Source organism: Mycobacterium sp. E2733 (assembly GCF_001667585.1).
In the GTDB taxonomy this organism is placed as follows: Bacteria; Actinomycetota; Actinomycetes; order Mycobacteriales; family Mycobacteriaceae; genus Mycobacterium.
The window spans coordinates 55,443-168,390 of the sequence record NZ_LZJZ01000020.1 but is presented as its reverse complement, the minus strand read 5'-3'; the positions used below and the strand labels follow the sequence as shown (position 1 = coordinate 168,390).

Here is a 112,948-nt window from a genome sequence, read left to right as displayed (position 1 = left end):
ATCGGCGGTGTCGACATCCCCGCCGGCACTGTTGTGATGGTGCTACCGGGCGCCGCCAACCGCGACCCGCGCCGGTTCGACAACCCGCACGAGTTCGACCTTCGCCGCAAGAACGTCCGCGAACACATGGCGTTCGCGCGTGGCGTGCACTCGTGTCCCGGTGGGCCGCTCGCCCGCGTCGAGGGCCGTGTCTCGATCGAACGGATCCTGGACCGGATGCCGCACATCGAAATCAACGAGGCTCATCACGGGCCGGCGGCCGAACGTCGCTACACCTACGAGCCGACCTACATCCTGCGAGGCCTGAGCGAACTGCACCTGAAGTTCACCACCGCGGACGCGGTCGCGTCCGTCGGCTGACTCAGTGCGTCATGCCGACGAAATAGCAGGTGAGCAGGGCGACGGCCATCAGCACCACCCACGCGTCGGTAAGCCGGCACAGCAGTACCGGAGCGTTTCGCACCTCCATGAACTCACGAAAGATGATGCGCACCTTGATAAGTGCGATCACGATGACACTCGACGTGACCACCGCACTGGAATTCAGCGCGCCGGCCCGGCCCCCTGCGGAGTGGTCTATCCATAGGTAGCCGAGGGTGAGGGCCGCCAGGATCATCCATACCACCAGGAGTCGTTTGTTGAATTTGATTCCGATCACCTCACCACGTAGAGCAGCGCGAAGATCAACACCCACAGGAAATCGACGGTGTGCCAATAGGTGGCGCAGGTTTCGACCAGCTGCTGAGATTCGTTTGATGCGTGGGTCTTTCGCGTCTTCTCGCGAAGCTGATAGACGATGACGCCGAGGGCGACGAAGCCGATCAGCAGATGCACGAAGTGGATACCGGTGAGAAAGAAGTAGTAGGTGAAAAAGTCGTTGCTGTCCAATCCATTTCCCATGCGCACCAACCGGGCCCATTCGAAGACCTTGAAGAAGAGGAAAACCGCGGCGAATGCGACCGTGATGAACACCTCTTGCAGCGCCGCGCGGTAGGCGCCGACCCGCGCCGACTGGACACAACGCGCAACCGACCAGGAGCTCAGCAGCAAGACAAGGGTGTTGACGACCCCCACGCGCAGGTCGAGCTGAGCCTGCGCATGCAGGAAGAGCTCGGGGCTGCGGGCGCGGTAGAACAGGTAAAACCCGAAATATCCGGTGAAAACCAGTGTCTCGAACAACACGAAGGCCCACATGTCGGGCTGACCCGGCACGAATCGGGCGCGGTTATTCGCTTCGCCGAGTTCAGACATCAGGACGGAGCCTTGACATCGGTCGGCGCGGCTTTCCGTTTCCGCGGCAGCTCTGGCAGCGGCCCGGTGCCGAAGTCCTCACGGCGGATCATTTGAAAGAGCATCACGATGAAGGTGACCTGATAGACGCCGAACACCACCATGTCCAACCACCAAGCGATCTGACCATTCCAGGCCAAGACACCCCGCTGGAAAATCCAGCACGGCGACACGACAACCTCGGTCAGTGCGTTGCACAGGTTGAGATAGCCGAACCACTTGGGGAACACCCGGTTCTTGTCGAGCAGAATCGCGACCATCCAGATCAGCGAGCCGATCAGGAACACTCCCATGGTCCCGTCGAAAGACAAGAAGGCGAAGTCGTAGAGCCAGCCGATCGCTTCGGGGTCGCGCTCTGGCCGTAGGGTCCCGACGATCAGCGCGATGCACAGCAGCAGCATTCCGGGAACCGCGCTGAGCGAATAGATGATCAGATACGAGTAGCCGAACGCGCGGCTGACGGACATGCGTCGCATCGAGTAGGCGATGAGCGCATTGTTGAACGCGATCATGCCGCTGATGGCGAAGATGACGCCGAAGCCGAAAGGTATGCCCAGGTGCCGTTCGGAGAACCAGTGGACCTGCGTCGCGAGGTCCCAGGTCGGCTGCGGCGGCGGCTGGACTTGAGCCACGATGAAGAACATCGGAAAGAAGACGTTGTAGAACACGATCATCGTCCACCACGCCAGCCACAGCTCGCGCTTGGGATTGTGCCGCAGATGCCATGCGATTCGGTGCTGCGGCGGGCCCTGGGGCGGGGGCTTCGGCGGTGTGATCACGCTGCTCACGCGTTGACCAATTCTTCGGGACGCCCACGGTTCTCGGCGCGCTCCCGATAAATGGCTTGTCCCAGCACAACGCCCATCACGACGATCCAGACCGCAATGGCAACGTTCTTCACCCAGAAGGACAGGAAGCCGTCCCACGCCAGCGGGCCGGTCAGTGAGATACCGACGAAGGCCGCGGGCACCAGCGCGACGGCCACCAAGAGGTTGAAGTGGGCCACCCAGCGGCTGAGGACCGGATGCGGTTGGTCATCGAAATAGATTGCCAGGGCGAGGATTACGCTTTGCCCGATCAAAAACGGGACCAGGATGGTGAAGGTCATCCAGCCGAAATCGTTGAGTAACTGGGTCAGCTCCGGGCTGCGTTCCGGGCGGAAGGCCGCCAGCAGCCAGCAGACGTTGGCTACCAGGAACAGGGTCGGGCCGCCGGCCGCGCAGCCCAGCATCGCGTAGGAGAAGATCGGTGTCCGATGCGCCATTCGGCGGATCTGCAGGACGATCAGGGCCAGGATCGGCACCAGGCACACACCGAACCAGTTGAACACGATCATGCTGTACCGGATCTCCGGGAGGTGCGCCGGATCGCGATAAAAGGCGGCGACCTGTTCCGCCGGCATCGTTGGCGACATCGGCGGATTGAAGCCCGGAAACAGGAAGAAGCAGGCGATCCATAGCAGCAGCGCCACTGGCAACGTCCAGAGCAGGATCAGCTCACCGTCGGTCCGGCGCAGCGCGGCCTGCCTCGACCCCCGACCTTGTGCATCGCCACCGTCGACGTCGGACATCAGCGCTCCCTCCCACGCGAGATCGGTCGCCTCCACACGGCTAGTCAGCGAAGCTAGCCGATCGGCTAGCTTGGAGTCAATATCGTCGTCTAGTCTCGGTGCGTGGGAACAGCGCGGCAACCGGTCACGGATGAGCAATTCTGGCTGATCGAGCACAGCGCGGCCCGGACGCGCGTGCTCGATGCCGCGTTGGATCTGTTCGCCACACATGGTGTCAGCGGTACGTCGCTGCAGATGATCGCCGATGCCGTCGGGATAACGAAAGCCGCTGTCTACCATCAATTTCGGACTAAAGAACAGATCGTCATCGCCGTGACCGAGCGCGAACTCGGCCGGCTCGAGCCGGCGCTCGAGGAGGCCGAAGCATACGACGACGGACCTCAGGCGCGAGATGCCCTGTTGGTGCGCGTGGTCGAGATGGCGGTTCGCGACCGCCGGTTGGTGCGCACGCTGCAATTCGATCCCGTCGTCGTCCGATTGCTGGCCGAGCACAAGCCGTTTCAACTTTTCATGGACCGCCTGTACCAGGTGCTGCTGAGCGATGCGGGTCTGGACGGGCGGATCGAGGCGGCCATGTTCTCCGGCGCACTCAGCACCGCGGTCATGCATCCGCTGGTTGCCGACATCGACGACGAAACATTGCTCGAACGGGTTACCGATTTGAGCCGGCGTCTGCTCGGTCTGCCTCGGGAAGCCAACGACGGATGAACAGTGCGGCTACGTGTCGGCGCGTACCCAGGTCATAACGCCGTCGTGGGCAAAGCAGATCAGAAACAGACCATCGGGCGCCTGCGCGACGTAGTTCTGGTAGTTCTGGCAGTCGGCGCCTTCCTCCTTGACTCCCGCCATGGGCGGTGACCGGAACCATCGCGGCTGGTATCTCCTCGGCGAGCCGCAGAACATCAAACGGCCGGGCTCGGAGGCGAAGGAGACGTAGCCGTCGGCGACACCAAAGGCGTAGTAAGTGGTGTTGTCGCACGGCGCGCCCAAAACCTGGTGCGGCATGATGCCCGGGGTGCAGGCGGGGTAGTCGCAGACGGAAGGCCCCGCAAACGATGGCGGCGCCGCCAGCACACTGGCGCCGAGCAACGCGGCAACCAGGGCCACGATCGATCGCACCCGATTACTGTGCCATATCTGAAAAGAAAATTCTCCTGGTCGGAGAAGATCACCTGACCGCACTACCGCCGGCGCCGATCAACGCCGAACGCTACCCAGCCCCGTACCCGGGCAAGTGCGCGTTTCCGCATGTAAGAGCCATGGAGCAGCCGGTCGATGCCGGCGTTGAGCCCAAGCTGGAGTGATAGGCTGCTTCTCCGTGCACGATCCGGAGCGGCCCGAGGCCGACCATTGTGATGAGCCGGCGGACGTGACCGACCACGACGAGTCACAGCCGCGTTCAGGAGGAGACCCCGGTGCGATAGCACCCGTCTCGGAAGTGGACTCAGAAGACGAAGTTGCCAAGGCTGAAGCGCGCGCCGAGGCGGCTCGGGCACGCCTCGCCAGGCTGCGCGCGGCAGCCGAAACCGGAGACGCGAACGACCACGCTGGTTCCGAAAATGTCGAGCAGCCCCCCGCAAAGTCCACCCGGGCACGCCTACGGCTCCGCCGCCCCGGGCGGCCACGCTGGCTCCGACGCCCGAGGCGGAAAAACGTAGCCGCCGGCGTCGGCATCGCGCTCGCCTCCGCTTCCCTCGCAGCGAGCGGTTACATGGTTTCGCAGCACCGCACCACCGTGCACAAACAACAGCTCGCGGCGGAGTTCAGTGCCGCAGCCCGGCAAGGGGTCACGGCGCTGTTGTCAATTGACCCCGATCATGCCAAGAGGGATGTCCAGCGCATGATCGATGCCTCGACGGGCGACCTCAACAGCCAACTGTCGGCGATGTCACTCCTCATGGTCAAGAAGGCCGAGGACACGAAGGTCGGCAGCACCGTCACCGTGGAAGCCGTCGCCGTCGAGTCGGCGGGCGACAATTCGGGGGTTATGCTCGTGGCGGCGAAAACCGTTGCCACTGGGCCGGATAACGCCAAACCGCCACCGGCCTTATTCCGGCTCAGCGTCAATATGGACCGCGAACGCGGGCAGCTCAAGATGTCGAAAGTTGATTTCCTGCAATGACTGTCGAGCATGGCTCGCTGCCGGACAGCACCGAAACAGCGATTGGCGACGGGGAAAGTCCGCCCGCCGACGAGAACACGGGACCGCCCGCTTCCCGGGAACCGGCTCGGACCAGCGGACTGGCCACGATCAAGCGCTGGATCCGCCGGTGCCTGGCGAGGTGGCGTTCCATAGTCGCGACACTGTTGGTCGTCACCGCGATGGGCGTCGCCGCCGGTCTCTACTTCGTTTTGTACCGGCCGGATCAGCAGGTCGGCGACGCGGCGGCGAACCAAGCGATCCAGGCGGCGTCAGACGGTTCTGTAGCAGTGCTGTCGTACGCTCCCGACAACCTCAACCGTGATTTCGCGAAGGCAAAGTCGTATCTCACCGGTAATTTCCTCGCCTACTACACCAAGTTCTCAGAACAGATCGCGGCGCTGGCACAGCAGAAACGCGTCACGGAGACAGCCAAGGTGGTTCGGGCTGCTGTTATGGAGTTGCACCCGAATTCAGCCGTGGTGCTGGTGTTCATCAACCAGACCGCCACAAGCAAGGACAAGCCGGAACCGCAGACGACCGCGAACGGCGCCCGGGTGACGTTGACGAAAGTCAAGGGTTCCTGGCTGATCTCGGAGTTGGATCCGCTGTCGTGACCGCTTTACATTTTGGTTCGATCGCCATTTTGCCGGGGCCGAAGCGGTGTTAATCTCATTGCACGAAAAGCCGCGTTGATACCGCATTAAATGTCGGTTAATTGAAGCGGGTCGAGGAGCACCTGATGCGATCAGTTCGAACACTCACCACCGCAACGCTGGTCGCCGCGACCGTATTCGGCGGTTTGGGCACGGCATCGACTGCGCGGGCGACAACCAAGGAAGAAGTGGCCGTCAACGGGACGTTCCGCGCCACGTCCATCGGCGATTGGGCCCAGAGGAATGATCAGTACTTCGGCGAGCCGACGGTCGTCCAGACATGGACGATCAGCTCGACGTGCGTCACGTTTCAGGAGTGCCACGGCACGGTGACCAGCGACCAGGGATGGAGCGCGCCCCTGTTTATGAATGACGGGGAGATGTGGAAGGTCAAGCGCGAGGTGCCCAACTGGGAGCGGTGCGAGGACGGTAACGCGTTCCCCGGGCAGCAAACGTTCTTTTTCTATCCAGTGAACCAATACGGCGGATATCAACTCGGGTCATCGACCTACGCTGGGAAGGACAAGACGGTCGGCCCGTCTGGTGCCTGCGGCCAAAATCAGTGGCTTGATATCACGATGCCGTTGCGCCTGGACCAGCTGAGCTGACCGGGCGTTCGCTCCCTGTCCGACTGCTTTTCAGACCGCTGCGCGGCCTACATCGTCGCGGGGCGGCTTCAGGTGGGAAGCATGTCCTGCCATGTCTTGGGCGCTTTCGGGGCAACGAGATCCGATTGCTGGTACATCTTCCCGTCCGGACCGATATAACGACCCGTATGCGGGTCGTACCGCGCGATGGTGACCGAGGGCACCGGCTTACCGGCCCCGCTCCCGAATGCGCTGGGCGCGGCCTGGGGCCCTGCGCCGCCGAGGGTGTCGGGCGGTGCGGCATCGGGAGGAGCGGGCGCGGCGGGCGGCGGGGGAATTTCTCCCGGTGCAGGGACGTCGAGTGGCGCTATGGGCGGAAGGTCAGCCGACATTCTCGACATGGGCGCCAGCGGAGGTGGTCCCGACGACGGCACGGGCGGTACGGCCGCTCCAATAGTGCCCGGTGGCGGGTTCTCTCCGCGCGGCCCCGCCGGTGTTCCGCGCGGCACCGCCCCCGGCGGCAGCGGTGTTCCCTCGACCGGGGCGAAGATTCTGTCGTTGGAGGTGATCCGGTCATCGGGCGGAACGCCCTGGGCGAGCAGATTCGGGTCCAATGGGTAAGGACCGAGGACGTGCTGGCGCATCGCCAGCGGCATGTACGGCTTATCGCTGTTGCAGATTTCGACCGTGGGCGCGCGCTTGCCCGGGTGACCCATGCAGGGATAGTTGCGGGCACCGCGGACTGAAAGCGGTGAATCCTGCGGGAGTTTGCAATACAACCCGTCCGGTGTGTCGATGTCGCTGAGGTCGTCCGGGGATCGCCACGTGTTGGGCGGCATGAAGCCGACGGTGCAAATCGGCGGATCGTCGATCGTGAGCGCGAAGTCACCCTTGGCCAGACCGTCGGGATCATTGGTGGGGGAAGCAGCCTGCTCGATAGCAACCGCCGACGGCAGCAACACCAGCAGCTGCTCCAGCGAAGGGTGGTAGGTGACGGCGATCTGCCCGATGGTGGTCAGGTTGGCGAGCAACACCGGCAGCGTCGGTTTGATTTGTTCGAAAAGCCGGGACGCTTCGTTTAAAGCCTCAGGGCCCTTTTCGAGGATGATGCGGAAGTGGGAATCGTCGTTCACCAGCACATCCGAGATGCCGGCGAGGCTACGTGCCCACGTTCTGATCGAATCGGCGGTCTGTGCTTGGGTATCCAACAGCGGCCCGGTGTCTTCGGTGAGGGCTCGGGTGCGATCGACGACGCCGTTGGCGTCGCGGGAAATGGTCTGTGAGGAATCGATTAGTGATCCCAGGTCGTAACCGGCGCCATTGAAGCCCTTGAAGGACTCGTCGAGCAATTGGCCCAGTTTGGTCTTCGGGATGCTCTGGACCAAGGCATTGAGCTGATCGAGCATCGGTCCGACCGGCTGCGGAATCGTCGTGTTGTGCGCGGAGATTACCGAGCCGTCGTGCAGGTAGGGCGGCGAATCGGTTTTGGGCTGCAAGTCCACGTACTGTTCACCCACCGCGGACACACTGAGCACCTTCGCTGTCAAGTCGGCGGGGACCTTCGGCGAAGTACTAAGCGACAGCGTCGCTTTCGCGCCGGTCGGGGTCAAACCCACCGAGGTGACCTTACCGAGCTGAACCCCACGGTAGGTCACGTTGGAGAACCGGTACAGGCCACCGGTGGCTGGCAGCTCCAGCGTCACCGTCATCCGACCGATGCCGAGCAGGGTCGGCGCCTGGATGTAGAAGAGGACCATCGCGATCACGCCGATGGTTCCGGCGATCGCGAAAACCGCCAGCTGGATCCGAACGAAGCGCGTCAGCATCTATCCACCCGCTCCCGTTCCAGGCGCCTCCGCGGGCGGCGCCGTTTGACCTAGACCCGCGTCGGCCGGCGGAGTCGCAGCAGGCGGAGGCCCGGGCAGCGGTGCCGCAGTCGGCGGCGGGCCGGGCAACGGGGCCGCAACCGGCGGAGGCCCGGGCAGCGGAGGAAGGCTCGCGGCGTCGACCCACGGTGGCCGCAGGGGGTCATGCATCGGATCGTGGGTGTATTGAAGGTAATACGGCTCCCCGGGTGCCGGCGGCTCCGGCTGGTCGAGCTGCCCCCAATGGGTCCCCAGCATCAGTCCCCGCTTGAGCCGTGGAATCGACAGGTCCAAATCGACGTGCAGGTTGAAGTAGTCGCCCCGGACCGCTCGGTCGACGAAGTTCTGGGTGAACGGGAACACGAACCCAGCCGCGATCGCAGTGCCGAACTCGGGCCCGACGTCGGCGAGCGCCCGGATCGTCGGCTCCAGGTTTTTGAGATTCGTGACCAGGTCGGCCTGCGAGTCGTTGATCAACCGGGTGGCGGTGTTGCTGAAGACGCGAAGTTTGTCCAGCGCGGCCGTGAGCCGCGGCCGCTCCTTGATCAGCACATCGAGAGCGGGCGGAATCTTCTGCAGCGCCTGGGTGAGAACGTCGCGTTGGTCGGCGAATGTTCCGGCGAGTCGGTTCAGCGCCTGGATCGATTGGACGATGTTGTCCCTCTGGTCGTCCAGCGTTCCCACGAACGTGTCGAGGCGAGTGAGCAGATCACGTACGGCGCCCTCGCGCCCGGACAGTGCGGCGGAAAAGTTGTGGATGATCTCACCGATCTGTCCCAGTCCCCCGCCATTGACTACGGCTCCCAGCGACGACAGCGTCTGTTCTGTCGACGGGTACGCCGATGACCGACTCAGCGGGATGGTGGCCCCCGGCTGCAGCCGCCCGCTCCCCTGTTGGCCGAGGGGGGTGTTCAGCTCAACATGCATCGACCCCAACAGGCTGGTCTGACCGACGGTGGCCACCACGTTGGCCGGGACGACGACATCGCGTTTCACTGAGATCTCGACGTCCGCGTGCCAGCCTCGCACTCTCATCGTGCCGACGCTGCCGACGACGACATCGTCGATCATCACCGGCGAATTCGACTCCATCGTGCCGACATTCGGGAGTTCGACGTGGTAAATGTTGGCCCCCGGCCCGCGTCCGACCGCGCCGGGCAGCGGCAGAGAATTCAGGCCGTGGAATGCACATCCCGTCGCCGTCACCACGACACAACAGCCGATGGCGAACACCCTCCGCGCCGCTATCCGCGCGATCATTGTTGCGGCCCATCGGCCGGTAGCAGCATGCCCGACGCGCTCTGCGCCGGGGGCGGAGGTGGCGGCTCCGGGGTGGACGGCGGGGGCGGCAGCGGCATCGCCGCGCCCGGTATCCGCGCCGGCGGCACCGCCCCGGGCGGTCCCACCGGATCACCGGGCAAGCCCGTGTAGGCCGACACCGCGGGCGGGATCTCGGGTGGTCCAGGTTTCGGGCCCTCGCCGCCGGGCGCCAGCCGGGGTTCGCTGTAGAGAATCTTGGACGGGTCCACGGACTTCTGCAAGAAGATGTTGATGGGAATCGGCAGGTTGTTGAAGTTCAGCAGCCGCAAACCTGGACCGAGGAACAGGGCACACAGCTTCCCCGATTCGACCGCAGTGACGTTCTCGATGGCGCCGATTTGGTCACAGCCTGGGAAAGACAGCAGAAGCTGACCCCCAAACGTGGGATTCGCGAAGTTCATGATCCCAAACCCGCCCACAATGGTCCCGGTGTCGGCGTTGTAGTCGTTGAAGAAGTTGCCGAGCGCGTTCGGCGAGGTGTGCAGGATATTCTCCAGAGCCATGTGCTTATCGACCAAGACCTGTGTGACATCGGCCAACCGAGCAATCTGCTCGCTGGTCTGATTGCGAGTCCCGGCGATGAAGCGCTGGACCTCGCCGACCGCCGTCGACAGATCGGTCAACGCCGCGTCCAGGTCGGACCTGCTGTCGTCAACCACGCTGGTGAGTGTGGCCAGGCGGTCGTTGAACTGGACGATCTGCACGTTGCTGTCGCGCAGCGCGCCGACGAAGGTCTGCAGGTTCTTGATGATGTCGACGATGTTGCCGCTACCGTTGGCCAGGATGCGGCCCACCCCTGACAGCTGGCCGAGTGTCTGCCGCAGCTTGTCGCCATTGCCCTCGAGCGCATTCGCAGCGCTGTCGATGAACCGGCCCACCGACGTGCCGGATACACCACTTTTGGGTCCCAAATCCGTTGCCAGCCGCATCAACTGGGTCTTGACCTCATCCCACTCGACCGGCACTGCGGTCCGTTCGACCGGTATGACCGCCCCATCGTGCATGACCGGCCCACTGTCCCGATAGGCCGGCGACAGTTGCACGTAGCGGGCCGACACCAGATTCGACGCGACGATAATCGCCTTCGCGTCCGCCGGAATCGGGACGTCGCGGTCGACCTTGAGGACCATCTTGGCCTGTGTGCCCTGCGGCTGAATGGATTTGATGTTGCCGACTTTGACACCCGATACCCGAACCTCGTCATGGGGATAGATCGCGGTGGCGGTGGTGAAGTAGGCGGTAATCGTCTTCGGGCCGAAGAACGTATTGCGGACGAGCACGGCGGCGCCGGCTGCGATGAGGCAGACCAGGACAACCGCCCCGAGTGCGGCCACCCTTTTGCGGGGCATGCGGGCGATCATTGCGACCCTCCGATCCTGCCGCCCAACGTGCAGCCAGGACACACCGGAATGCCGTTGTACGGCCAGGGGATCAGCGACCGAGGTACCGGCGACGGGTGGCCGGGGCCCTTAGAAGTGTCGAAGGTGCGGAATCCCCAGAGGTAGTCGAAGAACGGTTGGAAGAGTTGGGGGACAAGGAAGTTCGGGACGAATGCGGAATATGCATACATGCTTGAGATCGCCTCACCAACCGTGATCTCGAATTTCGCCAGACCCGGCAGCGCCTTGCTGATGTTGTCGCGGTTCTTTTCCAGCATCGCGAGGACCCTGTTCAGCCTCTCCAGCGTGGGTGCCAGTTTGCTTTCGTTCTCGTGCACCAACGCCGTCAGCTGTTTGGCCACCACCGACGTGTTTGCCAGCAGGTCCACGATCTCTTGCCGCCGCGCCACCAGGACTTGGAGCAGAGAGTCGGAATTGAGGATGAGCTTGTTGACCTGCTGGCTGCGCTCGGAAAGGATCCCGGTGACGTCGCCGGCGCTCTTGAATAGCTCGCCCAGGCTCTTGTTGCGGCTGTTGAGGGTGCGCGATAACCGGGTGAGCGCGTCGAAGGCCGGCCCCATTTGTGGCGCGATCTGGTCGAGCGTCGCAGCGAGCGTGTCCAACGACTGGTTCAGCGCCGCGGTGTTGGTTCCGGCGGTGTCGGTCGTAAAGTCGCTGACCGCCTCCGTCAGTGAGTACGGCGACGACGTGCGCGACACGGGAATGAGAGCCATCGGATGCATCGTGCCGTTGCCCGCGGACTCCAATGCAAGCATCCGCTCGCCCAGCAGCGTGCCGGTGCGGATGTGCGCGGAGGTCTCCGACCCGAGCAGGATGTTGCCCTTCATCGCGAACGTCACCAGCGCATCGCCGTGGCGCAGCTTCACATCCGACACCGTGCCGACCTTCACGCCCGACACGATCACAGGGTTGCCCGTCGCAAGGCCGCCGGCTTCGGTAAACAGCGCCTGGTACCTGACCATCGTCGCCCACGAAATGAACCGGTCGGGCGACAGGCCCACGAGGATGACCATCACCGCCAGGACGACGCCGATCAATCCTGCCTTGACAAGCCCAGCTCCGCGATACTTGAGCATCAGGGTTCCGTGCACCTTCCAGCTTCTGACCTGAAAAAGGGAGCTTTTACCGTCTTGCCCTGAAGATCCGTGCCCCGCAGCTCCAACTGGCACAGGTAGTACGGGATTGTGGCACCGTTCACTCCGAGTCGGACCAGCTTGCGGTAGTTCTTCGGCGCCTTGCCGATCGCGGCGTCGAGGCGGTCCTTGTCGTTATCGAGAATCGGCGCCAGCCGACTCAGCTGGTCTATCGTGCCGGACAGCGGCGGCCGCGCGTTGCTCAGCAAATCCGCCAGCGAGGCGGTTCCCCTGTCCAGCGCGTCGATGGCGGAGCCGATCGTGTTGCGGTCGTCCGACAGCCCGCTGACAAGCCGCTCGAGGCGATCGATTGCGCCGGAGAATTGGTTACCGTCCTTGGAGATCGTGCCGATGACGATGTTGAGGTTGTCGATCAGTTGCTGCACGGTTTGATCGTTGTCCGCCAAGGCGTTTGAAAACGACGTCGTCTTGGCGAACAGCGATTCGAGAGTCCCGCCTTGCCCCTGGAAGACCTGCAACAATCCCGACGTCAGCGCGTTGACGTCGCGCGCATTCAGGCCCTGGGTAACGGGTTTCAGTCCGCCGAGTAGCAGATCGAGGTCGAGCGCCGGCGCTGTGCGGTTGACAGGAATCTGACCGCCGGCCGGCAGGCGCCTGGTCGAGCCCGGACCATCGACGAGCTCGAGGTAGCGATCGCCCACCAGGTTCAGGTAGCGCACCGCCGCCCTGGTGCCCTCGGTGAGGACGACGTTGCGGTCGGCGTCGAACTTCACGACAACCTTCTTGTCCGGCTGCAGCGAAACACTATTGACGGTGCCGACCCGGATACCCGCGACCCGCACCGACTGCCCCGCCTTGAGACGCGAAACGTCGGAGAACACGGCCGAATACCCGTTTGTGGCACCCGTCCGGTACTGGCCGAAGATGAAGAACAGGAAGGCGGTCAGCATCGCCATCACGACCGCGAAGATCGTGAACTTGATCAGCGTTGCGCGGGTTCTCATCCGGGCATCCCAACCATGGCGGAGTTGCGTGGCGGCCCGGCGATCGGCCCGTACAACAGCTGCTTGAGGAGATCGGAGTTGATCAGCAGCTGCGGGTTTCCGTACCCGACCGGGTCGGCGCCGATATCAGTGATGAATTGCGGTGGAGCCGAGTTGAACGGAATTACCGGCAGACCCAGGCATTTCGGCCCACCCGTTGCCGCAACCTTGGGAAGGTTTGTTGGATACCGGTAGCGTTCGCCGCCCCACGTGAGGCTTGCCGAGATGTTGATGCTCGGTTCCGACAGCGGCGGACTGTGGGCTATCGTTACCAGCCCGCCGAAACCGCAGGTGAGCGCCTCGTGGTACACGTTGGTCAGATCGGTGGTCGGCACCAGCAGATGCAACACATCCGTCAGTCGTTGTCGGTTCGTCGACAACACGTCGTTGCCGATGTCGGCCAGGCCGATCGCGCTGATCAAGAATGCATCCAGGTTGCGCTGCTCCTCGACGATCGTCTTGCTGATCCGGGTCGCATTTGACGCGGTCTTCAACAGGTACGGTGCCGCGTCGGCGTAGGCGTTTGACACCACCGGTAAGACCGAGAGGTCATGCCTGAATGCGGGCAGGCTCGGCTCCAGCTTGGCCAGAAACGAATCCAGGTCGCTCAGCGACTGGCCGAGCTGTGGACCCCGCCCACTGAACGCTTGGGCGAGCGCACCCAGTGACTCGTTGAGCTTCGGTGGGTCGATGTGCTCGAGGACGGACACCAACTGCTGGAACACCGTGTTGATTTCAACCATGACGTGCTGACCCTGCAGCGTCTGGCCGGCGTGCAGCCGCTGGGCCGAGGGTTGCGCCGGTTCCACCAGCAGGACGGACTTCGCGCCGAAGACCGTCGATGACGCGATGTCGACGAGCACATTGCCGGGTATGAAGTGCAATTGCGACGGGTCCATCGCCAAGTGGATGGCCGCTTGGCCGTTGGGCAGCGATTCGATCGAAGCGACCTTGCCTACCTGCACGCCGCGCATCTTGACCTTGGCGTCGGGGTTCATGACCAGGCCGGCGCGTTGCGAGATCACGGTCACCGGCACGGATTCGGTGAAGGAGCCCTGAAACAGACCCACCGCCACGGCGAAAATCAAGCCGATGATGACGACGGTGATCAGTCCGAGCAGGGGTGGCAGGTAATTCCGTGATGCCGGCGGCCGCGCATGGCCGGCGCGCGCGGGTCGGCCACCGACCGCGCCGCGACCCGCTGGCACACTCTGCGTCACTGCCGTTCCACCTCCTGAAGCTAACCGGACAGGTTGAAGTTGCCGTTCGTACCGTAGATAGATAGCGAGACCAACAGCGTTACCGACACCACGACGATGAGCGAGGTGCGCACCGCGTTACCCGTCGCGTTGCCGACACCGGCCGGCCCGCCCGAAGCGAAATAACCGTAGTAGGTGTGAATCAGCAAGATGGTGAGCGCCATCAGGATGGCCTGCAGGAACGACCACAACAAGTCGATCGGGTTTAGGAACGTGTTGAAGTAGTGCTGGTAAAGACCCTGTGACTGGCCAAGCAAGAACGTCGTGGTGAATTGACTCGCCAGGAACGACAGGATGACGGCGATGGCGTACAACGGCGTGATAGCCATCATCCCCGCGAGGATCCTGGTGCTCACCAAGTAGGCAACCGGCCGAATGGCCATGCTCTCCAACGCATCGACTTCTTCGTTGATCCGCATGGCACCCAGCTGGGCGGTCACCCCGGCGCCGAAGGTGGCCGCCAGGCCGATGCCGGCGACCACCGGTGCCGCGATCCGCACGTTGATGAACGCGGACAAGAAGCCCGTCAGCGCCTCGATGCCGATGTTGCCCAGCGAGGTGTAGCCCTGAATCGCCAGCGTGCCGCCCGCCGCCAGCGTCAGGAAGCCGACGATCACGACGGTTCCGCCGATCATCGCCAAAGTGCCCGCGCCCATGCTGATCTCGGCAACCAGCCGAACGACTTCGCGCGTGTAGCGGGTGGCGGCGAAGGGCACCCCGGCGAGCGCCTTGCCGTAGAACAGGGTGTGGTCGCCGATGCGCCCCAGTAAGGCGACCGGCCTCTCGAATTGGCGAGCCAGTCGCGGATATGTAGCCCTCAGCGCCATGACAGCCCCTACTTCGCCGTCATCTTGATGCCGATCGCGGTGACGACCACATTGACGACGAACAAGGACATGAAGGCATACACGACGGTTTCGTTCACCGCGTTGCCAACGGCCTTGGCGCCCCCGCCGGTGATCGACAGCCCCCGATAGCAGGCCACCAAACCGGCGATGAGCCCGAAAAGCGCTGCCTTGATGCACGAAATGATCACCTCGGGCACGCCGGTGAGCAGCGTGATACCCGCGGCGAACGCGCCGGGATTGACGTCTTGCACGAACACCGAAAAGACGTAGCCGCCAAGGACGCCGATGATCACAACGAGGCTGTTGAGCAAGAAGGCGACCAATCCGGAAGCCAGCATGCGCGGTGTGACCAACCGTTGCACCGGGTTGATGCCCAGCACCTCCATCGCGTCGATTTCTTCACGAATCGTTCGTGCTCCCAGGTCCGCACACATTGCCGTAGCACCCGCGCCCGCCACGATCAAAACCGTGACCAGCGGTCCGAGCTGGGTGACTGCACCGAACGCCGCACCCGCACCGGATAGGTCCGCCGCGCCCAGTTCGCGCAAGAGGATGTTGAGCGTGAAGCTGACGAGGACGGTAAACGGGATGGCTACCAACAAGGTAGGCGCCAGCGACACCCGCGCGACGAACCAGGACTGCTCCAAGAACTCCCGCCACTGGAAGGGCCGACGGAACGCGAACTTGACCGCATCGGCGGACATCGCAAACAAGGCTCCGACCGCCTGCATGGGCCCCGACATGTCCCATTTCAGTTTCAGCTGGGGCAATCCCGCTGACCAGTGGTCTGCTCCCTTGGTTGCCATCGGCCTCAGACTCTTTCCTGAGTTACGAGACCGACAGTCTTGTTCTCGCCTACTGACTGCTGTAGATTTGGCTGAACCGGCGGCCGCGGGGGGGTGCTGGAGACGTCGAAACGCCCTGTGTGCGGCCGGAATCCGGCATATGCATCGGGCATGACAGCGCTGTCCATCCTCACGCCAGGCCCTCCATTCTGTTGCGTGAGTAGACGCTTCAAAACGTGGGGCCCCGTGTCTTGAAGCGTCCGGCGATTATGACTCATGCCGAGTCCGGGTGGAACGGAAAATGCATAACCGTTATCCGACAACCCATCAGCACACCGCTTAGCCGGAGCGACTGAGGCGCAACGGACACGACGGTCGGCACAAACATCGAGGGAACCTCCGGCTCTAGGTGACGGCGCCGGCCGTCTTGAGTTCGATGATTCGGTCCCAGTCGAGTCCGAGTTCCATCAAGATGTCGTCGGTCTGTTCGGCGAAGCCGGGCGCCGGCCCGGTCTGTGGGGCCGCGAGGTCGAACTGGACCGGGTTCGCGACCAACTCGAGTTCACCCGCCTGCACGATGTACTCGTTGGCCCGGATCTGTGCGTCTTTGGCGGCTTGCAGGGTGTCCTGCACGGGCGCCCAGGGCCCGGCCAGGGTGGCGAAGCGTTCGCTCCACTCTTCCAACGTCCGGGTTGCGATCACCTTGGTCAGGATCTCCACCGCCTCCGCTGTATTGGCGGCGATCTTATCCACCGTTTCAAAACGCGGGTCGTCGGCCAACTCCGGCAGGTAAACGTGCCGGCAGACGTCGGCCCAAAACTTGGTGGGTTGCATCATCACGAAGGAGATATAGCGACCGTCGGACGTGGTGTAAAGCCCGACCAGAGGGTTGTTGGGAGCGCCGTGTACACCGGGCGGGGGCGCTTCGAGCCGCTGGCCCAGGTGGTTCGTCAGCGCGACCGTGTGCCCCATTGACCAAAGGCCGCTCCCGAGCAGCGACACGTCGACGACGGACGGCTCGCCGGTGCGCTCCCGTTTGAGCAGCGCCACCGCGATGCCACCGGCGAGGTTGGTGCCGGAGATGGTGTCGCCGTACGCCGGCCCGGGCGGCGCGATCATTCCCGGCATGCCGGCGGGAGTGATGGTCGCCGCGGTTCCGGCCCGGCACCAGAACGCGGTCATGTCGTAGCCGCCCTTGACCGACTCTTCGCCCCGCGGGCCGAGCGCGCTCCCGCGCGCGTAGATGATTTTCGGGTTCACCGCCCGAATGTCGTCGACGTCGATCCCGAACTTCTGGCGGGTACCGGGCAGGAAGCTGGTGAGGAACACATCGGCTCGGCGGGCCAGCTCGTAGAGCACCTCCTTGCCCTCGGGCACCGACATGTCCAGCCCGATGCTGCGCTTGCCGCGGTTCGCGTGCTCGATGTTGGGGTTCGGGTCACCTTCGACGCGCAGCATGCCGGTCTGTCGCAGCCCCCGCTGCGGATCGCCGGTGACCGCGTGCTCGACTTTGACCACGTCGGCACCCCATTCGGCGAGCACCGCACCCGCCGACGGGACGAACCCGTACATGGCGACTTCCAGGACGCGGATGCCCTCGAGCGGCTTCACGCCGGGGCCCCCTGGACCGCCGGAGTGGCATAAGTTTTGCGTTCCAAGAATTCCTCCAGACCGGCCACACCCATCTCGCGGCCCACCCCCGACTGCTTGAAGCCACCGAACGGGCTGTCGGCGCCGAAGTAGTTGCCGCCGTTGATCGAGAAGGAGCCGGTCCGGATGCGGCGCGCCACCGCGAGCGCCCGGTCCTGGTCGCCGCTGAAGACGGCGCCGGCCAGGCCGTAGATCGAGTTGTTGGCGATGCGCACCGCGTCGTCGTCATCGTCGAACGCGATCACGACGAGCACCGGCCCGAAGACCTCCTCCTGCGCGATTTCGCTGTCGGGATCGACGTGGGTGAGCAGGGTCGGCGCATAGAAGTAGCCCGGGTCCAACCGCTTGCCACCGGTGACCAGGGTCGCCCCCGCCGCGACGGCCCGCTGCACCATGCCGTCGACCTTGTCCCGCTGGCGCTCGTTGATCAGCGGGCCCATGTAGGTTTTCGGATCTGCCGGGTCGCCGTGGCGGACCTTGGCGAAGTTCTGCGCGATCAGCTCGACGATCTCGTCGTGATGCGACTTGGGCACCAGCAGCCGGGACGTCAGCGCACACCCCTGCCCCGCGTGGGTCACCATGCTGAAGGCCGCGAACATGGCCGCGCCGGCGAAGTCGGCATCGTCGAGCACGATGGCCGCCGACTTGCCGCCCAGTTCCAGGAAGACCCGCTTGACCGTTTCGCTCGCGGCGGCCATGATCTTGCGCCCCACCGCGGTTGACCCGGTGAAGGTGACGACGTCGACGGCGGGACTGCCGGTCAGCGCCTCGCCCGCCTCTGCGCCCCAGGAGCTGAGCACGTTGACCACGCCGTCCGGTATGTCGGTGTGATTGGCGATGAGTTCACCGAGCGCCAGCGTGACCAACGGGGTGTCCGGCGCGCCCTTGAGGACCACGGTGCATCCGGCTGCCAGCGCGGGGGCCAGCTTCGCCAGCGCCAGCTGGTTTGGGTAGTTGTAAGCGATGATCGCGGCGACCACCCCGGCGGCTTCCTTTTCCACCCAGCGGTGATGGAGCATGCCCCGCGATTCTTTTTCGCCGAGGTCTTCGGAGAACTGGTAGCCGCGAAGCAGGTCCGCGTAGAAGTGCACGATGCCGATCGGCTCGTCGAGTTGGGCGCCGTGGGTCAGCGCTCGGGTGGCGCCCACTTCGGCGATGGTCAGTTCACGCAACTCGTCGGCGTGGTCGATCAGCGCCCCATGCAGTTGGTCGAGGCAGCGGATCCGAAACTCGACGTCTGTGGGCCAACTGGTGGTGTCGAAGGCACGGCGGGCCGCCGCGATCGCCGCTTCGGCCTCATCGACACCGGCATCCGGAGCATGCCCGATCACCGCGCCGGTGGCGGGATTGATCGACGGGAAAGATTTGTCGGTGGTGACCAGCCGGCCGCCGATCAACAGTCGGCGGTCGACGGGTGACCCAGGCGCGGCGTCCGCGATGGTCGCTGCAGTCGCAGTGGCGGGCTCTGCCGTGTCCTGGGCAGGCATTCCGTACTCCCTAAGTGGTGACGGTCACGATAATTTCATTCTCTTCCCCGGCGAATCTTACATTCGGCTCTCGATAATTCAAGAAACTCTCAGGAACGGAAGGGGCCCGCTGACCAGGGCTGCGAACACCGAAAGCTGCGGCGCCGAGTAGTTTGACGCAGGCCGAACAGGGTTTCCGAGGTGTGTTGCAACACACTCCGGCGTGAGAGTAGGGTTCTCATAATCGTAAGCGCGATTCTTTGTGACTGAGACGGTCACCTTTGGAGTAAAGGCCTCAACGTGAAGACTGCGGTGGTCACCGGTGGCGGATCCGGCATCGGTCTTGCCGTCGCGCAACGGCTGCGCGCCGACGGTCTCGACGTCGCGACGATCGACCTCCGGCCGTCGGAGAACGACCGTTCCTTCACCGCGGACGTCACCGACCGGTCGCAAGTGGACGCCGCCCTCGCGGGGATCCGCGCGAAGCTGGGGCCGGTCACCGTCCTCGTCAACGCCGCGGGGCTGGACGGATTCAAGCGCTTCAACAACATCACGTTCGAGGACTGGCAGCGGGTGATCGACGTCAACCTCAACGGCGTCTTCCACACCATTCAGGCGGTCTTGCCCGACATGCTCGAGGCGAAGTGGGGCCGCATCGTCAATATCTCTTCGTCGAGCACGCATTCCGGCGCGCCGTACATGAGCCATTACGTGGCGGCCAAGTCCGCGGTCAACGGGCTCACCAAGTCGCTGGCGCTCGAGTACGGCCCAAGCGGCATCACGGTCAACGCCGTGCCGCCGGGGTTCATCGACACCCCGATGCTGCGCGCCGCGGCGAAGAACGGATTCCTGGGGGACATTGACGAGACCATCGCGCGGACCCCGGTGCGCCGGATGGGTAGGCCGGAAGACATCGCGGCGGCATGCGCTTTTCTGGTGTCCGACGAAGCCGGCTACATCACCGGTCAACTCTTGGGCGTCAACGGCGGTCGCAACACCTGAGTGGCGATTCGTCAGGTGCCCGGCAACCAGATCAGGTGAGAGGAGACAGCCCGTGAAGGTTCGGGTGGATTCAGAACGATGCCAGGGCCACACCCTGTGCGCGATGATCGCGCCGGAGTCGTTTCAGCTCAGCGACATCGACGGCAGTTCTTCTGCGATCGATGAAGTGGTGCCCCCAGACCGACAGGACCAGGTGCGTGAAGCCGCCCAATCCTGCCCGGAACAGGCCATCGTCATCACCGACGACGCCTGAGCCCGGCATCGGGTACTGACGGACGAAATACATAGGGAGACAGAGCTTTGAGTGTCGACGACGTCGTCAGCGACAGCGACCGCAAAAAGAACCGGTACCACTTCGATCGGCATTCCCCGGAGTACCGGTCGCAGTTCAATTCGATCACCAAGGAGATGCACGCCAAGTGCCCGATGGCGTGGAGTGACACCTACGGCGGGCATTGGGTCGCGGCGGGCAGCCACGAGGTCTTCGAACTGGCCCGCTGCCCGGCCGTCTCCAACGATCATGACATCAATGGCGAACGCCGTGGCTACAAAGGCATTTCGATCCCCACCGCCAGCCGGATCAGCGCGGTGCGCGGCGGCATCCTGGAGATGGACGACCCCGAGCACCGCACCTATCGCACCGTGCTCAATCCCTACCTGTCGCCGGCGGCGGTCAAGCGCTGGGAGCCGTTCATCGACGACGTGACGCGCGCCTGCCTCGACGAAAAGATCGAGGGGGGAAGCATAGATTTCGTCGACGACCTGGCCAACATCGTGCCGGCCGTCCTGACGTTGGCGATGATGGGCATACCGCTGAAGAAGTGGAACATGTACAGCGAGCCGGTTCACGCCGCGGTGTACACGCCCGAACACTCCCCCGACATCGAGCGTGTCACCGAAATGCACAAGCAGATGGGCCTCGACATGGTGAACAACATGCTCGAGATCCGCGAGAATCCGCGGCCGGGCATAGTGAATGCCCTGCTGCAGATGCGCATTGACGGGGAGCCCGCGCCGGACCTGGAAATTCTGGGCAACCTCGGCCTGGTCATCGGCGGCGGGTTCGACACCACGACAGCCCTGACCGCCCACTCGTTGGAGTGGCTTTCCGAGCATCCCGAGCAGCGGCAACTGCTCAGCAACGAGCGCAAAACGCTGCTCGACCCCGCCACCGAGGAATTCCTGCGCTACTTCACCCCCGCGCCCGGCGACGGCCGGACATTCTCCGATGATGTCGAACTCGACGGCACGCAGTTCAAGGAGGGCGAGCGGCTGTGGATCTCGTGGGCGATGGCCAACCGCGATCCAGCGGTGTTCCACGACCCGGACGACATCGTGCTGGACCGTAAAGGCAACCGCCACTTCAGCTTCGGGCTGGGCATCCATCGGTGCGCCGGCTCGAATGTGGCGCGCACCGTGTTCAAATCCATGCTCACCGCGGTGCTCGATCGGATGCCCGACTATCGGTGCGACCCCGAGGGCACCGTCCACTACGAGACGATCGGCGTCATCCAGGGCATGCGCAAGTTGCCGGCCACGTTCACCCCCGGCCGAAAGATCGGCGCCGGCCTGGACGAGACGCTGGAGAAACTGCAGCGCATTTGTGACGAGCAAGAACTCGCCAGACCGATCACCGAACGCAAGGAAGCCGCCGTCATCGACTGAGCCGCTCGCGGTCCAGCGTCGCAACGCAGGAGAAAGCCGGCCATTGACCGCTCCAATTTTTCCGAGTACGCCTGTTCAGCGAGGCCGCGCTCTATATTCAGGCCAGGCGCGCGCGCAGAGACGGGAGACGCATCGGTGAAGACTTTCGCAGTGAGCCTTGTGCTCGCCACGGCCGCGCTGACGCTTACGCCGACCGCCCAGGCGGACATGCAGGTCGGCAACTACCGGTTGGACACGAGCCGGGATCCCGGCCACAGCTGGATTTTCGCGATTCGACCGTGCAGATATGATGAAGGGCCGGAATGCCTAACAGTCCAAGCGATTCCGCAGCCCAACGGGCAAGCGGCCTTCTGGAAGTCAGATGCTCACCTTTCGAACGGCCGCTACACCATGGCGGTTGATGTGCCCGACGGCGTGCGTTGCGTGGTCCAGTTCTTTCCCTCGCATGACGTTTACTCGTGGGATGCGGTGACGCTGGCGGGTCAGGTCGACTCGACGTTCGACACGGGTTGCGGCGGCGGACCGGGGGGCACCGCCAGTTGGCCGTTCACGCTCGTGCGATGGTAGCCGCGTGAGAGGCAGTAAGCACGATGGCTGAGGCGAAGGAACCGGCGCAAGATTCGGCCATATCGAAAGCCGATGCGATGGCGTTGCTCGAGGAGGCCGAAGCCGAAGCGGCCGAGGCCGAAGCGCTGGCCGCCGCGGCGCGCGCCCGCGCTCGCGCGGCCCGGCTCCGGCGTGCGGCGCAGGCCCAAGCTGAGGAAGAGGCCGCGGCGACGACCACCGCGGAAGCCCACGACGCCGACGAGGCCACGACCGACACCGCCGAAGCGGCGACCGAAGAAGACGTCACCGACACCGTCGAAGCAGCCGACGAATCGGAGACCGTGGAAGAAGGCTCCGACGAAGCCCGCGAAGACGCGGAGTCGGAATCGGAGCCGGCCCGCTCGCGCCGACGCGTGCGGCTGCCATCGTTGTCCGTGACGTGGAAAGCGGCCGTCATCGTTCTCATCTGCGCCTTCGTCGCGGCCAGCGGATACATGATGTGGGAACGCCACGAAACCACCGAGCGCAACCAGCGCACCGCCAACTTCATCGCCGGGGCCAGACAGGGCGTCGTCAACATGTTCTCGATGGACTTCAATCGGGCCAAGGAGGACGTCCAGCGGGTGATCGACAGCTCGACCGGTCAGTTCAGGGACGACTTCCAGCAGCGCGCAAAGGATTTCACCACCGTCGTCGAGCAGTCCAAAGTGGTCACCCAGGGAACCGTGAATGCGGCGGCCGTGCAATCCATCGATGGAAATTCCGCGCTGGTGCTTGTCGCGGCCTCATCGCGGATCAGCAACGCCGCGGGCGCCAAAGACGAACCACGCAATTGGCGGCTCAAGGTGACCGTGACGGATGATGGCGGGCAATACAAGATGTCCAAACTGGAGTTCGTTCCATGACCGAGGCCGACCGCCGCGTTGGCGATGCCGACACCACTTCTGAACCGGCCAAACGCGATGCGCGCGCGCGTCGTAGGGTGAAAGTCGTTCCCGCCGTTCTGATTTTGCTCCTGCTCATCTCCGGTGCTACGGCTACGTGGCTGTACTTCAAGGAGTACCGGCCCGATAAGCAAACCGACCCCGGCGTCGCGAGCGCGGTCGTCAATTCGGCGTCCGACGGAACGGTCGCGTTGCTGTCCTACTCGCCCGACTCGCTCGACAAAGACTTCGCCGCCGCCAAGTCCCACCTATCCGGTGACTTCCTGTCGTATTACAACCAGTTCACCGAACAGATTGTGGCTCCGGCGGCCAAGCAGAAGTCACTGAAAACCAGCGCTCGGGTGTTGGGGGCAGCGGTCTCCGAATTGCATCCGAATTCGGCCGTCGTGCTGGTGTTGGTCGACCAGAGCACCACGAGCAAGGACAATCCCGAACCCGCGATGGCTTCCAGCAGCGTGCTGGTGAGTTTGGCCCGAGTCGACGGCAGTTGGCTGATCACCAAGTTCGACCCGGTCTAGCGAGGCTGCAGGCCAAGCGAACTCATCCCCGCGGCAGGCCGAGCACCCGTTGGGCAATGATGTTGCGCTGGATCTCCGAGGTGCCCCCGGCGATCGTCCCGGAGAAACTGCGGGCGTAACGCTCGAACCAGCTGGCGAAATAGTGGTCGAGGTTCATGTGCGCGTACGGCCCGGTGAGGCCCGGGTGAATGAGCCCGTCGGGTCCGGCCGATGTCAGTGCCAGTTCCATGCCACGCAACTCGGCCTCGGACCCGAGCAGCTTGAGCACCGAGATCGCGGCCACGTCATCTTCGCCGCGCGCGGCGCGGGCCAGAGCCACCGAACCCAGTAGGCGCAGCGCCTGCTTGTCCATGATCGTGCTGGCGTACTGGTCGCGCTCCACCTCGGTGCTGGGGTGGAAGTCGTCGATCATGTTCTCGAGCCGATCGGCGAAGCCCAGCCACATCATCGTGCGTTCGTGCCCGAGCGATCCGTTGGCGACCCGCCAGCCCTGGTCGAGCTCGCCGACCAGGTTCTCCGCGGGCACCCGGACGTCGGTGAAGAACACCTCATTGAAATCCAGATCATCGGCACCGCAGATCGACGGGAAAGGCCGGCGCACCAGACCCGGGGTGTCGGTCGGGATGATCAGCGCGCTGATTCCCTTGTGCTTCGGCGCATCCGGATTGGTGCGCACAAACGTCAGCAAGACGTCGGCGTCGTGGGCGCCCGAGGTCCACACCTTCTGACCGTTGACCACGAAGTGATCGCCGTCGAGGACCGCGCGAGTGCGCAACGACGCCAGGTCGGAGCCGGCGCTGGGTTCACTCATCCCCAGTGACGCGGTGATCTCGGCCCGCAGGATCGGCACCGCCCAACGCTGCTTCTGTCCATCGCTGCCGAACGACAACAACGAAGCCCCGACGATGTTCACGCCCTGCGGGTTGAAGCTGTGGTAGATCCGACGGCGGCTGAGTTCTTCGAGATAGACGAACTGCTGAATGACCGTCGCGTTGCGGCCACCGAATTCCGGTGGCTGGCTCGGCAGCAGCCAGCCGTTGTCGAACAGCAGCCGCTGCCAGTCGCGGGCCCACTGCGGCATGTGCGAGACCGACCGAGGTCGCTCGAGCGTTTCTGTTGCGGGAGGCAGGTTCTCGTCGAGGAAGGCCGCGAACTCAGCCCGGAACTCCTCGACGTCGGAGTCAAAAGTCAGCTGCACGGTATTCCTCCGCGATCCGCGCCCGGTGCTCTGCGGCGCCGCCGAGCATCAACTCACCCGCTTTGGCTCGTTTCAGTGCGAACTGCAGATCGTTCTCCCACGTGAATCCCATTGCGCCGTGGAGCTGTAGACCATGCCGGAACACCAGGGACTGGCACTCTCCCGCCGACGCCTTGGCCATCGCCGCCGCAAGCCGGCGGCGGGGATCGTCGGCCGCGATGGTCAGCGCCGCGAAGTATGCCAGGGCACGGGCGCGTTCCACCGCGACGTGCATGTCCGCGGCCTTGTGCTGGACCGCCTGGAACGAGCCGATCGGCACCCCGAATTGCTGACGGCTCCGGACGTGTTCGAGCACCAGATCGAGGATGCGCTGGCAGGCACCGACCATGGCGATCGCCATGCCCGTCAGCGCCAGGTGGTGCGCGCGTTCGGAGTCGACCGCGAGCCGTGCGCTGTCGGGCACCCGGACTTCGCTGAACGACAGGTCGGCGACATGCAAGACGGGGTCGAAGACGGCGGCGCGGCGGGCCGACACCTGGTTCGCCCCTGTGATGAACACCCCGGCGTCGGTCACCACCGCCAGACGGTCGACGCGATCACCGTCGAGCACGTGGCGGGCCGTACCGTCCAGCACCCAACCCTCGGCATCCCGGTGTGCCGCCACCCCGGTGTACACGGCGGTACCCGCCTCGTGCGGGTCGAAGTGCTCGGCGGCCAACGGCGCGAACTGGGTCATCGTGGCCAGGAACGGGGTGGGGTCGGTCGCGCGCCCCAGCTCCTCGAGCACGATGGCCAGCTCGACGGCGCTTTCGGGGTCGTTCAGCTCGGTCCAGCCCTGGTCGACGTAGGACTTCCATAGGGGGCTGGGGTCAACGCCATCCTCCGCCACGCTGCGCACCAGCGAGGGCGGGCACTGTTTGGCGACGGCGTCGCGAACGGTCTTCTGCCACAGCCGCTGATCGGCATCGAACTCCAACAGCATGAAGGCCGCCTCCTGTCATCACCGACGCTGCGAGAATATCATTCTCGCACGCGGAAGTAATAATCTCGCAAAGCGGTTATGAGGTCATCGAACGGACGCGGTGCCTCCCGGATTCGGTTAGACGCTTGGCACCAGGTGCCGCGCCAGGGTCGCATCGTCGACCGGCTCGTCGGTTAAGCGCCGGATCGTACGCGCGGTCGACATCACTTCCCAGACGTCGCGACTTGCTCCGATCATGGCTTCTGCATTGCAATGCGTTGCGGTACAGGCCCACTCGGTCCTGAGGAATTCCGGCTTTGCGTCAAGGCTGCGCCCGCGGACGATCTCAGATCGTTCGTCGACCCTCGACCGCAGACCGAGCGGAGGAGTCTCAATGCGAGACTGCGCTCAGGGCGATTGCAGGCGCCAACGCCTCCCCGACGAAGGAGAAGACCATTGGATCGCGAAACCTACCAGCGGGGGCTGCACATCCGCTCCGAGGTGCTCGGCGAGGAGTATGTCGACCGCGCCGTGGCCGACGCGGACGACTTCACCCGACCGCTGCAGGATCTCGTCACCGAATACTGCTGGGGCGCGTTGTGGGGGCGCGAGGAGGTGCCCCGGAAAACGCGCAGCATGCTCAACCTGGCGATGATATCGGTGTTGAACCGGCCCAACGAATTACGCACGCACGTCAAGGCCGCGCTGACAAATGGCGTCACCCGCGACGAGATCCGCGAGATCTTCCTGCAGGTGGCCATCTACGCGGGCGTGCCGGCCGCGGTCGACAGCTTCCGCATCGCCCGCGAGGCCTTCGCCGAAGTGGATGAGGGCTAGGGCCCGGCATGGAGGTCGGATTCATCGGGCTGGGGAACATGGGTTTTCCCGTAGCGCGCCGCTTGATTGAGAAAAGCCATGATGTCGTCGCCTTCGACACGCGCGCCGCGGCGCTCGAGCGCATCGTCACCCTGGGAGCGCGCCCCGCGGCGTCGGCCCGAGAGGTCGCCGACCGTACCGAGACCGTCATGGCCAGCCTTCCGACGCCGATCGCCTCGCTCGAGGTGGCAGCCGGCGTGATCGAGGGGGCGAGGATCAAGCGCTACGTCGACCTGTCCACCGTCGGGAGCCGCACGGCAAGGCAGATCCATGACCGACTCGCCGAGCGGGGCATCGTGACGATCGACAGCCCGGTCAGCGGCGGCGCGAGCGGAGCCGAGAAGGGCACACTCGCGATCATGGTCTCGGGCCCACGCGACGAGTTCGACGCCATCCGCACCGCGCTCGAGGCGATCGGCCGGCCCATCTACATCGGAGACAAACCGGGGTCGGCGCAGACGATGAAGCTCGCCAACAACATCATGGCCGCCAACGTCCTGGCCGCGACCGCCGAGGTCGTCGTGATGGGCGTCAAGGCCGGTCTCGACCCGACTGTGATGATCGAGGTGCTCAACGCCGGCTCGGGCGCGACAAGCGCGAGCCGGGACAAATTTCCCCGCTCGATCCTCCCCCGGACTTTCGACTACGGCTTCGCGACCGGCCTGATGGTCAAGGACGTACTCCTTTACCTCGAGGAAGCGGAAGCGCTTGGCGCACCAACGGACGTCGCCGCAACGATCGCCCGACTCTGGGAGACGACCGCCGATGACCAGGGCCCCGATTCGGACTTCACGACGGTGATCAAACCGCTCGAGAAGGCGGCCGGCGTGACCGTGGCCGGCCGCCCTCCCAGCCGGTCGCTCCCTGCTGGATAGGGCCGGATGGCACTTATCCACGAGCCGGAGAATGGTATTGTCGATATTTAAGAACCGTACTTGCACGAAGACCGCGAAAGCGGTCACTACCAGGGACGTTGATTAAACGAAACGCTTACCGGAAACCCCATTGATTGGCCCCCGAGAAGAATGTTAGGTTGTCTATCATATGACCCGACTGGGTTCACCTCGCGTGCCCGAGTCGAAGGATGGCTTTCGTGATCGAACACGCTGACGGAACCAGCACACCGCTCATCGACGCGAGCGTGCACATCTTCTTCCCCTCCAACAAGGCGCTGCGGAAGACGCTGCGTGAGCCGTTCAAGAGCCGAGGCTTTCCCGATTACGAGATGGACTGGTACGGCGCTCCCGGCGGTGAATACGCGCCCAATACCGAGGGCCCGGACCGTCAGTACCCCGGTTCTGATCCGGAATTCGTTGCCAATGAACTCTTTTCGAAGCGCGGTGTAGACATCGCGGTCCTGCACCCGATGGGCCGCGGCATCATGCCGGACCGGCACCTGGGCAGCGCCCTGCACGCCGCGCACAACGAGATGATGGTCTCGGACTGGCTGGAGTCCAGCGAGTTCGGCGACCGGTTCCGCGGCACCATCCGGGTGAATCCCGACGACATCCCCGGCGCGTTGCGAGAGATCGAGAAGTGGCGCGCACACCCCCGCGTCGTCCAGATCGGGGTACCGCTGCAGTCGCGCGAGCTCTACGGCAAGCCGCAGTTCTGGCCCCTATGGGAGGCCGCGGTCGACGCGGGCCTTCCGGTGGCTGCGCATATCGAAGTGGGCAACGGGATCATGTTTCCGCCCACCCCGTCCGGCAATACCCGCACTTACGAGCAATACGTCAGCTTCATGGCGCTGAACTACATCTACCACCAGATGAACATGATCGCGGAAGGAGTGTTCGAGCGCTTTGCCGGTCTCAAGTTCGTCTGGGCCGACGGCGCGGCCGACTTCCTGACGCCGTTCATCTGGCGAATGGATACGTTCGGCCGGCCCCACCTGGAGCAGACGCCGTGGGCGCCGCGCATTCCCAGCGACTACCTCCCCGGGCACGTCTATTTCGTCCAGGGCAGCCTCGACGGTCCCGGCGACGTCGACTTCGCCGGTGAATGGTTCGGATTCACCGGCAAGGAGGACATGGTGATGTTCGGCTCCAGTTACCCGCACTGGCAGTTCGGTGATGCCAAGAAGCTGCCCAGGGCACTCTCCGCCGAGCAGCGCGAGAAGCTGTGCTGGCGCAACGCGGCGCAGCTCTACGGCATAGACATCCCCGCCGGAGTGGGCGCACAGTAGAAGCAGGAAGTGAGACCGAGGAGTTCCACATGACGTTGACCCATTCGCAGGAGCGGCTTCCCGCTGCCGAGCGCACAGCCGTCCGTTGCGTCGACTCGGATGTCCACCCGGCGCCCAAGCGCGGCGAGCTGGTCCCGTACATCCCCGAGCCCTGGCGCAGCAAGTACTTCCTCAACCGCAATGTGGGTGAGCTGATTTACTACGACGCTCCGGACTACGCGCATTCCTACGCGATGCGCGTGGACTCGTTCCCCTCCAACGGCGAGTTCCCTTGCAGCGACCCGGATATGGCGTTCCGGCAGCTCATCATGGAGGCGGGCTCCGACATCGCGATCCTGGAACCCGCCGCCTACCCCGCCCGCCTTCCTGAAGCGCAGCACGCGATGTCGTACGCGCTGAACGACTGGCAGGCCAATCACTGGCTGGACAGCCACAACAACTGGCACGAGCGGTGGCGAGGTTCGATCTGCCTCGCCATCGAGGAGCCAGAGGCGTCCGTGCGCGAAATCGAACGCTGGGCCGGGCATCCGTTCATGGCGCAGATCCTGATCAAGGCAGAGCCGAAGCCGTCCTGGGGCCATCCCAAATACGACCCGATCTGGGCGGCGGCGACCAAACACGACATCACCGTGAGCTGCCACCTGTCGCGCAGCCAGTACGACGAGCTACCGATACCGCCGGTGGGATTCCCCAGCTACAACCACGACTTCATGGTGACCTACTCGCTGCTGGCCGCCAATCAGGTGATGAGCCTGATCTTCGACGGCGTCTTCGACCGGTTCCCGTCGCTGCGCATCGTCTTCGTCGAGCACGCGTTCAGCTGGATCCTGCCGCTGATGTGGCGGATGGATGCGATCTACGACGCGCGCAAGCCGTGGGTGGACATCAAGCGCAAGCCGTCGGAGTACGTCAAGGACCACATCAAGTTCACCACCCAGCCGCTGGACTACCCGGAAGACAAGACCGAGCTGACGCGCGCGCTGGAATGGATGGAGTGCGAGAAGATCCTGCTCTTCTCCTCGGACTATCCGCACTGGACGTTCGACGACCCGCGCTGGCTGGTAAAGCACCTGCCCAAGCACGCCCGGGACGCGGTGATGTACAAGAACGGCATCGCGACCTACCACCTCCCCGAGACCGTCCCGGTCCTCGAGGGTCAGACCCGGGTGCTCTGAGTTGACCCGCGAAGACAAGGGGGCAGCCAAGCTGCCCGAGCCCCGTCTCGCCCAGGGCCGCGAGCATGTCGTCGCAACCGTGGACGAGATCCCGTCCGGCGGGCACAAGCTGGTGCCCATCGGGCGGCACGGCGTCGGAGTTTACAACGTCAACGGCAGCTTCTACGCCATCGCGAATTACTGCCCGCACCAAGGCGGTCCGCTCTGTTCGGGCCGGCCACGTGGGCGCACGATCGTCGACGAGACCGCTCCGGGTGACTCGGTCATGGTGCGCGACCTGGAGTACATTTATTGCCCTTGGCATCAATGGGGTTTCGAGCTGGCGACCGGCACAACCGCCGTCAAGCCCGAATGGAGTATCCGAACCTATCCGGTGCGCGTCGTCGGCAACGACGTTGTGGTGCAGGCCTAACTACAGGAGAATCGGGTGCCTTCAATCGAGATCAACGGGGGAAATGTCGTCTACGAAATCCTCGGCGACTCGGGCGATCTCATCGCCCTGACGCCGGGCGGCCGGTTCAGCAAGGAGATCGAGGGCTTGCGTCCGCTCGCCGACGCGCTCGCCGCCGGCGGCTACCGCGTGCTGCTGTGGGACCGGCCGAACTGCGGTGCTTCCGATGTGCAGTTCTACGGCCAGAGCGAATCGCACATGCGCGCCGAGACGCTGCACAAGCTGGTGACCGGGCTGGGCTTCGAGCGCTGCATTCTGGCCGGCGGCTCCGGCGGCGCAAGGGATTCCATGCTGACCACGATGCTCTACCCCGAGATGGTCACCAAGCTCGTGGTGTGGAACATCGTCGGCGGCATCTACGGCACCTTCGTGCTCGGTTCCTTCTACATCGTCCCGAGCATTCTCGCCGTGCGCGGCACCGGGATGGACGGCGTGGTGAAGGTGCAGGAGTGGCGCGATCGCATCGAGGAGAACCCGAACAACAAACAGCGATTCCTCGACTTCGACAAAGACGAGTTCCTCAAGGTGATGCTGCGCTGGCTCAACGCTTTCGTGTCCAAGCCGGGACAGACGATCCCGGGCGTCGAGGACGAGATGTTCGACCGGATCAAGGTGCCCACCTTGATCATTCGCGGCGGCGAGAATGACATGGATCACCCGAAGCGGACGTCGCTCGAAGTCAGTTGCTTGATCAAGGGATCCAAGCTCATCGACCCGCCGTGGCCGGAGGACGCCTGGGAGCGCGCGTCCGAGGACCGCGCCGCCGGGCGGGTGCAGCACTTCAACATGTTCGACACGTGGGTGCAGGCGGCGCCCGCGATCCTCGAGTTCCTGGGATCGTGATGTCCCTACACCGTGCGAATGTGAACCTCGCAGTTGAGCGACGCCTCCAGAGCCGTGTGGACCCGGCTCTCGGGAATGCGCTCGAGGTCCTTCTCACGCAGCGTTACGTACACGACGTCGAACCCGTCGTCCCCCGGCGTCCGCTCGATGTCGCCGGCGAGTCCGAAGCCGGACAACACGCCGTGAGCGTCGTCGTCGGTTCCCCGGCTGATGAAAGTGACGATCCCTGGAACCGGCTCGGCGATAAACACCTTGCGGCACAAGTGGATCGCCAAATCTCTCGCCGCGCCGACGTCTTCGGCGGCGATCAGCAATTCGACCTCGCGGCGCCCCGCGGGCATCGACGCGAGGTCGTTTTCGACGACGTCAGCGCCCGCCTCACGCGCAAGGCCGAGGAGTGCTGTCATGCCGTCTCGTAGCTGCGGGACCGTGCAGACGCTCTCCGGGTCGACATTGACGCGCACCACCGCAGTTCGCATGTGCGCAAGCCTAACCAAGACGATGACAGGCCAGCCGTGAACACCGCCCAATCCACCACCATCACCACCGCGACCTTCCCCGGTGTTGAGCCCCGGTTGCTGTTCGAACGAGCCGGCCAGGCCCGCGAGGACCTTGCCGCGTATCGACGGCTCGACGGATACCGCCCCCTTGCCGACACCGAGGCGTTACTGAGCGAGGTCGACGCCAGCGGACTGGTCGGCCGCGGCGGTGCGGCCTTCCCGCTCGCGATCAAATTGCGCACGGTGCGCGATAACGGGCGAAGTGCCGGCGGCGCCGTGATCGTCGCCAATGGCGAAGAGGGAGAACCGGCTTCGATCAAGGACCGCTGGCTGCTACGCAACCGCCCCCACTTGATCCTGGACGGGCTGCGGTTGGCCGCCGCGATCGTGGGCGCCGACCGTGCCCATGTCTACGTGTCCGACCCGGAATCGGCGCACAGCGTCGAAACCGCGCTGGGCGAGCTCGACCCCGGCGTGCTGGTCGGCGTTACGGTCCGCATGTTTACCGTGCAGCCCGGATACGTGGCCGGCGAGGAAACCGCCGCCGTCCGCGCGATCAACGGCGGTCCGGCCAAGCCGACAGACAAGCCGCCGCGCCCATTCGAATTTGGCGTCGATGATCGCCCGACGCTGGTAAGCAATGTCGAGACGCTGGCCAATCTGCCGTTCCTGCAGTGCCACGGCTCGGCGGCGTTCCGCTCACAGGGCACATCGCAGTCCCCGGGCACCTTCCTGGCCACCATTACCGGCGCGGGCCGCCCGCCCGTTCTCTACGAACTTCCGCATGGCTTACCTTTCGCCGAACTGCTTGCCCTGCATGGTGTTTCGCCGGAACACGTCCAGGGGGCGTTGATGGGCGGCTACTTCGCCGGTCTGCTCAACCGCACAGTGCTCGAGACGACGCTGGACCACGAGACGATCCGGCACCTCGGCAGCGGCTTGGGTTGCGGCGCAATCTCGGTGATCACCGACGACTGCCCCGTCGCGGTCGCGGCGTCGGTGCTGGCCTACTTCGACCGCGAGAACGCCGGGCAATGCGGCTCGTGCTTCAACGGGACGGCGGCGATGGCCGCCGTCGCAGGCGCGCTGCGCGACGGGGCCGCCACGACCGAAGACGTCGACCGGTTGCGCCGCTGGTCGGTGCTGCTGCGCGGGCGCGGCGCGTGCGCAACGCTGGACGCCGCCACCAACGTGGCCGCCAGCCTGCTCAGTCAGTTCCCGGGCGAAGTTGCCACACATCTCGGCGGCGCATGCCGGGACTGCGCCCGCGGCGCGTTCCGCGCCGACCGTCCCTACGAGGCGGAAGCTGTGAGGCTCGCATGAAAATCCGCTTGGACCGCACCGTTTGCGACGGGTTCGGTATCTGCGCCAAGTACGCGCCCGGTTACTTCTCGCTGGACGACTGGGGTTACGCGTCCCTCATCGGTGATGGCACCGTGGCGGAGGCCGATCGCGACGCGGTCATGCGCGCCCTGATGGACTGCCCGGTGCACGCCATCGCCGAGATCGGTGAGCGCACATACCCCACGCCGCACGCGCCGCTGGCCGACGCGGACGATCCGGCCGAGCGCCTCAAAACCGAAGAGAACGAAGCGGAGTGGGGCTTCACCCGCTGATCAGATAGCGGCAGAAAGCGACGACAGGAATTCCTGGGTTCGCAGTCGCGATGCGAGGCGGTCGGTTGCGTCCTTACCCAAGGGAACGATTCGCACCGCGAGATCCGTGACACCCGCGTCGCGGTACCGGCGCAACCGCGCGAGGATGGCCGACTCGTCGCCCGCCGCCATGGTGTCGCCGACGTCCTCGGCGTCACCGTGCTCGAGGAGTCGCACATAGTTCGGGGAGAAATTCGCGTGCCCGAGCACCTCGCTGGCGTACGCACGGGCGTCGTCCGCCTCGCTGTTGGAGCAGAGCGCGACGGGAACGCCTGCGACGATCCGCGGCTTGGCCCGCCCGGCCCGGTGGGCCGCCGCGGTGATGCGCGGCACGACGTGGTCGCTGATCGCCCGCTCGTCCGCCATCCAGAGGATGGTGCCGCCGGTTCGCTCCCCCGCGAGTCGCAGCATCGTCGGCCCCAGCGCGGCCAGCAGGACCGGAACCTCCTGCGTGTCAGTGACGTCCATCGGCGCGTCGACGCGGTAGGTGTCGTTCTCGACTTTGACCGACCCGGGCCCGGCGAACGACGCGTCGAGCACATCGAGATAGTCGCCCATCACCCGCGCCGGGTGATCGTAGGGTAATCCGAGTTGGCCGTTGATGATCCAATGGTGCGATGGCCCGAGACCGAGCGTGAACCTCCCGCCGCACGCCATCTGGGTCGTCAACGCCTGTTGCGCCATGATCACCGGGTGGCGGGTCTGGACCGGAACGACCGCCGTGCCGATTTCGATGCGGTCGGTGGCCTGGCCGATCAGCGTGACGACGGTCAGCGCGTCGAGATAGCCGGGGACCTGCGGCATCCAAAACGTGCTGAACCCAGCGCTTTCGGCCGCGACGGCGTCGGCGATGACCCCGGCCAGGCGGTCACCCCGTGGGCGCTCCTTGTCGGAGCCGACCATTATGCCGAGGCGCATGCGGCCCCGCTCCTACGGCACATAGCGGTCCCACTCAAACGGCACCACCGCGAAAAACGGTGCGGCGAAGAGCGGTTCCACATCCGGCTCCTCCCAGCGGGCCGACAGCACCGGCCGCAGCCGCTCCGCCGTAACGACGGGATCGTCATCGAGGAAGCAATACGTGATGTCCTGGCCCGCTTGAGCGCTCGCCAGATTCGCGTCGACCTGCCGTGATTCCGCGGACCATACGCCGGCGACACCGGCCACCTCCGCCAGCGCGTCCGTCGCAGCCGATCCCCGCTCGACCAACAGGAACACCCCCCGCACGGGCAGCCAGGGTAGGACGTCCGACCCCACTTTGACCCGAGGCGCGGCGGCCTTGGTCAGCACCTCGTAGACACCGCGCTCGACCGGTGGCAGCAACGGCAGCTTGCGCCCGGCGTTTCCGAGCGCCGAGGACAGTTCGTTGAACCCGCGCAGCCCGGCCGGGTCCGTGAAAAAGTACGTCATGACGTGGTCGACCCTGTCCAGCGGCCCCCCGCTGATCGTCCGCGCCGCGCGGCAGGCCGGCGTCGACACCAACCGCAACGAGGCGCGCACCGCGGCCAACCGGTGTTGCTCGGGTCGGTGGTCGAGGGTGTGCCAGCGCAGGTACTCGGCGTCCAGACCGTCGGGATGGCGGGTTGCCATGGACACGAACAATGTCGTGATCTCTCCCCGCCCGGCGGCGAGGATTTCGGCGGCCTCGTCCGATGGGGTACCGGGAAGCTGCATCGCGGGTGTCCTCAAGATCTCGTCGAGTCGTATTCGGACAGCGCCACTTCGGGGTGCCGGGCCTCGATCATGCGCCGGAAACCCTCGCGCCAGGGCACTTTCGTGTGACCGAGCACCTCGTGCATGCGGGTGACATCCGGCCACAGCGGCGTGTGCGCGTCGGGCGTGTATTCGAAGATCGGCTCGACACCGATCAACTGCCCCATGAAGGCGCAGTAGTCCTCGACGCTGACCGTTTCGCTACCGGCCCAGTTCACCACCACCGGCGGCACCGCGGCGACCTCCATCGCGCGGATGCCGAGGTCGACGTAGTCGTCTTCGTAGATGGGGTTGTAGTTGTTGGGCTTGTCGGGATGTAGGCGAATTGGCTTGCGGGCCAACATCGCATCGAGGCGATCGGCGGGGGCACCGCCCTCCGGCCCGTATGTTGAGCAAATCCGGATGATGGTCAGTGGGATTCGATAATGCCGGGCGACCCAGGTACACACCGACTCCCCCGCGACCTTGGAGAAGCTGTAGTTGGCGCGCAGCGGCACACCCGGCGGATCGGTCTCGGCCAATGGTCGCCGCCCTTGGTACGCGTAGATCGAGCCGGTTGAGCAGAAGACGAAACCCTTTGCGGCGCGGCAGTGGTAGAGCAGTTCACCGGACATGTGCGCGTTGGTTTCGACGCAGCGGCCCCAATCGCCCGCGCCGGTGTCCACCGCAGCGTGGAAGACGTAGGTGAAATCTCCTGGAAGATCGGAGAAGCCGGTGGCGCCGATGTCCAGCGCGACGGGTTTGATGCCGGCGTCGACGAGCCTCTGCCGGTCGGCGGGGTCTTTGAGGCGTGCGGCGCCCCATACCTCGTTGGAAGTCGCCAGAGCCCGCGCGATGGGAAACGCGATCTTGCCCGTCGCCCCGGTGATCAGGATCTTTTCTGCGTCGAGCAACCAGCCCTCCGAGTGTGAAGTACTTGATATACCGTTCGGCAGCATAACGCCCGGGCCGAACGGAATGGCAGGAGAGGCCAGTTCGTGTTGCGTCGTCCCCGAATGTCCTTTACCTGGTCAAGGCGCTATCAAGGGAATAGGCTGGGATCCGCCGAGGTCAGGATGGCCCCACTGGGAGGCCCCCATGAGATGGTTTGCTCGTCGTCTGACCGCCGTCATGACGGTCGCCTTTATGGCGATGGCAGTCGCGATGCTCGCGACGCCGGGAATCAGCTCGGCGGAGTGCGATCACAACATGTCGTTCAATCCGGCGACCTTAGAGTGCAAGCCGCCGCCGGCGGTGTCGGCGTGGTACACACCCCCGCCGCCATACGCACCATCATTCGCCGGGCAGGATGTGCCGCCGCCCCCGCCGGTGCGGCCACCGTGGGCACCGCAGGCCCCGATGTGGAGCACCCAATACCACCAATGGGGCTTTTACGTCGGCGGCGTCTGGGTGCCGCTCTGACCAATCCCATCTCGATCGCGCTCGCCTGCGAGTGATAACGTAATTCTCCGATTCGTATAACGGGCCTACCAGATCGCATTCGGGACCGTTCGACTCGCGGAGGTGACGTGTCTGCACCGGGACGCCCGCTGCCCCTGATCACGCAGGACAACGAATTCTTCTGGACCTCGGGCGCCGACGGGAAGCTGCGCCTGCAGAACTGCAATGGTTGCCAATCGCTGATCCATCCGCCGGCGCCGGTGTGCCGGTACTGCCGTTCCCGCGACGTGGGCACGCGGGCAGTCTCGGGCAAGGCGACGCTGGCCGGTTTCACCATCAATGAGCGGTTCAGTCTGCCCGGGCTGCCGGCGCCCTATGTGGTCGCCCAGGTCGCGATCGCCGAGGACCCCCGAGTGCGGCTGACCACCAACATCGTGGAGTGCGCACCCGAACAGCTCGAGCTCGGCCAACCGGTAGAGGTCGTCTTCGAGCAGGTCGAGGATGTGTGGTTTCCGCTGTTTCGGCCCTTGCCAGAGGGCGTGCCCGATGGCGAGCCCGGTCCGCTGCCGGACGACGAAATCGCGCCCGAGCGGTTCGGTGAATACGTCCGGCCGATGCTGACAGCCGAGAAGTTCGAAGACAAGGTCGCGCTCACCGGGATCGGCACGTCGCCGATAGGCCGTCGATTGATGCAGCAGCCGCTGGCGTTGACGGTGCAGGCGTGCGAAGCGGCCATGGCCGACGCCGGCCTGACGTACGCCGACATCGACGGCTTGTCGACCTACCCGGGTGCGATCAATGTCGGCGGCTTCGGAGAGGGCGGCGTCACCGCTCTCGAGGCGGCGCTCGGTATCCGGCCAACATGGCACAACGGCGCCATGGAAACGTTCGGTCCCGGCGGATCGCTGATCGCCGCCATGCAGGCGGTCGCCTGCGGCCTCGCCCGCCACGTGCTGTGCTTCCGCACGCTGTGGGAGGCCACCAACGGCGAACTGATGAAGCAGGGCAAGATCAGGCCGTCGATGGGCCGGATGTCCGGCTGGCAGATGCCATTCGGCGCAACGTCTGCGGCACACACCTTGGCCATGAATGCGCAGCGGCACTTTCACCGTTACGGCACGACCAGGGAGACGCTGGGCTGGATCGCGTTGAACCAGCGGGCCAACGCGGAGCTCAATCCCACCGCCATCTACCGGTCGCCGATGACGATGGACGACTACCTGAACGCGCGGCCAATCACCACACCGTTCGGCCTCTACGACTGCGACGTGCCGTGCGACGGCGCCATCGCGGTGATCGTCTCCGCCGTCGACGCCGCCCGTGACCTCGCCAAACCGCCCGTGCTGGTGGAGGCGGTGGGCACCCAGATCATCGAGCGAATCGACTGGGACCAAAGCACTTTGACCCATGAGCCGCAGGTGCTGGGCCAGGCCGCGCACGTGTGGACCCGCACCTCGCTGCGGCCGGCCGACGTCGACATCGCCGAGCTCTACGACGGCTTCACCATGAACTGCCTGTCCTGGATCGAGGCGCTGGGGTTCTGCGGAATCGGCGAGGCCAAAGACTTCCTCGACGGCGGCAAGAACATTGCCCGCGACGGCCAGCTGCCGCTCAACACGCACGGCGGCCAGCTTTCGCACGGCCGCACCCACGGCATGGGCCTCGTCCACGAGGCCGTCAGCCAGCTGCGCGGTGAGGCCGGCGACCGCCAGGTCGCCGACGCCCGGGTTGGCGTGGTCAGCAGCGGCGGCCTCACGCCCAGCGGTGTTCTGCTGTTGCGGGCCGACTCATGAGCCAAGCCGCGCCCCAGCCCAGGCTGGTGATCGTCGACGGCGTGCCGATGTCGGCGCTGATCGCCGAAGCACCTGACCCCAAGGCCGTCATCGTGGCCATCCACGGTGGAGGAACCACCGCGGTCTATTTCGACTGCCCGGGCCATCCGTCACTGTCCCTGCTACGGACCGGTGCGGCAGCCGGCTACACCGTGGTGGCGCTCGACCGCCCGGGCTACGGCAGCTCCGGGCCCTACCCGGAGGCGATGGCCCTGCCCGAGCAGCGGGTCGACCTCGCCTACGGGGCCGTGGATCGCATCCTCGGGGACCGGCCGCGCGGTGCGGGGTTGTTCCTGATGGGCCATTCCGGCGGGTGCGAACTCGTGATGCGAATGGGCGCCGACGAGCGGGGAGCCGATCTGCTCGGCATCGAATTGGCCGGCACGGGACGGCGCTATCACCCGGCGGCCCGGGACATCCTGAAAACCGCGACGCGCGAACGACGCCCGGCCGGCCTGCGCGAGCTGCTGTGGCATCCGGAGGATCTCTATCCGCCCGAGGTTCTCACCGGGGTCACGGTCTCTGCGACCGCGCCGTCCTACGAGGACCAGATGGTGTCCAACTGGGCCCGCCAGGATTTTCCGGCGCTGGCCCCGGCCGTGCGGGTCCCGGTGCACTTCAGCATCGCCGAACATGAAAAGGTTTGGCAGAACGACCCTTCCGCGATGGCCGAGATCGAGGAGCTGTTCTCCGGCTCGCCGCGGTTCATTGTGCATCACCAGCCCGACGCGGGACACAACATGAGCCTCGGCCACACCGCGGCGGCCTACCACGCACAAGTTTTCGCGTTCGCCGACGACTGCGTGGCCGACCGCGCGAACCCGGCTGACGCAGAAGGCGATCTGGAGGCCGGATGAGAGTCGGATTCATCGGCCTGGGTAGCCAGGGCGCCCCCATGGCGCGGCGGATCGTCGAGGGCGGCTACGAGACGACGCTCTGGGCGCGCAGACCGGCAACCCTCGAGCCGTTCGCCGACACCAAGGCCAAGGTCGCCGAATCAACGGCCGAGCTCGCCGCGGTCAGCGATCTGGTCTGCCTATGCGTGGTGGGCGACGCCGACATCGACGACATCGCGGGCGGAGAGCGCGGACTGTTGGCCGCGATGGAGCCGGGCGGCGTGATCGCGGTGCACAGCACCGTGCATCCCAACACCTGCCGTGAGCTTGCGAAGAAGGCTGCCGCCAAGGGCATTTCGGTGATCGACGCGCCAGTGAGCGGCGGGGGGCTGGCGGCCCGAGAAGGGCGCCTGCTGGTGATGGTCGGCGGCGACGCCGACGTCGTCGAGCGGTGCCGCCCCGTCTTCGCCACCTATGCCGATCCGATCGTCCATCTCGGTGAGCTGGGTTCCGGTCAAACCACCAAGCTGCTCAACAACCTGATGTTCACCGCCCACCTGGCCACCGCGGCCACCGCGCTGTCGCTGGCCAGTTCCCTCGGCGTTGACCCGGACCGTCTCACGGAGGTCGTCTCTCGCAGCAGTGGGAATAGCTTCGCCCTCAACGCCCTTGGCGGAATCGGCGGACTGGACCGGCTTGCCGGCGTGGCCGGGACGCTGCTGCAAAAGGACGTCCGCCTGGTCGTCGACCTGGCCGACCGAGCCGGGGCAAGCGGTGGCGCTGTACTGGAGGCGGCCGACGCGGCCCTGAGCCTCATGGGTCACCCACGGTGAGAGTCGGTTTCGTCGGAGCGGGGCGGATGGTCTGCCCCATGGTGGCCCGCCTGGCGGCAGCCGGCCACGACGTTCGGGCGGTGGGCCGGACGGCGGAAAAGCGGAGCGATCTCGAGCAGCTCGGCGCCCATGCGGTGCACGACGCGACCGAGGCCGGTGCGCAGGCCGATGTCGTGGTGATCTGCGTGTTCAGCGACGAACAGGTGCGGGAGGTCTGCCTGGACGGCGGGCTGCTAGCCGCCATGCCGCCGGGCGCGGCGCTGGTGGTGCATACCACCGCCAGCCCGAGGACGATCGACGCCCTGGCCGCACGCGCCGATGGGGTCGACATCATCGACGCGGCAGTCAGCGGAGGTCCCCATGACATTGCCGCCGGCCGGCTCACGCTCTTCGTGGGTGGCGCCGACCACGCGGTGAGCGGGGTTCAGCCGGTGCTGAGCTGCTACGGCGATCCCGTGCTGCACGTCGGCCCGCATGGCTCCGGCCAGAAGGTGAAACTGGTCAACAACGCCCTGTTCGCGGGGCATATCGGGTTGCTCGCGGAATCGATCAGGCTGGGCCGGCAGCTTGGCGTACCGGAGTCGACGCTGCTGACCGCGCTGACGCACGGCAGCGCGAGCGGCCGCGTCTTGAACCTGGTGGCGGCGGGTGGCTCCGTCGAGTCGTTCATCGAGCTCGCCGGCGAATTCGTCAGCAAGGACGTGACGGTGGTGCGCGGCATCAGCGATGAACTCTGCAGTGACCTGGGCGCACTTGATGACGCCATCAGCGCCATGAACGTTGCGAAGAGGGGTTGAGATGCCAGCGTTTCGGTCTTTACCGCTTCGTCACGAAGGTATTACCGTTAGCGTTACAGTCAACGACTCGGCTGTAACGGTTTCAGCCCGCCCTCGCCGCTGAGGAGGAATCAGTGACAAAACCGAAGGTCGTCTTCGATCCGTACTCCGAGGACTACTTCAACAACCCGTTCGACACCTATCGACGGATGCGCGAGGACGCGCCGCTGTATTACGACGAAAAAGAGGACTTCTACGCGCTGACCCGCCACGAAGACGTCGCGGCTGCATTCAAGGACTTCGAGACGTACTCCTCGGCGCGGGGCTGCGACCTGGCAATGGTGCGCAGGGGTATCTCCCCCGAGCAGAAGTCGATCATCTTCATGGATCCGCCGGAGCACCGCCACATGCGCAGCTTGCTTAATAAGGCGTTCACCCCACGCGCGATCCAATCGCAGCGCGAGACCATCGTCGAGGTGATCGACAAATACCTGGGCGCCGCGGACCCCGAGAACTTCGACGTCGTCCAGGACTTCTCCGGCCCGTTCCCGGTGGAGGTCATCACCCGGATGGCCGGAGTGCCCGAGGAATACCGCCAGCAGGTGCGCCACTGGATCGACACCAGCCTGTCCCACGAGCCGGGGCAGATCGAACCCACCGCGGCAGGGATCCAAGCCAACATCGATACGGCGATGTACTACTTCAGCCTGGTGCAGGAGCGTCGCCAGGAACCGCAGGACGACATGATCAGCCGGCTGATCGCGGCCGAGATCCCGGGCGAAGACGGCCAGCTGCGCAAGCTCGACGACATCGAGATCTGCGGATTCGCAACCCTTTTGGGCGGCGCGGGTGCCGAGACCGTCACGAAGCTGATGGGCAACGCGGCGGTGATCTTCGCCCGTCACCCCGACCAGTGGCAGAAGCTGCAGGACGACCGCGACAAAATTCCCGGGGCGGTGGAAGAGCTACTGCGCTACGAGGGCCCGGTGCAGTACAACGTCCGCTACACGCTCAAGGAGGCACACGTCAGCGGGGGCGTGATCCCCCCGGGCAAGCCTGTGTTCCTGTGCGGCGCCGCGGCGAACCGCGACCCCGAGGCGTTCACCGACGCCGACACCTTCGACATCGAGCGCGACCAGACCGAAGCGCAGCATCTCGGGCTCGGGTACGGAATTCACAGCTGCCTGGGCGCCGCGCTCGCCCGCCTGGAAAGCAGGATCGCGCTGGAGCGACTCCTCGACTTCATGCCCCGCTACGAGGTGGACTGGGCCGGGTGCAAACGGGTGAACATGCAGAACGTCGCGGGCTGGAAGAACGTGCCCGTCAAGGTGCTTCGGTAAGGGGGTTGTCGTGACGAAGAAAATCGAAGTCGATTGGGGGCTCTGCGAGAGCAACGGCGTCTGCATGGGTATCAACCCCGAGATCTTTCTCCTCGGCGACGACGACATGCTGACCGTCTTGCAGCAGGAAGTCACCCCGGAGAACGAACACGACGTGCGCGAGGCCGTTCGTCAATGCCCCCGGCAGGCCATCTCGATCGTCGGCGAGTAAACCGTTAGAAACCGGCGAGGATGACGGCGTTGCAGTCGGCCGCCGCCTGCCGCAGTTTCGCCGCTTTTTGATAACCCTCGGACTCGTACCACGCCTGGGCGGCGTCCACGGATTCGAATTCCAGCACGACGGTCTGGTCGCCGTGCCAGGTGCCCTCGATTACCTTGGGAGCGGTGTCCACCGCAAGGATGGTAGCACCGGCCATGGCCGAACCAGCAGCCTGCGCATAGGCTTTCATGCCCTCCGGATCCTTAATGGCCTCCGTGAGGATGACGTACCCTTTCGCCACTGAATCTCCTTCGGGTCAGGTTTTGCTGATGGCCTGCTCGGGGCAGCACTCGATGGCCTCTTGCGTCGCGGCCTCGAATTCCGTTGGGACCTCGGACGATATCGCCTCCGCGTAACCGTCGTCGGTGAGGCTGAACACCTCCGGGCACAACGTGGTGCAAACACCATGGCCGCGGCAGCGCTGGTCGTCGACTGCGACTTTCATGCCGGCGTGAACTCCAGGTGCAGTTCCGTCAGGCCTCGCAGGATGTAAGTCGGAACGTATTGGTAGCGGCGGGCATTCGCCGGGCCGTGGACGTCCTCGTCGATCCTGATGTCCGACGTCCGGTCGAGCAGGCGCTCGATAGCGACCCGGGTTTCGGCGCGCGCCAGCGGGGCGCCCGGGCAGCTGTGGATGCCCCGACCGAACGAAATGTGCTGGCGCGCGTTCTTGCGGGCCGGGTCGAAGGTGGCGGGGTCCTCGAACCGGCGGGGGTCACGGTTCGCGGCCGCCTGCACGACCATCACCGTGGTGCCCGCACGCAGCTCGACGCCACCGACGTTGGCGGGCACGCGATTCAATCGGAAGTCGCCCTTGACCGGGCTCTCGTGGCGCAACGACTCTTCGATGAAGTTGGGGATCAGGCTGCGGTCCTTGCGTAACTGCGCCTGGATGTCGGGGCGCTCCCCGAGCGTCTGCAAGGCGGCACCCAGCAGCCGCACGGTGGTCTCCTGCCCCGCCGAGAAGACGTTGCTGGCAACGCGGGCCACATCTTCGACCTCCGGAGTGGAACCGTCCGGATAGGTTGCGGTGGCCAGGCCGGTCAGCACGTCGTCACGGGGCGCACTGCGGCGGTCCCGAACGTAGTCGGAGAACAGGCCGTAAAGGAATTCCAGCGGGCTGTGCGCCAGCGACCCCTTGGTGCCCCCGATGCCGCCACCGGCGTGCGCAGCGATGCCCTTGATGAACTTGTCGCGATCTTCCATGGGTACGCCCAGCAGGTCGGCGATCACCAGGAGCGTGAACGGGCCGGCGAAGCCTTTGATCCATTCGCCGTGGCCGGGTGCCAGGAAATCGTCGAGAACCTGGTCGGCCAGCGCCCACATCGCGTCCTCGTTCTCCTTGAGGCGCTTCGGGGTGATCAGCCGCATCAGCAGCGAGCGGTGATTGGTGTGGGTCGGTGGGTCGAGCGTGGGCAGCTGGTCACTGAACGGCAATTCGTCGCGGTGCTTCTCGATCAGGTCCGTGACGTCGTCACCTTCCAGCGGTACGGGAAAGCCGGGAAACGGGCCGGTTACCGAGATGCACGAGGACCATGTCTCGGCGTCGTTGAGCACCGCGCACGCTTCGTCCCAGCCGGTGATCATGGTGACGTCATGATGGCTCTCACGCGTGACGGGGCACCGCTCGCGCAGCGCCTCGTAGTAGGGGTACGGGTCTTCGATGAGCTCGGTGCCGCGGAAGAAGTCCAACTCAGAGAATTCGTTCGACATCTCCTGCTCCTTGAATCTCGGCTAGCGAGAACGCGCCTCTCGCAGATGAGTATTACATTTCCATAGCGCGTGGTTGATCGTCAACGAGGGGTCGGCGTCGCCGAGGGTGCGATAGCGCCGGTCGGCGGCGTCAGCTGGCGGGAATCAGATCGGCGGCGACCGACGGCCAGGCCAGTAGCCCGCTGCGGAACGTCTCGACGTGACCGATCGAGCCGTGCGGAAGATCGGCCGCGGCCAGGGCCTGAGCTTTGAAGGTGCACGCGGCCCTGCTCAGCCGGTGCTGCACCAGGCCGACGCTGTCGTCGAGTTCGGCCGGCCAGTTATCCCCCCACAACGTGACCTCGGTGACGCCGTGATCGAGGGCCTGCAACACCCCTTGCCGCACCCGTGGGTCGCACCCGAACAGGTCCGCCGCGGCCGCCAGGGCCTGGGGACGAGGACGTGTCTGCACCGACGCCAACGCGTCTTCGAGGTCGACCACCTGTGCGCCGAGGATCTGCAGGGGCCGATCGTCGGGCTGGTCGGCGAGGTCCACCAAGAGCACGTTGACTTCCCACCCGGCCATCGCCCGGTCGAAAAGCCAGCCGCCGGCGAACCGCACCACGTCGACGACGGTGGCGGCGACCACGTCGAGTCGATATCTCATGGCCACCCGCTGCTCTTCTATGGGGCGAAGTCGCGCGCCAGAGTCTCGGCGTACTGCTTGAAGGCCTCGGTTAGCGGTATCGATGGATCGAGCAACCATGTGGTTTCCATTCCGTGGACGAAGGCGAGTATTTCGACTGCCTTGACGGCAGGGTCTATGTCCTTGCGGTACCGGCCATCCGCCTGACCGCGTCGGATGAGATCGGCCACGATGTCGGTCGCGGCACGATGCCGGGCCAGCATCCGGTCATGCAGCGGAGCGTCGGGAAGGATGTTTTCGACCAGCAGCACAGTGAAGGTTCCTACGAGTTCGGGCGCCCGGTTGAACCGATCGGCGACCTGGGCGATCTGGGCGAAGAGGTCTCCGGTCCGGTCGGCATGGAGGTCGTCGTCGAGATCCCGCGCGTCGAGCACGGCGTGCAGCAGCTGCTCTTTCGATTCGAAGTGATGCAGCAATCCGGCGGGGGTGACACCAGCCTCGCCGGCGATCTGGGCGAGTGTGGTGCTGCGCCAGCCGTTGTGCGTGAGCAGCCGTTGCGCGACGTCGAGGATCCGCTGCTTGCGGTCCTCGCCCTTGGCGAGCAACGTGTCGTAACGCCGTGCGTCGGGCACCAAACTCCTTGACTGATTGGCGGACGGAACCAACCTAGTGAACACACAGTAGGTTAGTTTGGCCGCTGTGACAAGGGTCACGCGGGATGCCTTTTTTCGGCGCGCGGTTGCGCCGGGCGGCTACCGCACGAGTTCGACCAGAGTGGCGTTGGCGGTGCCGCCGCCCTCACACATGGTCTGCAGCCCGTAGCGAATTCCGTTGTCGCGCATGTGGTGCGCCATCCGCGTCATCAACACCGCACCGGAAGCGCCCAGCGGGTGCCCGAGCGCGATGGCGCCGCCGAGCGGGTTGACCCGCTCGGGGTCCGCCCCGGTTTCGGCGAGCCATGCCAGCGGCACCGGCGCGAACGCCTCGTTCACCTCGAACGCGCCCACTTCCGGGAGCGGCACGCCGGCCTTCTTCAGCACTTTCTCGGTCGCCGGGATTGGCCCGGTGAGCATCAGCACCGGGTCCGCCCCGGTCACCGCCCCCGCCAAGTAGCGAACCAGCGGCGTCAGCCCCAACTCGACCGCCATCTCCGCCGTGGTCACAAGCAGCGCGGCGGCGCCGTCGGAGATCTGCGAGGAATTGCCCGCGTGGATCACCCCGTCTTCGGTGAAGGCCGGCTTGAGTCCGCTGAGTTTCTCGACCGTAGTCCCCCGCCGGATGCCCTCGTCGGCGGCGACAACCGTTTCCTCCCCGGTGAACACCGGCACGATCTGCTCGGTGAACGCGCCCGCGTCCTGGGCCGCGGCGGCCCGTTCGTGGGACTGGGCGGAGTATTCGTCGAGCCGGGTGCGCGAGAATCCCCACTTCTTGGCGATCATCTCTGCCGACAGGCCCTGGTTGAAGGAGAAGCCGTCATAGCGGGCGAGGACCTTCGGACCGTACGGCATGCCGGTCGCCCTCGCCGACCCGAGCGGCACGCGGCTCATGACCTCGACACCGCCGGCGACGACGACGTCTTGCTGGCCCGACATCACCGCCTGCACGGCGAAATCAAGCGCCTGCTGACTCGAACCGCACGCCCGGTTGACGGTGGTCCCGGGGATGGTCTCGGGCCATCCGGCGGCCAGCACCGCGTAGCGGCCGATGTTGCTGGACTGGTCACCAACCTGGGAGACGCATCCCCAGACCACGTCGTCGACGATCTCCGGGTCGACACCGGTGCGTTCCAGGAGTTCGTTGAGGACGACGGCGGACAGGTCGGCGGCGTGCATCCCGGACAGGCCGCCGTTGCGTTTCCCCACCGCTGTGCGCACGGCTTCGACGATGACTGTTTCCCGCATATCCCTACTCCGCTTCCTTGGATTTCGATAACGCCCACCGGCCAGTAAACGACGGCTCCCGCCGCTCCGCGAACGCGGCATAGGCGGCGGCCGCGTCTGCCGTCGCGAAATTGCCTACCTGGGCGCGGGCCTCGTTGGCCAGCGCCTCGCGCAAGGTGCTGTCGGCGCCCTCGTTGAGCAGGGCCTTGGTGTGGGCGAGTGCGATCGGCGGGCCGGCCGCCAGCCGGTCGGCGACATCGTCGACGAAGGTGTCGATCTCCGCGCCCGACACGACCCACGTCACCAGGTTCAGGGCGTACGCCTCATCGGCGTCAATCGTTTCCGCGAGCAGCGCGAGCCGCTTGGCCTGTTGCAGGCCAACGAGTTTGGGCAGCAACCAGGAACCACCGAGGTCGATCGACAGGCCCCGCTTGGAAAAGATCTGGCAGAATGTCGATCCCGGCGTGGCGACGACGAAGTCGCATCCCAGCGCGAGGTTCCAGCCCGCCCCGACGGCCACCCCGGCCACCTTGGCGATCGTCGGTATCGCCAGCTCGTGCAGGGCCAGCGCCACGTCGGTCAGCCGCTGCAGCTTGTAGTTCGGATGAATGTCGTCGGGAACCGAGATGTCGGCGCCGGAGCAGAAACTGCCGCCGGAGCCGGCCAGCACGAGCGCGCGCACGCCGCGGTCGTGACCGGCGGCATGCAGCGCGTCGCGCAACGCGATCCAGAGTTCCGGGTTGATCGCGTTCTTACGACCTGGACGGTTGAGGGTGAGGGTGCGTACTCGGTTGCGGTCTTCCGACAGCAGCACGGGGCCGCCGGACGCGGTCAATAGCTCCTCGGCAATTTCAGGACGTTGGATCCCAGGAAGTTCAAGATCATCTCCTGGCTGACCGGCGCGATCTTCATCAGCCGGGCCTCACGGAAGTAGCGCGTGATGTGGTACTCCTCCGCGTATCCCATGCCACCATGGGTTTGCAACGCCCGGTCGGCGGCGCTGAAGCCGGCATCGGCGCACAGATATTTTGCCGTATTCGCCTCGCGCCCAGAGGGTTTGCCATTGTCGTACAACCAGGTGGCCTTGCGCAACATCAGCTCGGCGGCGTCCAGGCGTGCCAGCGAGTCGGCGAGCGGGAACTGCAGGCCCTGGTTCATGCCGATAGGCCGGCCGAACACCTCACGCTCGTTGCCGTATTTCACCGCCTTGTCCAGCGCCACCCGGCCAATGCCGAGCGCCTCGGCGGCGATCAGCATCCGCTCCGGATTCAGGCCGTCCAAAATGTACTGAAAGCCCTTGCCTTCCTCGCCGATTCGATCCTCGACCGGCACCTCGAGATTGTCGATGAACAATTCGTTGGAGCTGACGGCGTTGCGGCCCATCTTGCGGATGGGGCGGACGTCGACGCGGCTGCGGTCGAGATCGGTGATGAACAGGGTCATCCCGTCGGTCTTCTTGGTGACTTCCTCGTATGACTGGGTGCGGGTAAGCAGCAGAATCTTGTCGGACTCCATGGCTTTGGAGATCCACACCTTGCGGCCGTTGACGATGTAGCGATCACCGTCGCGCTTGGCGAAGGTGGTGATGCGCGACGTGTCCAGTCCGGCACCGGGTTCGGTCACGCCGAAGCAGACGTGCACTTCGCCGGTCGCGACCTTCGGCAGCGTGCGCGCCTTGAGTTCGTCGGAGCCGTGCACCACCACCGGCTGCATACCGAAGATGGACAGGTGAATCGAGCTGGCGGCGTTCATCGCGCCGCCGGATTTGGCGACCTCCTCGAGCAGGATGGTGGCCTCGGTGATCCCGAGGCCGTGACCGCCGTACTCGGGGGGAATCGTCATGCCCAGCCAGCCACCGTGCGCGATGGCGTTGTAGAACTCCGTCGGGAATTCATGCGCCTGGTCTTTTTCCATCCAGTACTGGTCGTCGAACTTGCGCGCCAACTCGGCGACCGACCGGCGGATCAGCTCCTGGTCGTCAGTCAGCTCAAAGTTCATTCCGGCGCCGGGCACTGCGCTCCTCCTATTTCAGCGCGAGCAGACGCAAACTCGCATAATCGCGACCGGAGTTATGCGAGTTTGCGTCTGCTCGCGGGACTGGGGAACCCTCAGTCCTTGTTGCCGGTGAGGGCCTTCGCGTTGGCCGCGAACTCCGCGAAGGACGAGCCGCCTCTGGAGTCCTTGTCGTGGCCCTTTGCCTTGATGGACACGTCGTGCCCCTCGGCGGCCTTGCGCAGCGCGCCGACCGTCGCCTGTTCGCGCGAGATATGGGTGAACGGGTCGAACGAGTACCAGCGCATGGCGTTCTCGTGCGTCATCTTGTTGATCTCATCGTCGGGAACGTTGTTGATGGACAACACATCCCACAGCTCTTCCGGCGCTCCCGGCCACATCGAGTCGCTGTGCGGGTAGTCGGCTTCCCAGCAGATGTTGTCGATGCCGATCATATTGCGCAGCGCCACGCCGACCTTGTCGCTGATGAAGCAGGTCAGGAAGTGGTCGCGGAAGACCTCGCTGGGCAGCTTGCCCTTGAAGTCCTGGTGCGTCCAGGCGGAGTGCATCTCGAAGGTCCGGTCCGCGCGCTCCAGGAAGTAGGGAATCCAGCCTGTTCCGCCCTCGGACAGCGCGATCTTCAGGTCCGGGTACTCCTTGACCGGCCGTGACCACAACAAGTCGGCGGCGGCCTGCACGATGTTCATCGGCTGCAGCGTGATCATCACGTCCATCGGCGCATCCGGCGCGGTGATGGCCAACCGGCCCGAGGAACCGATGTGGACGTTCATCACGGTGTCGGTGTCCACCAAGGCTTTCCACAGCGGGTTCCAGTACTCGTCGTGGAAGCTGGGATAGCCCATCGCGGCGGGGTTTTCGGTGAAGGTCAGCGCGTGCACGCCCTTCTTCGACACCCGGCGCACCTCGGCGGCGCACGCCTCGGCATCCCAGATCACCGGGATCGCCATCGGGATGAATCGCGCCGGGTACGCGCCGCACCACTCGTCGATGTGCCAGTCGTTGTAGGCCTGCACCAGCGCGATCGAGAAGTCGTTGTCGTCGGTGGCGAACAGCCGCCCCGCGAAGCCCGGGAACGACGGGAAGCAGATCGAGGCCAGGATGCCGCCGGCGTTCATGTCCTTGACGCGCTCGTCGACGTTGTAACAACCCGGCCGGATCTCGTCGAGCCCCGTCGGCTCGATGCCGTACTCCTCCTTCGGCCGGCCCGCGACCGCGTTGAGCGCGACGTTGGGAATGACGGTGTCGCGGAACTTCCACATGTCCGAGCCGTCGGCGTTGTGCACCAGCCGGGGCGCGTCGTCCTGGTATTTCTTCGCCAGGTGGTTCTTGAACATGTCGGGCGGCTCGACGGTGTGGTCGTCGACGCTGATCAGGATCATGTCTTCTTTGTTCATGGCCGTTGCCCTTCCGTCGGGTCCGCCTATTCGGTTCCGCTCCCACGCAGCCTCGGCGAATCGCTGTCCCGTGCCAAGATCACTAAAATGAAAACTATCTTCTCGCCAAGCGAGAATCAACATCCAGCCCACGCCCCGACCGGCGGTTGATCGCCTGACGGGGGACGGAACAAGCCCGGAGATTGCGCGCCTCGGAGCGAAGATGCGCCGAGGTAAATGGCGTCGTTGCGGATGGGTCCGGCATCCCCGCCGACGTTTTCGCTGGCAGATGGCCGCTTCGGTGGCCGGACGCGCCGATGGCGCCCGGACCGGGCGCCCGCCCGCCGGCCGGCATTGACCGGCCGGGCGATTCGTGCAACTCTGTTGGTTATAAATGAGAATATGATTCTCCTTGTCCGAGAGGTGGCTGGGAGGATGGCGAGAGGAGAGCACGGATGCGGTTGCCGCCGCTGCCGGCCGATCAGTGGGACGAGGCGACCCACAAGGCACTCGCGGCAATGCGTGACCCGGCCGCCAACAACGCGCTCAGCACCCTCGCCCACCATCCGGCGCTGGCCAAGGCATTTCTGCGGTTCAACGTTCACCTCTTGACCTCGTCCACACTGCCGGCGCGCGTCCGCGAACTGGCCATCCTGCGGGTCGCGCATCGCCGCGAATGCGCCTACGAGTGGTCTCACCACGTCAGCATGGCCAAGGCCGAGGGCATCACCGACGCCGAGATTGCCGCGGTGCTGGATGGTGCCGGCGAGGACGCCGGCCACCTGGACGAGTTCGATCGCGCGGTGATCACCGCCGTCGACGAACTCGACGACAAATCGCAGCTGTCCGACGAGACCTGGGCCGCCCTCGGCGAGCGCCTCAACGACCGGCAACGGATGGATTTCGTCTTCACGGTCGGCTGCTACGCCACGCTGGCGATGGCCTTCAACACCTTTGGCGTACAGCTCGAGAACGCCGATCAGAACCACTAAGAGAGGTAGAAAGGTGCCCCACTTCCCCAAGCCAGCGGCAGGCAGCTGGACAGAAAACTACCCCGAACTCGGGACGGCGCCTGTCGATTACACCGACTCGATCGATCCGGCGTTCTTCGACGCCGAGCGCGAGGCGGTCTTCAGGAGGACCTGGCTCAACGTCGGCCGGGTCGAGCGGCTCCCCCGTACCGGCAGCTACTTCACCAGAGAACTGCCGGCGGCGGGCAAGGGCACGTCGGTGATCATCACCAAGACCAAGGACGGGACGGTCAAGGCGTACCACAACGTCTGTCGCCATCGCGGGAACAAGTTGGTGTGGAACGACTTTCCCAATGAGGAGACCTCTGGGACCTGCCGGCAGTTCACCTGCAAGTACCACGCCTGGCGCTACAGCCTCGACGGTGACCTGACCTTCGTCCAACAGGAAGAAGAATTCTTCGACCTGGACAAGAGCAACTTCGGCCTGGCACCCGTCCGCTGCGAGGTATGGGAGGGCTTCATCTTCATCAACTTCGACAACAACGCGGCGCCGCTGGTCGACTACCTCGGGCCGCTGGCCAAGAGTATCGAGGGCTACCCCTTCGGCGAATTGACGGAGACCTACTCCTACCGGGCCGAGGTTGGCAGCAACTGGAAACTGTTCATCGACGCGTTCGTCGAGTTCTACCACGCGCCGATCCTGCACCAGGGGCAGTACACGAAAGAAGAAGCCGCCAAGATCCAAAAGTTCGGCTATGAAGCGCTGCACTACGAAGTGGCCGGCCCGCATAGCCTGCAGTCGACCTGGGGTGGTCAGGCGCCGCCGCCGGACATGTCCATGGTCAAGCCGATGGACCAGGTGCTGCGCAGCGGATTGTTCGGTCCCTGGGACAAGCCGGAGATCATCGAGAAGCTGGAGCTGCCTCCAGGTGTCAACGTGAAGCGGGTGCCGCAGTGGGGCATCGACTCGTGGCTCTTCTACCCCAACTTCATGCTGTTGATCTGGGAGCCGGGCTGGTTCCTGACCTACCACTACTGGCCGACCGCCGTGGACAAGCACATCTTCGAGTGCACGCTGTATTTCGTCCCGCCACGTAATGCACGGGAACGCCTTGCCCAGGAGTTGGCCGCCGTAACCTTCAAGGAGTATGCGCTACAAGACGCCAACACGCTGGAGGCGACCCAGACCATGATCGGCACCCGGGCCGTCAAAGAATTCCTGCTGTGCGATCAGGAGGTCTTGATACGCCATCTGCACAAGACGACCGGCGACTATGTAGCTAATTGGGCGAAGGAGTACCAGGGCAATGGCAAAGTTTCCGTCTGAATTCGCGGACCTGGAGCCGTATTTGGATTGGGACCTGGCGACCGAGCCGGAGCGCTACGCCAAGCGGCTGGCCTCGACGATGGCCGAGATGCAGGCGTTCTACGACGTCGCGTTCCCGCGCCTCAACGATGTCATCGAGTACTGCGACAAGTACCCGTTGGACGATCTGCCCGACGACGCAAGGACTCTCATGCACATCATGCAGTCGCTCGTCATGGTGTCTTTTCCGATCGAGGCGTGGAAGCAGGCCCGGGTGCCCGACAGCGGGGCGGCCTGGGTCGAATGCATCCGGGAGCCGGTGATCTAACCAGTGTTGACCCTCAAGGCCGCCGGGCTGCTCGACGTCGACGCCGGCAAGATCGTCTCCCCCGGCGTTGTGCGGATCGAGGGCGACCGGATCGTCGGCGTCGGGGGCTCGGGCCAAGAGGGCCCAGGAGACTCGGTCATCGACCTCGGCGACCAGATCCTGTTGCCCGGGCTGATGGACATGGAGGTCAACCTCCTGATGGGTGGCCGCGGCGAAAAGCCCGGCCTGTCCCAGGTTCAGGATGACCCGCCGACTCGCGTGCTCCGCGCGGTCGGCAACGCCCGGCGCACGCTGCGCGCCGGATTCACCACCGTGCGCAACCTCGGCCTGTTCGTCAAGACCGGCGGCTACCTGTTGGACGTCGCGTTGGGGAAGGCCATCGACGCCGGCTGGATCGACGGTCCGCGCGTGGTGCCGGCCGGGCACGCCATCACGCCCACCGGCGGCCACCTGGATCCGACGATGTTCGCGGCGTTCGCGCCGCACGCGCTGGAGCTGACCGTCGAAGAGGGGATCGCCAACGGCATCGACGAGATCCGCAAGGCGGTGCGCTACCAGATCAAGCACGGCGCGGAGCTGATCAAGGTCTGCTGTTCGGGCGGGGTGATGTCACTGACCGGCCCGCCTGGCGCGCAACACTATTCGGATGAGGAGCTGTGCGCGATTGTCGACGAGGCCCACCGGCGTGGGCTGCGCGTCGCCGCGCACACGCACGGCGCCGACGCGGTCAAGCATGCCGTCGCGGCCGGCATCGACTGCATCGAGCACGGCTTTCTGATCGACGACGAAGCGATCGCGTCGCTGGTAAAGCACGGCACCTTTCTGGTGAGCACCCGGCGCCTGGCTGATGGCGACGCGATGGACGTGTCGCACGCTCCGCCAGAGTTGCAGGCCAAGGCGGCCGAGATGTTCCCCAAAGCGCGGACCTCCATACTGGCCGCCTACCAGGCCGGTGTGAAGATCGCGGTCGGCACCGACGCACCCGCGATCCCGCACGGACGCAACGCCGACGAGTTGGTCACCCTCGTCAATTGGGGGCTGCCGCCGTTGGCGGTGCTGCGGGCGGCGACGGTGACCGCGGCCGAGCTGATCAACTCGACGGACCGGGGGCGGCTCGTGGCGGGGCAACTCGCCGACATCATCGCGGTGCCGGGAAACCCATTGGAAGACATAACCGTTACCCAGAACGTCAGCTTTGTCATGAAAGGCGGCAAGGTCTATGTCGACAAATCAGCCAACCAGAACTGACGATCTCGTCGAGATTCAGCAGTTGCTTGCCCGCTACGCCGTCACGATCACCCAGGAAGACATCGACGGGCTGATCGGCGTCTTCACACCGGACGGAACCTACAGCGCTTTCGGCTCCACCTACAAGTTGGACAGGTTCCCCGAATTGGTCGCCGCGGCGCCAAAGGGGTTGTTCCTCACCGGAACTGCGCTGATCGAAAACATCAGCGGCGATTCGGCCAGCGGCACCCAGCCGTTGTGCTTCATCGACCACGCCACCCATGACATGCGGATCGGCTACTACCGCGACACCTACTCCCGCACCGCCGGCGGGTGGCGGCTGAAAACCCGTGCCATGACGTTCATTCGCCGCAGCGGCGTGCACGACTCCGGGCGCCCGCACGCCGTCGGCCGTCCCACGCCGTGAATGTTGCGGAGTTCCGGGCGGGTTTGCGCTCGTGGCTCGACGACAATGACTTGACCCCAGGGCCCGACCACTCGCTGCAGGGCCATATGCGGCAGTTCGCCCGGATCAGCCGCGCGCTCTACGACGCCGATTGGATGCGCTACGGCTGGCCCACCGAGGTCGGCGGATTGGGTGGTCCCGCGGTGCTGCGCGCGATCGTCGGCGAAGAGGTGGTCGGTCGCCGTCTCGCGGAGCCCGGACCCTATTCGATGCTCGAGGTGCTCGCGCCCACGATGATCGATTACGCCCCGGCGGAGCTCGCCGCCGAGATGGTGCCGCGGCTGCTGAGCGGCGAAGAGCAATGGTGTCAAGGCTTTTCCGAGCCGGGATCGGGCAGCGACCTGGCCTCGTTGACCACCCGCGCCACGCCCGACGGCGACAACTGGATCGTCAACGGGCAGAAGGTGTGGACCAGCTTCGCACAGTTCTCGACGCGGTGCGTCCTGCTCACTCGCACCGCACCGGGACACGACGGAATCACCGCCTTCTTCGTCGACCTCGACACCCCGGGCATCACCATCCGGCCGCTACGGACGATGCATGGGGTCGACGAATTCTGCGAGGTCTACTACGACGACGTGGTGATCCCGGGGAGCCGGATGCTCGGCCGGCCGGGAGACGGTTGGCGACTCGCCATGGACCTGCTCCCCTATGAGCGGTCCACCTGCTTCTGGCAGCGAATCGCTTACCTCTACTCCCGCTTCGACGAACTCATCGAGCAGGCTTCCGGCGCCGGCGAAGCGAACGAATCCGCTTTGGGCGCAGCCTATCTGGCGCTACACACGCTACGCTGCCGATCCCGTGATACCCAGCACCGGCTGCGCGACGGGGCACGCCTGGGACCGGACACGTCCATCGACAAGGTGCTGCTCGCCGGCGCCGAGCAGCGGCTCTACGACACCGTCCGCGACCTGCTGCCCGGCGCGCTCGAGCTGGACGACACACCGTGGCGCGCGGAATACCTGTACTCGCGCGCGGCGACCATCTACGGCGGCACCGCGGAGATCCAGCGCAACATCATCGCCCGCCGGCTACTCGACCTCGGGAAGGAGTGATCCGTGGAGTCGACGGATCCCGAGTCGCTACGCCTGCTGGAAGGTTCGTTGCGGACGACGATGACGGCCGCATCGGGGGTCAAGCTCGACGCGGCGCTGGCCGACCTGGGCTGGCGCGACATGCTGGACGAAATGCCCGGCATCGCCGCGCCGTTGGTGTTCCGGCTGCTCGGCGAGACGGGTTCGCATGCCCCGGTGCTCAACGACGTGGTGTTACGCGAGAGCGGGTCCGCGCCCGGAGGCACCGTACCGCTGCCGTTCGCCGGCGGTTCCTGGGTGATCTGGGAGCGGGGCGACGATGCGGGGTCGGCGATCGACGCGTCGCTGCCGATACACCGTGTGCTGCAAGGGGATTACCCGCCGCCGGCCGCGCTGCAGGCAGGGCGGCGGGCATTGGGTTGGTGGTTGGTCGGCGCCGCCCGGGCCATGCTGGCGCTGGCGCGCCAGCATGCCCTCGACCGTGTCCAGTTCGGGCGGCACATCAGTTCGTTCCAGGCACCGCGGCACCGGCTGGCCGAGACGCTCGTTGCGATCGAGGGTGCCGAGGCGGCGCTGCACGTCGCCGGGCAATCGGACGATCACGACGGCCTGGCCTCCCTGCTGGCGAAGGCCGCGGCCGGCCAGGCCGCGCTGACCGCCGCCCGACACTGCCAGCAGGTGCTCGGCGGGATCGGCTTCACCGCCGAGCACCCGCTGCACCACCACGTCAAACGATCGCTGGTCCTGGACGGCCTGCTCGGCAGCGCACGGGAGCTTACCCGGGAAGCCGGAAAAGTCTTGGTGGATAAGCGGTTTGCGCCGCGGCTTGCCGAACTCTAGCCGGGCACCCACGACCCGAGCGTCACAAGCGCCACCGGGGGACGGGCGCGCCTGCGCGTAGACTCCTTCTGGCCACCAGGAGGATCGCACGCGATGAGTCAACCCGAGCAACCCCGCAACGAAATGGGCGTCGCTTCGCTGCTCGTGGGGCTGGTCGCGCTCCTGACGTGCTGGATGCTGATCGGGGTGCCCTTCGGTGTAGCGGCGGTGATCACGGGCGATATCGCACGCAGACGCGCACAGCGGGGCGAAGCGAACAATCCCCGAATCGCACTGGCGGGCATGGCATTGGGGGTCGTATCAATCGCGGCCGGGCTCGTCGTGATCGGGTACTACGCCTGGCTGGACGCCCGCTAATTCCGGGGCAACCCCAGCACGCGCTCGGCGATGATGTTCCGTTGGATTTCCGACGTGCCGCCCGCTATCGTCGCCGCGAAGGTGCGCGCGTACCGGTCGAACCAACTGCGGTAATGGCTGTCGAGGTTCAGCGGGGCGAACGGGGCGGTCACAGCGCGGTACACCAGCCCGTCCCCGCGCGCGGCATCCAGCGCGTCCTCGGACGCCCGTTGCAGGGCTTCGGAACCCAGCAGCTTGAGCACCGATTGGGCGGGTACGTCCTCTTCCCCGCGAGCCGCCCGCGATAGCGCCGCGGACCCCAGGAGCCGCAGCGCATGGGCGTCCATCACCAGGGTGGCGTAGCGATCCCGCTCCAGCGCACTCGAGGGGCGATAATCGATGCTCAGTTCGTGCAGCAGGTCGACGTATCCCATCCACAGCATGACGCGTTCGTGCCCCAGCGAACCGGTGGCCACCCGCCATCCCCCGTTGAGCTCGCCCACCAGATTCTCGGCCGGCACCCGCGCGTCCGTGAAAAACACCTCGTTGAAGTCGACTTCCTCGCTGTCGCACATCGACGCGAACGGGCGTCGCACCACACCCGGTGTATCCGTCGGGATCAGCAACACGCTGATGCCCTTGTGCTTCGGCGCCTTTGGATCGGTACGCACGAAGGTCAGCAGCACGTCGGCGTCGTGGGCGCCCGACGTCCACACCTTCTGCCCATTGACGACGAAGTGATCACCATCAAGCACCGCACGTGTTTTCATCGACGCGAGGTCGGAGCCGGCCCCGGGTTCACTCATCCCCAGCGCCGCGGTGATCTGGGCCCGCAGAATCGGCACCGCCCAATTCTGCTGTTGTTCGGGTGTTCCGAAGGTCAGCAGCGAGGCCGCAATGATGCCCACGCCTTGCGGGTTGAAACTTTGGTAGATGCGCCGCCGGCCCAGCTCTTCCAAGTAGACGTATTGCTGCAACAGCGTGGCGTTGCGTCCGCCGAACTCCGGGGGATTGCCGGGAAGCAGCCATCCGCTGTCGAACAGCAGCCGTTGCCAGCGCCGCGCCCATTCCGGCACATGCGAGCTGGACCGGGGCCGCTCGAACGCCTCGGCGTCGGTGGGCAGATGCGCGTCCAGAAAGGCGATGAATTCGGAACGGAACGCCTCCACGTCAACGTCAAAGGTGAGCTGCACGCGACTCCCCGGAACGGTTGTGAGCACTGCCGGATGGCGGTAGATCACCATTTCCGCCGACCGCGCGGTTCGCTCTTATGATTACGCTTCCATACACACGTCTAAGAGAATAGTATTCTCATGACGAGAAAGTTACAATCTCCAACACATGATCCGTGAGGGGGTCGAGCGCAGCGATGTCACGGCGTTCTCCGGTACAGTCCAATCATGTTCTCCCCTCGCGGCAATCAGCTGAGCCGGCCGTGACCAGCCCGAGCGAGGAGCCCGCCTGGAAGCAGCGCGCCGTCGAGAGGTCGATCAAGACGGCCAAACTGCGGGCCGCGCAACGGGTGCAACGCTTCCTCGACGCGGCGCAGGCCATCATCATCGAGAAGGGCTCCACGGACTTTACCGTGCAGGAGGTCGTCGACCGCTCCCGCCAGTCGTTGCGCAGCTTCTACCTGCAATTCGACGGCAAGCACGAGCTGCTGTTGGCGCTGTTCGAGGACGCCCTGAGCCGGTCCGCCGACCAGATTCGCGCCGCAACGGAAAGCCAGACCGATCCGCTGGAGCGGCTGAAGGTCGCCGTGCAACTCCTGTACGAAGCCTCCCGCCCGGACCCAACTGCCAAACGGCCGCTGTTCACCGACTTCGCGCCGCGGTTGCTGGTTACTCATCCCGCCGAGGTCAAGGTTGCGCACGCCCCCCTGTTGGCTTTGCTCACCGAATTGATGGAAGCGGCATACGACGCCGGCAAACTGCGCGCGGGTGTCAATGCGAAGCGGATGGCCGCAATGACCATGCAGACGGTGATGTTCATCGCGCAATCCAGCGGCGGTTCCGACGACGCCACCATCCATCCCATAACCAGCGAAGAGGTATGGGATTTCTGCTCACGCGGCTTCGTCGGCTAGCGAGACCCGGGCCGCACCGCCAGGCCCCGCTCGACCTGTTCAAATACCGCACGCCATTTGCTGCTGAGAATCAGATTCTCTAATATTTAGAATCACAAATAGCCAAAACGGATTCGTCGTTGACACTCAAGAGTGGGTGGTGACAGAGTGCAAAGGCGGCGAGATGCGCGGGCCGGGGACGGGGTAACGGCCGTTTCGCGCTGAGACAGGCGATCACTAGTCAGGAGCTGAGGTAGCCATGACCGGACGTGTTGAGGGCAAAGTCGCTTTCGTCACCGGAGCGGCGCGCGGTCAGGGCCGCAGCCACGCGGTGCGGTTGGCCCAAGAGGGTGCCGACATCATCGCCATCGACATCTGCAAGCCCATCCGCGAGGGCGTGACGGACACCGCGATCCCGGCCTCCACCCCCGAGGATCTTGCCGAGACCGCGGACCTGGTCAAGGGGCACAACCGCAGGATCGTCACCGCGGAGGTCGACGTGCGCGACTACGAGGCGCTGAAAGCCGCCGTGGACAGCGGAGTCGAACAACTCGGCCGGCTCGACATCATCGTCGCCAACGCCGGGATCGGCAACGGCGGCGACACTCTGGACAAAACCAGCGAACAAGACTGGACCGAGATGATCGACATCAACCTGGCCGGGGTATGGAAAACCGTCAAAGCCGGTGTGCCGCATCTCCTGTCGGGCGGCCGGGGCGGTTCCATCATCCTGACCAGCTCGGTCGGCGGCCTGAAGGCCTACCCCCACACCGGTCACTATGTCGCCGCCAAACACGGTGTCGTCGGCTTGATGCGTGCCTTCGGGGTTGAGTTGGGACAGCACATGATTCGGGTCAACTCGGTACACCCCACCCATGTCAAGACGCCGATGCTGCACAATGAGGGCACCTTCAAGATGTTCCGTCCGGACCTGGAGAATCCCGGTCCAGACGACATGGCGCCGATCTGTCAGCTGTTCCACACCCTGCCGATTCCATGGGTGGAGCCGATCGACATCAGCAACGCCGTGTTGTTCTTCGCCTCCGACGAGTCCCGCTACATCACCGGAGTGACCCTGCCCATCGATGCGGGTAGCTGCCTTAAGTAGCATCCGGTCCGTGAATGGAATTGCCGGGTTTGAAGGTCGCGGAACGGTCGTCACGGGGGGTGCGAGTGGTATCGGTTTGGCGACGGCCACCGAATTCGCCCGCCGTGGGGCCCGCGTGGTGCTCTCCGACGTCGATCAGCCCGGCTTGGAGCAGGCGGTAAACCACCTGCGCGCCCAGGGATTCGACGCGCATGGCGTGGTATGCGACGTCCGGCATCTCGCCGAAATGGTCCACCTCGCGGAGCAATCTTTCCGCCTGCTCGGCCGCGTCGACGTCGTCTTCAGCAATGCGGGCATCGTGGTCGCGGGCCCGATCGCGCAGATGACCCACGACGACTGGCGCTGGGTCATCGATATCGACCTGTGGGGCAACGTCCACGCCGTCGAGGCCTTCCTGCCGAGGCTGCTCGAACAGGGCACGGGCGGACACCTCGCGTTCACCGCGTCCTTCGCCGGCCTGGTTCCCAACGCCGGTCTCGGGGCGTACGGCGTCGCCAAATACGGCGTGGTCGGCCTGGCCGAGACGCTCGCCCGCGAGGTAAAGGACAACGGCATCGGCGTTTCGGTGCTGTGCCCGATGGTCGTTGAGACCAAGCTGGTCTCCAATTCGGAACGGATCCGCGGTGCGGACTATGGGCTGTCGTCTTCGCCGAAGGCGGCGGACGGGACGCTACCGACTCAGGACGAGGGCGTCGGCGTGGAGGATGTCGCCCGGTTGACGGCCGATGCGATCCTGGCCAACCGCCTGTACGTGCTGCCGCACGAGGCCGCCCGTGCGTCGATCCGCCGCAGGTTCGAACGCATCGACCGCACCTTCTCAGACCAGGCCGCCGAGGGCTGGAGCCACTAGCCGGGCGGGCCGAGCCGGTACTCACCCGTTTTCGGGTCGTGATACCAACCGCTCGCCGCGTGCGTGCCGCCGTCGACGTGCAGCGTCTGCCCGGTCAGGTATGCCGACATGTTGGAAGCGAGAAAGACTGCGACGCTGGCAATTTCGTCGACATGGCCGGGACGCCCCAGCGGTACGACGTGGCCGGTCCGGGTCAGCGCCGCCTCGCCGCCGAGCTGCGCCAGCCCCTCGGTGAGGGTGATGTCGGGCGCGATCGCGTTGACGCGGATGCCGTGCGGCGCCAGTTCCAGCGCGGCGGTCTGGGTGTAGTTGATGACGCCCGCCTTGGCCGCCGCGTAGGCCGCGTAGCCCGGCGCGGCGCGCACCCCCTCGATCGATGTCACGGAGACGATGCTGCCGCCGATGCCCGCCGCCACCAGCTGCCTCGCGATTCGCTGGGTGCACAGCAGCACGTGACGCAGGTTGGCCCGGTAAAGGGCATCCCAACCGTTCTCACTGGTTTCCAGCAGCGGTGACGAAAATACCCCTCCGGCATTGTTGACCAGGATCGTCGGTGTGCCGAGTTCGGCGTTGGTGTGCTGCAGCGCGTCGTCCACCTGGCTGCTGTCCCGCACATCGGCCACGATGCCCAGGGCGCCGATGGATTCCGCGGCCTGAGCACAGTTTCGCGGGTCGCGCTCCCAGATCGCCACTCTCGCGCCGAAAGCGGTAAGACCGGCCGCGACGCCGCGCCCGATGCCGGCTCCCCCGCCGGTGACCACCGCCACGCGGCCGGTGAGCATCATGTCCGAGGGATCGATTGCCATCGTCGGTCACATCACCGGTACGCGGCCGATAACGCCGCCGGCTTCCAGGTCGGCGATTTCCGAGCCGCTCAACCCCAGCTCGGCCAGCAATTCATGGTTGTGCTGCCCGAGCAGCGGCGCGTGCTGCGTGTGAAACTTTCTCGGCCCGGCGGACAGCCTCATCGGCACGGTGCTGAGCCTAGCCGGGCCGTTCACCGGGTGGTCGACTTCCTCGAAGAAGCCGCGAAAGGCCAGCTGATCCAGCTCCGTCTGGCGGTGCGGTTGCATGACCTTGGCCACCGGAACCCCGGCGTCCCAAAGACTGGCGACGATCTCGTCGCGGGTGCGCCGCTCGCACCACGCGGCCAACCGTTCGTCGATGGCGTCCTCATGCTCTTGCCGGCCCCGTGCGGTGGCCAGCGCGGGATCCGTTGCCCACGAAGGCGACCCGATCGCGGTGCACAACCGCTTCCACTGCTCGTCGGTGCTGACCGCAATCGCGACCCAGCTGTCGGGCCGGCCGAACTCGTCGATGTCGGCGCTGCGGTAGAGATTTTGTGGCGTCGCCGTCGGTCCCCGATTACCCGCGCGTTCCAGCAACGCCCCGTACGCAGAATGTTCGATCACCTGCTCGGCGGCGATGCTGAGCGCGGCGTCCACCATCGCCGCTTCGACGAAGACACCGTGGCCGCTGCGGCGCCGGTGCTCCAGCGCCAGCAGCAGCGCATTCACGGCATGCACGCCCGCGTTTGGGTCGCCGATCGAGTACGGGTCATAGGGTGTGCGGTCGGGATATCCGGTCAGCCAGGTCAATCCGGACGCGGCCTCGATGACGTACGCGAAAGCCGGGTTGTCGCGCCAGGGACCCTCCAGTCCGAAGCCGGGCATCCGCACCATCACGATGTCCGGCTTGATCGCTTGGACCGCGGCAAAATCCAGGCCCATCTGGTCGAGCACGCGTGGGGTGAAATTTTCCACCACCACGTCGCAGGTCGCGATGAGCCGGCGCAGGAGATCCCGGCCGCGCGGGCTTTGCAGGTCCAGCGTGAGGTCCTTCTTGTTGGTGTTCAGCGCCGCAAAGATCGGTGACTTCTCCCACCATTGGTCCTCGGTGACGGGCACGCCCGCGATCAGCCGGGTCCCGTCCGGGCGGCGGGTTGATTCCACGTGGATGACTTCCGCACCCAGCATCGCCAGCAGGTGGGTGCAGCAGGGGCCGGCCCAGAACGTGGTCATGTCCAGCACGCGAATCCCACTCAAAGGCAGCCGATTCCCGTCCCCGGTGGGCACGGGGCGGGTTGTCAGGTCGGAGGTCCGGTAGTGCGCAGTGTGCTCACCGAGCCGGGGCGCGGCTTGCGGCCGGCGGAGCCGCGCGGGCATCATCCGGTAGGGATGGCCCGGCTGTCGGAATCGGCCGCACGGGTTTTCAACGAACGAACCGCGCTCGCGGAACTGGTCGAGCGATGCGATGTTGGCGCCGTTGGCAACCGGGGCGTTGGGGATCCGGAACGCGGTTGCGAGTTCCCGTATCTCGTCGACCGTGTTGCTTTCGAACCATGCGTAGATTTCGTCGGCATTGAGGTTGGCTCGCTCGGTGATCGTCAGTGACGAGTCCTCGTCGATCCATTCGGGGTGGCCGACCATCGCGCACAAGTCGAACCACTGCTGCGCGGTCCCGCAGCCGACGTCCACCAGTCCGTCCTTGGCGCGCGCCACTCCCGGCACGGTGACCCGGCGCGCGTCCCGCCAGGGCCGCCCGAGCATCTCGAAATAGGTGACGGGATAGTAGGTCAGCGAAAGGATCTGCGTTTCCAGCATCGACAGGTCGATGAGTTCACCAGGGCCGTCGCCGCCGTGGCCGTAGCGTGATGCCAGCATGGCCGCGCTCGCGTAGGCCCCGGCCAGGTACTCGCCGACTTGCCCGCCCACGAACACCGGTGCGCGGTCCGCCTCGCCACGGCCGAGGCCGACGATCCCGCCAGACCATGCCTGCAGCGTGAATTCGGTGGCCGCCCGATCGTGCCAGGGCCCCTCCAGCCCGAACGGCGTGATCGACATGACGGTGAGGTGCGGGTGGCGGCGGTGCATGACCGCGGGCGCGAAGTCGGTGCGCTCCGCGACTTTCGAGCCGGCGGACCACACCACGGCATCCGCGGCCGCCAGCAGCCTGTCGACCAGCTCGACGTCGACGTCGAGTCCGGGATCCGCGACGACGCTGCGTTTTGACCCGGCCAGAAAACTGAACAACGCCCCGTCGTCGCCGGGCGGTATGACGGCGCCCGAGGCGGACCAGGTACGCAGTGGATCGCCTTCGGGCGGCTCGACTTTGACGATGTCCGCTCCGCCATCGGCCAGTAATTTGGTGCAGTAGGCACCCGCTATTCCGGTGGACAGCTCGACCACGGTGTAGCCGGCCAGCGGTGGTTCGATGGTGGACTCCGCCACTACCGCTTCCGCTTTCGATTCGGCTCCTTCTTGGCGCGCGCGCTCTTGCGTGCCTTCTTGCTCAGGCGCCATTCCGTGGGGAACTTGTCGTCGTTGTCTTTCACCGCTCCGCCCAGGCCCCGATCGATGGCGTCACCGAGCATGAAGTCGTCACCGTCGGGTCGGACCACGCCGCCCATCGACTCGAAGAACCCGCTGAGCATGCTGCCCATGTACTCGCCCTGAAACTGTTTCATGATCTCGAAGAAGACCTTCTGCATGAACACCGTGTCGGTGGGGCGATTGCGCGCGCAGGCCAGCGCGTACCTCTCCACCTCCGCTTCCAGCTGGTCCCTGGGGACCACCCTGTTGAGGAAGTTGCAGTCGTACATCTCCGTGGCGGTGAAAGCCCTTCCGGTGAAAACCATTTCCTGGAATTGGATTCCCATCGTCTGCGCCCACCACCACATTCGGGGCCCCCAGCCGTAATAGCGGAAGGAAGGATGCCCGAACAGCGCGTCGTCGCTGGAGATCACCAGATCGGCGTCGGCCCGCCTGGTAGAAATGCCAGCCGCAGCAGTAGCCCTTGGCCTCGAGGATGCTGATCTTCTTGAAGTCCTGCAGGCCCCTTATTCCCGAGTTCGGGTTGGCGTACCACTGGCCCAGGGTGGCGCCCCGCCGAAACGAACCATCGGGCGGAAAGCTGACTTCGTCGTCTATTCGGTACTCGGCGAGTTGGTCCTTCTGGTCCGCCGAGCTCTGTGCCGCCATCTCCTCGACGAGATCCGCACCCGACCCGAGATCGTCGCCGGACCCGCGGATCACCAACACCTTGACCTCGTTGTCGATGGAGGCGCGGTGTAGCAGGTCGGCGTAGCGCAACCGGGCGGCGATCGTGGGCGCATTGAGTTGCCCCGGTCGGTCGAACGTGATGGTGGCGATGCGGGTCTCGGCGTCCTTGTGGTACCTCACGATCTCCTCCGCCGGAGGTTTGGGCTTGCCGGCCATGGCTATTCGCGCCAGAACGGGCTGCCGGTCAGCACCTCAGGGCCGGTGGCGGTGATCAATACGGCCTCCCGGCCGAAGACCGCGCCGATTCCCTGTTCCCAGACGTAGCCCGTTACGGCGAGCACCATGCCCGGCTCCAACAGCTCCCCGGCCGCGGTCGCCGGCAGCTGCATGGAGACCACCGGTGGGTCGAAGCCCATGCCCAGCCCGCGGGCCACCGGCATGGGCGGGTACGCCTCCCCCGCGGCCGCATAGGCGGCCAGCAATTCGCTTGCGGCGGCGCCCGGCCGGCACGCGGCGAACAGTCTGTCCCACAGGCCATCCCAGCGTCGATACAGGGCAGCCGCGCCGCGGACCGCGCCCACGGGCCAGGTGCGCCCCACCTCACCGACGTACCCACCGGCCAGCACGCCGGCCGCGAACGCCACCAGGTCGCCGTCCTTGACCCGGCCGTCACCGTTCACGCGCCGCCACGGATGATCGGGTGACGTCACCCATGCGACATCTTGGTTCGACGGCGTGCTAACGCCACCGGCCGCGACTGCCTCCAGCAGTACCCCGGCCAGCGCCTGTTCGGTTACCCCGGGCCGTAGTTCGGAGACGGCGGCGGCCAAACCCGACTCGGCGACCGAGATCGCCTCCCGCAACGAGACCACTTCTTCGGCCGTCTTGATGCGCCGGGCGGCGCGCATCGCCAGTTCGCCGTCCACGAGTTCCGCATGGGGAAACGCCGTCGGCAGCAGTTGTGCGAAAACCGGTGATATCGCGTCGGTTCCGACGCGCCGGGCGGCGGCTGCCCCGTCGATGCGCTGCAGCGCCGACATGATGTTCATCGGGTTCCACGAGATGCCATACAGGTTCTCGTGGGGGATGTCGTCGGGAACGCCCTCGTCCCAGGTGCTGAGCAGGTGGATCGCCCCGGTTGCGCGCACCAGCACGCACGTCGGGCCGAACGGCCGGGTGCCGGCGACCCACAACTGCGGGGCGCCGGTGACGTAGCGGACGTTGGCTTGGCGGCCGAGGACCAGGACGTCGAGGTCGTGCGCCGCCATCTGATCCAGCACCCGCCGGCGGCGGCCCGAGCGCAGTGCGCGGTCGTCGGGGCAAACTTCAACTGACATGGGAGCCATAGGGGTCATAGGGGTAGTCGGTCAATCGGATCCAGCCCTCCTCGGTGATTACCAGGACCTCTTCGCTGCGGTAACCGCCGGTGCCGTCTTCCCACACCACGGGCTCCAACACCAGCACCATGCCGGGTCGGAGCACGAAGTTTTCGTCGAATTCCTGACCGAGATCCGTTCCGATCATCGGCATTTCGGCCGCGTTCACGCCGATGCCGTGGCCCAGGTAGAAGTGCGGCAGCCACGGCTTGCTGCCACGGTTGGCGTTGATGGCGGCCCGGCCCAGATCCGCCGCCGTTGCGCCGGCCTTGGCGACGCCCAGGACGGCGGACATGATCTCGAACCATTTGTCGAACTGCGCCTGCTGGCGCGGCGAGGGGTCCCGGCCGACGATCCACGTTCGCCCGAAGTCCGAACAATAACCGAGGTAGGTGATGCTGACGTCGGTCCACAGCACGTCGCCTTCGGCCAGTTCGCGCTCGGTGCTCAGCAGGGGCAACGCCAGGTCGCCGTGCGTGGTCCAAACTCCGGCGGCCTTGCTCGGCGGCATCACCTGCCAGATCGGTTCGAGCATGCTGGCCGTGGCACCCAATTCGAATGCCCGTCGCAAAAAACTTGCGGAAAGGTCGATTTGGCGGATTCCCGGGGCCAGCCGCTTCTGGACCTCGACCATCGCCTCGTCGGTGATCCGGATGGCGGTGCGCATGCAGGACAATTCGTCCGGTGTCTTGACCGCCTTCGCGGCGCTGACGATGGCCGCCGCATCGACGGGCGCACCGCCCGGAAACAGCGACTTCGCGGCGCGCGACATGGCGCCGGTGCACTCGTCGACCGCGATCACCGCCTGGGCCGGAATCAAGTCGGCCAGCAGACGCGCGAAGTCCGCTACACCCTCGTCGAACTCGAGATATACCGGGCCGTGCACGTGGTCGGTGGGCAGGTCCGACTCCGACGCGGCGCCCTCGCGGAACGGCAGGAACAAGTGCGGCGACTCATCTCCGGCGAGCACCACGGCCACCGGCCGCTCCACATAGGACAAGCCTGCATCCCCCAGCGGCCAACTGGTTCCGGTGGCATAGACCACCGCGCTGTTGCCCAGCAGGATCAGCGCGTCGACCCCGCGTTCGGCCATCGCCGAGCGCAGCCGCGTCCCGGTCTCGCGGCGCATGCGGCCCAGGTCGGGCGTCTCGGGGATCACCAGGCTACTGGTGTGTGCGCCCGCGTGCGCGAACGTCGTCATCGGCCCCCCGTCCCTACAGGCCCAGGAACTTGGTGACGTTGCCGCTCACGATTTTCACGGCGTCCGCGGGTCCGACGGCATCGACCACGGCGGCCAGCGACTTCTCCGAATAGCCGTAAGTGCTTTCGTTGTGCGGGTAGTCGCTGGACCACATGACCTTGTCCACGCCGATCCTGTCGATCAGCTGCAACCCGAGCGGGTCGACCATGAACGACGCGCTCATGTGGTTGTCCCAGTAGTACCGCACGTCGTGCTGCAAGGGGCGATTGAACATGTGCTGATACGAGGCCACCAGGTGCTCGGCGTCCTGCAGGGCCCACGGAACCCAGGCGATGCCGCCTTCGAACCAACCGATCCGCAGGCCCGGGTGATCGTCGAGGATGCCGCCAAAGATGTACTTGGAGAAGGTCTCCCGGAAGCCGTCGATATTGATCATCATCCCGACGACGACGCTGTTGAACTCCGTCGGGCTCTTCGGCGGCGTTTCCCCGATGTGGTGCGTGATCGGAAGACCGGCGGCTTCGATCTCGTCCCAAACCGGCCTCATGGAAGTGCTGGAGTAGTCGATCGGGTTGCCGTCGTCGCCCTTGCCGGGATTCAGCGGCATCAGGAAGGTCTTGAGCCCCAACGACTTCAGTTCTTCCAGCGTCTTGCGCGTGCCCCGAGGGTCCCACCAGTTGATCAGGCCCGCGCCGTAGAAGTGGCCGTTGGAGCGCTCCTGCAGTTCGGCGATGTACTCGTTGTAGATGCGGAACGCCAGCTCACGCAGATCCTTGTCCGGGTAGTGGAAGAGCGCCAAAATCGCGTTCGGGAAGGCCAACTCCTTGTCGACCCCGTCATCGTGCAGTTCCTGGATGCGGGCCTCGATGTTGGTGCTCGCGGCGCCGGGCAGGTCGTCGTACTGCATCAGCACCGCGCTGAAGTCACCCGGCAGGAACGACTGCCCCTTGCGGCCGACCTGGTAGGCGCCGTCCTCGTACCAGATTCGCGGCGCCTTGTCCTTGAGGTCGTCCGGAAAGCGTTGATAGAAAATGTCGTCCGCCAAAGAGATGTGGTTGTCCGCGGAGAAAACCACGGTTCCCGCCGGCAGGCCGACGTCCGCGCCCGAGGCGTGGCCGCGCCGGTCCTTCGGGGCGCCGAATCCTTCGGGTGGGTAGAGCGAAACTGTGCTGGTGTGAGTCGTCATCGTTGACCCTCCATTCGGATCGGCATTTTTCAGAGTAGTGACCTGGGGGCTACCAGGTCACCGGAAGTTCGTAGACGCCGTAGGCGAGCCGGTCGTCTTTGAGGGGCACGTCCTCGACCGGGATCGCCAGTTCCAGCGTGGGTATGCGGCGAAAGAGGGTGCGGTAGACGATCTGCAGCTCGGCGCGGGCGAGCTGCTGCCCCACGCACTGATGCCGCCCGTAGCCGAAGGCGACGTTGCGGTCGGCTCCCGAGCGGTGCAGGTAGAGCCGGTCGGGTTCGGCGAAGGCGTGCGGGTCCCAGTTGGCCGGCGCCAAGTCGATGATGATGCCCTCGCCGGCGCGGATCGTCTCCCCGGCGATATGGATGTCCTCGAGCGCGACGCGGCGCTGGCCGTTCTGAATGATGCTGAGGTAGCGCAGCAATTCCTCGACCGCGCTGGCGACGACCTTGGGATCGTCGGCATCACGGAGGACTGCCAACTGGTCCGGGTTCACCAGCAGCGCGAGCACCCCGAGTCCGATCATGTTCGAGGTCGTCTCGTGCCCGGCGATCAGCAGCCCGGTGCCCAGCTGGGCGGCCTCTTTCACGCTGAGTTCGCCGGCCTTCACCCGCTCGGCGAGATCGGAAACCGCGTCTTCCGCCGGGTGCTCCATCTTGGCCTCGACCAGTTGCGCGAGGTACTTGTTCAGGCTCATGGCGCCTTTGACGGTGTCTTCACCCGTCGCGTAACGCGCGAGCCCGACGTTGGCGTGGTGCTGGAACATGTCGGCGTCTTCGTACGGAACTCCGAGCAGCTGGCTGATGACCAGGGACGGGACGGGCAGTGCCAACGCGGTGACCACGTCGGCGGGCCGCGGCCCGGCCAGCATCGCGTCTATGTGGTCGTCGGTGATCCGCTGGATGGTCGGACGCAATCCCTCAACGCGCTTGAACGTGAAGGGTTTCGACAACATGCGCCGAAATCGGGTGTGCTCTTCCCCGTCGGCGGTGAAGACCGACCGCGGACGCTTGTGCACGGTGGACAATATGCCGGCATTCCAGTGCGGAAACCCGGGCAGCCGGTCGTCGACACTGACCCGCGAGTCCGAGAACAGCTCCCGCACTTGCTCGTAGCCGGTGACGAGCCACGGGGTGCTGCCGTCCCAGATGCGGACCCGGGACAGCGGTCGCGCTTCGGCCAGCGCCATGACGCCCGGCGGCGGGGCGAACGGGCAGCCCGCCTGCCTCGGCATCGGATAATTCGGTATTTCGGGGACCGCCTGAGCGGTAGAAGTGTTCGTCAGCGTTTCCGACATGTCATTCCTCGATGTGAATGGCCTGCGCGGGGCACGCCGCGGCCGCCCGCCGTGCGCCGTCGGCCTGTTCGGGCGATGGATTGGGGTTGAGCAGGACAACGACACCGTCGTCGTCGCGCTGGTCGAACACCTCGGGGGCGTTCATCACGCAGTTTCCCGACGAAGCGCAGACGTCTTGGTCGACAGTCACTTTCATCTGAAGAACCTTCACTCGTACGGCGTCACGGGCGCCAGCCACAGGCCTACGATCGCGTCGATGAGACCGGATGCGGCCGCCCGCCAGGATCGCTGGGGTGGCGAGGCGCCCGCGGCCAGCGCGCGTTCGCGATCGGCGCAGGTGTGCATCAACAGGTTGCGGGCCATGATGTTTCGCTCGAAGTGCACTTCGGTGGGCAGGTCGGGCAGACAGCGGTTGATGCCCCCGACGACCTGAACCAGGGACAGCGAGCTGAGGGCACCCTTGACGATGATGTTGTAGTAGGCGGGATCGGTCATGGCCTGCGCCGCGAAACGCGCATACCAGGTGGGATTGCCGAGCTCCTCGAGATGATCGGTGAGCGGGCGCACCAGGCACGCCACCCAGTCCCTCATCTCGGTGGAACCACCCGATTCGAGTAGCTCGCCGACCATCTGCTCGCGCAGCTGCTCGACGGGCCCACGGTGCTTCTGTTCGATCGCGCGCACCAGGTCGGCCTTGGTGCCGAAGTGGTAACCCACCGCGGCGTTGTTCCCCTGACCGGCGGCCTCGCTCACCTGCCGGTTCGACACCGCGAACATGCCGTGTTCGGCGTACAACCGCTCGGCCGCAACCAGGATCGCTTCCTGGGTGGAGCTGGCCCGCTCCGTGCGAACGGTCCGACCGATGGTGGTCACCCGGCTAGTCAACCTCGACCCAACGATTAAGTCAAGCGATTGATTTAATTTTGCGGCGGGTGATCGGTGACACTCGTTTCGTGCCAGATAGCGGCCAATGGGTGACAAAGGTCCCTCGCCCCCAGCCGCCCCGGTAGGTCACGATGGCTTCTTGCGCGGCGGCAACGTGGCGGTGTCAGGACGGTAAATCATCGTGGGGGTAGGGATGTTGTCAGCCAGCCGGCTCTCGGCGATCGAGAACTCGGCGTGGTTTCAGTCGAAGTGGGCTCCCTACCTGTTGACCGATGCAAACTTCCGGATCCGCGCGGTCAACCCGGCCTGTGAGCGCGTGTCAGGGCACCCGCGGGAGGGCCTGCTCGGCCGCCAGCTGTTCGACGTCTTCCCGGATAACCCGGACGATCCCGAAGCGGACGGCGTGGCCAACGCTTCCGCGTCGCTGGAGTTGGTCCTTCGCCGCGGGATCCGGCATTGGCTGGGAGTGCAACGCTACGACATTCCCGACTGGCGGAATCCGGGCGAGTTCGTCTACAAGGTTTGGACGCCCGTAAATTCCCCCATCAAAGAGGGCAAGAAGACCGTCGCCGTGCTGCAGCACGCCCAAGACGTCACCCGCGTCGTGCCGCCGGCGCCCGCCGACCGCGCGTATCCCAAACTGTTCGAGTTGAGGAACGCGGCCGAGGTACTGGCGCGCCAGTTCCCCGACCTACCCACCGAGGCGGTGCTGAGCGTGCTGGCGCATTCTCACAGTGTGATCATGGAAAGTGCCGGCGTGCAAGACTTTCAGCGCGCGGAGGCGTTGGCCAAATTACGGCTGGAAACCCACGCGGGGCATCCCGCGGAAGGGCCCTGACGGCGCCCTAACCGCTCTTAGCCGACTCGGTGCGGGGGCGGACCACCTTCCCGGCGGACGTCCCCCCGTCAACCGGCAGCACGGCCCCGGTGACATAGCGGGACCGATCGGTGGCGAAGTATAACGCCGCCTCGGCGACGTCTTCCGGCGTGCCCTCCCGTTTCAGTGGCCGGTCGTCACTCATCCCCTGGCGAATCCGCGCCTCGAACCGCGCCAGCTCATCGGGGTCCACGTCGACCGCCGATGACGCCAGGATCGGCGTGGGGATGCTGCCCGGCGCGATGGCGTTGACCCGAACTTCGTGACGCGCCAACTCAATTGCGGAGGACTTGGTGAACTGGATGACCGCCGCTTTGGATGCCCGGTAGATCATCACGCCGCCACCCGCCTGGATGCCGCCGATCGACGTCAGGTTGATGATCGATCCGCCACCGGATTCGGCCATGTGTCGGGCGGCATCCCGGGTACCGGCCATCACTCCCAGCACGTTCACCCCCATCACCCGGTGGAAATCGGCCAGGTCGTCGTCGAGCAGTCGGCGCAGCGGGCTCGAGATGCCGGCGTTGTTCACCATGACATGCAGACCGCCGAACTTCTCGACGGTGGTGGCGATCAGCGCCCCGACCTGTTCGGGATCGGAGACGTCCGTCCGCCGAAACGCGGCGTCGGCGCCCAGCGTGGCGGCCAGCTCCTCTCCCCGGTCCGTCTCGATGTCGGCGATCACGACCCGCGACCCCTCGGCCACAAACCGCTCCACAATTCCGCGACCAATGCCGGACGCACCGCCGGTGACGATGGCAACCTTGCCATCCAATTCGTTGACCACCCGACGAGTTAATCGGCGCCGAGCGCGTTAAGTCAAGCAATTGATTTAAGGACGCCGAGGACCCGGCGGCACGTCACCCAGGCGGTCAGCGGGGTCGGTAAGGTCAGAGAGCAATCCCTTACCTGCGGCGGTGTGCGTGACCAACACATTCCCGGCACAACATTTGCGGGGTCGGCGCAGTGAGTGCGCGGCCCTCGATCGTGTGACGTCCGCTGCGCGCTCCGGCCAAAGTCAGGTACTGGTGCTGCGCGGCGAAGCCGGCATCGGCAAGACTGCGTTGCTCGACTTTGTCACCGAGCGCGCCTCGGGCTTCCGCACCACCCGGGTGTCGGGCGTGGAATCCGAGATGGAACTCGCATTCGCCGCCTTGCAACAAGTCTGCGCACCACTGCTCGACTGCATCGATCGCTTGCCGGCGCCTCAACGGGAGGCATTGGACATCGCGTTCGGCCGCAGCGCCGGGCCGGCGCCCGATCGTTTCCTGGTCGGTTTGGCGGTGCTGAGCCTGATCGGCGCGGCGACGGAGAGCCAGCCCCTGCTCGTTCTGATCGACGACGCGCAATGGATTGACCACATCTCGGCACAAACGCTGGCCTTTGTCGCTCGCCGCCTCGTCGCCGAGCCGGCCGCGATGATCTTCGCGGTGCGCGACGACGTCGGCGACGACCTGGCGGGACTGCCGGACCTGACGATCAGCGGCCTCAATTTCGGCGATGCCCGCGCGCTGCTGGATTCGGCCATCGTCGGGCGCTTGGACGATCAGGTACGTGACCGCATCGTGGCCGAGACGCGCGGCAATCCCCTCGCGTTGTTGGAACTGCCGAAGGGCTTCACCGCCGCGGAGCTGGCCGGCGGGTTCGGCCGGCCCGACAGCTGGCCGCTGGCCGGACAGATAGAACAGACATTTCTGCGGCGGATTCGGTCGTTGCCGGAACACGCCCAGCAGTTGTTGCTCACTGCCGCCGCGGAGCCGATCGGCGATACGGCGTTGCTGCTGCGCGCCGCCGAGCAGCTGGGCCTCGCCCCGGACGCGGCGGCCGGAGCCGAGGCGGCGGGATTGATCGACGTCGGGACCAGGGTGCGATTCCACCATCCGTTGGTCCGTTCGGCCGCATACCGTTCCGCGGACGTAATGGAGCGCCGACGTGCTCACCAGGCACTGGCGGAGGCAACCGACCGGGACATCGATCCCGACCGGCACGCGTGGCACTTGGCCGTCGCCGCGCCGGGGCCCGATGAGTCCGTCGCCATCCAACTCGAGCGTTCTGCTGACAGGGCGCAAAGCAGAGGCGGTGTCGCCGCCGCGGCCGCGTTCTTAGAGCGGGCTACCCAGTTGACACCCGACCCGGTGCGCCGCGGAGCCAGGGCGCTCGCGGCCGCCCAAGCTAAACGAGACGTGGCCGCGTTCGACGCCGCGGAGGAGCTACTCACCATCGCGGACTCGGCGCCGCTGGAAGCACTGGAGCGGGCACAAGTGACGCGACTTCGCGCACAAATAGCGTTCGCCCGGAGCCGCAGCGGCGACGCCAGCGCGCCGACGGTATCTGACTCTGCCGTCGGGCTTCTGGATGCCGCGAAGAGCCTGGAGTCACTCGATGACGCGCAGGCGCGGGAAACGTACTTGGAAGCCGTGGGGGCGGCGATGTTCGGCGGACGGCTGTGCCCGCACGGCGGCATTGCGATGACTGCGGCGGTAGCCCGCACGGCACCAGCCCGGCCCGAACCCGCGCGGCCTGTAGATCTGCTGCTCGATGGCATTGCCATCAGGGCCACCGACGGCCATTCCGCGGGAGCTCCAGCGCTTCGCGAGGCGATTGACCGGATCTGCGCGGAAGCGGAAGGCGGCGATTCCGACGTGATGCGGTGGTTCTGGCAGGCCTTCCCCATCGTGCAGGAATCCGCCGCCCACGAGCTTTGGGACGACGACGCGTGGCACCAGCTGGCCACCCAGGCGGTCCGACTGGCCCGGGATGCAGGTGCGCTGGCTGTGCTGCCGCTTGCGCTGGTCTACCGCGCCGGCGTGCACGTGCAGGCAGGTGAGTTCGCCACGGCCGCAGCGCTTATCGAAGAGGCCGAAGGTATCGCCACCGCAACCGGATACGCCCCGACGAAGTATCACTCCCTGACATTGCCGGCCTGGCGCGGTGCCGAAGCCGAGGCAGTGAAGCTCATGGAGGCCGCGCTTGAGGACGGGATCACCCGAGGCGAGGGCCGGGTGATCGGGTTGACCGGGTATGCCACGGCTGTGCTTTACAACGGCCTTGGTCGCTATGGGGACGCATTCAAGGCCGTGCGGCAAGCATGCGAGCACGAGGATCTGGGTCTTTTCGGCTGGTGCCTGGTCGAACTCATCGAAGCGGGCGTCCGCTGCGGTGAGCGCGACGCGGCGCAAGCCGCCCTGCAAAAGCTCGAAGATCGCGCGTGCAGCAACCAAAGCGATTGGGCGGCAGGGATGTTGGCGCGGTCGCGAGCACTGCTTGGCGACGACCGGGTGTCCGAGGGGGACTATCGCGAGGCGATCGAGAGGCTCGAGCGTACCAGGATTACCGTGCACCTCTCCCGAGCTCACTTGGTCTACGGGGAGTGGCTGCGCCGTTGCAACCGTCGTGTCGACGCGCGCGCGGAGTTACACACCGCACACGAGATGTTCGCGCGAATGGGAGCTGACGGATTCGCCGAGCGCGCGCGCCGGGAGCTCATGGCGACGGGCGAGAAGGTGAGCAAACGGTCGGCCGCGTCAGGAGACGAGTTGACCGCCCAGGAAGCGCAGATTGCCCGGCTGGCCGGCGAGGGCATGACGAATCCCGAGATCGCCGCCCAACTGTTCATCAGCACTCACACCGTGGAGTGGCATCTGCGGAAGGTCTTCGCCAAGCTCGGCATCACCTCGCGTAGGCAACTGCGGGGAGCGACCACGCACTGACTACGGACTTCCAAGGGTTCGAGTGGCCCGTGCCCACGCGATGCTGAGAACGTCAGTTCATCGCAACACATCGGGAGGGTGCGGAACATGAAGGTCTTGGTTATCGGCGGCAGCGGGCTCATCGGTTCCCAGGTCGTCACCAATCTGACAGAGCTGGGACATGAGGCGGTCTCGGCGTCGCCGCGCTCGGGGGTCGACAGTGTGACCGGCGAAGGTCTCGCCGAGGCGGTAGCGGGTGTCCACACCGTAGTCGATGTGTCCAACTCGCCGTCGTTCGACGACGACCCCGTGATGCGGTTCTTCACCACATCGACGAAAAACCTTCTCGCCGCGGAGCGCGAGGCCGGCGTACGGCACCACGTCGCGCTCTCGATCGTGGGCGCCGACCGCGCCCCGGACAGTGGCTATATGCGGGCCAAGGTCGCGCAGGAGAAGTTGATCGAGGAATCGGGACAGCCGTATTCGATCGTGCGGGCGACTCAGTTCTTCGAATTCGTCGAGGCCATCGCCGATTCGGCAACCGAAGGTGACACGGTCCGCCTGCCGGTCGGAGCGTTCCAGCCCATCGCCGCCAAGGACGTCGCCGCGGCCGTTACCCAGGCGACAGTCGGCGCCCCGACCAACGGCATCACCAATATCGCCGGCCCCGAGAAGCGCGGCATGGACGACTTCATCAGGGCCGCCCTGACCGCATCCGGTGACCGCCGTCAGGTAGTGGGAGACCCCACGGCCAGCTACTTCGGCACCGGGCTCGACGAACACACCATCGTTCCACTGGACAGCGAGGATCCGACGATCTACCCGACCCGCTTCAGCGACTGGATGGCCTCTCGGGCACCCAGCGGCGCGCATTAGCCTGCCGGCGCGCTGAAGGGGAGGCGACAGCAATGCCAAGGGTGGCGTTGATCACCGGGGCCAGCCGGGGCATCGGCGCTGCGACGGCGCGGGTCCTTGCCGAACGCGGGCTTCGGGTGGTGGTCAACCACCGCGCGAGCGGCCCACAGGCCGAGGAGGTGGTCGCCGGCATCACCTCGGCCGGCGGCGACGCCGTGGCGGTTCAGGCCGACATCACCGTGCCGGGTGAGGTCTCCGCCATGGCCGACGGGATCGCACAGCGCTGGGGCGGCGTGGACGTAATGGTGCACAACGCCTTGATACCGTTCGCCGTCACCTCCTTCGCCAACCTCACCTGGGAGCAGCTTGGCGGCAAGGTGGATGCGGAGCTGCACGCCGCGTACACGCTGACGAAGGCGGTTGTGCCGGGCATGATTTCCCGCGGCTATGGCCGGCTGATTTTTCTCAGCACCGGGCTGTCCCGCCGACCGCGCGAAGGCATGATCGCCCTCGGAACGGCGAAGGCCGCCCTGGACCAGTTCGTCCGCTATGTTGCGCTCGAGCTGGCACCCCACGGGATCACCGCCAATCTCGTCGCACCGGCCACCGTCAGCGGAACGACGGTGACCCGACAACTCACACCCGAACGGATGCATGAGCTCGGAGAGGCCGCCCCGATGGGAAGGCTGGTGACCCCGGACGAGGTCGCCCACACGATAGCGTTCCTGGCAAGCGAGGACTCCGGCTTCACCACCGGCCACTACCTGCCGGTCAACGGCGGCCTTGCGATGGACTGATCACCCCATGCACACGATCGACTTGGCCTACGTCGGGCGCGGCATTCACGAAGAGCTCATCGCCTACGTCGCCGATCAGGAGGGCTACTTCGAAGACGAAGGCGTCCACGTCGCCGTGAGAGACGGAATCGCCTGGGACACAGAGCGCCTACGCTCCTGCGCGACGATCGGGCTTGGACGCGCCGTCTTATCGCGGTTGACCGACGGCATCGAGTGGACGGTGTTGAGCGTCAACACCCACCGTCCGTTGTTCTGGTTCCTCGGCGGCGCCGGCGTGACGTCCATGGCGGACCTGCGCGGACGCAGACTGGCGGTACATGCGGCGCACACCGCTCCCGGTTGCTTCGCGCGAATCGTGCTGCGCCGCTGCGGCATTGACCCCGATAGGGACCTGGAGTGTGTGGTGCGCGCCCCGGGCGACTACCAGATGGATTTGCGAAGGCTGCGCGATCATTCCATCGATGCCGCTTACGTCGGCAGCACCCTCGCACCCGAGCAGGTCGCCGAGGAAGAGGGTTTTCACGTTCTGGCGTGGGTGGGAGATCACTTCCAGATCCCGACCGTCGGAGTGGCGGTGGACGCGACTCGGCTTCAGGTTGACAGCCCCGCGGTGCAGGCCGTGGTGCGGGCCAACCGGCGCGCCCTGCAGACGCTTGCCGACCGGCCAGGCCTCGCCGTCGATTACCTGGCATCGTTCCTGGACCGGCTGACGCGGGCAGAGGTGCAACGACACTACCAGCGCTACATCGCGCCAGACTTTACCCGCGACGGCCGGGTGGACCTCGACGTCGCCCGGCGAGCCGTTGATGCGGTGGCGGCCGAACTCGGCGTCGCCTCAGCCTCTGCCGAGCAGATCTACCGGTGCTGACAAGACCCGTGGTCGCCGCACAGCTCATCCTCAATCCGCAAAACGACCGCCCCAACGGATGTAGGAGGTCTCCCCGATGGAACTGTTGGACCACAGCGCCGTGATCACCGGGGGTACGTCCGGCATCGGTTTTGAAGCCGCGCGGTTGCTCGCAAGCGAGGGCGCGACGGTCATCATCTCCGGCCGAAACAACGACAGGGGCTTGCAAGCGGTCGCGGCCATCGGTAAGAATGCGCGCTTTGTCCAGGCCGACATGGCCGACGCCGAGTCCGTGAATTCGCTTGTGCAGCAGTGCGGCGAGGTCGACATCATCGTCAACAACGCCGGCAGCTTTCCGTCGGCTTTGACTGTCGAACAGGGCATGGCGACCTTCGAGACGATGTTCGACACGAACGTTCGCGGCGCCTACTTCCTGGTCGCTGGCCTGGTTCCGGGAATGTTGCAGCGCCGGCGCGGCAGCATCGTCAACGTCACCACGATGGCAGCGTTCAAAGGGATCCCCGGCGCGTCGGGCTACAGCGCCTCCAAGGCCGCGTTGGAATCACTCACCCGCACCTGGGCCGCCGAGTTCGGGGCGTCCGGGGTGCGGGTGAACAGCGTTGCGCCCGGCCCCACCCGCACGCTCGGGGTCGCGGCGGAATGGGGCGACGTCAACGAAGAGCTGGGACGAGCATTGCCGCTCGGGCGCACCGCATTCGCGTCGGAGATCGCCGAGGCGGTCCTTTTTTTGAGCTCTCCTCGGTCCAGCTTCGTCACCGGCTCGACGCTGCACGTTGACGGCGGCGGCGCCGCCGTCTGAGCGGAGGCCAGTTCGCCTCGGGTTCGGGGTTGGCGATTGCGCTCCGCCGACGCCCCGGCGCGGTATAAGACAATGGGGTGAGTCGAGGACGAGACGAGGAGCGATCGATGCCCGGGTTACCCACCAGCGATGCGCCCTTCGACAGAACGCGCCTCACCAGACGGGGATTCATGGCCGCCGGCATCGCGGGGGGATTCGCGCTGGCGGCCTGCAGTCAGTCCAAGCCCCCGCTATCAGGCAGCGCCCAGATGTCGGCGGCCATCGCCGCCGCCGAGGCCGCCCGGCCGCATAGCGGCCGCACCGTCACCGCCAGCCTCACCGCCCAGCAGGTCCAGGTCGACCTGGGTGGACCGGTCGTCCGCACGCTGGCCTACGGCAACACCATCCCCGGCTCGCCGATCCGGGCCAGGATCGGCGACGAGCTTGTGGTGACCGTGTCTAACCGGCTCGACCGTCCCACGTCGCTGCACTGGCACGGCATCGCGCTGCGCAACGACATGGACGGCGCCGCCCCCGCCACCCCGAACATCCCTGCCGGCCAGGACTTCACCTACCGGTTCTCGGTCCCGAATTCGGGCACCTACTGGGCCCATCCGCACACCGGTCTGGACGCCGACATGGGCCTATACCTGCCGGTCATCGTCGATGACCCAACCGAGGGCAACTTTGACGCCGAATGGATTGTGGTTCTTGATGATTGGACGGACGGCGTCGGGAAATCGCCGCAGCAGCTCTACACCGAGCTGACCAGCCCGAACAAGCCCGCGCCGCCAAGCACTCCCGAGACCACGCCGGCCACTTCGACGACGGCCACGACGACCGCTGAGACCTCGACAACCTCGGCCACCAATGAGACCACGACGACCTCGTCCACCAGCGAAACCTCGACGACGTCGACCAGCCCCACCACGCCGAGCAGTCCGACCACCCCGACGGCCGGGGCCGTCGGCAGGAGTGATCTGCTGGGCGGCGACGCCGGGGACATCGCTTACCCCTACTATCTGGTCAACGGCCGAATTCCCGCCGCTCCTATGACCTTCAGCGCGAAGCCCGGCCAGCGCATCCGGATCCGTTTCATCAACAGCGGCTCCGACACTACGTTCCGGGTGGCGCTGGGCGGCCACTCGATGACCGTCACCCATACCGACGGATACCCGGTGGTACCGGTCCAAGTCGACGCCCTGCTCATCGGCATGGCGGAGCGCTACGACGTCATCGTGACCGCGGCCGACGGCGTTTTCCCGCTGGTCGCACTCGCGGAAGGAAAAAATGCCGTGGCGCGGGCGCTGTTGTCGACCGGGTCGGGCAGCGCATCCGACCCAGGCTTTCAACCGCCCGAACTCAACCGACGGGTGGGCACGGTGGAAATGTTCACGGCCACAACGCCGGTCAACCTGGGCCGGCCCCAGCCCGGCCTCGACCTACCGGTGGTACTGGGCGGCAACATGGCCCAATACAACTGGACGATCAACGGAAAGCCTTACAGCGCCACGGAGCCGTTGCACGTCCGGGAGGGGGAACGGCCCACCATCACGTTCGACAACACCACGATGATGTATCACCCGATCCACCTGCACGGCCACACTTTCCAACTGATCAAGGCCGACGGCAGCCCCGGTGCTCGCAAGGACACCCTCATGGTGCTGCCCAAGCAGAAGCTGGCCGCCGTACTGGTGGCCGACAATCCGGGTATGTGGATGCTGCATTGCCACAACACCTATCACCAGGAGGCCGGCATGCAGACCCGCCTGGACTACGTTTTCTAGACCGCGGCGGCGAGGAAGTCGAGCAGCAGCTGATTCACCGCCGCCGATTGCTCGATCTGCGGGCAGTGGCCGGCCTTGTCGACCACGACGGAACGCGCGCCGTCGATTTCCTTGGCGACCTGCGCGGCCCACCCGGCCGGAAGGAGCTTGTCGTCTCCCCCCTCGACGACCAGCGTCGGCACGGTGATGCGCTCGTAGGGTCGGGTGCTCGAGGCCGTGGCGGGCGGCGCGGCCCCCGGGCGACGAAACCGGGCCGCGGCGACGGCCTCCCACGCTCCCGGCGCGGTGCTCGACTCATAGCGGCGCCGCACATAGTCGTCATCGGCGGGATAACCCGGGTCGTGGAACAGGGCCTCGACGATGCGCCGCATGCCCGGCATCGTCGCGTCGTATTGCTGTAGCGCCTCGAAGTGCTGATTCTGCTGGATTTCGCCGCCCCCGCAGATGATCGTCAGACTGCGGACGGGCAGCAACGGTGTCGCCGAGGTGGCGTCGGTGAGCAGGTTGATGGCACCCATCGAGTTGCCCACGAAGTGCGCCGAGTCGATGCCGAGCAACTCGCAGAACCGCGCCACGTGCCGGATCCGCATCCCACGCCCGTCGACGAAATCGATGACCTTCGCCGACTGGCCGAAGCCAAGCTGGTCCGGCGCCAGCACTCGGTATCGCGAGGCGAGTGCGGAAATGTTGCGTTCCCAGCCAAGTTCGGCGCTCGCACCGAACTCGCCGCCGTGCAGCAGTACCAGCGGGTCGCCGTCGCCCGCTTCCAGATAGCTGGTGACCAGCCCGTCGACCGTCGTGGTTCTGCGCTGCATCTGCATCATTTGATCGCTATGGGATTAACCGGTGAGCCCACTGCCCCAACGAACCTCAGGGGCGGCGCGACGAGCTGGAACTCGTAGACCCCGTCCTCGGCACAGTCGGCGGCCAGTGCGGCAAGGTCCCAGTACTCGCCGAGCATCATTCCCATGTCACGCAGCGTCAGCAGGTGGAAGGGCAGAAACACTCCGTCGACACTTGACACCGGGTCTTCCACCTGCAGGTTGTCGGAGGCGACCGCCGCGACGTCGTGATCGTGTAGCCACGAGGCGCATCGCCAGTCCACTCCCGAGTACAGCTCGGTCTTGTTCCCGGTCATGAGAAACCTTGTCCACCAACCGGTCCGGATGAGGACGATGTCGCCGGGTTCGATGGTTACGCCCTGTGCGCGGACCACGTCATCCAATTCCTCCGGGCTGATCGGGTTTCCGTGTTCCAGGAATACCTCGGCGCCGCGATGGCGGACCAGGTCCAGCAACACGCCGCGCGAGGTGATGCCCTTGCCGTCGACCTTCTCGATTCCGAGATGGAAGGCCCCCAGGCTGGTGACCGAACTCGCCGAGAAACCGTTGTAGAGCTTGTCCTCGTAGTACACGTGCGACAGCGCGTCCCACTGGGTGGCGGCCTGCAGCGGCATGATGATCATGTCGTCGTTGAAGCGGAAGAGGTTGTCGACGAAGTACGGACCCATCTGCGCCGCCGTCGGGTTCCGTTCCCACCCCGGTCCGTACCGGGGAAGCGAGTTGGCGTCGCCACCGTCCACCGTCATCACGTGTATCGGATTGTGCCGGAACCCGAAGGCGCCCTGCGGACCTGACGAGCCGAAGTCCACCCCGAGCGGAAACACCTTGCCGTGCCGGACCAGGCCGGCGGCCTGGGCAACCTTCTCCGCGGTGATGAAGTTCAGCGTGCCCAGCTCGTCGTCAGCGCCCCAGCGCCCCCAATTGGAGACTTCGCGGGCGGCCCGGCGGAAGTCGGTCACGCTGGCCACGGCGCTCCTTTCTCGAGTTCGCAGGCGATGGCAGCCGCCACGTTCCCGCCGTCGACCCACAACACCTGGCCCGAAATATAGCTGGCTGCACGGCTATTCAGGAAGAGCAGGGCCGAGGCTTGCTCGGCGGGGTCGGACACCCGCCCCAGGGGCTTGGGTATGTCGTCAAGGAACGCCTGCCCGTACGCGGTCCGAAGCTGGTCGAGGATCGGGGTCTCGGTCACCCCGGGACCGGTGCAGTTGATGCGGATCCCCCGCCCGCCAAGGCGGGTGGCGCTTCGCATGGTGTAGAGGATGATCGCTTCCTTGGAGAACTGATAACCGCCGCCCGCCAGCGCGTCGGGATGGGCGTGGCACCATTCGATGCCTTCCTGCATGGTCGTGGTGTTCAGTAGCGGCGCCACCGCCTGGAGATGGTCGCGGTACCCCGCGGCCGCCAGCGAAGAGACGCTCACGATGGACGACCCCGCCGGCATCTTCGGAATCAGCGCCTCGGTGATATGCCGCAGCCCAAGGAAATTGATGGTGACGACCAGTAGCGGATTTCCGATACCCGACGAGACGCCGGCGACGTTGAAGAGCGCGTCGACGTCCCCGTCGACTGCGGCGACCGCAGCGTCGATGGATCCTTGATCGGCGAGGTCGACCTCGTGGAAGTCGTTGATTTCGAGAGCGGGCGGACGTTTGTCGAGTCCGACGACTTCGGCCCCCAGCTCCGTCAGCTGGCGCACGACGTGCTCGCCGATGCCCGACGCGCAGCCGGTCACCACCGCGCGGCGGCCGTCATAGCGCCACAGCTCGTCGATCTCTTCCAAGACTCAACCGGCTTTCGGTGTCACTTGCCTTGCTGTTCCTTCAACCGCTGTGCCGCCTGGACGCGGCCCTCGTTGATCTCCGCCATGGCTTCGGGGATCTCGCTGGCGGTGAATTTACCGCCCCGACCGGTCGGCAGGCCACCGAACGAGTAATGCTCGTCGAACTGCGGCGCCGTCGATGCCGGCCGCCGCGCCTCTACTTTCTCGATGACGGGCTCCAACCGCTTAGCCTTCTCGGCCACCGCTTTCGCGTCGCGCTCGATGAACTCGGGCAGCACCTCGGAACCCATCAGCTCGATGGATTCCATGGTGCCCTCGTGGCTGCGCGGGTTGAGCAGCAGGATGATCTCGTCGACGCCGCTTTCCTCGTAACCGCGCAGGAATTCCCGCACCGTGGCCGGAGAACCGATCGCGCCCCGCCCGGGGCCGTACGCCAGCGTCGGATCCTTCTCGACCTCTTCGAGATACCGCTTCCAAACTCCGGTCCGCCCGGGGGTGTGCACGCCGGTCATGTAGTAGTGCATGATCCCGAACGAGAAGAAGCCGCCGCCCTGCCCCAGCCGTTGCAGCGCCTGCTCGTCGGACTTGGCGACCATCATCGACAGGTCGCCGCCGATGGCCAGAATGTTCGGATTGATCCGCGGGGTGACGGGCACGCCGTTCTCTTCGAACTCTTTGTAGTATCCGTTCACCCGCTCGGTCAGCGGGCCGGGGCCGGTGTAGGCGAAACTCAGTGCGCCAATCGCTTTCTGGGCGGCCATCTGCACGCTCGCCGGGCGCGTGCAGGCGACCCAGACCGGCGGATGCGGCTTTTGGAGCGGCTTGGGAACGACGTTGCGTGCCGGCATCTGGACGTGCTCGCCGTTGAACCCCGTGAACGGCTCCTCGATCATGCAACGGATCGAGACCTCGAGGGCCTCCTCCCACTGCGCGCGTTTGTCGGCCGGATCGATGTTGAATCCACCGAGTTCACCGACGGATGACGACTCTCCGGTGCCGAACTCCACGCGGCCGTTGGAGAGCAGGTCGAGCGTGGCGATGCGTTCGGCGACCCGGGCGGGGTGATTGACCACGGGCGGCAGGTGCATGATGCCAAAGCCCAGCCGGATGTTCTTGGTCCGCTGACTGGCCGCGGCCAAGAAGATTTCCGGTGCCGTCGAGTGGCAGTACTCCTCGAGGAAGTGGTGCTCGGTCAGCCAGACTGTGGAGAAGCCCGCCTTGTCGGCGGCCTCGACCTCGTCCAGGCAGTCTTGCATCATGACGTGTTCGTCGTCGGGCGCCCAGGGCCGCGGTAGGGCGAACTCGTAGAACAGCGAAACTTTCATTCTTACCTCCTATGAGAATTAAGGGTTCGATTCGCGGCATGTGCGGCAATGTGATTCGCCGCGACGAAGCCGAAGGTCATCGCGGGGCCGATCGTCGCCCCCGCGCCGGCATAGCTCCGCCCCATCACCGGCGCGGACGTATTACCCACCGCGTACAGTCCCGGCACCACGGTGTCGTCGTCCCGTAGCACCCGCGCGTATTCGTCGGTACGCAGGCCGCCCGACGTCCCGAGGTCGCCCAGGACGATCCGGAATGCGTAGTACGGCGGATCGCCGAGCGGGTAGAGGTTCGGGTTGGGCAGTGTCGGATCGCCGTAGTAGTTGTCGTAGACGCTGTCGCCGCGGTTGAAATCGTCGTCGTGCCCCTTGCGGGCGAGTTCGTTGAAGCGCCTGGCGGTTTCGGAAAGATTGTGCGCTGGGACGCCGATCCTGCCTGCCATTTCCTCCCACGTCATCGCCGCTTTGACCACACCCGATTCCAGCCACGCCGCGGGCAGCTTGCGGCCGGTGGGCACCGGCGCTCCCGGAATTTTCGGTATGGGCAGATGGCCGCCGATGACGTAGCGATTCCATGACCTGTGGTCGGTGAGCAGCCAACAGGGGATGTGCGTAACCCCCGATCTGTGGCCGTCGATCATGGCGTGACCGAAATCCATGTAGGGCGCCGCCTCGTTGATGAAGCGCTTGCCGTCGCCGTTGACGATGAACTGCGCAGGCATCATCCGTTCGTTGAGCATGAATTGCATGCGTCCGTCCGGCCATTGAATGGCGGGGAACCACCACGCCTCGTCGAGCAAATCGGTTGCTGCGCCGATCTTTTGCGCCGCCCGGATGCCGTCGCCCATGGCGGCGGGGTTGCCGAAGCTCCAGTCCTGATCCACTACGGGTAGCAGCTCCCTGCGCCAGGCCAGGTCGTGGTCGAAGCCGCCGGACGCCAGGATGACGCCGAGACGCGCACCGATCCGCTGCGTTTCACCACCCCGTTCCAGCGACACGCCTGTCACCGTTCCGTCGGGGTCGGTGATCAGCTCGGTCATCGGCGAGTCCAGCCATAGCGGGATGCCGCGTTCCCGCATGGTCAGCCGCAGCCGCGCGGCCAGTGACTGTCCGATCGCCGCCATCCTTTCGCCGAACAGCCGCGCCCGGACCATCCGCGAAATCAGCTTGAGGAGCACGCCTTTCCCGGCCCACGATTGCCGGATGCGGTAGAACATCCGGAGGTCTTTGGGCCCCAACCAGATTCCCTTGGGGGCCAGCGCCAGCGGCTGGAGAAGCTTGTGCTCGTCGGGGCCCAGCTTCCGCAGGTCGATGGGCGGCACGTTGATCGTGCTGCCGAGTTCGGATCCGCCGGGCAGTTCCGGGTAGTAGTCGGCGTAGCCGGGCTTCCAGACGAATTCACACCAGTCGGAGAGCCGCTCGAGGAATTCGAGCATTTTCGGTGCGGACTCGACGTACTGCCGTATCCGCGCCTCGCTGACCAGTCCGTCGGTGATTCGTTGCAAGTATTCGATGACGCCCTCGGGGGAGGGGATGTAGCCCTCCCGGCGCTGCGCGGGCGCGCCGGGGACCCAGATGCCGCCCCCGGACAGAGCGGTGGAACCGCCGAAGAACGACGACTTCTCCACGACCAGCGCGTCCAGCCCGGCGGCGTGGGCGGCCAGGGCGGCCGTCATGCCTCCGCCGCCCGACCCGACGACGAGTACGTCGACGAGGTGGTCGAAGCCGTCCACCGCCCCTGTCATTTCGGCACCGCCGTTCTGATGGCGAACCCGGCGATCAGTTCGGCGGCCGGTTTGTAGTAGCGCCCCACGGTTTCGTAGGGCCCCGCGCTCGCCAGCGCCGAGAATGCCGCGACCCAGGTTCTGATCTCCTGGGCAGAGCTGCCGCCCTCGTGCGCGACGAACGAGTTCGACCATTGGTCGAGTTCGGTGAGCCAGCCGCCGTCGATGACCTCGAGGAACCGCTGATCCCACACCGGGTTCAGTGCCTGCAGCTCGCTCCCGCCGGCGGCGAAGCTCTTGGCCGCATCGATCACGGCCGCCTGCCGCGCCTGCCTCTCCTCCGGCGTCATCGGCCGACCGTGCACGATCCGCTCCAGCACCGCCGGCGGTGCGGTCGCCAATCTCGCCACCGGTGGACTGTGGGACAGCCCACCGGATCCCAGCACCAGGACCCGCTTGTCCAGGTTGGCCAGATAGCTGCCAACGGCGGCGCCGAGCGCCCGGCAACGGTGTAGTGGCCCCAGTGGGACGCCGATGGCGTTGACGAAAATCGGTATCACCGGGCGGGAGGTGGCTGCACCGAACAGCTTCTCGAGCGGCTGAACGGTCCCGTGATCCACATCCATGCAGGCCGAAACCGCGACGTCGACCCCCGCGTCGAGCACGGCTTTGGCGCACTCGGTGGCCAGCTGCTCCGGAACGTCGAGCGGGCCGGCATGGGTGCCATAATCACCAACTCCGTTGGCGCTGGTGCCGATACAGAAGGGCGGCATCACCTTGTAGAAGAAGCCGTTGTAGTGATCCGGGGAGAAGACGACGACGAGTTCGGGGTCATAGTCGGCGACGAATTGTCGCGCATCGGCGATCGCGTTTTCGATGTCGTCAAGCAGGTCCCGCGACGGCCCCGGAAGATTCAGGAGCGGGCTGTGCGACATACAGCACAGAGCCAGTGCCACTTTGCGGATCACCCCCTCGCGGCGTGAGCGTGAGTGCGTCGATGAGCGCGGCGCTCAGGTAGGGGGCGCGCTGAGCGATGCACGCACCCGCGATGCACCGGTCGGGACGCAGGAACAACACCGATTCCTGGTGGGTGTCGAACCAGGACTTGACCGCACCGTCGCGGTCCCCCACGACCACGACGTCGGGATCGTCGTGGCCGGTCCAGTGCAGCTGGGTTACCGGCCGCAGCGCAATGAACCGGGCGCCCAGGGCTTTCCAGTTCGCAAAGGCGACGTCGCCCAGTATCTTGCGCGGGTTGTTGTTCCAGCAGAGCACGGCGAACCAGTCACCGAGCACGTCGTCCAGCAGCACATTTTGCTTCTCGCGGGTGTCGACCCGGGGCTGGATGAACAGGGTGCCCACCGGCGAATCCGCCCGTCCGGGAGCACCGTGCACGACGGCGCCCTGCTCGTAGCGGGGCATCGGCTTGAACCGCATCTCCAGGACATAGCGCTTGAGCGACGGCACAATTGACGCCGAACGCACGAGGAGGTCGCGCGCACCGGCCACCCGGCGGTTGGTCGGCGAAATCACTCGCCCCACCATGGTGGAGAGGTCGATCATCGCCCGCGCGTGCTTGCGCCGCTCGATGTCGTAGGTGTCCAGCAGCTTGTCGTCGGCGCGGCCGCTGACGACCGCGGCGAGCTTCCAACCGAGATTGGCCGCGTCGCGGATGCCGCTGTTGTAACCCTGCCCCTGCCAAACGGGCATAAGATGCGCGGCGTCCCCGGCCAGCAACAGCCGACCCTTCCGGAACGCGCCGGCGATTCGCGAGTGATGGGTGTATACCCGGCGCCGGATCACGTCGACGCGGTCGGGATGCGGCACCATCCGGGCCAGCATCCGCGTCAGGAATGCCGGGTCTTCGGCCTGCTCGTCGGTCTCGTCGGCGTGAATCATGAACTCGAACCGGCGAATTCCGTGCGCGATCGAGATCGAGGCATAGGGTCGTTCGGGGTCGGCGCCGACCTCGCTGTTGGGGTGACCGAGCGGATCGTTGGCGATGTCGACCACCAGCCAGCGCGTTGACGATGTCGTCCCCTCGAAAGACACACCCATCATGCGGCGGGTCATGCTTCGACCGCCGTCGCAGCCGACCACGTAACGCGCTCTCAGGCTGGATATTTCGCGGTCACGCCCGCCCCCGAGAGCGACGGTCACGCCGTCGGCGTCGTCCTGACATGCCACCATCGGACGTCCCCACCGCACCTCGACGTGCTCGAATCGCTCTAGTCCGGCCAGCAATTCGGCGTCGACGAGCGGTTGCACAAAGCCATTGCGCTTCGGCCAGCCGAAGCGCGCATCGGGCGGTGCCATTTCGGCAAGCACCCGCCGCTTGGCGTCGACGAACCGTAGGATCTGGTTGGGCACCGTGTGCGGCACGACGCGATCGGCCAGCCCGATCGACTGGAACGTCCGCAGCGCCTCGTCGTCGAGCCCCACCCCGCGCGGATAGTCGATCAGCGTGTCACGCTCGTCGACCACCACCGTGCGGATGCCCTGCAGGCCGAGGATATTCGCCAACGTCAGGCCAACCGGGCCCGCACCGACCACGACGACGTCGGTGTCGATTCCTGCCGGCTCGCGCCCCGAGTCGACCATCACCGCCCCAACAGAAAGTCGAGATGCAACCGATTGAAGGTCTTGGGGTCCTCGTACTGTGGCCAGTGCCCGCAGCCGGGCATCACCTCGAAGCGGGCGCCCGGAATCATCGACGCGATGCGGCGCCCCTCGCTCACGTCCGCGGTGGGGTCGTCGCTGGTCCACAGCACCAGCGTCGGCGCGGTGATCGCACCGTATTCGTCCGGGCCGATGATGTTGCGCGCCCGAATCTCGGGATCCTGCAGGGCCATGATGTCGCGCATGGCGTCGACAAATCCCGGTTGGCGATAGACGCGTTGGCGGCTGGCGACCAGGTCGTCGTAGCCCCTGGACTTGTCGGCCATCAACCACTTGATCCGCGCCTGCACCGTTTCCCAGGTCGGGTCTTCGGCGGCCGCCATGGATAGCGTGATGATCCGCTTCATCACGACCGGGTCGGCCTGCGAGCCGCCGGCGGTATTGAGGACAAGCCGGTCGACCACGTCGGGATGATCAATGGCGGCGCGGGCAGCCACCCAACCGCCCAGCGATTCACCGCTGATGCTGGCGCGATTGACGCCGATGGTGTGCAGGACGGCCATCAGGTGCTCGACATAGTGGTGGACTTCCAGCGGGTGGCCCGGCTTACCGGTGTAGCCGTGACCAAGCATGTCGATCGACCAGGTCCAGAAATGCTCGGAGTGCGCCGCCAGGTTGCGGACGTACGCCTCGGCGTGGCCGCCGGAGCCGTGCAACAGCACCAGCACCGGCTTACCCGGGTTGCCGGCCCGCAGGTAGCGGGTCCGCACTCCCCCGGCATCGAGGTAGCCCTGCTCAAACGCGACGCCCTGGAGATCGCTCCAGATGCTCTCGAACTCCGCCACGGTTCCTCTCTGGCCCAAGGAAAATCTTGTTCTCGCTTTTCACGAACCGAGTGTGCTAATATCGCACGTTAATGTGCGTTATATATAGAGCTTCGACCTCGGATGTGGGTCTGTCAAGGCTGTGACGAGTTCGGGTTCGCAGACGTTGGCCCGGGGACTGACCGCGTTGCAAATGGTCGCGGACGCCCCCGGCGGGCTCACCGTGCAACAGCTCGCCGACCAGGTCGGGGTGCATCGCACGATCGCCTATCGACTGCTGACGACGCTGGCGGATTTTCGCCTGGTGGCCAAAGGGGAGGACGGGCGCTATCGACCCGCGGCAGGCCTCGCCGTTCTCGGCGCATCATTCGACCGCAACGTGCGTCAAGTCAGCCTTCCGACGCTGCGCGCGCTGGCCGACGAACTCGGCACCACGGTGTCCTTACTCATCGCCGAGGGCGACCAGCAGGTGGCCATCGCGGTCATCGTGCCGAGCCATGTGGCGTACCAACTGTCCTTCCACGAAGGCAGTCGATATCCGCTGGACCGCGGCGCCGCCGGAATCGCCTTGCTCGCAAGCATGCCGCCGCGCCCCGGTGAGCGAGACCTGGTCACCCGGACGCGCGAGCGCGGCTGGGTGACCACGTACGGGGAAATCGAGCCGAACACCTACGGCCTCGCCGTCGCGGTGCACCGCCCCGCCCCCTCACCACCGACCTGCATCAACCTCATCTCGCACCGGGAAGACGTCGTGATGCGCGGAAAGGAAGCGGTGGTCAAGGCCGCCACGCAGTTGTCCGACCTGCTGAGCTGAAAGGGATAACACTCCATGACCTGGGACAGGCAAGTCGACGTCGTCGTGCTGGGCAGTGGTGGCGCCGGGCTCACCGCCGCCCTCACCGCGGCCGCGTCCGGGGCATCGGTGGAGGTCATCGAAAAAGCGAGCACCGTCGGTGGCACCACCGCGGTATCGGGTGGCGTCGTGTGGATCCCGGCCCATAACCGTTCGCCCGACGGCGAATTGACGCCCGCCGACGCCTTGCGCTACCTGCGTGCGCAGTCCCTGGGCTCGATGGACGACGAGTTGGTCGAGACCTTCGTGCGCACCGGCCCGGCGATGCTCGACTTCGTCGAGGCACACAGCGGTTTGCGCTTCGAGATCGCCACCGGGTTCCCCGACTATCGGCCCGAATTGCCGGGAGGCCAGCCGGCCGGCGGCCGATCGCTGAGCGCCGCTCCCTACGACCTGGCCCAGCTGGGCGAGTGGGCCACTCAGATCACGTCGTTTCCGGCCGACTGGTCCAACGTGGGATTCGACGCCGAGACCCGGGCCCGTCTGCACGCGGCGATCGACGAACGAACCAGCCACCTGTGCGTCGCAGGTACCGCGCTGATCGCGGGGCTCCTCAAGGGACTGCTGGATGCCGGCGTCACCCCGCACATTAACGCGCGCGCCGAACGACTCATCGCCGAGGACGGAGAAATCACCGGCGTGCGGATCGGCCTGCAGGAACGCACGATCAACGTTCGCGCCCGGCGCGGCGTCATCCTGGGCACCGGCGGCTTCGAATGGGATCCCGCTCTGGCACAAGCTTTTCTGCGTGGCCCGATGCACGGCGCGGTCTCGCCGCCCAATAACACCGGGGACGGCCTGCGCATGGCGATGGCGCACGGCGCGGACCTGGCCAACATGGGCGAGGCCTGGTGGGTACCGATCGTCCAGATTCCTGGCGACACCATCGAAGGCAAGCCTCGCAGCCGCAGCGTACGGCTGGAACGAACCCGGCCACGGAGCATCATCGTCAACTCGGCGGGCCGTCGCTTCGTCAACGAGGCGTGCGACTACAACTCCATGGCCGGGGCTTTCCACTACCTCGATCCCCGCGGCGGGTACATCAATGACCGTGGATGGATGGTGTTCGATTCAGTTCACTTGCAGCGCTATGGATTCCTCGGCATCGAACCGGGACAGCCGGTGCCGGACTGGTTCTGTGAGTCGGCGGACCTGGCCGAGCTGGCCGCCAAGACCGGCATCGACGCGGACGGCTTGATCCGCACCATCGAGACCTGGAACCGAAACGTGGCCGGCGGCGCCGATCCCGACTTCGGGCGCGGCTCCAGCGCCTACGACGGGTATTGGGGCGACGACAGCGCGACCACACTGGCCGGCAAAACTTTGGGACCGATCGACACCGCCCCCTTCTACGCGGTGCCGGTGTGCATCGGCGCGATGGGCACCAAGGGCGGCCCGCGCACCGACCGCGACGGGCGCGTGCTGCATGTCGGGGGTGAGCCGATACCGGGACTTTTCGCCGCCGGCAATGCGATGGGCGGGGTGACCGGACGCGCCTACGGCGGAGCCGGCGGAACATTGGGGCCCGCAATGGTTTTCGGTTATCGAGCCGGCTATGCGGCCGCCACCGGGAAGTCAGTCGACCTGAAATAGCGCTTCCGTGCCATCACCTTGGGCGATTACTTGCGGTTTTCGGCCGCCTGGCCCGCCGTCAGACACTCGCTGGGAGGCCAGCCCAGCTGCTCCCACATATATAACTTGTTCCACTCCTTGATGAATTCGACGAGTTTCCCGTCCGCTACCTGAAACAGGGCGGCCGCCGACCAGCGCGCCGTCCGGCCGGTCGGCTGGATCTCTCCGTGCGGTGCACCGCGGTGCGCACCCTCGGCGCTATAGCGCAGGCAAACTCGATCGGTGTCGGCGAACAAGACGTCGAAGGTCACGATGTGGAGATCGTTGACCTGCTCCATGAGCCGACCGTGGTCCTCGGCATATTCCTCGAGCGTATGGATCCCCGGAAAAGTGGTCGGTGCGATGAAGCGATTGTGCGGGGCGCACAGGTGGGAAACGGCTTGTGCGCTGGCACGGCCGGGAGTGTAGGAAATCTCCATGTATTCGCGGACGATGTCGATGTTGTGCTCTTCGCCGGCTTGTGACTTCTGCATTGTCAGGTGCTTACCCAGAAGATCGCCGGTTACGCGTCAAGGTGGGCGGTCCGCCGATCGGTTTATTTCGCGATCGGCAGCTCGACGCAGATGTGGGTCCCGACAGGGACATCGATCTGTCCCTCGGTCCGCAAAGGGGATGAATCGCCGTTCCCCCAATCGGGGTCAGACCTGCGGGCGGTCGGTCGGTGACAGCAACTGCTCGGCCGCCGAGTAGGGGTCCTGGCCGCCGTCGACGACGGTCTCGGCCAGCCGGTCGAGATCCGGCCGGCCCCGCAGCCGGGTTTGCGCCAGCGACAGGATCTGCGCACGGGCGCGGGCCAGCCGACGGGCACGGCTGTCGGCGCGGTGGTGGGCCTCGATGGCGGCCATCAACTCCGCGATGCCTTCTCCGCGCGCGGCGATGAGGCTGACGATCGGGGCATCAGTCTCCTCCCGCAGGTCCCGCACGGTCTGTTCGGCACCTTCGCGGTCGGCCTTGTTGACCACCACGATGTCGGCGACTTCGAGCACCCCCGCCTTGGCTGCCTGAATCGCGTCGCCCGCACCGGGATTGAGGATGACGACGGTAGGGTCGGCGACCGCGGCTATCTCGATCTCGGATTGGCCCACCCCCACGGTCTCCAGCAGCACTACGTGGTAGCCGACCGCCCCCAGCAGCCGGATGGCCGCGGGCACCGCGGCGGCCAGTCCCCCGACGTGACCGCGGGTTGCCACCGATCTGATCAACACGTCGGAGTCGTTGATATGCGCGGCCATTCGTATCCGGTCACCCAACAGCGCACCACCGCTGAATGGCGACGACGGGTCCACCGCCAGCACTGCCACCCGGTCCCCCCGCTCTCGGCAGGCGCCGACCAGGGCCGCGATTGTTGTGGATTTGCCCGCGCCCGGCGGCCCGGTGATGCCTACGACAAGGAGCGCGCTCACCGATGACGGCTCGATACCGGCCAGCACCTCGTCGCGGCGCTCGCCCTCGACGAGCGAAAGTAGCCGACCGACCGCGCGCGGAGATCCGTTGCGCGCGCCGGCAATCAAGTCGGCGATCTCCATCTAGGGAGCTGGGACCTCGATGACGGTGGCGGACCCCATGCCGCCGCCCGCGCACATGGCCGCGACGGCGATCCCGCCGCCACGGCTGCGTAATTCGTGGACCAGCGTGACGAGCATCCTGGCTCCCGTCGCCGCCACCGGGTGGCCAAGCGAGCACCCGCTGCCGCTGACATTGACCTTGTCCGCGTCCAGATCGAGCAGCTTGACGGTCGCCACGCACATCGCGGCGAAGGCCTCATTGATCTCGAAGAGGTCAACATCCGAGAGCGAAAGGCCAGCGCGGGCAAGAGCTTTCGGAATGGCTTCCACCGGCGCCAACCCCGTGATGGCCGGGTCTACCCCCACGGATGCCCAGGACCGCACCGTGGCCAGCGCCGGCAGCCCAAGCGCGTCGCTCGCGATCGTCAGCACCGCCGCGCCGTCGTTGGCACCGCAGGCGTTGCCGGCGGTGATGGAAAAGCCCTCGATTTCGGGATGCAGCGGCTTCAGCGCGGCCAGCTTCTCCATGGTGGTGTCGCGGCGCGGGTGTTCGTCGACGGCGAACAACCCGTGCGGCGTCTCGATCGGAACGATTTCTTGTTTGAAACGACCCTCGTCGATCGCGGCGATGGCGTTGCGGTGCGACCGCAGCGCCCACGCGTCCATCTCTTCGCGGCTAACACCTGCTTTGACGGCGGCGTTCCAGCCGACCGTGATCGACATGTCGAGGTTCGGCGCCTGGGGGCTGTCTGGATGGGTCGGGGGGAACCAGTCGACCCATTCGCCATCCACTTGCATCCGGGATCGTGGCGACGTGGAGGCAGAGTTCACCCCGCCGGCGATGACAAGCTGATCCATCCCGGCGCGCACGCTTGCCGCCGCGCTCTGCACCGCCGCCTGCCCGGCCGCGCAGTGGCGATTGTTCGCCAGACCGGGTACCTGGGTCAGGCCGGCCGTAATGGCCGCATGCCGGGCGATCACGCCGCCGCCGTACAGCCCCTCCCCCAGGATTACGTCGTCAACCTGCGCCGGGTCCAGGTCCTTCGCCGCTTCGGAGACCACGTGGTGCGCGAGGTCGAAGGCGCTGGTGTCGCGCAGCGTGCCCTTCCGGGCGGTGCCAATAGGAGTGCGCAGGGCGGAAACGATGACGGCTTCGGGCATGGGTCTTCTCCACTTCGGCAAGCGCGTCGGGAGTGCTCGAGAGCCCCCGCAGCGTATGAGAACACTATTCTCTCATTTCGAGAGTCGGCGTTGCAAGCAGCGGCGGATTCGCGAGCTGACGCAGAATCGGCCTATACCGGCACCGAAGCGCGCGACTTTCCCGTCCGCCCGCCAACATAGGAGGCATCGTCGGCAATGGAGGGAACGATCGGGGTCCCGGGCGGCACCGTGTGGTTCAAGAGGGTCGGCGCCGGAGCCGGCCTTCCCGTGCTGGTGGCGCACGGCGGCCCCGGGTTGCCGCACACCTACCTGCGTTCGCTGGAGCGGTTGGCTGACGAGCGCGAAGTCATCTACTGGGATCAGCTCGGGTGCGGCAATTCCGACCGTCCGTCGAACCGCGAACTGTGGACCATGGAACGGTCGGTGGCCGAAATGGATGCCGTCGTAGCGGGCCTCGGTCTCAACCGATTCCACATCTTCGGCAACTCGTGGGGCGGCATGCTGGCTCAGCAGTACGCGCTCGACGTGTCGTCGCGGGCGGTCAGTCTCACCATCTCGAACAGCATCGCGTCCATACCGCAGTTCTCGGAGATGGTGGCGCGGCTGAAATCGGAACTCGATCCCGCAACCCAAGCCGCCATCGAACGCCATGAAGCCGCCGGGACCACCTACATGGCCGAATACCAGGATGCGATCCGTACCTGGAACGAAACCTACCTGTGCCGCGTACGCCCTTGGCCGCCAGAGCTTTTGGAAGCCTTCGCCGAGATGGGCACCGACATCTTCGAGACGATGTTCGGCCCCAGTGATTTCCACATCGTCGGAACAATCAGGGAATGGGACGTGTTCGGCCGGTTGGCCGAAATCACGTTGCCCACCCTGATCCTCGCGGGCAGGTTCGACGAATGCGTGCCCGAACACATGTGGGAGATGCACCAGCGCATCTCCGGCTCGCGGTTCGAATTTTTCGGGGAGAGCGCTCACATGCCCTTCATCGAGGAGCCGGCCAAATTCGATCACGTGATGCGTGACTTTCTGCGGCGACACGACTCATCGCGCGCCTAACGGCGTCGGTCAGTTCTTGCCCGCCGCCAGCTTGGTGACGATCGAGCGGAAATCCTCGGTGAGGAACGACTGGCTCTCAGCGGAGAGCGCATAGTCCAGGCTGGCCAGCACCGCCCGCTCCAAATGGATGTTGAGCACTCGCTTGGTGCTTTCGACCGCTTGCTGGGGCAACTCCAAAATCTTTTTCGCGCAGGCGATCGCGTCCGCAACGGGGTCGGCCGCGACGTGGTTGGCCAGTCCGAGCTCGACGGCGCGCTGCGCGCTGATGCGGGTGCCCGTCAACGCGAACTCCTTGGCGAGCAGCAGGCTGATGTGCAGCGGCCAGGTCAGCGGGCCACCGTCGGCGGCCACCAGCCCCACCTGCACATGCGGATCGGCGAGGTAGGCCTCTTCGGCGATGTAGACGATGTCGCTCAGCGCGACCAGGCTGCAGCCCAGCCCGACGGCCGGCCCATTGACCGCGGCCACCACGGGAATACGGCACCGTGCCATGCCCAGGACGATCTCGCGCCCGTCCCGGATGGTCTTGGCGCGCAGCTCGGCATCGGCCGAAAGCTCTTTGAGGTACGAGAAATCGCCGCCCGCCGAAAACGCCCTGCCGGCCCCGGTGATCACCGCCGCACGAGCCGTGGGGTCATCGGTCAATCGTTGCCACAGTCGCGCGAGGCCGACGTGCAGGTCGTCGTTGACGGAGTTGAGCGACTCCGGGCGGTTCAAGGTGATAATCCGAAGCGGACCGTCGGCTTGGACGTCGATTTCGGCAGGCATGTCGTACATGTCAGACTCCTTTTATGTTCGTGACCCGCTTCACCCGGGCTTCGCCCGCGTTCGCGATCACTCCGACAATCCCAAGATGCGTGAAGCGATGATGTTCTTTTGTATCTGTGATGTCCCGCCCATCACGCTCTGCGCGCGGCTGTACAGGTAGGCGCTGAGCAGGTCCGGATCGCGGGTCCCGGTGACCGCCAGCGCGGCGTGTCCGACGGATTGCTCGACCCAGGTCATCAGCAGCTTGTCGAGCGACCCTTCCGGCCCGTGCGAGACCCCGTCGAGCTGCTCGGACAGCCGCCGCCGGACGTGATGGGTCAGCATCTCCGACTGGACCGCCGCCCACGCGAGCTCCTCGGGAACCGGACCATCCTTGCGCGCGTACAGGCTTCGCACCAGCTTGCCATAGCGGGCGGCGTAGCCGAGCGTGGACGGCTCGCGCTCATGCCCGACCACGGTCATGGCGACCGCCCAGCCGTCACCGGGGGCGCCTACCATCCGGTCGGCCGGTATTTTGGCGCCGTCGAAGAACACCTGACCGAATTCGTTGGTCACCCCGTTGATCATGCGCAACGGGCGCTGTTGCACGCCAGGCTGTTTCATCTCCAGTACGAACGCCGACAGTCCGCGGTGGCGTTTGGCGTCCGGGTCGGTGCGGGCCAGCAGAAGGCACCAGTCCGCGACATCGGAGTAGCTGGTCCATATCTTGTGCCCGTCCACCACATAGGTCTCGCCCTCGAGGCGAGCGGTGGTGGTGAGCGAGGCCAGATCGGAACCTGCGCCGGGCTCACTGAAGCCCTGGCACCAGCGCTCGGTTCCGTTGATGATGCCGGGCAGGAATCGTTGCCGCACTTCGTCGTTCGCGTGCCGGCCGATCCCGTAGATCAAGTAGCCCACGCTTGGCCGCGGCGGGGCGCCGGCTCGAGCGAGTTCCTCGTCGACGATGACGTCATAGACGGGCGGCAACTCCTGTCCGCCGTATTCGCGGGGAAACGACAACCCGAAGAAGCCCTCCCGGTAGAGGGCCTGATGCCATTCGGCCTGCCGGGCCCAATACTCGTCGCCGGATCCGGCGAATTCTGCTGCGTGCACGGAAAGCCAAGACCTGAGCCGCTCGCGGAAGGCGGCTTCGTCCGGCGAGTCACGAAAGTCCAAGATCGATCTCCTTCAATGCGACGGGCCACAGCTCGGTCGAAATCAGGGCACGGCGCAGGTAGACGTGCACCAGGCAGTCCCAGGTGTTGCCGATGCCACCGTGCACCTGAATGGCCGTCTCACAGACGGTTCTGGCGGCGCGGACGCAGTACACCTTGGCGACCTGTGCGGCCCGGATAGCCTCGGCCGGCGGCAGCTCGTCGACCGCCCACGCGGCGTGCCGCGACACGCTGATCGAACCTTCAATCAGCGCAAGGCTTTCGGCGAGCAGGTGGGCGATCGCCTGATAGGACCCGATCTGCTTGCCGTATTGCTCACGGATTTTGGCGTAGTCGCACGCGACCGCGTGCGCGCCCCGCGCGATGCCCACCAGGTCCGCCGTCGTGGCGACCAGCGCGAGCGCCCGCCATTGGCCCGCGGCGTCAGCAGAGGTCTCGCCCAGTGTCACCGGCGTTTCCGCGATTCTGGCATCGGCCCGCGTCAGGTCCGCACCGTCGGTCAAGTCGAGCACATCGGCGGCGAGGACCCGCCCGTCCGCGAGGCTCAGGGCCCGCTGGGCGCCGCGCGCGTCGACGGCGCGATCGTCGACCGCGATCGTCGCGCCGGCGCTGTCGGCGTCGACGCGCCGGGCCAGGTCGTCGGCGAGCACCGGGCCCAGAAACGGTGTGTCGACCAGCCGGCGCCCGAATTCTTCGGCGACGATGGCGACTTCGACACCCGACGCGCCGTCGGAGCGCAGCGACCTCCAGCCCGTCCCCGCGATTTGCCTGTCCAGACGCGCGATCCGGCCCTGGTCGTCGAGGTCTTGGACCGCCGAGGGGCCGAGGTCGTCTGCCAGCTTGGCGGCGGCGTCGCGCAATTGCTGTTGTTCAGCTGTCAGACGTACATCCATATTGCTCCTTGAGCTTTCGGCGCAGCACCTTGCCCGACGGCAGGCGCGGAATGTCGGGCACGAACACGACCCGGCTCACGTGTTTGTAGGAAGCCAGCCGCTGGTCGACCCGGGCGGTGAGCTCGCCGGCGTCGACGGGTGCGCATGTCGCGACCGCGGCGACGACCGCTTCCCCGTTGATTCCGTCGGGTACGCCGAACACCGCGCAGTCTTTGACGGCCGGATGGCCGTGCAGCACCGTCTCGATTTCGGCGGGCGCAACCTGAAAGCCGCGCACCTTGATCATCTCTTTGAGGCGGTCGGTGATTCGCAGCCAGCCGCCGGCGTCGATCCACCCGACGTCGCCGGTCCGGTACCAGCCGTCGCAAATCACCTCGGCGGTCGCTTCGGCCGGCAGGTAGCCGGCCATCAGCGACGAGGACCGGGCCTGAATCTCCCCGATCTCTCCCGGGCGGACCGGCTCACCCGTCTCCACCGAGACCACCCGCAGATCGACACCCGGTACTGCACGCCCGACAGCGTCCAATTGGGCGCCGTCGATCGGATTGCATGCGATCACAGGCAGTTCCGTGGTGCCGTAGGCCGGCACCCAGCCGACGCCGGTGCGCCGGGTCACCGTCTTCGCGACGTCGGCGCTGACCGGCGTCGCTCCCCACATGATGTAGCGCAGCGAGGACAGGTCGTAGGACTCCAGCGTGGGATGCGAGGCGATGGCCAGCGCGATGGGCGCGACCGCCATTTCGACTGTGATGCGGTCGCTTTCGATGTGATGCAGCATCCGGTCGATGTCGAACCGGGTATGCAGCCGCACGCAGGCCCCCGTCCGCAGCGCCGTGAGAATGTTGAGCAGCCCGAGGATGTGCGACGGCGGCGTGGCGATTTGAATCCGGTCACGCGGCGTCAACTGCAGCGCTTCGCGCCAGTGCCGCACGGCCTCGTCCAGCGCCGCGTGAGTGTGTCGGACCGCCTTCGGCAGCCCGGTGGTGCCGGAGCTGAACACCAGCACCGCGTCGGATTGGGGGGGTGGCGGTCCGGCCAGCGGTTCCCCGGGCCCGGTCGGTTCGTCGAGGTGCAGCATCGGCATGGCGCCGGCGAGCACGGGATGGTCCCCGACGGCGTGAGCGGGGTCGGTCAGGGCGAGCGCGTGGTCGACCTCGTCCCGCTTCCATGCGGGACTGATGAGTACCGCCGTTGCGGCCAAGCGCCAGATCCCAAGCAAGGCGGCGACGAATTCCGGCCGGTTCGACGCCATCAGCGCGACCCGCTGACCTGCAGCGACACCGGTTTTCGCCAGAGTCGCGGCCCAGCCGTCGGCCAGCGCGCCGAGCTGGGGCAGGCTCAATCCGCGTTCCTCGAACACGACCGCGGCCGGCTCGGTCACGTCCCGTCCTTCCCTGACAGGCCGGGCTGACCTGACATCCGCGCAAACTTGAGAAGATCCTATCGCTCTGTGAGAATAGTATTCTCTATAGTGAAGAATGCAAGTACGGGAGGGGGCGGTCGGAGTGACAGTCACCCGAGGCATCGAGGAGACCGGGGTGACAAATCGGTCAAACGGCTCCGGGGCGGGCACGGTGACCATCCACATGGACCGCAAGAAGGTCTCGGTGCCGCTGGTCCCCGGCGAGACGCTATTGCAGAGCGCGCGGCGGGCCGGCCTGGAACCGCCGTTCAGTTGCGAGGCGGGCAACTGCGGCACGTGCATGGCCAAGCTCGAAGAAGGCCATGCCACCATGCGGGTCAACGACGCTCTCGAAGAGGACGAAGTCGCGGAGGGCTACATTTTGACGTGCCAGGGCGTGCCGGACACGGATTCGGTTACGGTGCGCTACGAGTAGCGCCTGAAGAGAGGTGGCGGCGATGGCCAAGGGAATCATGTACGTCGAAAGTCGGCCCAGTTCGCCCGAACGCGAACAGGAATACAACAGCTGGTACGACGACGTGCACATACCCCAATTGCTGGCGCTCGACGGAATCGTCGCGGCACGCCGGCTGCGACCGATTGACGGGCAGGGTCCCTATGTCGCCATCTACGAACTCGAAGGCGACGACCTGCAGGCCATCTTGGACAACATGATCGCCAACGCCGGTCAGTTGCACATGTCCGATGCGTTGCTGTTGGATCCCGCGCCCATCCCTCGATTGCTCGAGACCACCAGCGAGCGGAGCCGCTAGTCTCGTGAACGTCGATGACTTGATCCTGGTGAGCATTGACGACCATGTGGTCGAGCCGCCGGACATGTTCCTGCGCCATGTGCCCGCCAAGTACAGGGCCGAGGCCCCGATCGTCGTGGTCGACGACAAGGGCGTCGACCAGTGGATGTACCAGGGCAGGCCGCAGGGTGTGAGCGGGCTCAACGCCGTGGTGTCGTGGCCGGCCGAGGAATGGGGTCGCGACCCGGCGGGTTTCGCCGAAATGCGACCGGGTGTCTACGACGTCCATGAACGCGTCCGGGATATGAACCGCAACGGCATCCTGGCGTCGATGTGCTTCCCCACCTTCACCGGCTTTTCGGCTCGACACCTCAACATGACGCGCGAGGACGTCACCCTGGTGATGGTGTCCGCCTACAACGACTGGCACATCGACGAGTGGGCCGGCTCCTACCCGGATCGGTTCATTCCGATCGCCATCCTGCCGACGTGGAACCCCGACGCCATGTGTGCCGAAATCCGCCGGGTGGCGGCCAAGGGCTGCCGGGCGGTGACGATGCCGGAACTGCCGCATCTGGAAGGGCTTCCGAGCTATCACGACGACGAGTACTGGGGCCCGGTGTTTCGTACCCTGTCCGAGCAGAACGTGGTGATGTGCCTGCACATCGGCACCGGGTTCGGGGCGATCAGCATGGCCCCCGACGCGCCGATCGACAACCTGATCATCCTGGCCACCCAGGTGTCGGCGATGTGCGCGCAGGATCTGCTGTGGGGGCCCGCCATGCGCGGCTACCCGGACCTGAAGTTTGCGTTCTCAGAAGGCGGCATCGGCTGGATTCCCTTCTATCTGGACCGCAGCGACCGCCACTACACCAATCAGAAATGGCTGCGGCGCGACTTCGGGGACAAGCTGCCCAGCGAGGTTTTTCGCGAACACTCGCTGGCCTGCTACGTCACCGACAAGACGTCGTTGAAGCTGCGTCACGAGATCGGCATCGACATCATCGCCTGGGAATGCGACTACCCGCACTCGGACTGCTTCTGGCCGGACGCACCCGAAAAGGTGCTGGCCGAGCTGAACGCCGCCGGTGCCGACGACTCCGACATCAACAAGATCACCTGGGGCAACGCCTGCCGGTTCTTCAGCTGGGATCCGTTCGCGCGAACGCCCCGCGCGCAGGCCAACGTGAAAGCGTTGCGCGCCAATGCGCTTGACGTGGACGTGTCCATCCGGTCGCGCGCCGAATGGGCTCGGCGCTATCAGGAGAAGCAACTCGCCAAGCTGCCGTAGCAGGGCGGCTAGGCGTGTCAGCGCGAGCGTGAAGCCAGTTTCACGCTCGGCGGCAAAAGGGGCCTGCGCGCTCAGCTCCCAGCCGGCGGGTTGACGAACCAGACGTTCTCCTCGCGAAGCCCGCGGCTGCGCCAGCCGTCGGCCGTTCGCACCAGGTCGTGGTGGTAATAACCGCCGCAATAGCTCAGTTCCGACATGACGGGCAATTGCATAGGGCTGTAGAACATCGACCGGACCTTCGCGGATCAGCTTGGAGCGCAAGGATTTCCACGTTGGTGATGTAGTGCATGGACATCGGGATTCCGCCGAAACCCTGTTCCAGCCATGCGACCACTTCGTCGCGGCGACCTGCGGCGGCGCCAGCCGAGGACTAGTCGATGTGGGCGTCCTCTGTGAACACCGGCCGGTATAAATCCCAGTCCTTGGCGTCGACCGCGCGGGCGTATCTGTGGAGCAGTGCTGTGATTCGAGTCCGTCGCCGACTCGCTGCAGGTCCATCGCTGCGGAATCCTAACGCGGTGCCGGTCCTGGCAACGGCGCGCTGCCAGGCGGAGGCGCGAGGCCCCAGGTCTGGAAGGCCATGGCCAACATGGTGTATGTGCCGACGACGAAGATCAATTCCATTGCGGCGTGGGTGTCGAGTGCGGCCACCAGCCGCTCCCAGGTCCCGCCGTCAACACGACCGTCGGCGAGAAGTTCGTCCGTCGCTTCCAGCACAAGCAAGTCGGCACCGGAGAACCCCTCGTTGCCTTCAGCGAGCCTCGCGATGTCCTCCTCTGGTACACCGCTGTCGATGGCGAGTCTGGTGTGCTCGCCCCAGAAGAAGGCCGAGTGGCGGGCGTTGGCGACACGCAGGATCGCCAGCTCACGCAGGCGCGGCGACAACTCGCCGCGCCGCAGCAGGAAGCCGTTGAAGGTCAGAAAGGCTCGAGCCATCTCGGGATGGCGGGCAAGCAGGCCGATGATGTCGAATTTCAGCGGGTCCATGGCGTGTCCCGAACCGGCTCGCGGCACCCTGTCGCCCGGAATACCCAGCAGCACACCGAAGGCCGCATACTCGGCGTCGCCCCACTGGTCGGCGGTCAGGGGAGTCAGCGTTTGCCTTAGGTCGCCGTCCTCGTCGGTCATGTTCTCCGTCCTCCGTTGACGCCGATGACTTGTCCGGTGATGTACGACGATTCGTCCTGACAGAGGAAAACCGCCGCGTTGGCGATATCCTCCGGTCGGCCCGCCCGGCGCACCGGCGTGATGCTCGCGAAGTGCTCCAGGCTAGCGGTAAACCTTCCTTCGGCAATCGCCTTCTCGAGCATCGGGGTCACCACCATGCCGGGAGGAATCGTGTTGACTGTAATGCCTTTCGGGCCGAGCTCAAGGGCCAGACTCTTGGTCAGGCCGATCACGCCGGACTTGGAGCTGACGTAGGCAGCCATCCGCGCCTGACCGCCCTGTGCGCTGGACGACGAGATGTTGACGATGCGGCCCCACCCGGCATCGAGCATGTCGGGCAGCACCACCTGCGTGCAGATGAACGGACCACGCAGGTTCACCGCCATGACCCGGTCCCACTGCTCGTCCGTGATCTCGGCGAACTTGCCGAACTGCTCAATGCCGGCGTTGTTCACCAGGATCAGCACCGGTCCAAGTTCGGCCCGCACCTTGGACACAGCCGACTCGACCTGTGCGCGGTCGGACACGTCGACGACATAGCCTCCGACGTCGGCGCCGTTTCCGTTCAGCCGAGCCGCTTGCTCCTGCACCGACTCGGCGGCGATGTCGAACATCGCAACCTTGGTGCCGCGGGCGGCGAGCGCCTCGGTGATGGCCAAGCCCAGTCCCATGGCTCCGCCGGTCACGATCGCGGTTGTTCCCTGAAACGGCATCGCACTACTCGAAACGGACGTATAGCCGGGTCAGTCCCCGCAAGATGAAAATGGGCAGATACCGGTATCGGCGGTTGCCGGGGGGGTCGTGCCTGTCCTCATCGATGCGAATGTTGTTGGTGCGGGCGAGCAACCGCTCGAGACTGACGCGCGCCTCGGTGCGTGCCAGCGGCGCTCCGGGGCAGGCGCGCGGGCCGCGGCCGAACGCGACATGGCTGCGCGCGTTGGGGCGGTGGATGTCGAACACATCGGGCCCGGGGAATTTGCGCGGATTACGATTGAGCGCAGCATTGACGAGCATCACCGTGGTGCCTGCCGGCAGGTCGACCCCGCCGACGGTCACCGGGCACTTGGACAAACGGAAGTCACCGCGCACCGGGCTCTCGTAGCGCAAGGCCTCCTCGATGAAGTCCGGGATGAGTTCGCGGTTGGCGCGCAACTTGCTTTGCAGCTGCGGGCTTTCGGCGAGCATCATCACCGCGGCGCTGAGCAGGCGCACGGTCGTCTCCTGCCCGGCGGCGAACAGATTGGCCGCCACGCGCACCGCGTCGATCACTTCGAGCGTGCTGCCGTCCGGGAAGGTGGCGGACGCGGCTCCGGTCAACACGTCGCCGCACGGATTTCGCCGTCTGTCCTCGATGTAGGCGGTGAATTTGCCATAGAGGTATTCCAGCGGCGAATGACGCATCGTGTCACCCTCGCTGCTGCCGATCGTGCCCGCTTCGCTGAGCAGCGCGGCGCGGAACTCCTCGTGATCCGACTCGGGAACGCCCAGCAGGTCCGCGATCACCAGCATCGCGAATGGGGAGGCGAAATCCCCGATGAATTCGCACCCTGCACCGCTCAGCGCGACGTCCAGCTGACGATCGGCGAGGCGCCACATGAACTCTTCGTTTTCCTTGAGCCGCTTGGGAGTGATCATCCGGGACAGCAACGCCCGGTGCGCGGTGTGCGCCGGTGGATCGAAGGTGGGCAACTGGTCGTTGAACGGCAGGTCGTCACGCCGCGCAGCGATCAGCTCGGTGATGTCGTCGGCGCCTCGACCCTCCAGTGCCTCGGGGAAGCCCGGAAACGGCCCCGTTACCGAAATGCAGGACGAGAATCTCTTGGTGTCGTTGTAGATCGCGACACCCTCGTCGTAACCGGTGACCAATTCCTCGCGCATCGCGCCGAGATAGCCGTATGGATCGGCGAGTAACTCGTTGTCGGTGAACAAGTCCCTTTTGTCGATGTCGTCGGCCTTCACTGCGGCAGTTCCACTCCCTCAAAGCTTTTGAACATCTCCGGCTGTGGCGGCGTCATCTGCAGGTAGAGGTCGATGTGGCGAATCCTGTCATCAGCGGTGAACTCGTATACCGACAGCGAATTCACCACGCTGCTGAAATCGCCTACTTCGCTCCGCTCCTCCAGCTCGAGGAACACCCGGCCGCCGGACTCGGTGATGTGTTTGAACGAGCACTCCCATTTCGACGATGTGGCCCACTGGGTGAGGAATTCGACATAGTCCGGCCACTTCATCACCTCTTTGAAGGCGCCGACTCGCTCGAAATGGTCGACGGCGACCAGTGCGGCCAGCGGCCCCCAACTGTTTACCGAGAAGCCGGGCTTCTTCGCTTCGTCGACCAGACGCTTCGTGACGGTGCAGTACTGCAGCACCGTGCGTGATCGGCCGGTGTGCGAGCCGATGACGTCGTCGACGTTCAGCAACACCGTCATACCGATACCCCGGCCTCGGCCAGGCAACGTTCGAGCGCCTCGACGTATTCTCGGGTGCCGTGGAACGGGCCATGCACTCCGATCGCGACGTCCAGGAAGGCGTTGTACTCGTCGTTCACATGGGTCTCCCAGCGCGTCAACTCCCCAACACCGTTGGTCTCGATGAAACTGTAGGAGTAGAAGCCCATCTGGACGCCGTCCTTGGTGTGGCCTTCCCACCGGGTCTTCATGACGACACCGTTCTCGGCCGGCCAGTATTTGAAGTCGGCGGGCTTCCAGTCCGGGAAGGTCAGCGAGTAGGCCTTGGCCTCCATCGTCGAAGCGCGTGCGGTGTCCTCGGGGAACTCACTGAATTTGAATACCTGGTCGCCGGTGAAATACGGCGAGACGTAAACACCGTCGTCGGCGAATTTCCAAGCGTCGGCGAATGCTTCGCCGTCCTGGACTCCCTGGCGCAGGTACGCGTCGCGGTAGGCCTCGGCCATCCGGCGGTGGTGGGCAATGCGTTCGGCGATGTTCATTGGAATTCCTCCCGGCTCAGGCGCCATTGGCCATGTAGCGGTCCACCACGGAGTGGTAGTGCCCGATGACGACTTCCTCTTTGACCAGCGACATGTGGTCGAGCCTGCTGTTGCGCAGCCCGAGTTGCTGTCGCGGCATCTGCTCGTAATCCTGTTGCAGCGCTTCGAAGTACTTGTAGCTGCCGGGCTCCTCCACCTCGGTCAACGGAACGCGGAAGGCGTCGCGGTGTTCCGGTGGCAGGTACATGTAGCTGCTGACGTGCCAGATGCACCGATTCGGGTCGCCGTCAGGATGGGGCGCCGCCATGATGACGTGACACTCGCCGGCGCGGATGGTCATGAAGTAGTTGGGGAACAGCACCCAGCCCTGGTTGTCGCTCATCTGGTCGTCGGTGAGACCGCTGACGTCGAGACCCATGCCGGTCAAAGTGTCGCGGGTGGCGCGCTGGAGCAACTTACGTGCGGTGACGCCGTCGGGAAACTCGACCGAGCCGTCCGGCGCCCGGTATTCGGCGACCAGTTCCTGGAAGCGCGGGATCACCGCAACGGTCGACGGGAAGGTGTCCGGCAGGTTCAGAATGCCCTCGATCTGCTTCTCTGCACTGGCACCTTTCACTTCGAACGGAGCAACCGCGACGCTGTGGTTTTCGAAGAACCGGTACCGGGCGGTCGTCGGATCGATCACGAGCACCGTCAGGAGTTGCGGGTGAATGCCGTTGATGTGGTAGCCCTCTTCGAAGGCGTCCATGACGACCTTCCAGTTGCACTCCAGGGGCTCCCGGACATTCATCACGGTGACCATGTCGTCGAGGTGGTATGGGGTGAGTAGTTCGATAACGTCGGGGCCGAGAAATTCGCTGAGCGGCTGAGCATTCGGATCGGGGTTGACGAAGATGAACCCGCCGAAGGTGTCTACCGGCACTTCCAGCAGCGAGTTCTCGTCCTTGTCGATCGGGCCCGCCAGGTTCTCCCGCAGCATCCCGCGCAGCTTGCCTTCCAAGTCATACGACCAGAGGTGGTACTGGCACAGGAAGCCGCGCTTGGCGTTCCCGGCAGCCGCATTGCACAGGATGTTTCCCCGATGGCGGCAAGCGTTGACGAATCCGCGCAGTTTCTCATCCTTGCCGCGGACGATCACGAATGATTGGTCCAGAATCCGGTACTGCTTCCAGTCGCCCGCATTCGGAAGCTCATCGACTCGCCCGGCGATCTGCCACACCCGCATCCAGATGCGCTCGCGCTCCCGCTGCGCGTAATCGCTCGACGTGTAGCGGTCGGTCGAGATGGACATATTGAAGGCGTCGACGTCGTGTTGATCGAGTCCAAGACCTGCGTCCCGCTCCACCCATTGCCCCGGTCGTGTCACTTGACTCATGCCGATCTCCTCATCGTCGTGACGGTCGGACGCGAGCGGACTGCGGCATCCGCCTGGTGTGACGGCTGTCACCATATACACGTATGTATGCGATATACAAGAATGTATTAAAGTGGCTCATGTCACACTGTGGGACCCGCGACCGTTCGATCGAGACGTGGCGTCGATAGAGGAGCGTTCCGATCGCGAGGTGGCCGGTCATTAGTGTTGCGCGACAGATCCTTTCGGGGAGCTCGCGCCGCGCGAGAGGGCCACAAGCGTGCTGCGATGTGGGAGGATGGGCCGATGGCAGAACGGTGGACGAGGGAGCGACGCCTCGAGCACACGCGCGGCCTGTTGTTGGACGCCGCCGAAGAAGTCTTCGCGCGCAAAGGCCTGAGTGGGGCCGCGCTCGAGGACATCGCTGAGGCAGCCGGGTACACCCGTGGCGCGATCTACTCCCACTTCGGCGCCAAGGAAGAGTTGTTCCTTGCGGTGACGGACCGCCAACGGCAACGGTTTCTCGACGGCTTCACCGAGGTCATCCAGTCCTTCCATCGGCTTGGCGACATCGATATCGACGAACTCGCTGATCGGTGGAGCCAGGCCAGTGGCGATCCGCACCGTGCCGCGCTCAACTACGAACTCACGTTGTTTTTGCTGCGGAGCCCGGAGGCACGCGACAGGCTCGCCGCTCAGCGAATGGAGACCATCCGCTCACTGGCTGAATTCATCGCCAAAAACATTGCGAGACTGGGGGCATCGCTCACGATGCCGGCCAACGACCTGGCCCGCGTCATCCTTGCCGTCAACGACGGTGTCACCCTGGGCAGCCAACTTGACGGAGTGAATCTCTACCGCCCGTATCTGCAGCTGGTGGTGTCGGCCGTTGTCCCCGCCGGGGACGCCCCTTAACTAGAGCTCGCCCAGCTCCGGCGGTGGCCGGTATTCGGGCTCGTAACCCGAAACGCGGATCGGACTCCCGACGAGGCGGAAGTTGCCCGCAGTCACAACGACTTCGGGGGTCGCCTCGAGCGCCTCGGGCAGCGTTTTGACCGCAGCCGCGGGAACCCCCAACGGACGCAGCCTGCGTTCCCAATCGGCGGCGGTGTCGGTCGCCAGCATCGCCGTGACCACGGCGAGCACCTCGTCGCGGCGGGACACGCGTTCGGCCATCGTCTCGAAGCCGCCGATACCGGCCTCCTCGGCGAACGATTTCCAGAAGCCGTCGTGCGTGATGAACAGCGCAAGATACCCGTCGGCGGTCGGGAACAGTTGCGCTGGAACATAATACGAATGAGCTCCGTAGGGGCGCCGCTGCGGTCCGACACCGTCATTGAGATACGCGGAGGCGTGATAGTTCAGCTGCGACAGCATGACGTCGCGCAGCGAGACATCCACTTGCCCACCGGTGCCGGAGACAATCTTGGCCAACAGCCCCAGGGCCGCGGACATTCCGGTGGAGTTGTCGGCCGAGGAGTAGCCCGGCAGCGTCGGCGGGCCATCGGGGTCGCCGGTCAGCGCGGCGATCCCGAAACCCGCCTGCACCACGTAGTCGAAGGCCGGATCGTCGCCGCCGTGCAGGCCGAACCCGGTGATCGCCACGCAGACGATCCGCTCGTTGTGGGGGCGCAGCTGCTCATAGGTGAGGCCCAGCCGCCGGATCGCCGACGGTTTCAGATTGACCAGCAGCGCATGGGATTCCGTCACCAGCTCACCCAGCCGTTGCTGTCCCGCGTCGGTATTCAGGTCCAGACAGATGCTGGCTTTGTTGCGGTTGAGGCTGGCGAAGTAGCTGGCCCCGACCCCTCGCGAGATCTCGCCACCGCGCGGCTCGATCTTGGTGACCTCGGCGCCCAGGTCGGCGAGCAGCATGGTTGCGTAAGGGCCGGCCAGCATGGTGCCGACCTCTAGGATGCGTATCCCCGCCAACGGCCCCGTGTTAGCCGTCAACGCAACTCCGTTGCCAGAGCAGCGATCATCTCGCGGGTCCGCCGCTTGGAGGCGACAAGTTCGTCTCGGTTGTCGCCGATGGGCAGCAGCCGCACCGACAGGTCGGTCACGCCGGCGTCGGCGAAGCGGCGCATCCGGGCCAGGATGGCGCCCTCGTCGCCGGCCGCGCACAGGTCGCCGACATCGCGGGCATCACCGCGTTCGAGCAAGCGTTGGTAGTTGGGCGACACCTCGGCCTCGCCCAGAATGCGATTGGCCCGATCCTTGGCCTCGTCGACTTGTCCGGGCGCACAGAGACATACCGGGATGCCCGCGACGATCCGCGGCGCCGGCCGCCCGGCATCCGCGGCGGCCTTGGTGATCTTGGGCGCGATGTGGTCACCGATCGCGCGCTCGTCGGCCATCCACAACACGGTGCCGTCGGCGAGTTCACCGGCGATCTGCAGCATCACCGGGCCCAACGCGGCGACCAGAACCGGCATCGGGGTATCGGCCCCGATCGCCAGCGGATTGTGCACCGTGAACGAATCATTCTCGACGTCAACCGGTCCCGGCCCGGCGACAGCGGCGTTGAGCACCTGCAAGTAGTCGCGGGTGTAGGCGGCCGGCTTCTCATACGGCAATCCGAGCATGTCCCGGATGATCCAGTGGTGCGACGGCCCGACCCCCAGCGCCAGCCGTCCACCGGCCACGGCGTGCGTCGAGAGCGCTTGACGGGCAAGGGCGATTGGGTGCTGGGCCTGCAGTGGCACCACCGCGGTACCCAGCTCGATGCGCGAGCTGTGCGCGGCCATCAGGGACACCATGGTCAGGCAGTCGAAATCGTCGGGAACCTGTGGCATCCACGCGGTGTCCAGGCCCGCGGATTCGGCCCACTCGATATCCGAGGCCAGCTTGTCCACCTTGCGGGCCATGTCGCCACGCTCGGCGCCGATCATCACTCCGACGCGCACTGTTCCTCCACAACCGGATCGCGGGTGCCGGTCAATGCGCGGATCTCCCGCACAAGGACATCGAGCGGTGTGCCGGTGGGGAATACCGCGGCGGCCCCGGTGGATAGCAGCTTGGGCACGTCGGCGTGCGGGATGGTTCCCCCGACCACGACCGCGATGTCCGCGGCGTCGGCGGCGCGCAGTGCCTCGATGGTGCGCGCGGTGAGCGCCAGATGAGCACCGGACAGGATGCTCAAGCCCACGACCGCCACGTCCTCCTGGACGGCGATCGAGGCGATGTCCTCGATGCGCTGCCGGATGCCGGTGTAGATCACCTCGAAACCGGCATCCCTCAAAGTGCGTGCGACGATTTTGGCACCGCGATCGTGTCCGTCCAGGCCGGGCTTGGCGACCAGAATCCGGGCAGCCACTAGAACACCACCGGTTGCTGGAATTCGCCCCACACCGCCTTGAGCGCGGAGACCATTTCACCGACGGTGCAGTATGCGTTGGCGCAGTCGATCAGCCTGTGCATCAGATTGTTGTCTCCTTCGGCGGCGCGCGATAGCGCTGCGAGACTGGATTTGACTGCGGCCGAATCTCTTTCGGACTTCACCTTGGAGAGTCGCTTGAGTTGAAGATCGCGGCCCTCCGCGTCCAGTTCGTAGGTCACGACATCCGGTTCCGGCTCCTCGGTCACGAACCGGTTGACCCCGACGACGGGCCGGGCACCGGACTCGATGTCCCCGTGGGTCTTGAACGCCTCGTCGGCGATCAGGCCCTGCAGGTAACCGTCCTCGATGGCATGGACCATTCCGCCGTGCCGCTCGAGGTCATCCATGATCTCGACGATGCGAGCCTCGGTGGCATCGGTCAGCGCCTCGACGAAGTAAGAGCCGCCTAGCGGGTCCGCGACGCTGGCCACGCCGGTTTCGTGGGCCAGGATCTGCTGGGTGCGCAGCGCCAGTGTCGTGGTTTCCTCGGTGGGCAAGGCGAACGGCTCGTCCCAGGCCGCAGTGAACATCGACTGGACACCGCCCAGCACCGCGGCCATCGCCTCGTAGGCCACCCGGACGATGTTGTTGTGGGCCTGCGGCGCGTACAGCGATGCGCCACCACAGACGCAGCCGAAGCGGAACATCGCCGCCTTGGCCGTCACTGGCTTATCCGGGGCCCCGTAACGCTCCTGCACGATCGTCGCCCAACGCCGCCGCCCCGCACGGTATTTGGCGATCTCCTCGAAGAAGTCCCCATGGGTGTAGAAGAAGAACGAGATCTGCGGTGCGAACTGGTCGATGGTCATCCGACCGCGTTCCACCACGGTGTCGCAGTAGGTCACCCCGTCGGCGAGGGTGAACGCCATCTCTTGCACCGCGTTGGCCCCGGCGTCGCGAAAGTGGGCGCCCGCGACGGAAATCGCGTTGAATCGCGGCACCTCGGCCGCGCAGAACTCGATGGTGTCGGCGATCAGCCGCAGCGACGGCTCCGGCGGCCAAATCCAGGTTCCGCGGGACGCGTACTCCTTGAGGATGTCGTTCTGGATGGTCCCGGTGAGTTTCGCTCGCGGTATCCCCTTTTTCTCGGCGGCGGCGACGTAGAAGGCCAACAGGATCGCCGCCGTTCCGTTGATCGTCATGCTGGTGCTGAGCTTGTCCAACGGGATGCCGTCGAACAGGATCTCGAAGTCGGCCAGGGTGTCCACCGCGACACCGACCCGGCCGACCTCCTCGCCGAACTCCGGATCGTCGGAGTCGTACCCGCACTGGGTCGGCAGATCGAGCGCCACCGACAGCCCGGTGCCGCCTTGCTCCAGCAGGTAGCGGTATCGGCGGTTGGATTCCTCGGCGGTGCCGAATCCCGAGTATTGCCGGAAGGTCCAGAGCTTGCCGCGGTAGCCGGACGCGAAGTTGCCCCGGGTGAACGGAAACTCCCCGGGCGCCGGAGGTGACGCCGTTACGTCTCTCGGGCCGTACACCGGCGCGAGCGGAATGCCGGATGGTGTCTGAGCAGCGTTATCCATCGATGAATAACGTACTTGCAAAAAAAGAGAATGCCAATACCACACGCCTGAACTGGGGAATCAAGCGCAGCTTGGCGGTGTTCCGGCCCCCGATCGGGCTTGAACCGCCTATGGCCGGCAGAGAATTTCGCCGTGTGGGATCGACAGCCAGCCATCAGGCGCCGCGGCCCACGCGCGCCAGGCCGCGGAGATCTCCTCGAGCTGGGCCGCCGTGGCCAAACCCAGCTCCAGCAGGTCGCGCGCGACCCGCGAGTGCAGTATCCGGTCGGCCCACATGCCGCCCCACCATTCGCGCGTCGCCGGCGTCGCGTAGCACCACACGCTGCCCGTCGGCGTCACATCGGCGAAACCCGCCTGCTGCGCCCAGGACAGCAACCGCCGCCCCGCATCGGGTTGGCCCCGGTTCGCACGAGCGGCGCGCTGGTACAGCTCGCGCCACAGGTCCAGCGCCGGCAACTGCGGGAACCAGATGAATCCGGCGTAGTCGGCGTCCCGGGCCGCTACGACGCCGCCGGATACGCACACCCGTTTCATCTCCCGCAGTGCCGCTACCGGATCCGCGACGTGTTGGAGCACCTGATGCGCGTGCACGATATCGAATGCGCCGTCCGGAAAGTCGAGCCGATGCACATCGGCGGTCGCGAACGACACGTTCGACAGGCCACGCTGCTGGATCTCGGTGCGGGCGACGCCGAGAACGTCGGCCGACTGGTCGACGGCCGTTACCTGCCCCGGCCTGACGCGGGCGGCCAGATCAGCGGTGATCGTCCCGGGCCCGCATCCGATATC

Annotated in this window: 117 protein-coding genes and 3 pseudogenes (2 of these 120 only partly in view); 51 read left to right on the top strand and 69 right to left on the bottom strand. The window is 65.7% G+C overall.

Annotation, left to right across the window (positions count from 1 at the left end):
* Positions 1 to 360 carry the 3' end of a cytochrome P450 gene (locus tag A5678_RS04010; RefSeq protein WP_068038708.1) on the top strand. 936 nt of this gene lie to the left of the window's left edge, so only the last 360 of its 1,296 coding nucleotides appear in the window; the start codon falls outside the window, past its left edge; the stop codon is at positions 358 to 360.
* 1 nt (position 361) lies between these two features.
* Here the strand turns inward: A5678_RS04010 and A5678_RS04005 are convergent, their stop codons facing one another.
* The 4 genes from A5678_RS04005 to A5678_RS03990 are packed head-to-tail and all read right to left on the bottom strand — an operon-like array spanning position 362 to position 2,860.
* Positions 362 to 655, bottom strand: a complete 294-nt coding sequence (locus A5678_RS04005; RefSeq protein WP_068038854.1) for a cytochrome C oxidase subunit IV family protein — start codon at positions 653 to 655, stop codon at positions 362 to 364.
* Positions 655 to 1,251, bottom strand: a complete 597-nt coding sequence (locus A5678_RS04000) for a cytochrome c oxidase subunit 3 family protein (RefSeq protein WP_068038703.1) — start codon at positions 1,249 to 1,251, stop codon at positions 655 to 657. The genes A5678_RS04005 and A5678_RS04000 overlap by 1 nt, the downstream gene beginning before the upstream one ends.
* Positions 1,251 to 2,078, bottom strand: a complete 828-nt coding sequence (locus A5678_RS03995) for a hypothetical protein (RefSeq protein WP_068038700.1) — start codon at positions 2,076 to 2,078, stop codon at positions 1,251 to 1,253. Before A5678_RS03995 ends, A5678_RS04000 begins: the two co-directional genes overlap by 1 nt.
* On the bottom strand, positions 2,075 to 2,860 hold the full coding sequence (locus A5678_RS03990) for a hypothetical protein (RefSeq protein ID WP_068038850.1): 786 nt from the start codon (positions 2,858 to 2,860) through the stop codon (positions 2,075 to 2,077). The genes A5678_RS03995 and A5678_RS03990 overlap by 4 nt, the downstream gene beginning before the upstream one ends.
* Positions 2,861 to 2,962: 102 nt before the next feature.
* Between A5678_RS03990 and A5678_RS03985 the strand changes: the two genes are divergently transcribed.
* Entirely contained in the window at positions 2,963 to 3,568 is a 606-nt protein-coding gene (locus A5678_RS03985) for a TetR/AcrR family transcriptional regulator (RefSeq protein WP_068038697.1), read from the top strand.
* A 9-nt stretch (positions 3,569 to 3,577) separates the two neighbouring features.
* On the opposite strand, the gene A5678_RS03980 is transcribed toward A5678_RS03985, so the two are convergent.
* Complete coding sequence (locus A5678_RS03980; protein WP_068038694.1) at positions 3,578 to 3,967, bottom strand: hypothetical protein; 390 nt, start codon at positions 3,965 to 3,967, stop codon at positions 3,578 to 3,580.
* 211 nt (positions 3,968 to 4,178) lie between these two features.
* Here A5678_RS03980 and A5678_RS03975 point away from each other — a divergent pair, with 211 nt between their 5' ends.
* The 3 genes from A5678_RS03975 to A5678_RS03965 all read left to right on the top strand — a co-directional run bounded on the left by A5678_RS03975 (position 4,179) and on the right by A5678_RS03965 (position 6,264).
* Positions 4,179 to 4,982 (top strand): hypothetical protein, encoded by an 804-nt coding sequence (locus tag A5678_RS03975; RefSeq protein ID WP_068038691.1) that lies wholly within the window; start codon positions 4,179 to 4,181, stop codon positions 4,980 to 4,982.
* Entirely contained in the window at positions 4,979 to 5,617 is a 639-nt protein-coding gene (locus A5678_RS03970) for a hypothetical protein (protein WP_068038688.1), read from the top strand. The genes A5678_RS03975 and A5678_RS03970 overlap by 4 nt, the downstream gene beginning before the upstream one ends.
* A 125-nt stretch (positions 5,618 to 5,742) precedes the next feature.
* Positions 5,743 to 6,264 carry a hypothetical protein gene (locus A5678_RS03965; protein ID WP_068038847.1) on the top strand — a complete coding sequence of 174 codons (522 nt, stop codon included), beginning with the start codon at positions 5,743 to 5,745 and terminating at the stop codon, positions 6,262 to 6,264.
* 68 nt (positions 6,265 to 6,332) lie between these two features.
* Here the strand turns inward: A5678_RS03965 and A5678_RS03960 are convergent, their stop codons facing one another.
* The 10 genes from A5678_RS03960 to A5678_RS03915 form a co-directional block, all read right to left on the bottom strand.
* Positions 6,333 to 8,069 (bottom strand): MCE family protein, encoded by a 1,737-nt coding sequence (locus A5678_RS03960; RefSeq protein WP_068038685.1) that lies wholly within the window; start codon positions 8,067 to 8,069, stop codon positions 6,333 to 6,335.
* Positions 8,070 to 9,368, bottom strand: a complete 1,299-nt coding sequence (locus A5678_RS03955; RefSeq protein ID WP_068038682.1) for an MCE family protein — start codon at positions 9,366 to 9,368, stop codon at positions 8,070 to 8,072. It lies immediately after the preceding gene.
* Entirely contained in the window at positions 9,365 to 10,789 is a 1,425-nt protein-coding gene (locus A5678_RS03950) for an MCE family protein (protein WP_068038679.1), read from the bottom strand. Before A5678_RS03950 ends, A5678_RS03955 begins: the two co-directional genes overlap by 4 nt.
* On the bottom strand, positions 10,786 to 11,904 hold the full coding sequence (locus tag A5678_RS03945; RefSeq protein WP_068038845.1) for an MCE family protein: 1,119 nt from the start codon (positions 11,902 to 11,904) through the stop codon (positions 10,786 to 10,788). The genes A5678_RS03950 and A5678_RS03945 overlap by 4 nt, the downstream gene beginning before the upstream one ends.
* Positions 11,904 to 12,926 (bottom strand): MCE family protein, encoded by a 1,023-nt coding sequence (locus tag A5678_RS03940; RefSeq protein ID WP_068038676.1) that lies wholly within the window; start codon positions 12,924 to 12,926, stop codon positions 11,904 to 11,906. The genes A5678_RS03945 and A5678_RS03940 overlap by 1 nt, the downstream gene beginning before the upstream one ends.
* Positions 12,923 to 14,185 carry an MCE family protein gene (locus A5678_RS03935; RefSeq protein ID WP_068038673.1) on the bottom strand — a complete coding sequence of 421 codons (1,263 nt, stop codon included), beginning with the start codon at positions 14,183 to 14,185 and terminating at the stop codon, positions 12,923 to 12,925. Before A5678_RS03935 ends, A5678_RS03940 begins: the two co-directional genes overlap by 4 nt.
* A 20-nt stretch (positions 14,186 to 14,205) precedes the next feature.
* The gene (locus A5678_RS03930) at positions 14,206 to 15,051 is read right to left on the bottom strand and encodes an ABC transporter permease (protein WP_068038670.1); all 846 of its coding nucleotides are present in this window, start codon (positions 15,049 to 15,051) and stop codon (positions 14,206 to 14,208) included.
* An 8-nt stretch (positions 15,052 to 15,059) separates the two neighbouring features.
* Positions 15,060 to 15,878 (bottom strand): ABC transporter permease, encoded by an 819-nt coding sequence (locus A5678_RS03925; RefSeq protein ID WP_068038667.1) that lies wholly within the window; start codon positions 15,876 to 15,878, stop codon positions 15,060 to 15,062.
* Positions 15,879 to 16,262: 384 nt separating this feature from the next.
* Positions 16,263 to 17,468 (bottom strand): CaiB/BaiF CoA-transferase family protein, encoded by a 1,206-nt coding sequence (locus tag A5678_RS03920; protein ID WP_068038664.1) that lies wholly within the window; start codon positions 17,466 to 17,468, stop codon positions 16,263 to 16,265.
* Positions 17,465 to 18,994: an aldehyde dehydrogenase family protein gene (locus A5678_RS03915; protein WP_068038661.1), complete on the bottom strand. Its 1,530-nt coding sequence runs from the start codon at positions 18,992 to 18,994 to the stop codon at positions 17,465 to 17,467. Before A5678_RS03915 ends, A5678_RS03920 begins: the two co-directional genes overlap by 4 nt.
* Positions 18,995 to 19,273: 279 nt before the next feature.
* On the opposite strand from A5678_RS03915, the gene A5678_RS03910 reads away from it, so the two are divergent.
* The 6 genes from A5678_RS03910 (at position 19,274) to A5678_RS03885 (ending at position 23,648) form a co-directional block, all read left to right on the top strand.
* Complete coding sequence (locus tag A5678_RS03910; RefSeq protein ID WP_068038658.1) at positions 19,274 to 19,975, top strand: SDR family NAD(P)-dependent oxidoreductase; 702 nt, start codon at positions 19,274 to 19,276, stop codon at positions 19,973 to 19,975.
* Positions 19,976 to 20,027: 52 nt separating this feature from the next.
* The gene (locus tag A5678_RS03905) at positions 20,028 to 20,228 is read left to right on the top strand and encodes a ferredoxin (RefSeq protein WP_068038655.1); all 201 of its coding nucleotides are present in this window, start codon (positions 20,028 to 20,030) and stop codon (positions 20,226 to 20,228) included.
* A gap of 47 nt (positions 20,229 to 20,275) precedes the next feature.
* A complete protein-coding gene (locus tag A5678_RS03900; RefSeq protein ID WP_068038652.1) occupies positions 20,276 to 21,640 on the top strand; it encodes a cytochrome P450 in 1,365 nt (454 codons plus the stop codon).
* Between the two features lie 150 nt (positions 21,641 to 21,790).
* Positions 21,791 to 22,207 carry a hypothetical protein gene (locus A5678_RS03895; protein ID WP_068038648.1) on the top strand — a complete coding sequence of 139 codons (417 nt, stop codon included), beginning with the start codon at positions 21,791 to 21,793 and terminating at the stop codon, positions 22,205 to 22,207.
* 23 nt (positions 22,208 to 22,230) lie between these two features.
* Positions 22,231 to 23,091, top strand: a complete 861-nt coding sequence (locus tag A5678_RS03890; RefSeq protein ID WP_068038645.1) for a hypothetical protein — start codon at positions 22,231 to 22,233, stop codon at positions 23,089 to 23,091.
* Positions 23,088 to 23,648: a hypothetical protein gene (locus A5678_RS03885; RefSeq protein ID WP_068038642.1), complete on the top strand. Its 561-nt coding sequence runs from the start codon at positions 23,088 to 23,090 to the stop codon at positions 23,646 to 23,648. Before A5678_RS03890 ends, A5678_RS03885 begins: the two co-directional genes overlap by 4 nt.
* Positions 23,649 to 23,670: 22 nt before the next feature.
* Here A5678_RS03885 and A5678_RS03880 read toward each other — a convergent pair whose 3' ends face one another.
* From A5678_RS03880 to A5678_RS27740, 3 genes and pseudogenes are all read right to left on the bottom strand, one after another.
* Positions 23,671 to 24,846, bottom strand: coding sequence for an acyl-CoA dehydrogenase family protein (locus A5678_RS03880; RefSeq protein WP_068038639.1), 1,176 nt, complete (start codon positions 24,844 to 24,846; stop codon positions 23,671 to 23,673).
* Positions 24,830 to 25,828, bottom strand: coding sequence for an acyl-CoA dehydrogenase family protein (locus tag A5678_RS03875; RefSeq protein ID WP_068038636.1), 999 nt, complete (start codon positions 25,826 to 25,828; stop codon positions 24,830 to 24,832). The genes A5678_RS03880 and A5678_RS03875 overlap by 17 nt, the downstream gene beginning before the upstream one ends.
* Before the next feature lie 132 nt (positions 25,829 to 25,960).
* Positions 25,961 to 26,065 (bottom strand): annotated as a pseudogene (locus A5678_RS27740) (nitroreductase); the annotation flags it as partial.
* Positions 26,066 to 26,263: 198 nt separating this feature from the next.
* On the opposite strand from A5678_RS27740, the gene A5678_RS03870 reads away from it, so the two are divergent.
* From A5678_RS03870 to A5678_RS03845, 6 genes are all read left to right on the top strand, one after another.
* The gene (locus A5678_RS03870) at positions 26,264 to 26,644 is read left to right on the top strand and encodes a carboxymuconolactone decarboxylase family protein (RefSeq protein WP_068038633.1); all 381 of its coding nucleotides are present in this window, start codon (positions 26,264 to 26,266) and stop codon (positions 26,642 to 26,644) included.
* 8 nt (positions 26,645 to 26,652) lie between these two features.
* Positions 26,653 to 27,558 (top strand): NAD(P)-dependent oxidoreductase, encoded by a 906-nt coding sequence (locus tag A5678_RS03865; protein ID WP_068038630.1) that lies wholly within the window; start codon positions 26,653 to 26,655, stop codon positions 27,556 to 27,558.
* Positions 27,559 to 27,776: 218 nt separating this feature from the next.
* Positions 27,777 to 28,868, top strand: a complete 1,092-nt coding sequence (locus A5678_RS03860) for an amidohydrolase family protein (protein WP_068038843.1) — start codon at positions 27,777 to 27,779, stop codon at positions 28,866 to 28,868.
* Between the two features lie 29 nt (positions 28,869 to 28,897).
* Complete coding sequence (locus A5678_RS03855; protein ID WP_068038627.1) at positions 28,898 to 30,043, top strand: amidohydrolase family protein; 1,146 nt, start codon at positions 28,898 to 28,900, stop codon at positions 30,041 to 30,043.
* A 1-nt stretch (position 30,044) separates the two neighbouring features.
* Positions 30,045 to 30,455, top strand: coding sequence for a Rieske (2Fe-2S) protein (locus A5678_RS03850; protein WP_068038623.1), 411 nt, complete (start codon positions 30,045 to 30,047; stop codon positions 30,453 to 30,455).
* A 15-nt stretch (positions 30,456 to 30,470) separates the two neighbouring features.
* A complete protein-coding gene (locus A5678_RS03845; RefSeq protein WP_068038620.1) occupies positions 30,471 to 31,337 on the top strand; it encodes an alpha/beta fold hydrolase in 867 nt (288 codons plus the stop codon).
* Positions 31,338 to 31,342: 5 nt separating this feature from the next.
* On the opposite strand, the gene A5678_RS03840 is transcribed toward A5678_RS03845, so the two are convergent.
* The gene (locus A5678_RS03840; protein ID WP_068038617.1) at positions 31,343 to 31,816 is read right to left on the bottom strand and encodes a hypothetical protein; all 474 of its coding nucleotides are present in this window, start codon (positions 31,814 to 31,816) and stop codon (positions 31,343 to 31,345) included.
* Positions 31,817 to 31,852: 36 nt separating this feature from the next.
* Here A5678_RS03840 and A5678_RS03835 point away from each other — a divergent pair, with 36 nt between their 5' ends.
* Both A5678_RS03835 and A5678_RS03830 read left to right on the top strand, forming a co-directional pair.
* Positions 31,853 to 33,160: an NADH-ubiquinone oxidoreductase-F iron-sulfur binding region domain-containing protein gene (locus A5678_RS03835; protein ID WP_068038840.1), complete on the top strand. Its 1,308-nt coding sequence runs from the start codon at positions 31,853 to 31,855 to the stop codon at positions 33,158 to 33,160.
* On the top strand, positions 33,157 to 33,453 hold the full coding sequence (locus tag A5678_RS03830; protein WP_068038613.1) for a ferredoxin: 297 nt from the start codon (positions 33,157 to 33,159) through the stop codon (positions 33,451 to 33,453). Before A5678_RS03835 ends, A5678_RS03830 begins: the two co-directional genes overlap by 4 nt.
* Here A5678_RS03830 and A5678_RS03825 read toward each other — a convergent pair whose 3' ends face one another.
* The 3 genes from A5678_RS03825 to A5678_RS03815 are packed head-to-tail and all read right to left on the bottom strand — an operon-like array spanning position 33,454 to position 36,098.
* On the bottom strand, positions 33,454 to 34,410 hold the full coding sequence (locus tag A5678_RS03825; protein ID WP_068038610.1) for an LLM class F420-dependent oxidoreductase: 957 nt from the start codon (positions 34,408 to 34,410) through the stop codon (positions 33,454 to 33,456). It abuts the gene before it with no gap.
* Positions 34,411 to 34,422: 12 nt separating this feature from the next.
* Positions 34,423 to 35,166, bottom strand: a complete 744-nt coding sequence (locus A5678_RS03820; protein WP_068038607.1) for a hypothetical protein — start codon at positions 35,164 to 35,166, stop codon at positions 34,423 to 34,425.
* 11 nt (positions 35,167 to 35,177) lie between these two features.
* Positions 35,178 to 36,098, bottom strand: a complete 921-nt coding sequence (locus A5678_RS03815; RefSeq protein ID WP_068038603.1) for an NAD(P)-dependent oxidoreductase — start codon at positions 36,096 to 36,098, stop codon at positions 35,178 to 35,180.
* 184 nt (positions 36,099 to 36,282) lie between these two features.
* Between A5678_RS03815 and A5678_RS03810 the strand changes: the two genes are divergently transcribed.
* From A5678_RS03810 to A5678_RS03780, 7 genes are all read left to right on the top strand, one after another.
* Positions 36,283 to 36,606 carry a hypothetical protein gene (locus A5678_RS03810; RefSeq protein ID WP_068038600.1) on the top strand — a complete coding sequence of 108 codons (324 nt, stop codon included), beginning with the start codon at positions 36,283 to 36,285 and terminating at the stop codon, positions 36,604 to 36,606.
* Between the two features lie 107 nt (positions 36,607 to 36,713).
* Entirely contained in the window at positions 36,714 to 38,378 is a 1,665-nt protein-coding gene (locus A5678_RS03805) for an OB-fold domain-containing protein (RefSeq protein ID WP_068038598.1), read from the top strand.
* Positions 38,375 to 39,274: an alpha/beta hydrolase gene (locus tag A5678_RS03800; protein WP_068038595.1), complete on the top strand. Its 900-nt coding sequence runs from the start codon at positions 38,375 to 38,377 to the stop codon at positions 39,272 to 39,274. The genes A5678_RS03805 and A5678_RS03800 overlap by 4 nt, the downstream gene beginning before the upstream one ends.
* Entirely contained in the window at positions 39,271 to 40,086 is an 816-nt protein-coding gene (locus A5678_RS03795; protein ID WP_068038592.1) for an NAD(P)-dependent oxidoreductase, read from the top strand. The genes A5678_RS03800 and A5678_RS03795 overlap by 4 nt, the downstream gene beginning before the upstream one ends.
* Complete coding sequence (locus A5678_RS03790; RefSeq protein ID WP_082945371.1) at positions 40,083 to 40,883, top strand: NAD(P)-dependent oxidoreductase; 801 nt, start codon at positions 40,083 to 40,085, stop codon at positions 40,881 to 40,883. Before A5678_RS03795 ends, A5678_RS03790 begins: the two co-directional genes overlap by 4 nt.
* 113 nt (positions 40,884 to 40,996) lie before the next feature.
* Positions 40,997 to 42,202, top strand: a complete 1,206-nt coding sequence (locus tag A5678_RS03785; RefSeq protein ID WP_068038586.1) for a cytochrome P450 — start codon at positions 40,997 to 40,999, stop codon at positions 42,200 to 42,202.
* A 10-nt stretch (positions 42,203 to 42,212) separates the two neighbouring features.
* Positions 42,213 to 42,413 (top strand): ferredoxin, encoded by a 201-nt coding sequence (locus A5678_RS03780; RefSeq protein ID WP_068038585.1) that lies wholly within the window; start codon positions 42,213 to 42,215, stop codon positions 42,411 to 42,413.
* A 4-nt stretch (positions 42,414 to 42,417) separates the two neighbouring features.
* On the opposite strand, the gene A5678_RS03775 is transcribed toward A5678_RS03780, so the two are convergent.
* The 9 genes from A5678_RS03775 to A5678_RS03735 form a co-directional block, all read right to left on the bottom strand.
* Positions 42,418 to 42,651 (bottom strand): DUF1330 domain-containing protein, encoded by a 234-nt coding sequence (locus tag A5678_RS03775; protein ID WP_231983570.1) that lies wholly within the window; start codon positions 42,649 to 42,651, stop codon positions 42,418 to 42,420.
* A 66-nt stretch (positions 42,652 to 42,717) separates the two neighbouring features.
* Entirely contained in the window at positions 42,718 to 42,906 is a 189-nt protein-coding gene (locus A5678_RS03770) for a ferredoxin (protein WP_068038579.1), read from the bottom strand.
* Entirely contained in the window at positions 42,903 to 44,174 is a 1,272-nt protein-coding gene (locus A5678_RS03765; RefSeq protein ID WP_068038576.1) for a cytochrome P450, read from the bottom strand. The genes A5678_RS03770 and A5678_RS03765 overlap by 4 nt, the downstream gene beginning before the upstream one ends.
* Positions 44,175 to 44,304: 130 nt before the next feature.
* Entirely contained in the window at positions 44,305 to 44,820 is a 516-nt protein-coding gene (locus tag A5678_RS03760) for a hypothetical protein (RefSeq protein WP_068038573.1), read from the bottom strand.
* 17 nt (positions 44,821 to 44,837) lie between these two features.
* Positions 44,838 to 45,431, bottom strand: coding sequence for a TetR/AcrR family transcriptional regulator (locus A5678_RS03755; RefSeq protein WP_068038571.1), 594 nt, complete (start codon positions 45,429 to 45,431; stop codon positions 44,838 to 44,840).
* Between the two features lie 120 nt (positions 45,432 to 45,551).
* Positions 45,552 to 46,700: a thiolase family protein gene (locus A5678_RS03750; protein WP_068038568.1), complete on the bottom strand. Its 1,149-nt coding sequence runs from the start codon at positions 46,698 to 46,700 to the stop codon at positions 45,552 to 45,554.
* Between the two features lie 4 nt (positions 46,701 to 46,704).
* A complete protein-coding gene (locus A5678_RS03745) occupies positions 46,705 to 47,514 on the bottom strand; it encodes an enoyl-CoA hydratase/isomerase family protein (protein WP_068038565.1) in 810 nt (269 codons plus the stop codon).
* The gene (locus A5678_RS03740) at positions 47,511 to 48,677 is read right to left on the bottom strand and encodes an acyl-CoA dehydrogenase family protein (RefSeq protein ID WP_068038562.1); all 1,167 of its coding nucleotides are present in this window, start codon (positions 48,675 to 48,677) and stop codon (positions 47,511 to 47,513) included. The genes A5678_RS03745 and A5678_RS03740 overlap by 4 nt, the downstream gene beginning before the upstream one ends.
* Before the next feature lie 110 nt (positions 48,678 to 48,787).
* Positions 48,788 to 50,086, bottom strand: coding sequence for an amidohydrolase family protein (locus A5678_RS03735; protein WP_068038558.1), 1,299 nt, complete (start codon positions 50,084 to 50,086; stop codon positions 48,788 to 48,790).
* A gap of 434 nt (positions 50,087 to 50,520) precedes the next feature.
* Here A5678_RS03735 and A5678_RS03730 point away from each other — a divergent pair, with 434 nt between their 5' ends.
* From A5678_RS03730 to A5678_RS03695, 8 genes are all read left to right on the top strand, one after another.
* The gene (locus A5678_RS03730) at positions 50,521 to 51,057 is read left to right on the top strand and encodes a carboxymuconolactone decarboxylase family protein (protein WP_068038556.1); all 537 of its coding nucleotides are present in this window, start codon (positions 50,521 to 50,523) and stop codon (positions 51,055 to 51,057) included.
* A 13-nt stretch (positions 51,058 to 51,070) separates the two neighbouring features.
* Positions 51,071 to 52,363, top strand: a complete 1,293-nt coding sequence (locus tag A5678_RS03725) for an aromatic ring-hydroxylating dioxygenase subunit alpha (RefSeq protein WP_068038553.1) — start codon at positions 51,071 to 51,073, stop codon at positions 52,361 to 52,363.
* Positions 52,344 to 52,670 (top strand): hypothetical protein, encoded by a 327-nt coding sequence (locus tag A5678_RS03720; RefSeq protein WP_068038550.1) that lies wholly within the window; start codon positions 52,344 to 52,346, stop codon positions 52,668 to 52,670. Before A5678_RS03725 ends, A5678_RS03720 begins: the two co-directional genes overlap by 20 nt.
* 3 nt (positions 52,671 to 52,673) lie before the next feature.
* Positions 52,674 to 53,918 (top strand): amidohydrolase family protein, encoded by a 1,245-nt coding sequence (locus tag A5678_RS03715; RefSeq protein WP_068038547.1) that lies wholly within the window; start codon positions 52,674 to 52,676, stop codon positions 53,916 to 53,918.
* Positions 53,890 to 54,324 (top strand): nuclear transport factor 2 family protein, encoded by a 435-nt coding sequence (locus A5678_RS03710; protein ID WP_068038544.1) that lies wholly within the window; start codon positions 53,890 to 53,892, stop codon positions 54,322 to 54,324. The genes A5678_RS03715 and A5678_RS03710 overlap by 29 nt, the downstream gene beginning before the upstream one ends.
* Positions 54,321 to 55,418, top strand: a complete 1,098-nt coding sequence (locus tag A5678_RS03705) for an acyl-CoA dehydrogenase family protein (RefSeq protein ID WP_068038542.1) — start codon at positions 54,321 to 54,323, stop codon at positions 55,416 to 55,418. Before A5678_RS03710 ends, A5678_RS03705 begins: the two co-directional genes overlap by 4 nt.
* Positions 55,419 to 55,478: 60 nt before the next feature.
* Positions 55,479 to 56,237 (top strand): acyl-CoA dehydrogenase family protein, encoded by a 759-nt coding sequence (locus A5678_RS03700; protein ID WP_082945375.1) that lies wholly within the window; start codon positions 55,479 to 55,481, stop codon positions 56,235 to 56,237.
* 93 nt (positions 56,238 to 56,330) lie between these two features.
* Entirely contained in the window at positions 56,331 to 56,594 is a 264-nt protein-coding gene (locus A5678_RS03695; RefSeq protein ID WP_068038538.1) for a DUF4190 domain-containing protein, read from the top strand.
* On the opposite strand, the gene A5678_RS03690 is transcribed toward A5678_RS03695, so the two are convergent.
* The gene (locus A5678_RS03690) at positions 56,591 to 57,766 is read right to left on the bottom strand and encodes an acyl-CoA dehydrogenase family protein (protein WP_068038834.1); all 1,176 of its coding nucleotides are present in this window, start codon (positions 57,764 to 57,766) and stop codon (positions 56,591 to 56,593) included. The two genes, A5678_RS03695 and A5678_RS03690, sit on opposite strands and share 4 nt — an antisense overlap.
* Positions 57,767 to 58,008: 242 nt before the next feature.
* Here A5678_RS03690 and A5678_RS03685 point away from each other — a divergent pair, with 242 nt between their 5' ends.
* The 3 genes from A5678_RS03685 (at position 58,009) to A5678_RS03675 (ending at position 60,596) form a co-directional block, all read left to right on the top strand.
* Entirely contained in the window at positions 58,009 to 58,659 is a 651-nt protein-coding gene (locus A5678_RS03685; protein ID WP_068038535.1) for a TetR/AcrR family transcriptional regulator, read from the top strand.
* A 238-nt stretch (positions 58,660 to 58,897) separates the two neighbouring features.
* On the top strand, positions 58,898 to 59,746 hold the full coding sequence (locus A5678_RS03680; protein WP_068038532.1) for a mycofactocin-coupled SDR family oxidoreductase: 849 nt from the start codon (positions 58,898 to 58,900) through the stop codon (positions 59,744 to 59,746).
* A 19-nt stretch (positions 59,747 to 59,765) separates the two neighbouring features.
* A complete protein-coding gene (locus A5678_RS03675) occupies positions 59,766 to 60,596 on the top strand; it encodes an SDR family NAD(P)-dependent oxidoreductase (protein WP_156746749.1) in 831 nt (276 codons plus the stop codon).
* Here the strand turns inward: A5678_RS03675 and A5678_RS03670 are convergent.
* The 9 genes and pseudogenes from A5678_RS03670 to A5678_RS03630 form a co-directional block, all read right to left on the bottom strand.
* Positions 60,593 to 61,402, bottom strand: a complete 810-nt coding sequence (locus A5678_RS03670; RefSeq protein ID WP_068038527.1) for an SDR family NAD(P)-dependent oxidoreductase — start codon at positions 61,400 to 61,402, stop codon at positions 60,593 to 60,595. The genes A5678_RS03675 and A5678_RS03670 overlap by 4 nt on opposite strands.
* Before the next feature lie 6 nt (positions 61,403 to 61,408).
* The gene (locus A5678_RS03665) at positions 61,409 to 63,826 is read right to left on the bottom strand and encodes a CaiB/BaiF CoA-transferase family protein (protein ID WP_231983568.1); all 2,418 of its coding nucleotides are present in this window, start codon (positions 63,824 to 63,826) and stop codon (positions 61,409 to 61,411) included.
* Positions 63,826 to 64,813, bottom strand: a pseudogene (locus tag A5678_RS03660) (enoyl-CoA hydratase/isomerase family protein). The gene A5678_RS03665 and the pseudogene A5678_RS03660 overlap by 1 nt, the downstream one beginning before the upstream one ends.
* Before the next feature lie 2 nt (positions 64,814 to 64,815).
* Entirely contained in the window at positions 64,816 to 65,934 is a 1,119-nt protein-coding gene (locus A5678_RS03655) for a Xaa-Pro peptidase family protein (RefSeq protein WP_068038524.1), read from the bottom strand.
* On the bottom strand, positions 65,924 to 67,174 hold the full coding sequence (locus A5678_RS03650) for a Xaa-Pro peptidase family protein (RefSeq protein ID WP_068038521.1): 1,251 nt from the start codon (positions 67,172 to 67,174) through the stop codon (positions 65,924 to 65,926). The genes A5678_RS03655 and A5678_RS03650 overlap by 11 nt, the downstream gene beginning before the upstream one ends.
* A gap of 13 nt (positions 67,175 to 67,187) precedes the next feature.
* Positions 67,188 to 68,249, bottom strand: coding sequence for an amidohydrolase family protein (locus tag A5678_RS03645; protein WP_197502024.1), 1,062 nt, complete (start codon positions 68,247 to 68,249; stop codon positions 67,188 to 67,190).
* A gap of 160 nt (positions 68,250 to 68,409) precedes the next feature.
* Complete coding sequence (locus A5678_RS03640) at positions 68,410 to 69,657, bottom strand: cytochrome P450 (RefSeq protein ID WP_068038515.1); 1,248 nt, start codon at positions 69,655 to 69,657, stop codon at positions 68,410 to 68,412.
* A gap of 1 nt (position 69,658) precedes the next feature.
* Positions 69,659 to 69,853: a ferredoxin gene (locus A5678_RS03635; RefSeq protein WP_068038826.1), complete on the bottom strand. Its 195-nt coding sequence runs from the start codon at positions 69,851 to 69,853 to the stop codon at positions 69,659 to 69,661.
* An 11-nt stretch (positions 69,854 to 69,864) separates the two neighbouring features.
* Positions 69,865 to 70,530 (bottom strand): TetR/AcrR family transcriptional regulator, encoded by a 666-nt coding sequence (locus A5678_RS03630; protein ID WP_068038513.1) that lies wholly within the window; start codon positions 70,528 to 70,530, stop codon positions 69,865 to 69,867.
* Positions 70,531 to 70,735: 205 nt separating this feature from the next.
* On the opposite strand from A5678_RS03630, the gene A5678_RS03625 reads away from it, so the two are divergent.
* A complete protein-coding gene (locus A5678_RS03625) occupies positions 70,736 to 71,380 on the top strand; it encodes a PAS domain-containing protein (protein ID WP_068038510.1) in 645 nt (214 codons plus the stop codon).
* Between the two features lie 7 nt (positions 71,381 to 71,387).
* Here the strand turns inward: A5678_RS03625 and A5678_RS03620 are convergent, their stop codons facing one another.
* Entirely contained in the window at positions 71,388 to 72,206 is an 819-nt protein-coding gene (locus A5678_RS03620; protein ID WP_068038507.1) for an SDR family NAD(P)-dependent oxidoreductase, read from the bottom strand.
* 163 nt (positions 72,207 to 72,369) lie between these two features.
* Here A5678_RS03620 and A5678_RS03615 point away from each other — a divergent pair, with 163 nt between their 5' ends.
* The 6 genes from A5678_RS03615 to A5678_RS03590 all read left to right on the top strand — a co-directional run bounded on the left by A5678_RS03615 (position 72,370) and on the right by A5678_RS03590 (position 80,193).
* On the top strand, positions 72,370 to 75,129 hold the full coding sequence (locus tag A5678_RS03615) for a LuxR family transcriptional regulator (protein ID WP_068038824.1): 2,760 nt from the start codon (positions 72,370 to 72,372) through the stop codon (positions 75,127 to 75,129).
* 87 nt (positions 75,130 to 75,216) lie between these two features.
* Complete coding sequence (locus A5678_RS03610; RefSeq protein WP_068038504.1) at positions 75,217 to 75,984, top strand: SDR family oxidoreductase; 768 nt, start codon at positions 75,217 to 75,219, stop codon at positions 75,982 to 75,984.
* Positions 75,985 to 76,016: 32 nt separating this feature from the next.
* Complete coding sequence (locus A5678_RS03605) at positions 76,017 to 76,760, top strand: SDR family NAD(P)-dependent oxidoreductase (protein ID WP_068038501.1); 744 nt, start codon at positions 76,017 to 76,019, stop codon at positions 76,758 to 76,760.
* Positions 76,761 to 76,767: 7 nt separating this feature from the next.
* Positions 76,768 to 77,628, top strand: a complete 861-nt coding sequence (locus tag A5678_RS03600) for an ABC transporter substrate-binding protein (protein WP_068038498.1) — start codon at positions 76,768 to 76,770, stop codon at positions 77,626 to 77,628.
* Between the two features lie 76 nt (positions 77,629 to 77,704).
* Positions 77,705 to 78,427: an SDR family NAD(P)-dependent oxidoreductase gene (locus A5678_RS03595; RefSeq protein WP_068038495.1), complete on the top strand. Its 723-nt coding sequence runs from the start codon at positions 77,705 to 77,707 to the stop codon at positions 78,425 to 78,427.
* Positions 78,428 to 78,534: 107 nt separating this feature from the next.
* Positions 78,535 to 80,193 carry a multicopper oxidase family protein gene (locus A5678_RS03590; RefSeq protein WP_068038492.1) on the top strand — a complete coding sequence of 553 codons (1,659 nt, stop codon included), beginning with the start codon at positions 78,535 to 78,537 and terminating at the stop codon, positions 80,191 to 80,193.
* On the opposite strand, the gene A5678_RS03585 is transcribed toward A5678_RS03590, so the two are convergent.
* From A5678_RS03585 to A5678_RS03550, 8 genes are read right to left on the bottom strand one after another with little or no spacing between them, the layout of a single operon-like run.
* Complete coding sequence (locus A5678_RS03585; protein ID WP_068038821.1) at positions 80,190 to 81,014, bottom strand: alpha/beta fold hydrolase; 825 nt, start codon at positions 81,012 to 81,014, stop codon at positions 80,190 to 80,192. The genes A5678_RS03590 and A5678_RS03585 overlap by 4 nt on opposite strands.
* Positions 81,014 to 82,003, bottom strand: coding sequence for a cyclase family protein (locus A5678_RS03580; RefSeq protein ID WP_068038490.1), 990 nt, complete (start codon positions 82,001 to 82,003; stop codon positions 81,014 to 81,016). Before A5678_RS03580 ends, A5678_RS03585 begins: the two co-directional genes overlap by 1 nt.
* Positions 81,991 to 82,818 (bottom strand): coniferyl-alcohol dehydrogenase, encoded by an 828-nt coding sequence (locus A5678_RS03575; protein WP_068038488.1) that lies wholly within the window; start codon positions 82,816 to 82,818, stop codon positions 81,991 to 81,993. The genes A5678_RS03580 and A5678_RS03575 overlap by 13 nt, the downstream gene beginning before the upstream one ends.
* Positions 82,819 to 82,838: 20 nt before the next feature.
* The gene (locus A5678_RS03570; RefSeq protein WP_068038485.1) at positions 82,839 to 84,143 is read right to left on the bottom strand and encodes an LLM class flavin-dependent oxidoreductase; all 1,305 of its coding nucleotides are present in this window, start codon (positions 84,141 to 84,143) and stop codon (positions 82,839 to 82,841) included.
* A 2-nt stretch (positions 84,144 to 84,145) separates the two neighbouring features.
* On the bottom strand, positions 84,146 to 85,873 hold the full coding sequence (locus tag A5678_RS03565) for an FAD-binding protein (RefSeq protein ID WP_197502023.1): 1,728 nt from the start codon (positions 85,871 to 85,873) through the stop codon (positions 84,146 to 84,148).
* A gap of 8 nt (positions 85,874 to 85,881) precedes the next feature.
* Positions 85,882 to 86,799 carry a 3-carboxyethylcatechol 2,3-dioxygenase gene (locus A5678_RS03560; RefSeq protein WP_068038480.1) on the bottom strand — a complete coding sequence of 306 codons (918 nt, stop codon included), beginning with the start codon at positions 86,797 to 86,799 and terminating at the stop codon, positions 85,882 to 85,884.
* Positions 86,747 to 88,465, bottom strand: a complete 1,719-nt coding sequence (locus A5678_RS03555) for a bifunctional 3-(3-hydroxy-phenyl)propionate/3-hydroxycinnamic acid hydroxylase (protein WP_068038477.1) — start codon at positions 88,463 to 88,465, stop codon at positions 86,747 to 86,749. The genes A5678_RS03560 and A5678_RS03555 overlap by 53 nt, the downstream gene beginning before the upstream one ends.
* Positions 88,465 to 89,328, bottom strand: coding sequence for an alpha/beta fold hydrolase (locus tag A5678_RS03550; protein WP_068038474.1), 864 nt, complete (start codon positions 89,326 to 89,328; stop codon positions 88,465 to 88,467). The genes A5678_RS03555 and A5678_RS03550 overlap by 1 nt, the downstream gene beginning before the upstream one ends.
* A 121-nt stretch (positions 89,329 to 89,449) precedes the next feature.
* On the opposite strand from A5678_RS03550, the gene A5678_RS03545 reads away from it, so the two are divergent.
* Together A5678_RS03545 and A5678_RS03540 are read left to right on the top strand one after the other, a co-directional pair.
* Entirely contained in the window at positions 89,450 to 90,121 is a 672-nt protein-coding gene (locus A5678_RS03545) for an IclR family transcriptional regulator (protein WP_082945368.1), read from the top strand.
* 15 nt (positions 90,122 to 90,136) lie between these two features.
* Positions 90,137 to 91,753 (top strand): FAD-dependent oxidoreductase, encoded by a 1,617-nt coding sequence (locus A5678_RS03540; RefSeq protein WP_068038471.1) that lies wholly within the window; start codon positions 90,137 to 90,139, stop codon positions 91,751 to 91,753.
* 26 nt (positions 91,754 to 91,779) lie between these two features.
* On the opposite strand, the gene A5678_RS03535 is transcribed toward A5678_RS03540, so the two are convergent.
* From A5678_RS03535 to A5678_RS03525, 3 genes are all read right to left on the bottom strand, one after another.
* Positions 91,780 to 92,265: an ester cyclase gene (locus tag A5678_RS03535; RefSeq protein ID WP_068038469.1), complete on the bottom strand. Its 486-nt coding sequence runs from the start codon at positions 92,263 to 92,265 to the stop codon at positions 91,780 to 91,782.
* Positions 92,266 to 92,430: 165 nt separating this feature from the next.
* A complete protein-coding gene (gene meaB / locus A5678_RS03530; RefSeq protein WP_068038465.1) occupies positions 92,431 to 93,318 on the bottom strand; it encodes a methylmalonyl Co-A mutase-associated GTPase MeaB in 888 nt (295 codons plus the stop codon).
* On the bottom strand, positions 93,319 to 94,458 hold the full coding sequence (locus tag A5678_RS03525) for a thiolase family protein (protein ID WP_068038461.1): 1,140 nt from the start codon (positions 94,456 to 94,458) through the stop codon (positions 93,319 to 93,321).
* A 195-nt stretch (positions 94,459 to 94,653) separates the two neighbouring features.
* Here A5678_RS03525 and A5678_RS03520 point away from each other — a divergent pair, with 195 nt between their 5' ends.
* Complete coding sequence (locus tag A5678_RS03520) at positions 94,654 to 95,523, top strand: proline iminopeptidase-family hydrolase (RefSeq protein WP_068038458.1); 870 nt, start codon at positions 94,654 to 94,656, stop codon at positions 95,521 to 95,523.
* A gap of 9 nt (positions 95,524 to 95,532) precedes the next feature.
* Here the strand turns inward: A5678_RS03520 and A5678_RS03515 are convergent, their stop codons facing one another.
* From A5678_RS03515 to A5678_RS03500, 4 genes are read right to left on the bottom strand one after another with little or no spacing between them, the layout of a single operon-like run.
* Positions 95,533 to 96,300, bottom strand: coding sequence for an enoyl-CoA hydratase/isomerase family protein (locus A5678_RS03515; protein ID WP_068038456.1), 768 nt, complete (start codon positions 96,298 to 96,300; stop codon positions 95,533 to 95,535).
* A gap of 57 nt (positions 96,301 to 96,357) precedes the next feature.
* Positions 96,358 to 97,446, bottom strand: a complete 1,089-nt coding sequence (locus A5678_RS03510) for an acyl-CoA dehydrogenase family protein (protein ID WP_068038453.1) — start codon at positions 97,444 to 97,446, stop codon at positions 96,358 to 96,360.
* Positions 97,433 to 98,338 carry an acyl-CoA dehydrogenase family protein gene (locus A5678_RS03505; protein WP_068038815.1) on the bottom strand — a complete coding sequence of 302 codons (906 nt, stop codon included), beginning with the start codon at positions 98,336 to 98,338 and terminating at the stop codon, positions 97,433 to 97,435. Before A5678_RS03505 ends, A5678_RS03510 begins: the two co-directional genes overlap by 14 nt.
* Complete coding sequence (locus A5678_RS03500; RefSeq protein WP_068038450.1) at positions 98,316 to 99,719, bottom strand: class I adenylate-forming enzyme family protein; 1,404 nt, start codon at positions 99,717 to 99,719, stop codon at positions 98,316 to 98,318. Before A5678_RS03500 ends, A5678_RS03505 begins: the two co-directional genes overlap by 23 nt.
* A gap of 124 nt (positions 99,720 to 99,843) precedes the next feature.
* Here A5678_RS03500 and A5678_RS03495 point away from each other — a divergent pair, with 124 nt between their 5' ends.
* The 3 genes from A5678_RS03495 to A5678_RS03485 are packed head-to-tail and all read left to right on the top strand — an operon-like array spanning position 99,844 to position 101,783.
* Complete coding sequence (locus A5678_RS03495) at positions 99,844 to 100,176, top strand: 2Fe-2S iron-sulfur cluster-binding protein (protein ID WP_068038813.1); 333 nt, start codon at positions 99,844 to 99,846, stop codon at positions 100,174 to 100,176.
* Between the two features lie 22 nt (positions 100,177 to 100,198).
* The gene (locus A5678_RS03490) at positions 100,199 to 100,513 is read left to right on the top strand and encodes a DUF4286 family protein (RefSeq protein WP_068038809.1); all 315 of its coding nucleotides are present in this window, start codon (positions 100,199 to 100,201) and stop codon (positions 100,511 to 100,513) included.
* Between the two features lie 4 nt (positions 100,514 to 100,517).
* The gene (locus tag A5678_RS03485; RefSeq protein WP_082945367.1) at positions 100,518 to 101,783 is read left to right on the top strand and encodes an amidohydrolase family protein; all 1,266 of its coding nucleotides are present in this window, start codon (positions 100,518 to 100,520) and stop codon (positions 101,781 to 101,783) included.
* A 71-nt stretch (positions 101,784 to 101,854) separates the two neighbouring features.
* Here A5678_RS03485 and A5678_RS03480 read toward each other — a convergent pair.
* The 7 genes and pseudogenes from A5678_RS03480 to A5678_RS03450 form a co-directional block, all read right to left on the bottom strand.
* A pseudogene (locus A5678_RS03480) lies at positions 101,855 to 102,249 on the bottom strand (nuclear transport factor 2 family protein).
* Positions 102,250 to 102,293: 44 nt separating this feature from the next.
* The gene (locus A5678_RS03475) at positions 102,294 to 102,911 is read right to left on the bottom strand and encodes a carboxymuconolactone decarboxylase family protein (protein WP_068038447.1); all 618 of its coding nucleotides are present in this window, start codon (positions 102,909 to 102,911) and stop codon (positions 102,294 to 102,296) included.
* Positions 102,908 to 103,663: an SDR family NAD(P)-dependent oxidoreductase gene (locus A5678_RS03470; protein WP_068038445.1), complete on the bottom strand. Its 756-nt coding sequence runs from the start codon at positions 103,661 to 103,663 to the stop codon at positions 102,908 to 102,910. The genes A5678_RS03475 and A5678_RS03470 overlap by 4 nt, the downstream gene beginning before the upstream one ends.
* A 4-nt stretch (positions 103,664 to 103,667) precedes the next feature.
* Positions 103,668 to 104,909, bottom strand: a complete 1,242-nt coding sequence (locus A5678_RS03465; RefSeq protein WP_068038442.1) for a cytochrome P450 — start codon at positions 104,907 to 104,909, stop codon at positions 103,668 to 103,670.
* On the bottom strand, positions 104,906 to 105,379 hold the full coding sequence (locus tag A5678_RS03460; RefSeq protein WP_068038439.1) for a hypothetical protein: 474 nt from the start codon (positions 105,377 to 105,379) through the stop codon (positions 104,906 to 104,908). The genes A5678_RS03465 and A5678_RS03460 overlap by 4 nt, the downstream gene beginning before the upstream one ends.
* Positions 105,376 to 105,900 (bottom strand): hypothetical protein, encoded by a 525-nt coding sequence (locus A5678_RS03455; protein ID WP_068038436.1) that lies wholly within the window; start codon positions 105,898 to 105,900, stop codon positions 105,376 to 105,378. The genes A5678_RS03460 and A5678_RS03455 overlap by 4 nt, the downstream gene beginning before the upstream one ends.
* A gap of 16 nt (positions 105,901 to 105,916) precedes the next feature.
* On the bottom strand, positions 105,917 to 107,275 hold the full coding sequence (locus tag A5678_RS03450; RefSeq protein WP_068038803.1) for an SRPBCC family protein: 1,359 nt from the start codon (positions 107,273 to 107,275) through the stop codon (positions 105,917 to 105,919).
* A gap of 285 nt (positions 107,276 to 107,560) precedes the next feature.
* Between A5678_RS03450 and A5678_RS03445 the strand changes: the two genes are divergently transcribed.
* Positions 107,561 to 108,169 (top strand): TetR/AcrR family transcriptional regulator, encoded by a 609-nt coding sequence (locus A5678_RS03445; protein WP_068038433.1) that lies wholly within the window; start codon positions 107,561 to 107,563, stop codon positions 108,167 to 108,169.
* Here A5678_RS03445 and A5678_RS03440 read toward each other — a convergent pair whose 3' ends face one another.
* The 5 genes from A5678_RS03440 to A5678_RS03420 all read right to left on the bottom strand — a co-directional run.
* Positions 108,170 to 109,153 (bottom strand): CaiB/BaiF CoA-transferase family protein, encoded by a 984-nt coding sequence (locus A5678_RS03440; protein WP_068038799.1) that lies wholly within the window; start codon positions 109,151 to 109,153, stop codon positions 108,170 to 108,172.
* A gap of 50 nt (positions 109,154 to 109,203) precedes the next feature.
* Positions 109,204 to 110,160, bottom strand: coding sequence for an LLM class F420-dependent oxidoreductase (locus A5678_RS03435; protein WP_068038429.1), 957 nt, complete (start codon positions 110,158 to 110,160; stop codon positions 109,204 to 109,206).
* Entirely contained in the window at positions 110,145 to 110,570 is a 426-nt protein-coding gene (locus A5678_RS03430) for a cobalamin-dependent protein (protein ID WP_068038426.1), read from the bottom strand. Before A5678_RS03430 ends, A5678_RS03435 begins: the two co-directional genes overlap by 16 nt.
* Positions 110,570 to 112,159, bottom strand: a complete 1,590-nt coding sequence (locus A5678_RS03425) for a methylmalonyl-CoA mutase family protein (protein WP_068038422.1) — start codon at positions 112,157 to 112,159, stop codon at positions 110,570 to 110,572. Before A5678_RS03425 ends, A5678_RS03430 begins: the two co-directional genes overlap by 1 nt.
* A 108-nt stretch (positions 112,160 to 112,267) precedes the next feature.
* Positions 112,268 to 112,948: the 3' portion of a class I SAM-dependent methyltransferase gene (locus tag A5678_RS03420; RefSeq protein WP_068038417.1), read on the bottom strand. 132 nt of this gene lie beyond the right edge of the window; the window shows 681 of its 813 coding nt (coding positions 133-813); the start codon falls outside the window, past its right edge; it ends in the stop codon at positions 112,268 to 112,270.

What these genes read in the sequence shown, in the direction of transcription:
- A5678_RS03680 (WP_068038532.1), top strand. Translation starts at nt 58,898, where the DNA reads ATGACCGGACGTGTTGAGGGCAAAGTCGCTTTCGTCACCGGAGCGGCG.
- A5678_RS03525 (WP_068038461.1), bottom strand. Translation starts at nt 94,458, where the DNA reads ATGCCCGAAGCCGTCATCGTTTCCGCCCTGCGCACTCCTATTGGCACC.
- A5678_RS03635 (WP_068038826.1), bottom strand. Translation starts at nt 69,853, where the DNA reads ATGAAAGTGACTGTCGACCAAGACGTCTGCGCTTCGTCGGGAAACTGC.
- A5678_RS03455 (WP_068038436.1), bottom strand. Translation starts at nt 105,900, where the DNA reads ATGAACATCGCCGAACGCATTGCCCACCACCGCCGGATGGCCGAGGCC.
- A5678_RS03695 (WP_068038538.1), top strand. Translation starts at nt 56,331, where the DNA reads ATGAGTCAACCCGAGCAACCCCGCAACGAAATGGGCGTCGCTTCGCTG.
- A5678_RS03490 (WP_068038809.1), top strand. Translation starts at nt 100,199, where the DNA reads ATGGCCAAGGGAATCATGTACGTCGAAAGTCGGCCCAGTTCGCCCGAA.
- A5678_RS03590 (WP_068038492.1), top strand. Translation starts at nt 78,535, where the DNA reads ATGCCCGGGTTACCCACCAGCGATGCGCCCTTCGACAGAACGCGCCTC.
- A5678_RS03505 (WP_068038815.1), bottom strand. Translation starts at nt 98,338, where the DNA reads ATGGATGTACGTCTGACAGCTGAACAACAGCAATTGCGCGACGCCGCC.
- A5678_RS03570 (WP_068038485.1), bottom strand. Translation starts at nt 84,143, where the DNA reads ATGAAAGTTTCGCTGTTCTACGAGTTCGCCCTACCGCGGCCCTGGGCG.
- A5678_RS03700 (WP_082945375.1), top strand. Translation starts at nt 55,479, where the DNA reads ATGACGGCCGCATCGGGGGTCAAGCTCGACGCGGCGCTGGCCGACCTG.
- A5678_RS03830 (WP_068038613.1), top strand. Translation starts at nt 33,157, where the DNA reads ATGAAAATCCGCTTGGACCGCACCGTTTGCGACGGGTTCGGTATCTGC.
- A5678_RS04000 (WP_068038703.1), bottom strand. Translation starts at nt 1,251, where the DNA reads ATGTCTGAACTCGGCGAAGCGAATAACCGCGCCCGATTCGTGCCGGGT.
- A5678_RS03515 (WP_068038456.1), bottom strand. Translation starts at nt 96,300, where the DNA reads ATGTACGACATGCCTGCCGAAATCGACGTCCAAGCCGACGGTCCGCTT.
- A5678_RS03750 (WP_068038568.1), bottom strand. Translation starts at nt 46,700, where the DNA reads ATGCGGGAAACAGTCATCGTCGAAGCCGTGCGCACAGCGGTGGGGAAA.
- A5678_RS03965 (WP_068038847.1), top strand. Translation starts at nt 5,743, where the DNA reads ATGCGATCAGTTCGAACACTCACCACCGCAACGCTGGTCGCCGCGACC.
- A5678_RS03760 (WP_068038573.1), bottom strand. Translation starts at nt 44,820, where the DNA reads ATGAGATATCGACTCGACGTGGTCGCCGCCACCGTCGTCGACGTGGTG.
- A5678_RS03730 (WP_068038556.1), top strand. Translation starts at nt 50,521, where the DNA reads ATGCGGTTGCCGCCGCTGCCGGCCGATCAGTGGGACGAGGCGACCCAC.
- A5678_RS03930 (WP_068038670.1), bottom strand. Translation starts at nt 15,051, where the DNA reads ATGGCGCTGAGGGCTACATATCCGCGACTGGCTCGCCAATTCGAGAGG.
- A5678_RS03710 (WP_068038544.1), top strand. Translation starts at nt 53,890, where the DNA reads ATGTCGACAAATCAGCCAACCAGAACTGACGATCTCGTCGAGATTCAG.
- A5678_RS03740 (WP_068038562.1), bottom strand. Translation starts at nt 48,677, where the DNA reads ATGAACTTTGAGCTGACTGACGACCAGGAGCTGATCCGCCGGTCGGTC.
- A5678_RS03425 (WP_068038422.1), bottom strand. Translation starts at nt 112,159, where the DNA reads ATGGATAACGCTGCTCAGACACCATCCGGCATTCCGCTCGCGCCGGTG.
- A5678_RS03945 (WP_068038845.1), bottom strand. Translation starts at nt 11,904, where the DNA reads ATGCTCAAGTATCGCGGAGCTGGGCTTGTCAAGGCAGGATTGATCGGC.
- A5678_RS03765 (WP_068038576.1), bottom strand. Translation starts at nt 44,174, where the DNA reads ATGTCGAACGAATTCTCTGAGTTGGACTTCTTCCGCGGCACCGAGCTC.
- A5678_RS03810 (WP_068038600.1), top strand. Translation starts at nt 36,283, where the DNA reads ATGAGATGGTTTGCTCGTCGTCTGACCGCCGTCATGACGGTCGCCTTT.
- A5678_RS03855 (WP_068038627.1), top strand. Translation starts at nt 28,898, where the DNA reads ATGACGTTGACCCATTCGCAGGAGCGGCTTCCCGCTGCCGAGCGCACA.
- A5678_RS03950 (WP_068038679.1), bottom strand. Translation starts at nt 10,789, where the DNA reads ATGATCGCCCGCATGCCCCGCAAAAGGGTGGCCGCACTCGGGGCGGTT.
- A5678_RS03625 (WP_068038510.1), top strand. Translation starts at nt 70,736, where the DNA reads ATGTTGTCAGCCAGCCGGCTCTCGGCGATCGAGAACTCGGCGTGGTTT.
- A5678_RS03650 (WP_068038521.1), bottom strand. Translation starts at nt 67,174, where the DNA reads ATGACGACGTTCGCGCACGCGGGCGCACACACCAGTAGCCTGGTGATC.
- A5678_RS03925 (WP_068038667.1), bottom strand. Translation starts at nt 15,878, where the DNA reads ATGGCAACCAAGGGAGCAGACCACTGGTCAGCGGGATTGCCCCAGCTG.
- A5678_RS03535 (WP_068038469.1), bottom strand. Translation starts at nt 92,265, where the DNA reads ATGCAGAAGTCACAAGCCGGCGAAGAGCACAACATCGACATCGTCCGC.
- A5678_RS03560 (WP_068038480.1), bottom strand. Translation starts at nt 86,799, where the DNA reads ATGTCGCACAGCCCGCTCCTGAATCTTCCGGGGCCGTCGCGGGACCTG.
- A5678_RS03540 (WP_068038471.1), top strand. Translation starts at nt 90,137, where the DNA reads ATGACCTGGGACAGGCAAGTCGACGTCGTCGTGCTGGGCAGTGGTGGC.
- A5678_RS03770 (WP_068038579.1), bottom strand. Translation starts at nt 42,906, where the DNA reads ATGAAAGTCGCAGTCGACGACCAGCGCTGCCGCGGCCATGGTGTTTGC.
- A5678_RS03605 (WP_068038501.1), top strand. Translation starts at nt 76,017, where the DNA reads ATGCCAAGGGTGGCGTTGATCACCGGGGCCAGCCGGGGCATCGGCGCT.
- A5678_RS03610 (WP_068038504.1), top strand. Translation starts at nt 75,217, where the DNA reads ATGAAGGTCTTGGTTATCGGCGGCAGCGGGCTCATCGGTTCCCAGGTC.
- A5678_RS03990 (WP_068038850.1), bottom strand. Translation starts at nt 2,860, where the DNA reads ATGTCCGACGTCGACGGTGGCGATGCACAAGGTCGGGGGTCGAGGCAG.
- A5678_RS03585 (WP_068038821.1), bottom strand. Translation starts at nt 81,014, where the DNA reads ATGCAGATGCAGCGCAGAACCACGACGGTCGACGGGCTGGTCACCAGC.
- A5678_RS03885 (WP_068038642.1), top strand. Translation starts at nt 23,088, where the DNA reads ATGACCGAGGCCGACCGCCGCGTTGGCGATGCCGACACCACTTCTGAA.
- meaB (WP_068038465.1), bottom strand. Translation starts at nt 93,318, where the DNA reads ATGGAGATCGCCGACTTGATTGCCGGCGCGCGCAACGGATCTCCGCGC.
- A5678_RS03915 (WP_068038661.1), bottom strand. Translation starts at nt 18,994, where the DNA reads ATGCCTGCCCAGGACACGGCAGAGCCCGCCACTGCGACTGCAGCGACC.
- A5678_RS03840 (WP_068038617.1), bottom strand. Translation starts at nt 31,816, where the DNA reads ATGCGAACTGCGGTGGTGCGCGTCAATGTCGACCCGGAGAGCGTCTGC.
- A5678_RS03720 (WP_068038550.1), top strand. Translation starts at nt 52,344, where the DNA reads ATGGCAAAGTTTCCGTCTGAATTCGCGGACCTGGAGCCGTATTTGGAT.
- A5678_RS03820 (WP_068038607.1), bottom strand. Translation starts at nt 35,166, where the DNA reads ATGCAGCTTCCCGGTACCCCATCGGACGAGGCCGCCGAAATCCTCGCC.
- A5678_RS03445 (WP_068038433.1), top strand. Translation starts at nt 107,561, where the DNA reads ATGGCAGAACGGTGGACGAGGGAGCGACGCCTCGAGCACACGCGCGGC.
- A5678_RS03655 (WP_068038524.1), bottom strand. Translation starts at nt 65,934, where the DNA reads ATGTCAGTTGAAGTTTGCCCCGACGACCGCGCACTGCGCTCGGGCCGC.
- A5678_RS03555 (WP_068038477.1), bottom strand. Translation starts at nt 88,465, where the DNA reads ATGGTCGACTCGGGGCGCGAGCCGGCAGGAATCGACACCGACGTCGTC.
- A5678_RS03520 (WP_068038458.1), top strand. Translation starts at nt 94,654, where the DNA reads ATGGAGGGAACGATCGGGGTCCCGGGCGGCACCGTGTGGTTCAAGAGG.
- A5678_RS03865 (WP_068038630.1), top strand. Translation starts at nt 26,653, where the DNA reads ATGGAGGTCGGATTCATCGGGCTGGGGAACATGGGTTTTCCCGTAGCG.
- A5678_RS03940 (WP_068038676.1), bottom strand. Translation starts at nt 12,926, where the DNA reads ATGAGAACCCGCGCAACGCTGATCAAGTTCACGATCTTCGCGGTCGTG.
- A5678_RS03960 (WP_068038685.1), bottom strand. Translation starts at nt 8,069, where the DNA reads ATGCTGACGCGCTTCGTTCGGATCCAGCTGGCGGTTTTCGCGATCGCC.
- A5678_RS03440 (WP_068038799.1), bottom strand. Translation starts at nt 109,153, where the DNA reads ATGCTGGCCGGCCCTTACGCAACCATGCTGCTCGCCGACCTGGGCGCC.
- A5678_RS03955 (WP_068038682.1), bottom strand. Translation starts at nt 9,368, where the DNA reads ATGATCGCGCGGATAGCGGCGCGGAGGGTGTTCGCCATCGGCTGTTGT.
- A5678_RS03475 (WP_068038447.1), bottom strand. Translation starts at nt 102,911, where the DNA reads ATGACCGACGAGGACGGCGACCTAAGGCAAACGCTGACTCCCCTGACC.
- A5678_RS03460 (WP_068038439.1), bottom strand. Translation starts at nt 105,379, where the DNA reads ATGACGGTGTTGCTGAACGTCGACGACGTCATCGGCTCGCACACCGGC.
- A5678_RS03875 (WP_068038636.1), bottom strand. Translation starts at nt 25,828, where the DNA reads ATGCTGTTGGAGTTCGATGCCGATCAGCGGCTGTGGCAGAAGACCGTT.
- A5678_RS03890 (WP_068038645.1), top strand. Translation starts at nt 22,231, where the DNA reads ATGGCTGAGGCGAAGGAACCGGCGCAAGATTCGGCCATATCGAAAGCC.
- A5678_RS03970 (WP_068038688.1), top strand. Translation starts at nt 4,979, where the DNA reads ATGACTGTCGAGCATGGCTCGCTGCCGGACAGCACCGAAACAGCGATT.
- A5678_RS03825 (WP_068038610.1), bottom strand. Translation starts at nt 34,410, where the DNA reads ATGCGCCTCGGCATAATGGTCGGCTCCGACAAGGAGCGCCCACGGGGT.
- A5678_RS03800 (WP_068038595.1), top strand. Translation starts at nt 38,375, where the DNA reads ATGAGCCAAGCCGCGCCCCAGCCCAGGCTGGTGATCGTCGACGGCGTG.
- A5678_RS03735 (WP_068038558.1), bottom strand. Translation starts at nt 50,086, where the DNA reads ATGAACAAAGAAGACATGATCCTGATCAGCGTCGACGACCACACCGTC.
- A5678_RS03600 (WP_068038498.1), top strand. Translation starts at nt 76,768, where the DNA reads ATGCACACGATCGACTTGGCCTACGTCGGGCGCGGCATTCACGAAGAG.
- A5678_RS03595 (WP_068038495.1), top strand. Translation starts at nt 77,705, where the DNA reads ATGGAACTGTTGGACCACAGCGCCGTGATCACCGGGGGTACGTCCGGC.
- A5678_RS03450 (WP_068038803.1), bottom strand. Translation starts at nt 107,275, where the DNA reads ATGAGTCAAGTGACACGACCGGGGCAATGGGTGGAGCGGGACGCAGGT.
- A5678_RS03470 (WP_068038445.1), bottom strand. Translation starts at nt 103,663, where the DNA reads ATGCCGTTTCAGGGAACAACCGCGATCGTGACCGGCGGAGCCATGGGA.
- A5678_RS03670 (WP_068038527.1), bottom strand. Translation starts at nt 61,402, where the DNA reads ATGGCAATCGATCCCTCGGACATGATGCTCACCGGCCGCGTGGCGGTG.
- A5678_RS03795 (WP_068038592.1), top strand. Translation starts at nt 39,271, where the DNA reads ATGAGAGTCGGATTCATCGGCCTGGGTAGCCAGGGCGCCCCCATGGCG.
- A5678_RS03640 (WP_068038515.1), bottom strand. Translation starts at nt 69,657, where the DNA reads ATGTCGGAAACGCTGACGAACACTTCTACCGCTCAGGCGGTCCCCGAA.
- A5678_RS03775 (WP_231983570.1), bottom strand. Translation starts at nt 42,651, where the DNA reads ATGAAAGCCTATGCGCAGGCTGCTGGTTCGGCCATGGCCGGTGCTACC.